A 115,343-nucleotide genomic window follows, 5' to 3' on the forward strand; every position below is an offset into this window, starting at 1 on the left:
TGCGGTCTCATCTCTCCGGGCGATCTTTGTCCCTGCGGTCTCATCTCTCCGGGCGGTCTTTGTCCCTGTGGTCTCATCTCTCCAGGTGGTCTTTGTCCCTGACTCGTTTTGTGACCTTCTGCATTTCTAAAACTTTCCGGGGGAGCATTTTCTTCGGTTCTTTTTCTGGCAGGAACTTTTTCCTCAGCCCCGGCAGCCTTAACCGGCCTGCTTACTTCTTTTTTCTGTGATTCGCCTGTCGTGGTCAGCACTTTCTTAACTTTTTCAGCTTCTTCCGTGGATACAGCACTTAAGTGGTTTTTCACTGGTACACCAATATCATTAAACTTTTCCATTAAAGCCTTGCTGGATATATTCAATTCTTTTGCCAGTTCGTGAACCCGAATATTGGTCACATTGTCACCCCCCAAAAACGAAAATAAAAATATAACCTTTCAACTCCTTATATTTAACTGAGAACATAAAAACTTTTAAACTCGCTCATTTTCAGGTGTGTCCCCCAACCTGATGATTGCTTTAGCGAAACCGTCATCCATAATCAGTATAAGTGCTCTTGGTGATAATCCAACAGCCTCCCCGAGTTCTTGTTTCGTGCCGCAGATTATAACCGGAATATGGAGATCATTGGCCCATTGACTGTACTTCTTGATAGAGCCGGGTGAATCTTCTGCCATAATCAATAATGAGCCCTTTTGTTTTTTTAAAAACGCTTCAACTTGTGATTCTCCAGAAGAAATTTTCCCGGCTCTCCTTGCCATTCCAAGCAATGATAATATTTTGGGTGTCAAGAAGAATTCATCTGCCTTTCAATTTCAGCCAGCATTTCTTTGGTGGGTTTGATGCCAAAAGTTTTTTCAAAACGGTTTTGTTTCAGAGCCTTTATCAGACAATCCGGGCACTGGCAAAGGTAAGCTCCACGCCCATTTTTCTTGGAAGAAGGATCAAATTCCAAAACTCCCTCAGGTGTTTTTACGATTCTCAATAATTCTTTTTTGGGTTTCATTTCCTGGCAGCCAAGACACATGCGCAGAGGGATTTTTCTTACCTTCATTTTCTCACCTTTCGGGAATTTCTTTTGGTCACTAAACCTATTTTTTCTTGCTTGAAGACTTGGCCTTTTTTTTGGGTTTCTCTGTTTCCTGCTGTTTATCTACTTGGGAGGCTTCATCAGCAGGTGATTCTAATTCTGAATAGGACACATCAGCATCACTGTTTTCATGCCGAACATTTTCATCGTCATTATATTCTGCAGATTCGTCGTATTCGTCGTATTCATCGTAGTATTGACTGTCCTCGTACTCCTGATAACTCCCGCCATCATATTCATCGTATTCTTCTTCAGTGTAGTCCTGATAACCTTCATCATATTCCTGGTATTCTTCAGATTCTTCGTACTCGCCTTCTACATAGTTGTCGTAGGATCCTTCCTCATAATCTGCATATTCGCCTTCTTCATAGGGCTCATACGCCTGCTCATAGTATTCACCCTCATATTCTTCATCCTGATAGATGTCTTCCGGGATCAGATTCTGAGCAAGCGCTTGCGTTTCGTTCTTAATATCAATTTTCCAGCCGGTCAACTTCGCGGCCAGTCTGGCGTTCTGTCCTTCTTTCCCGATCGCGAGTGATAATTGATAGTCCGGCACGACCACCAGCGTCACCTTGTCTTCATACCGTGGATAAACGCCCAAAACTCTGGCCGGGGAAAGCGCATTGGACACAAACTCAGTCGGATCAGCTGACCAGTTGATGATGTCCATTTTTTCGCCTTTCAGTTCATTCACGATATTCTGCACCCTGCTGCCCTTCGGTCCAACACACGCTCCGACCGGATCAACGTTTTTGTCTTTCGAGTAAACGGCAATTTTCGACCGTGCACCTGCTTCCCTTGCAACAGCCTTGATTTCTACAATTCCATCATGAATCTCTGGAACTTCCAACTCAAACAATCGTTTGATCAATCCAGGATGGGTACGGGAAAGCAAGATTTGGGGACCTTTTGTAGTTTTCTTCACTTCAACAACATAGGCCTTGATTCTTTCAAAGGATTGGTAGTTCTCTCCAGGGTTCTGCTCTGAGGCAGGCAATACAGCCTCCACCTTGCCAAGATCGACAATGACGTTGCGTTGTTCATAGCGTTGGACGATGCCAGTGACAATATCTCCCTCACGATTGATATATTCATCGTATATTAACCCACGTTCAGCCTCGCGTATTCTTTGAACAACAACCTGCTTGGCAGTCTGCGCTGCGATGCGGCCAAAGTCACGCGGAGTGACTTCAAATTCAACAATATCTTCAATGGAATAGTTCGAATCAATTTTTTTAGCTTCTTCTAATGATATTTGGGTACGCTGATCATCCACCATTTCCGCAACGTTTTTGCGGGCATATACTTTGATTTCTCCATTCAAGCGGTCTATATGGATCCTTACATTCTGTAAAGAGGAAAAGTTCTTTTTATATGCCGATATCAGAGCAGCTTCAATCGCTTCAAACAATATCTCTGTCGAAATACCTTTTTCTTTTTCTAATTCGTGAATTGCTTCAATGAACTCCATGTTCATCTGTCTGAATCCCTCCTTGAAATCATTTTAAAACTCAAAAGTAAGATGGGCCTTTTCAATTAGCGACAAAGGAATGGCAATCTCCCGCCCCTCATATTCTAGGATAACCTGGTCATCAGCCAGTCCTTTTAAATTTCCGGTAAAGCGGTTGTATTCCCGAAACACTTCTGTCGTATGAATACTCACAAGCTTTCCTGTATATTTAATATAATCCTCTCTCTTTTTAAGCGGTCTCTCAATTCCGGGAGAAGATACTTCCAGCATATAGGCCTGGGGAATCGGATTTTCTTTGTCCAGAACCTCATTAATTCGATGGCTTACCTCGGCACAATCGTCAATATCTACTCCGCCTTCCTTATCAATATATAATCTTAGATACCAGTGAGCACCTTCCTTAACATACTCGACATCGACTAATTCTAGTCCCAGTTCCATTACGAGCGGCTCTGCCAAACTTATAACTTTGTTCAAAATAGAATTGCTCATCGTATACTCCTTTTAGAGTTAAGCATTTTTCATTTTTTATCATACCAAATGAAAGAGTGGGTAATCCCCACTCTGAACCAAAAATCTACTTAGAATAAAATTCCTTCTTTTACTATATCATATACTGTTTCTGTCTGCAATATTCCTAATGCGCAGTTTAAAACAAACTCAGTTGATTTTTATCGGGCAGCCCTTCCAGACATCCGTGCTGCTGAAGCGTTTCAATGACGGTTTTGCTGATTTTCCCGTTGGACCGGGCCTGGATATCTTCAACAGATTTGATCGCTCCCTGTGCCCTGAGTTTGACCAAACTCGCCGCAGCCGTTTCACCGACTCCCTGCAGGGATGACAGTGGCGGCAGAAGCCCGTTGGGCGTTACCTGAAAACGTACCGCATCCGATTCCCACAGATCAACCTTGCGCAGCTTAATCTTCCGGCAGTACATTTCCACCGCAATCTCAAGGATCGTCTGTAGGTTCTTGTCCTTAGCCGTTGCATTATTGCCTTTAGCGGCAATTTCTTTGATAGTCTCCCGGCACTTTTTCACACCACTGCAGATCAGTTCCGCATCAAACTCATCTGCCCTGACGGTAAAGAAGGTTGCATAAAACGCTTCAGGATAATTGATCTTAAACCAAGCGATCCTGAAAGCCATTGTTACATATGCTACAGCATGGGCTTTCGGAAACATATAACTGATTTTCTGACAGGAGTCCATATACCAATCCGGAACGTTTTGTTTTTTCATGGCCTCAATATCTTCATCTTTGAGTCCTTTGCCCTTGCGGACCGACTCCATAATTTTAAAGGCATGGCTTGAATTAAGTCCCATCTGAATCAAATAGATCATAATGTCATCACGGCAGGCAATAATGTTAGAGATGTCGGCTGTCCCGTTTAAGACAAGGTCCTGGGCATTGCCTACCCAGACATTCGTGCCATGGGAAAGTCCGGATATTCTAACCAGATGGGAAAAGCTTGAAGGTTTGGTGTCTTCCAACATCTGTCTTACAAATTTTGTGCCGAATTCCGGGATGCCGAGTGTTCCGGTCGTGGAACCGATTTCCTCCGCATTCACGCCAAGTGCATCGGTACTCGAAAAGAGCGAGAGGGTTTGCGCATCATCGAGCCGAATTTTCTTCGCATCAAGTCCGGTTAGGTCCTCCAGCATTTTAATAGACGTCGGATCATCATGGCCGAGCAGGTCCAGTTTGGTTAAACGCCCGGAGATGGAATGGTAGTCGAAGTGGGTCGTGATGATGTCTGAAGTGGTGTCGTTGGCCGGTCTTTGTAACGGGGTAAAGTCAAAGACATCGCATTCTTTCGGGATAACCATTAATCCTCCCGGATGCTGTCCTGTTGTTCTTTTTACGCCCGTACAGCCACTGACCAGTCGGTTCAGTTCTGTCTGATTGTATTTGACCTTTCTTTCCTCCAGGTAATTCTTCACAAAACCATAGGCAGTTTTTTCAGCAATCGTGGAAATCGTTCCGGCTCGGAAAACATTTTCCTTGCCAAATATCTCCTCGGTGTATTTCATAGCTCTAGGCTGATATTCTCCCGAGAAATTTAGATCGATATCAGGAACCTTGTCTCCTTTAAAGCCCAGGAAGGTTTCAAACGGGATGTCATGCCCGTCTTTAACCAGTTCCCTGCCGCACTGCGGACATACTTTATCCGGCAGATCCACACCTGCTCCGGTGATTCCGTCCGTCACAAACTCTGAATAAAGACACTCCGGATTCGCACAGCGATAGTGCGGTGGAAGCGGATTGACCTCCGTGATACCGGTAAAAGTTGCGACGAGTGATGATCCGACGGAGCCCCTTGATCCGACCAGATAACCATCCTCGTTCGATCTTTTTACGAGTAGATGCGCAATCAGATACAACACGGCAAAACCGTTGCCGATGATGGAATCCAGTTCCTTATTTAAGGTTTTCTGAACCGTTTCCGGCAAAGGATTGCCGTACAGCTCATACGCTCTGGTTATCGTCATATCCCGGATTTTATCGGCAGCGCCTTCAATCTTCGGTTCAAAAAAGTCGTCCGGGAACGGTTTGATTTCAGCGACCTGTTCAGCAATCATTCTCGGTGTTGTGACTACCGCCCGATAGGCATCCTCATCATCAAGATAAGCAAATTCCTTGAGCATTTCGTCCGTTGACCTGAAATACAGCGGAGCCTGCTCATCAGCATCGGCAAAGCCTTTCCCGGCCATCAAAATTCTTCGGTAGACTTCATCTTCTTTATCAAGAAAATGGACGTCACAGGTAGCCGCGACAGGAATACCAAGTTCCTTACTAAGAGAGACAATGTGCCGGTTCATATCGATCAATTCTTGTTCGTTGGAAACCTCACCGTTTTTCAGCATAAACCGATTGTTCCCCAGAGGCTGAATTTCCAGATAATCGTAATACGAAGCAATTTTTTTGATTTCTGCCGCATCTTTCTTTTGCAAGATTGCCCGCATCAGTTCTCCTGATTCGCAGGCCGAACCAAGGATCAAACCTTCCCTGTGGGCATCAAGCAGCGAACGCGGAATACGGGGACGTCTGTGGAAATACTCCATATGGGAAGCGGTAACAAGTTTATACAGATTTTTTAAGCCGGTATAATCCTTGGCCAGAATAATAATATGAAAAGAACGGCTGCGGCTCAACTCAACCGGATTCGTTCCGCCATCCTCGACCAAATAGCCTTCCATGCCATAGATGATTTTGACACCGTATTTTTTTCCGGCTTCAGCTGCATCCGGAAAGGCCTGGACGACTCCGTGATCTGTTACAGCAATCGCGGTATGTCCCCACTCACCGGCTCGCTTCACCATGCTTTGGATCGATGAAACACCATCCATTTCCGAATGCTTGGTGTGCAGATGCAGTTCAACCCGTTTTTCTTCCGCAAGATCCGGCTTGGACGTCTTCAAAACAGTCATCATATCCCTTGGCATCAACGTCAGCTCGGTCGTATACCGGTCGAACTGCACGGACCCTTTCACTCTGAGCCAGTCACCTTTATTGATTTCCAGAGGTTTTTTCCCTTCATCAAAGAACAGCTTGCAGCCTATCGAGTTTGTCTTGTCTGTCAGACCGAACGACAATAATTGACGCCCGCTTTTTAATAGTCTGATTTCTGTTTCGCAGACCTCACCCTCTACAATGACCTGTTTCTCCTCGTCATGAATATCGGCCAACAGAACCGGCATACCCTTTATCTCTCTGCCAAGCAAAACAGCATTCTGCTCTTTCTTCTCTTTTTTCTCGTCAGGCTTTTGGGACAGGATTTCCTCTACATACTTTTGCTCTTCTTTTTCCGCGTCGAAATAGATTTCTTCTTCGGCGGCAGTCTCTTCAATTTCCCAGAAGATCCTTGTATCCAGATCATATTTCTGCCGAAAGAAGCTTTCCAGACTATCCTGTTTCAGCTGACAATATTCCATTGCCATCATACTCGGAACGAAGAAGGTCAGTCTGTTATTAACAACCTCGTATTTTACGGAAGCATTCAGCCAGACCTTAAGGGAAGGCACCTTCTCGTGAATATCCTGAATGATTTGCAGCCAATGTTCTTGACAAAGCATCTCTAGGGTGAAATTGGGGGACATTTTTGTTTTTATCTCAATCGTGATTCCGTTATTTTCGTTCCCACTATTTAATCTTTTCTTTAAGGATTCAGTTAAGAGACCCAGAATTTCTTCCTGGACCGGACGGGATAAAGAAAGATGGAGTATCCACTTTCTTTGTTCAGGAACAATCTCCACCCTCTCCAGCAATATATAATTTAGAAAAGTATCCAGCCTCATGCTGATATCACTTGGTAATCCCTGATAAAAAGGTGTTGCTTCCAGTTTGACCGCCGCAGTTGACACCAATGATGCCTCCTCTGTATCCAAACGCAATCTCTGATAAATGATTGACTTTCATGATATCTATGTTTGGGGTTGCCTGCATGCTACAATACCGCTTTTCGGCGAATTGCGCCATCCATGGCGCAAATGCCGCGCTACGCACTCCATGCTTCGCTTGTCGCGGTAATTGTAGCACGCAGGCTAATCTTTGGATAAAAGATTATAATGCTTGCTTGAATAACCCTAAGATCAGTCTGGGGGCCACAGTTCCGCGACAAGCGGAGCCTGGATGGCGAAGCGCGGCCTTTTGCGTCAAGGAAGACGCAACGGCCGAAAAGCGGTATTGTGGCCCCCAGACCTGCCATACATAACGTTTTTGTAATACTCAATAATCAACAATTTGTGTAAGATTTTGAAAACGTGGTTCTAGACACGACAGGCTTCTTTGATAATTTCTGTTACAAGACTGCAAACGCGGTCGGCCTCAACCAGCTCGACTTGCCGGGTGCTTCTGTTATACAGTTCAACTTTGCCTTCGGCGAGTGCTTTGGCGCCGATCGTCAGTCTCAAAGGATAGCCAACAAGGTCTGCATCCTTGAATTTTACACCCGGACGTTCATCCCTGTCATCATATACTGTCTCGACCCCTGCTGCCTTTAATTCTGCATACAACCGTTCAGCAGTGGCAACGACATTTTCGTCCTTTAAGGTAACCGGGACGATAATACAATGATACGGGGCAATCGGCATCGGCCAGATAATTCCGTTCTCATCATAATTCTGCTCAATGGCGGCAGCCATGGTTCTGCTGACGCCTATCCCATAGCAGCCCATATAGCAGACCTTTTCCTTACCTGTATCGTCGAGGTAGGTTGCCTGAAGGGCCTGACTGTATTTCGTGCCAAGATTGAAGACTTGTCCAACTTCAATCCCACGGGCTTCTTGGAGCGGGCTCTGGCAATTCGGGCAGGGTTCACCCGGTGCTACCATTCTGAGGTCTGCTATTATGGCAGGAATAAAATCCTTTCCGCAAGCGACACCGAGCAGATGATAATCTTTTTTATTGGCTCCGCAGACTCCATGCTTCATCTCAGCTACTTCAAGGTCCGCGGCAATATAGACGTCCTTAAGGCCAACCGGTCCGATAAACCCGTGCTCACAGTTGAAAACCTCCCGGACTTCCTCCGGATCAGCCATTCTAAGGTTCAGGAACGGCCCGAGCTTATTATTGACCTTGATCTCATTAACTTCCCGGTCCCCCCTGACCAAAACAAGTATAAAACGGTCGTCGCCTTTATATAAAAGCGTTTTAATCAGAGAAGACTTGTTGACTTTTAAGAAATCGGCCAGCTGGTCAATCGTTTTGATACCAGGGGTATGGACCTCGCCTGTCCAACCGACCAAAATATCCTGATCAGCGTCAGGGCACGGTAGACATTCAGCTTTCTCAACATTGGCGGCATAATCACAATCAGGACAGAATACCACCGCAGCCTCTCCGGATTCGGCCAGCACCATAAATTCATGGGTCCCGCCTGTTCCGCCAATCGCGCCGGCATCCGCCTCGACAGCTCGGAAAGTCAGTCCGCAGCGTGTAAAAATCCGTTCATAAGCCTCATACATCTTGCGGTAGCTTTCACGGGAACCTTCCGGATCTCTGTCAAAAGAATACAAGTCCTTCATGATAAATTCCCTGCCACGCATCAATCCGAAACGCGGTCTTCTTTCATCACGGTATTTGTTTTGAATCTGGTACAGAAGGAGCGGCAGCTGTTTATAGGAACGGACTTCACTTCTGACCAGGTCGGTGATGACTTCTTCGTGCGTAGGACCGAGACAAAATTCACGGTCATGCCTATCTTTTAATCGGAACATCTCCGGACCATAAACATCCCAGCGGCCAGTCTCTTTCCACAGCTCAGCCGGCTGGACAATTGGCAGCATGACTTCCTGCCCGCCTTTGGCATCCATTTCTTGGCGCACGATTTGCTCGATCTTTTTAATTACTCTGAGTCCCAGAGGAAGATATGTATAAATCCCGGCTGCAGCTTTGCGGATAAATCCGGCTCTCAGCATGAGCTGGTGACTGATTACCTCGGCTTCTGCAGGTACTTCCCGCAGGGTCGGATTCAGTAATTGGCTAGCTTTCATTGTTTATTTCTTCCTTTCAACAAGTGCTTGCTCTTAAAAGTTTTTACTCTTAGTTCTTGCTCTTCAATATTACCATTTTTACACAGGATTAAACAACCGGGAAATCTCAGATTTATTTAAAGAAAACTTGGTTGACGCCAAGTCTTTGGCAGCAGCCTTAGCTGCACTTCAATTTATCAGAAAGGGTCTAGAGTCTTTCTGATAGACTTAAATCGTCTTCAATTTTCTCTATCAAGGCCTGTATTAACTCTTCCTCAGGTAACTGCGCGATAACCTCACCTCGTGCAAAAAGCAGCCCCCTGCCTTTTCCTCCGGCAATGCCAAAATCAGCTTCTCGGGCTTCCCCAGGGCCATTGACCACACAGCCCATTACGGCGATGGAGACCTTCTCGGATGGTGCCGGTAACGCTTCAAGTCTCCGTTCTACTTCCTCAGCGAGATGAACTAAGTCCACCTGAGTCCTGCCGCAGGTCGGACAACTGATCAATTCGAATCCACCTTTCTTGAGATCCAATACCCGCAGAATCTGCTGGGCAACTGGAATCTCTGCTGCAGGATCGCCTGTCAGCGATACTCTGATCGTATCGCCGATGCCTTCAGCCAGAAGCGTTCCAATGCCGATCGCAGACTTTATCACCCCGGATCTGACCGTACCGGCTTCAGTTACCCCGACATGCAGCGGATAGTCCACCCGGTCTGCAATCATGCGGTAAGCGTCGATCATCAACGGAACATGAGATGATTTCAGCGAAATCTTGATATGATGATAGCCTTCTTGTTCCAGGATGCCGACATGGCCCAATGCGCTTTCGACCATTCCTTCCGCGGTCGGTCCGCCGTATTTCTCAAGGATTTCCTTTTCCAGAGATCCGGTATTGACTCCGATCCGGATCGGGATATTTCTTTCGCGGACCGCGTTGATAACCTCTTGTACTTTCCAGCGCTCACCGATATTTCCCGGATTGATTCGGAGCCCATGAACCCCGTTTGCAACGGCTTTAAGTGCAAGTCGGTAGTCAAAGTGAATATCCGCAACTACCGGAATCGGGCTAAGGCTGCAGATGTCTTTCAAGGCAAGCGCAGCCTGCTCATTTAGGACAGCCGTCCGGATAACCTCACAGCCAATTTCCGCCAGGTGCCTGATCTGATTGAGGGTAGCTTGAACATCCCGGGTATCCGTATTGGTCATCGACTGAATCACGACCGGATTACTACCGCCAATCGCCACCGATCCGATTTTCACTTCTCGCGTAATCCTACGTTTCAATCGATTAACCCTCCTATTTTGACGTAGTTTATCTTGGGCTAGTCTGTGGGCCACAATGCCGCTTCTCGGCTGTTGTGCCCTCCGTGACCCGTCGCTCCTTGCCATCCATGGCATCGCGACATTAGGCCATCCATGGCCGTCAAAAAGCCGCGCTCCGCATCGTGCTCCGCTGACAGCGGAACTGTGGCCCCCAGACTAATCTTAAGTTTAATTTGCAAGCTAGATCAAAGAGCCAGAAAGTATCTCTATGAAGAAGAAGCCTGCCAAGCTCCTTCAAGCGCTCTGATATCATTGATTGGATGCATTCAGATGATGATTGACCTAGCTAACGTCATTCGTTTGCATAGCGTTGGGAACTTAAAGGCTAAAGAATAATCCGTGCTTAAATCAAATCAGATAAACACGCTTTTTATTCGTGATTAAAATCTAGTATGAATTCCCAGCAAGAGAACTATAATTGTATTCTCTACATAGAAGAACTGCAGCTTCCGTATAAGTCATGCCAATTACCCTAAAAATCAGGCTACGGGCCACAGTTTCGCTGTGAGCGTAGCAAGGATTGCGTAGCGCGGCCTTTTGACGGCCATGGACGGCCTAATGTCACGATGCCATGGATGGCAAGGAGCGACGGGTCAAGGAGGACACAACGGCTGAAAAGCGATATTGTGGCCCGCAGACTTACCTAAGGAAAATGTAAAATGACACTCATAATTTAAGGATTTTAGAGACTCATCCGCAATCATTATCCAAATGAAATTTACTTCGTAATTATCCTCAGTATATCCTGATACGTCACCGCGATCATCAGCGCAATCAGCAGTGCGAAGCCTGTCAGCTGGATCCAGCCTTTCTTTTCGATGCTTAAGGGCTTGCGCCGGATTCCTTCATAAGTCATTACGGCTAGCTGACCACCGTCGAGCGCCGGCAGCGGCAGAATATTCAATACACCAAAGTTGATACTGAGCACAGCAGCCAAGGTAAATAGTGATGACATGCCCTGTTTGACGCCTTCCCCGATGACCTGGGCGACACCAATCGGACCCGAAAGTTCAACCGGGGCCTTGCCGGTAATCATCTGGATCAGATAAAGGAAGATTTGTCTAGTAAACTCTACCGTCTGCATAAAACCATATTGAATGGATTTCAGGACGGATACTTTCTGCATGGTATAAGAAGGCGTAATCCCGATCAATCCTTTTCCAAGCTCCTGATCATAGACCGGGGTAATCTCGATCGTGGCAATTTGTTTCGTATCCGCTTTTTCTACGGTAAACGACATCTTTTCTCCGGGGTTGGTATGAATTTGCTGCGTTACGGAATTCCAGTCTGGAGTCTCTGTGCCGTTGATCGCAATAATTCTGTCTCCGGCGGCAAGTCCTGCCGTGGCTGCAGGTTTACCCAGTGACACCTCACCGATTAGGTTCCGGTTATCGGCTACGGCTACACCAAAAAAGGCAAAAGCAACCACAAAAAGCACCGCACCAAGGATGAAGTTCATGAGCGGTCCGGCCACAATGACGGCCATTCTCTTCCAGATTGATTTGCTTTCAAAACTTCGGGCCAACAGTTCCTCCCTGCTGACCTGATCGCCTTCTTCCCCTTCTCCGACTTCTTCAACACTTAAGAATCTGCAAAATCCTCCCAAAGGCAGTATCCTGACGGAGTAAAGCGTTTCCTTACCCTGGAACCCAAAAAGCTTTGGCCCAATGCCAAAAGCAAATTCCAGCACTTTAATCCCCGATCTCTTGGCTATGATGAAATGCCCAAATTCATGTACAAATACCAAAACGCCAAATATTACGATAAAAGCAATTACCGTTTTTAATATCTCAAACAAACCATTCACCTCAACCCAAATTTATTTGTGATGCAGCATACTCCCTGGCCCATCTATCCGCAGCTAGTACAGTATCCAGGTCTTTTATCACCTGAACCTGGTGGGCCTGACAAGTCTGTTCAACAAGCTCGTGCATCTGAAGATATTTTATGCGGCCTGCCAGGAAAGCATGTACACAGATTTCGTTGGCAGCATTCATGACAGCAGGAAGTGTCCCTCCCGTCTGACCGCAGGAACAAGCGAATTTCAAAAATGGAAAAGCAGCTAGATCGGGCTTCTCAAACGTTAAGCTCTTTCCGGCAAGCGAAAGCTCCGGCAAACGGTTTTCCCAGCGTTCCGGATAGGTCAGCGCATACTGAATCGGAATGCGCATATCCGGTATGCCAAGCTGGGCAAGAACAGTGCCATCATGGAATTCAACCATCGAGTGAACAATGCTCTGAGGATGAACCAGAACATCAATTTGGTTATAATCCACGCCGAAAAGAAATCTTGCCTCAATAACTTCCAAACCTTTGTTCATCATGGTTGCTGAATCAATGGTGATTTTGGCACCCATATTCCAGTTCGGATGTTTCAGCGCCATTGCCGGTGTTACCCCGGCCAGCCTTTCCCTGCTCCATCCTCTGAAAGGGCCGCCTGAAGCAGTCAGAATAATTTTTTTAACTGCATTTTCGTTGCCGCTGAGACACTGGAACACAGCAGAGTGCTCACTGTCAACAGGAATGATGGAACAGCCGTTCCGTTCTGCTGTCTGCATTACAAGTTCCCCTGCGGCAACGAGCGTTTCTTTGTTGGCCAGCGCAATATTTTTTCCTGCGTTCAGTGCAGCCAGTGTAGGTTCAAGACCAATACTGCCGCTGACAGCGGTCACAACCGTATCCACCTCTGCTGCCGTTACCGCCTCAAGCAGCCCCTCCATACCTGCCAGCACCTTGACAGGCAGGTCAGCAACCCGTTGTTTCAGAAAAAGTGCTTTTTCTTCCTGCATCATCACGGCAATCCTCGGCCTGAACTCGCGGATCTGTTGTTCAAAAAGGTCGGCCTGGGAATTGGCCGACAAAGCATAGACAGCTAATTTTCCTTCCGAATTTCTAACCACATCCAGCGTCTGCGTGCCAATTGAACCGGTGGAACCTAAAACCGAAATTATTTTCACTTTGATATCTCCAATTCAAATTCTATCCTAATTGATCATGCTTAAGTTTTACTTAAAAATAACGATGGCCTACCTAGTACATAATCTATCTAGGTTAGAGAAGGGCCTTTGCTATTCTCCCATAAAAAAGCCGGCTTTCCTGACGGCTTCATACATGACGACCAGAGCGGGGCCGATGATCAGTCCTACTGCTCCGAAAAGGTTCATGCCAATGTACATGGACATCAGGGTGGCCAGCGGATGCAGCCCGATATTCTGAGACAAAATCTTTGGTTCCAGGACCTGCCGGATCACTGTAGCGGCAAGGTAGATGACCAAGAGTTTGACTGCCGAGGCAATACTGCCGGTGAAAAGCAGTACCAAGATCCACGGGATAAATATGAGGGCCGGTCCGATAACCGGTATCAGATCGAGCAGGCCGGCCAGAATGCCAAGAGTAAAGGCATAGCTATTACCGATGATCAACAGTCCAATTGTGATCACAGCGAATGTGATGCAGACAAGAAAGGTCTGAGCTCTTAAGAATCCTACCAGTGCTGAACCAAGGTCTGCAGCGATTTGTCTGGTTTTGCCAAGATATTTCCCCTTTACCCTGCCAAACAGCCATTCCTTAACAGTCGGAAAACTCATGCTCGTCAGCAGTGTTGCTACAGTTGTAATCACAATCACAAACATCAAGCCCGGCAGCGCACCCAGAAAATTCAGCAAGCCAAGACTGCCATTTTTAAGAATGACCTGGAGTGCCGCAAGTATTTTTTCCATATTGGACTGAATCGCACTATTGATCTCAGGATTCAGCTGAATAAACTGCTGAACTAAGCCGATCTTTTCTGTCAGCATCGCCAAGGTCTGTTGATAGATCATCGGAAAAGCGGTATATAGTTCGGCTAACTCGCGGTATATCCGGCTCCCGAACAAGACCAGCAGCAGCACAAACACAATCAAAACCAGGATCACCACAAGCAGCGATGCGTAGGTTCTCTTGATTTTAAGCACATTAATCAGTTTTAATATAAGCGGTTCCAGCAGAAAAGAAAGGATAAATGCCAAAATAAAGGGCAGCAGAGCCGAGACCACTGTTCCAAGCGTTGAGCCAAAGACAGGGAAAAACTCAACGATTGCATAGGTAAAAAGTTTCAGGCTGAGTAATGCAGCTGCAATCATAACCAACCTGTTCAGATTCACCCTTAGGGAGTTTTTGGTTGTATCGTTCATGCCTATCCCACCAATCCAAGGTTAATAGAAAAAAACACCAACGGCAGCGCAAACAAAAAGCTGTCAAAGCGATCCAGGATACCGCCATGGCCTGGGATCAGTCTGCCGGAATCCTTCACCCCGGCAGTCCGTTTCAGTGCGGATTCAAAAAGATCACCGATCTGGGAGGCAATGCTGGTCAAGAGTGACAGGACAAGGATAGCCGGGAGCGTTGCTTGCTTGGTAATCAACCAGAAAACAAAACCGCAGACTAAAGCCGTCACCAGGCCGCCAACAGCCCCTTCGACTGTCTTGTTCGGGCTGACTTTCGGAGCAAGCTTTCTTTTGCCAAGCGTATTCCCGACAAAAAAAGCTCCGGTATCTGTGAGCCAGACCAGTAAGAAAACAAGAAAACACCAAGAAACGCCAAATTCTCTTAAGGAGTAGAGATAGGTAAACAGAAAGACCGGATAAATCAGCGCCAGGAAATAATACGTTGAAGACGCTAAAGACTGATTTGGATAGCGCAACGCATAACTTCCAAATGTCAGCATGAACCATATGATCGCAAGTGGCAGCATCCATTCCGTGCGGCCAAGAAGAAAAATAGCAAGCCACAAGATACTGTAAACGACTGCCGGCCATAACCTATTTATTAAACCGGCCTTTTGTCCAATCTGCAAAAACTCTTTAAGTCCAAGTAAAGCGAGAATCACAACAGCAATGGACAAATACCATCCTCCAAGCCAGGTCAAAACCAATAAAAGGGGGGCTCCGATCAGAGCACTCAAGATTCTCTTTAGCATTTTCTATCCCTCAACCTTCTTTTACGCCACCAAACCTGCGTTCCCGGTTTTGATAAATCCGAATCGTTTCAAATAATAATGCTCTGTTAAAATCCGGCCAGCATTCATTCACAATCACAATTTCTGAATAAGCGGCCTGCCAGAGCAGATAATTGCTTAAGCGCATTTCACCTGAAGTCCTGACGACAAGCTCCGGATCAGGACAATCTTTCGTATACAAATGCTTTTCAAATATTTCCTCGGTAATTTGCTGAACATCTAGCGCTCCGCTTTGGACCTCCTGCGCAACTTCCTTGACTGCTTTGAGGATTTCGATCCTGCTTCCGTAATTCAAGGCAACATTCAACACTAATCCGTTATTGTTCTTTGTTTTTTCACAAGCCTCTTGATAAGCCTTCAGGACATCCTTTGGTATATCTTCTTGCTGCCCGAAAATGCATATCTTAACATTGTTCGCATAAAGCTCGGCAAGTTCTTTGCGGACATACTCCTTCAAGAGTGACATAAGAATCCCGATCTCCGACTGTGGTCTTTTCCAGTTCTCGGTTGAAAAAGCATAGACGGTCAGATATTTGATTCCAAGCTCATCGCTACCCCTGACGACCTCCCGCAGTGCTTCTACTCCGGCCCTGTGACCGACAGAACGAGGCAATCCTTTCTGCTGGGCCCATCTTCCGTTTCCGTCCATAATGATTGCCAGATGCCGAGGGATTCTATTCATATCAATGTTTTTCAGTTGAATATCTCCACTGTCTTTCTTCCAGATTATCACAAGTATTCCTCTTTATATCTGTACTTAGTACCATGGTCATACATATTAGAGCTGACAAGATACTAGAACGGTTGCGGAAAGACCCCCTGTTCCCGAGGGGGCCATATAAAGAAAACTTGGCTGGTGCCAAGCCTTTGGCGATCGCTCCTTGCCATCCTTGGCATCGCGACACCGTGAAGCCTATTTAAACGCCTTCACGCTTCCGTGGCCGTTGACAGCCTTAGCTGCACACCTAGATATATCAGCAAGTACGTATACTTTTGATATACCAAAAAACTACTTTATAAATTTATCATGGATTAGTATAAATTTCAAATAACCATCAGCGCAACTTATTCTGGCCACACGTAAATCTCCGCAAGGAACAGCCTTTCCTACGGGGCTGGTTATCTCATAACAGAAATTCGCGCTTTCTTGTGTCAATTCCTCTTGAACGTCGTCCCACTTTTTTCCGAGCCAACGCAACACGCTACACTTCCATAATTTCTTTTTCTTTTTTCTCGAGGATATCGTCGATATCCTTCACAATTTTATCGGTAAGTTTCTGCGCTTTTTCCTGTCCTTTTTTGGAATCGTCCTCAGAGACAGTTTTATCCTTCTCGAGCTGTTTTATCTCATCAATAAGCTCCCGTCTGATATTTCGGACAGCGACCTTAGCATCTTCTGCTTTCTTTTTAACTGTCTTGACAATCTCTGCACGGCGTTCCGCCGTCAATTGCGGAATATTTAGCCTGATGACCACGCCGTCATTCGAAGGCGTAAGTCCAAGATCGGATTTAAGAATCGCCTTCTCAATATCTTTAATCGAAGATTTATCCCAGGGCTGAATGGTGATCATCCGTGGGTCAGGAACTGAGACATTGGCCAGCTGATTAATGGGGGTAGGCGTCCCGTAATAATCAACAGAAACTTTGTCCAGAACTGCCGGATTTGCCCTCCCTGCCCTGACAGATGCGAGGTCCTTCTTGAGTACCTCCTCTGTTTTATGCATTTTTTCTTCAGCGTCATTCAGAAATTCATTGAGCATTTTTCGTTACCTCCCCACATAGGTACCTATTGGTTCTCCCTTAAGTGCTTTTATAATATTGCCATTTTCTTTCAAGTTAAAAACAATGATTGGAATATCATTGTCCATGCACAACGAAGTTGCTGTCGAGTCCATCACACCCAGCCCTTTGCTGAGCACATCAAGATAGGTCAGTCTATCAAATTTCTTGGCATCAGGATTCTTCATCGGATCACTGTCAAATACGCCGTCAACCTGTTTGGCCATTAAAATAACGTCTGCTTCAATCTCTGCAGCCCGCAAAGCCGCCGTTGTATCTGTCGAAAAATAGGGATTGCCTGTCCCCGCCGCAAAAATCACAATACGGCCCTTTTCCATATGGCGGATCGCTCTTCTTCTGATATAAGGTTCTGCTACCTGCCTCATCTCAATCGCCGACAATACTCTCGTAACAATGTTGTGTTGTTCCAGAACATCCTGCAACGCCAGGGCATTCATTACAGTAGCGAGCATTCCCATATAATCAGCAGTTGTCCGGTCTATTCCCTGAGAACTCCCGGCAATGCCCCTCCAAATATTCCCTCCGCCAACGACCAGTGCCATTTCCACACCAAGCTTCTGAACTTCAGAAATCTGTCTGGCGACAGACTCCAGCATGCTGTGCGCAATTCCAAAACCCTGCTCCCCGGCAAGCGCTTCTCCGCTTAGTTTTAATACGATGCGGCGGTAACGTGCATCTGTCATAAACGAACCTCCGTACTTAGTTTATTTCTACACCAAAGATAAAAATCCTCTTGTCGCTGTACGTAGATGTAACAGAAAGCATTTATACGCTGTGTTATACGCAAAAAGCAATAAACCTTTCTGGTTCCCCTAAAAAAGAGAACACCGAAGTGTTCTCTTATCGATTTATTTCTTTCATGACTTCATCGGCAAAATTATCCTGGCGCTTTTCAATTCCTTCACCCAACTCATAGCGGGTAAATCTGCGAATAGCTATTTTCTCACCGATTTTGGCAATCTTAGCCATGACCAGGTCTTTGACTAAAATATCGGGGTCCTTGATAAAAGGCTGTTCTACAAGACAAACTTCCTTATAGAACTTCTCTATGCGGCCGTCAACCATCTTGTCGACAATTTTTTCCGGTTTCCCTTCGTTCAATGCCTGAGCCCTAAATATTTCTCTTTCATGGGCAACAACGTCAGCCGGAACATCTTCTTTATTGACATAAAGCGGTTTAGCTGCGGCGATCTGCATCGCAATATCCTTAGCCAGCTGCTTAAATTCATCTCCGCGGGACACAAAGTCGGTTTCGCAGTTTAATTCGAGCAGAACACCAATTCTGCCACCTCCATGAATGTAGGCTTCTACAGTCCCTTCGGCAGCAATTCGTCCTTCTTTTTTCGCAGCAGCAGCCAGACCTTTTTCTCTTAGGAAATCTATCGCTTTGTCCATATCGGCATTACATTCGGTTAATGCCTTTTTGCAGTCCATCATTCCGGCTCCGGTTCTTTCCCTGAGTTCTTTCACCTGAGAAGAAGTAACTTCAGCCATACGGTAACCCTCCTTTATTGAATACTTTACGACACATATAAAAACAGGGTAAGTCATGAAGAACATACCCCAATCTCACCCTGTTTTTTTAACTATTCTTCGTCTTCGGTTTGATTGCTCTCTTCAGCTTCTTCGGTATTGTCAAGACTTCCCTGTTGCCCTTCGATGATGGCATCAGCCATTTTCGCGGTGAGCAGTTTTACAGCCCGGATCGCGTCATCATTGGCAGGAATCACAACATCGATCTCGTCAGGATCACAGTTGGTGTCGACAATTCCTACGATCGGAATATTTAATCTTCTTGCCTCAGCAACGGCAATTCTTTCTTTGCGCGGATCAACGATGAATAAAACATCAGGAAGCTTCTTCATGTTTTTGATACCGCCAAGGAATCTTTCCAGCTTACCCATTTCATGACGCAGCGCAGCGACTTCCTTCTTAGGAAGAACTTCAAAAACGCCTTCTGCTTCCATTCTTTCGAGTTGATGCAGTCTTTGGACTCTCTTTTGAATCGTCTGGAAGTTCGTCAGCATTCCGCCGAGCCAACGCTCGTTAACAAAATACATGCCGCAACGTTCAGCTTCTTCTTTCACAGATTCCTGAGCCTGTTTCTTTGTGCCTACAAACAGCACAGTTCCGCCGTTTACTGCGATATCCCGGATAAAATTGAAAGCCTCGTCAACTTTTTTGACGGTTTTCTGAAGGTCAATGATATAGATACCATTTCTCTCCGTGAAAATGTAACGAGCCATTTTAGGATTCCAGCGGCGGGTCTGGTGCCCGAAGTGTACACCGGCTTCTAAAAGTTGCTTCATAGAAATTACAGCCATTGTGTTACACCTCCTCTCTTCATTTGTTTTTTCCTCCGCAGGTTCATCCCTGGTACCCTTTGCTTACGCAAAGAACTTGTACGCTAAGTCCCACTGCGTGTGTACTCCAAAAAATCACACTGCAAATAGAATATCATACCCTACTTCCGAATGCAACTTTAATTAATCCCGTAATGGGCTGCCAGATTGGATCGGATATTATGAGAAATGATAAACTCCTCCAAATCTGTAAGCAGTTCATTATAAGGAAAATAAAGATCAGTAAGGTAATACACTTTATTATTCCCGGCTTTAAGCATTACGATTTCTTCATTGTTTTTGGTCCAAAAGAATGCGGCCTTGCGAATATCTTTCGGTTCAAACGTCTTTTTACGGAATAAGGACCGGAAGATGATCGCGTGATTATCAATAACAATCCGTTTCGTTTTCGCCGTCAACCAGATCAATAGGATCAAGAGAATCGAAACAGTATAAATTCCGGAAAGGATTAGCAAATAAAGCTCCGGCAAAGTATACAGAAACAGTATCCCTCCGATCAGCAGCGGATATAGGATGATATATAGTACTCCCGGAATTACCAATGGTTTCATGCGGTAACCATATTCTTGCGCATCCATAATCATTTACCCTTCTTTTTAACGATGCCGTTTAATGTACTTATCCAGCTCGTCCAGCAGATAGTCATTCAGAACCTTGATATACGTGCCTTTCATTCCGAGAGACTTGGATTCAATCACGCCGGCTGATTCAAACTTGCGTAGCGCATTGACAATCACCGAACGGGTAATGCCAACCCTGTCGGCAATTTTGCTTGCTACCAGCAGCCCTTCGCCACCGCCCAGTTCAGCAAAAATATGTTCAACGGCCTCAAGTTCCGAGTAAGACAGTGTTCCTACCGCAATTTGTACAGCAGCTTTCTTGCGTGCTTCTTCCTCAGCATACTCAGCCTTGACCCGTAGGATTTCCATGCCGATCACGGTGGCGCCATATTCAGCAAGGATCAGATCTTCCGGCCGGAACTGCTCGCCAAACTTGGCCAGAACGAGCGTCCCAACCCTATCGCCACCTCCAAGGATAGGCACAACCGTTGTCATCTTATTGCCGAAAACACACTCGTGATGTTTGCTGAATACACAGGCATTCGCAATTTGCGTTGTGTTTGCTTTTGTTTCTGTTGTTTTAAGCAGACCCTCATTGTAGCTTTCCGGAAATCTTTCCGAATGAAGGACGATTTGTTCCATTTCCCCGCAGTGAAAATCATCCATGAAGCTGTAACCGAGGATTTTTCCCCTGCGACCGACAATATAACAGTTGGCAGCAATCTCCTGACTCAGTACCTTGGCCATCTCGTCAAAATCCACAGGTTTTCCGGCAGCACGCTGAATAAGTCCGCTAATTTTTCTGGTCTTTTCTAATACAATTTCCACAGATTACCCCCCTATTCTTGGTATTCAGGATTTTTAAATTTAAACTATGTTTTAATTTAAATACGATTTAAAGAATATATTTTGACAGGTCCTGATTCTTCGCAACATCGCCGACCCGTTTCTGGATATACTCCCGGTTAATCGTGATGGAATAATCCTCTGGCAGTTCTGAAGCTTCGAACGAAAGCTCTTCCAAGACTTTTTCGACAATGGTATGCAGTCTCCTCGCCCCGATATTTTCCGTGTAAGCGTTGACATTGTAAGCGATCTGGGCTATTTCTTCAATCGCATTCTCGGAGAAAATGACGTCGATGCCCTCTGTAGAAAGCAGCGCGCCATACTGTTTAATCAGCGAAGCCTGGGGTTCAATCAGAATCCGTTTGAAATCTGCAACACTCAACGATTCCAGCTCGACACGGATCGGCAGTCTTCCCTGAAGTTCCGGTATCAAATCGGAAGGTTTCGCTACGTGGAAAGCGCCTGCAGCAATAAACAGAATATGATCCGTCCGGACAGGCCCGTACTTGGTCATTACGGTGGATCCTTCAATCAGCGGCAGAATATCCCGCTGGACCCCTCCGCGGGAAACATCAGGACCGCCTGAAGATTCCTTGCCGGCAATCTTATCAATTTCGTCGATAAAAACGATGCCTTCCTGCTCGGTCCGGCGAATGGCTTCCTGCACCGCCTCATCTTGGTCAATCAGATTCTGGGCCTCTTCCTGTGCCAGAATTCTGCGGGCTTCTTTGACTGTTACTTTGCGTTTTTTGCGTTTCTTCGGAAACATTCCGGCCATCATGTCCTGAATGTTGACACCAAGCTCCATGCCTGAAGCACCAAGCATATCCGTATATTGGGAGCTTTCTTCCACTTCGATCTCAAGGGTATGCTCCTCTAGCTCTCCTTTTTGAAGCTTTTCTTTGAGGAATTCCCTGTCTTTTTCTACTTCCGGAGGAACAGGACTTTCTTTTTCAGGTTCATGATCCTGGTTGAATAAATACTGAAACGGATTAACATTGGATGACTCTTTCTTTTTACTCGGGACAAGAATTGCCAGAAGCCGTTTCTCTGCATTCTTCTCAGCCTGAGCTTCAACTTCTTGCATTTTTTCGCTTTTGACCATACGCAAAGAGATTTCCGTTAAATCCCGAATAATCGATTCAACATCCCTGCCGACATAGCCGACTTCGGTAAACTTTGTGGCTTCCACTTTGGTAAACGGAGCCTTGACGAGCTTCGCCAGGCGCCGGGCAATTTCTGTCTTGCCTACCCCTGTAGGCCCAATCATTAAAATATTTTTCGGAAGAACATCCTCCTGCAGGGCTGCAGGCAGAAGCGAGCGGCGGTACCTATTGCGCAGAGCAATGGCCACGGCTCTTTTGGCCTGCTTTTGCCCAACAATATATTTATCCAGTTCGGCGACGATTTCCTTTGGTGTAAGCTGTTCCATTAGTCCGCGTCCTCCAGTTCTTCCACGACAATATTTTCATTGGTATAAACACAAATAGAGGCAGCCACTTTCATGGCTTCCCTGACAAGCTCTCCCGCGTTAAGATCTGTATGTATATTCAGGGCGCGTGCCGCAGCCAACGCGTAATTTCCGCCTGATCCAATGGCGGCAATGCCGTCGTCAGGCTCAATGACTTCCCCTGAGCCGGAAATCAGCAGAATTGTATTTTTATCGGCCACGATCAGCAATGCTTCAAGGTTTCTGAGCATCCTGTCCGTCCGCCATTCTTTGGCCAACTCTACAGACGCTCTCTGCAAATTGCCGTGATATTCCTCGAGCTTTCCTTCAAATTTTTCGAAAAGCGTAAAAGCGTCGGCCACAGAACCAGCAAATCCCGCCAGGACTTTTCCTTGATACAAACGGCGAATCTTACGGGCCGTATGCTTCATCACTGTCGCTTGTCCCATGGTAACCTGGCCGTCACCTGCAATAGCCACCTTTGATCCTTTTTTAATTGCGATAATCGTCGTTGCATGAAACATGGATATGTTCCCCCTCAATTTGCAGTGTACTTATTATTGGCTGAAGAGTCAAGGGTAATTTTCAAAAATGCAGTAGTTTTTATGAATATTCTAAATATTACTTCATTTTGCTCTCGGATGAGCTTTCAGGTAGACGCTCCGAAGTTTTTCCCTGGACAGGTGCGTGTAAATCTGGGTTGAAGACAATTTTTTATGCCCCAGCAGCTCCTGAACACTTCTTAAATCCGCGCCGCCCTCCAGCAGGTGCGTTGCAAATGTATGACGGAGCATATGGGGATGAACATGCTGGTTAAGCTTAGCGGTTTTCTCCAGTTTGTCCAGGATCCGGCGCACTGAGCGCGAACTTAGCCGCATATCTTTGTAGTTTAAAATCAGCGCTTCCTGTTGATCATCCCGCTGCAGTAGGTATCTTTTGATTGCCTCTTCCGCCGGTTCCGTCAAAGGAACGATCCGCTCCTTTTTCCCTTTCCCGAACACCCTGATCAGGCTGCCATCAAGATCCACATCTGATTTATTCAAGCTGACAAGCTCGCTTACTCTAAGTCCTGAACCATAAAGCAGTTCGACAATCACCTGGTCGCGCAGTCCGTTCTTTTCATCCTGATTTGAAGCTTCCAGAAGCTTTTCCATATGCTCCTGGAAAAGAAAACGCGGGAGATTTTTGCCGACTTTGGGCGTCGCAATTTTCTGTACAGGGTTCTGGCTGACAATTTCTTCACGGCAGAGAAATTTAAAAAAAGAACGCATTGCAGCGATTTTTCGGGCAATGCTTTTTCTTTTCAGTTCCCTTTCCGTCATCTGACCAATGTAACTGCGGACAATATATTTATCGATCTGGTTAACATCGAGACTTTCGGTTTCCATCCCACATTCATGGGCAGAAAACTCCAGAAACTGAATGATATCACTCTGATAAGCGGCAAGCGTCAGTTCGGAAGAATTTTTGGTTTTGAGGTAAGCGGAGAACAAATCAAGGGCCTTATCTGCCAGCACCTGTTTCACCACCCATTCATTATGTATTAGACTGATTCATAAAGCCTATTTCGGGTTAGTCTCCGTAATGGATGACCGCTTTCGGCTGTTGTGCCATCCATGGCAAGTCGCTCTTTGCCATCCGTGGCATCGCGACATTAGGCCATCCGTGGCCGTCAAAAAGCCGCGCTGCGCACTCCATGCTCCGCTTGACGCTGGACATCCATTACGGAGACTTGTCTGGAGTAGTATAAGCTTTTTTGGAGTTAGCGTTATTCTGAGAACCTATTCTAGTATACCGTTCTCTAAATAACTAGACATTTAAACCTTCATAGCTGGGGCTGTGTGCCACAGTTCCAGCGTAAGCGGAGCATGGATGCGGAGCGCGGCTGTTAGCGCCATGGAGGGCGCTATCTGCCGAGAGCAGAATGTGGCGCGCAGACCAGACCCAAATAAATATATTTGTCAAATTATTAAAAGATCAATGTACTAGAGTTGTTTTTCTTCGATGAATCTTTCCAGTTCGCGCAGGGCCCTTGCTGATAACCTTGTATTTTTTTCGCGTTTTCCTTTGATTCGTTCTCCTAGAGGAGAGATTAAACCAAAGTTCATATTCATCGGCTGAAAATGAACACTGGGCGAACCTTCTAAATGGCGGGCGAGTCCGCCAAGCGCTGTTTCAGGCGGGAAGACAAGCGTATCCTGTCCGTTCAGCAGACGTGCCATATTCAATCCGGCCAAAAAACCGCTGGCTGCTGATTCGACATAGCCTTCCACACCTGTAATCTGACCGGCAAAAAACAGATCCGGCTTCACCCGGCAGCTAAAATCGGCATTTAGGACTTCAGGTGCATTCAGAAACGAATTCCTGTGCATGACGCCGTAACGTACGAATTCCGCGTGTTCTAAGCCTGGTATCAGCCTGAACACGCGTTTTTGTTCGCTCCACTTTAAATGTGTCTGGAAGCCAACCAAATTCAAAAGGCTTCCCTGGATATTTTCTTTCCGCAGCTGAACCACAGCAAACGGTTTTTTACCGGTATGCGGGTTCATAATCCCGACAGGTTTTAACGGCCCGAAGGCCATCGTCATAAGCCCGCGCTGGGCCATGACCTCGATTGGCATACAGCCTTCAAACACCAGATTTTTTTCAAAACCTTGAACCTCGGCAGCTTCAGCCTGAATCAGGGCCTCATAAAAAGTTTCATATTCTTCTTTGCTGAGTGGGCAATTCAGATAGTCTGCCTCACCTTTGTCGTAGCGGGATGCCCAAAAAGCTTTGGATAGATCGACGGTCTCAAGATCGACAATCGGCGCCGCCGCATCAAAGAAAGACAACGCCTCTTTCCCGGTCAGCCGCAGAATATCCGCAGCAAGTTCATCCGTTGTCAGCGGCCCTGTGGCAATGATCACTTTTTCGTCCGCCGGAATCGTTTTCACTTCCTCGCGGATGATATTAATATTCGGATGACCGGAGATCTTATCGGTAACCATTTGCGCAAAAAGATTCCTGTCAACAGCCAAAGCCCCTCCGGCCGGTACAGAAGTCTGGTCTGCTGCCGCCATGATCAGCGAATTCAGACGCCTCATTTCTTCCTTGAGCAGCCCGACCGCATTTTCAAGGCCGGCAGCCCTCAGCGAATTGCTGCAAACCAGCTCGGCAAATCGTTCCGTTTGATGAACAGGTGTGTTTTTCAGCGGACGCATTTCATAAAGATCGACGTCAATCCCGCGCTGGGCCATCTGCCAGGCAGCTTCGGGCCCCGCAAGGCCCGCGCCAATGATTGTCGCTTTTGCCATAGTACCCATCCTAGTCGTGTAGTATCGTTCTTAGATTCTCATTTTTATTCTGTTTCCTTGATTTCTTCGGTAAACCTGCAGTCATGATTGATGCAGGCATATTTTTTGTTTTTTCTGGTACTTTTCTCGGTCATTACCCCGCCGCACTCCGGACAAGGGTGAGGTGCCGGTTTCTCCCATGAAATAAAATCGCAGTCCGGGTATTTGCTGCAGCCGTAAAACTTACGTCCTTTTTTCGATCTCCTGACGACAAGTTTTTCTCCGCATTTCGGGCAGTTCACGCCGATTTCCTCGAGTAAGGGTCGCGCATTCCGGCAGTCAGGAAAACCCGGGCAAGCCAAAAACTTTCCGAACCGTCCCATCTTGATGACCATATTCCTGCCGCAAAGTTCACAGACTTCATCTGAAACTTCATCCTCAACTTTGATTTTGCCGATCTTCTGCTCAGCTTTCTCAAGTGTATCGGCAAACGGGCCGTAAAATTCTCCGACAATCTTCTTCCAATCCGATTTTCCGTCTTCGATATCGTCAAGCTTTTCCTCCATGTTGGCTGTAAACTCCTGGTCGACAATATCCGGAAAATGCTCTTTCAGCAAGTTGATCACAATTTCACCAAGTTCGGTTGGAACAAGTTTCTTCTCTTCCTTTGCTACATAGCCCCTCGTTTGAATCGTTTCAATCGTCGGTGCATACGTACTCGGACGCCCAATCCCCTCTTCCTCCATTTTCCGGACCAAGGTTGCCTCAGTATAACGCGCCGGGGGCTCGGTGAAATGCTGCTTCTCCTGAAGCTGCCTTAACTGCAGCTTCTGCCCGATCGAGAGATCTCCTTTCAGGCAGTTTTCCTCATTATCCAGTTTTTCCGGTTCATCGGTGCTTTCTTCATAGACGGTAAGATATCCCGGAAACTTCACTGCTGAAGCATTGGCTCTTAAAAGGTAATCACCGGCCAGAACGTCTACGGTAATCGTATCATAAACCGCCGCACTCATCTGACTGGCAACAAAACGGTCCCATATCAGCCGGTAAAGCTTGAACTGCTCTCGTCCGAGAAAGCCTTTGACGGATTCAGGCGTCCTGAGAGCGGATGTTGGCCTGATTGCCTCATGCGCTTCCTGGGTCCGGCCTTTGCTGGCAAATTTCCTCGGCTCTTCGGGATAATAGGTTTCGCCGTAAGTCTCGATGATAAAACCTTTGGCCTCTTCCTGGGCAGTGTCGGCAATCCGGACAGAGTCCGTACGCATATACGAAATTAATCCGACCGTACCGGCCTTCCCGAGATCAAGTCCTTCATAGAGCTGCTGGGCCAGCATCATCGTCTTTTTGGGTGTATAGTTTAATTTGCGGTAGGCTTCCTGCTGGAGACTGCTGGTCGTAAAAGGAGGCGCCGGCTGTTTTCGTTTTTCCTTCGTTTTTACCTCTCCGACTGTGAATGCGGCTGCCCGGAGTTCCCGCAATACTTCATCCATCTGCTCGCGGCCCGAGATCGTCAGCTTTTTGCCTTGCTTATGAAGCAGTTTGGCGGCAAAACTGCCTCCCTGGCACAAAAATTCCGCATCCAGGGTCCAGTACTCTTCCGGTTCAAAGTTGCGGATTTCTTCTTCTCTGTCACAGATCATTCTGACCGCAACAGATTGAACACGTCCGGCACTTAAACCTTTTTTAACTTTCCGCCACAAAAGCGGGCTCAATTTGTAGCCCACCAGTCTGTCCAAAACCCTGCGCGCCTGCTGGGCATCTACGAGATGCATATCCAGTTTGCGAGGTTTTTTAACGGCATTTTGAATCGTTGGTTTCGTTATTTCATGAAATTCGATCCTGCTCAGCTCTTCGGGATTCAGACCGAGCAAGTGCGTCAAGTGCCAGGCAATCGCTTCACCTTCCCTGTCGGGGTCGGACGCCAGCAAGACACGGTCGGCAGTTTTAGCTGCAGCTTTAAGGTCTTTGACCAAATCGCCGCGTCCTCTGATCGCAATGTATTTTGGCTCAAAATTATGATCGATATCAACCCCGATCTGGCTCTTTGGCAAATCTCGCAGATGTCCCATGGAAGCTTTAACCAGATAATTTTTGGACAAAAATTTGCTGATAGATTTTGCCTTGGCCGGGGATTCAACGATGACCAAAGTTTTCGACATGCTTCACCTCATGATTTCTCTCAATGTAATTCTATTGTATCTATATTGATTAAAATTTGATTAATATTATTAAATAATGTTCCTTAATCCTATGCATCATTCAGATTTAATGCATAAAAAAAATAGCAACACAAATTATACCATTTATTTTCAAAACCACAATGGTAAAACGAAATATTGTAAATATGAATAACGTTTTTAACGCTGAAGGACATAATGTTGGCCTGGCAGCTGCAAAACCTCTCCGGCAAGCTGAAGCTCCAGCAGTCCCAGTGCAATGCCCTGAGCCGGAAGCGGGCATAAGGCAGCCAACCGGTCAATATGCAGCGGGACATCGCTCAAACACCCCAGGATTTCAGCCCATTTCGATTCTGTTTGCATCATTCCCTTAGACCTTACCCGAGTCATTCCTTCCAGACATGCCGGAACTTCTGCTAGCCTGCTTTCGGGTGTGAACGGAGCCAGTTCGCTCAGTACATCCCTCATGTCCTCCGTTACTTTTGCACCCATCCGCAGCAGCTGATGTGTTCCCCGGCTTAGCTCGCTGAAGATTGGACCTGGAACAGCGTACACCTCCCGTCCCTGTTCCAGGGCATAGTCAGCTGTAATCAGTGCGCCGCTTTTTTCGGCTGCTTCGACTACAATAACTCCGCGGGACGAACCGCTGATCAGCCTGTTCCTGGCCGGGAACTGTCCTGGCTCGGGCGGGATACCCGGTGGATACTCACTTAGCAGCGCACCTTTTTCGATGATGGAATTTGCGAGCTCCTTATTTTCGTACGGATAGATTGTATCCAACCCTCCGGCCATAAAGGCCCAAGTAATCCCACCGGCTTCAAGCGCCCCTTGATGCGCTGCCGTATCTATGCCTCGGGCTAGGCCGCTGACTACGGCATAACCTTCTCTGGCAATCCCGCCGGCTAAAAAAGAGGCCGCTGCTTTACCATAGGGTGAAGCCTTTCTCGCACCAACCACCGCTATTCCCTCCTTCTGCTCCTGAAGCACACCTTTGTAAAACAGCACGGGAGGCGCATCCGCGCACTCAGCGAGTAAATACGGATACACGAACTCTCCCGGCATGACCAAGGATATACCTTCCCTCTGAAGTCTTTCCTGAAGCCTTTCAGGATTAAGTTCGACCCTGTGTTGCAGAAATTCTTTCACCCAAACGAGATGGGCTAACTCGGAAAAAGCACCGGCAGGCGCTTCCAGAGCTTCAGCAGCACCCCCAAAATAGGCTATCAGCTGACGCAGCCTTTGACTACCGATCCCCGGAATGGTCAAAATACTTGCTCTAAAGACTTTTTCCTGAATTATTTTCATCATGATCCCTCCAACAACAGCGATTCTACGCATTCCATATTTTTCCTGCCTGAAGCATTTATTTTGTATCATTTTGTCCATCCAGGATATCAACGAGGGTAAGCTGGCCGCTCATGTTTTATCTGAGATGTTTGGGAATGAAGAGAACGAAGAAAGAGGCAGCGCCTTAAGAACTGGGTGCAGTTCAAAAGGCGCCTCCTTTTCTATGGGCAAATTGCTTACGCTACCGGCGGATCATAGAGATCGTTGGTCGTCATGTCAATCACCCGGATATCCCGTATCGTGGCCAGTTCGCCGCTGGGGCTGTTAAAAATATTCTTGGCTATAACCATTTCCATCGCGGTCTGGGCCTCAGCCAGCGTCAGGTTCACCCTCGGCTGGGGGACGGAAATAATGAAGGATTTGCCGCCGGTAGTAAGAAAAGTTAGCTTTAACACCTTGCTTGTAATAATCGCGATTTTAATCACCCCCTAAAGATTTGCCTTGACAATCGCCTTGGCATTTACACTTTACCTAGCTAGTCTTTCAGGCAGATTTCCCACTGCTTATTCATTCGTAAGCTCCCAGTTCTTGCTGAGCACAACATTCAGCAGTGGATACTGGCTCAGACTGGATAGAGCCGCTACAACATCATAGATGTCTTGACTTGTGGCTGTAGGCTTCACATAATTCAGGCTTTTCTTTTGGGTCACCGGGCCGCCTGCCGGCGAAGTCCCGGTTTGGTATTTTGTTGACACGATCGAATCCAACGTTATTTCTGTCACTGCCATGGTTTATCCCTCCCTTCAACAGTTGACAAGCAGGGCTTGTTCGTTCCCGACCTTATATACTATGAGAAAGATTGTCCAATGTTAAAGATCTGGGGAAATAAAAGATTTCTTCCCTAAAATAAAAAGCCTGACGACTGAGCTTGTCACACTTTCAAGCCTGGCCACATATCCTACGAGTGAAATTAGCCCCAAGGAGTGTGGATATCATGACTGATCCAGTAACAAATACATTATCTAATACAGTAACGGATATCATCAGCGGACGCACGCCGCATGTCATCGCGGCTGAAATTAATATGATCAAATACCAGACGGAGAGGATCTACCTTGCCGCCGCTGTTGAGATTGGAAGGCGGTTGACGGAGGCCAAAGCCTTGCTTAAGTATGGAGAATGGGGCAAGTGGCTGGAGAAGTCGGTCAGTTACTCTCAGAGTACGGCCGACAGACTTATGAAGGTCTTCAGAGAGTATGGGAGCAAACTGCCCGATGCTTTTGCCGGTAACTTAGAATCCGCACCAGTGCAGAATTTGACATACTCCCAGGCGGTCATCCTCTTAGGAGTCCCGGAAGAAGAACGAGAACAATTTATCATCGATATGGATATTGAGGGCATGACCAATCAGGAACTCAGGAAAGCGGTCAAGGAACGGACGGAGGCCCGGCAAGAAAAAGACCAGGCCTTACAGGAAAAAGACCTAGCCCTGCAGGAGAACACGGATCTCCAGAAAACAGTGGAAGACCAAAGCGGTATCATCACCGGCCTGACTGCGGAGCTCGCCAATCTGAAGGTCCAATTGGAGAACGTCAAGACGTCCAAAGAAGAACTCGCTAAAACGGCCAGACAGCTGAATGATTCGCTGGAATCGCTCCAAAAAAGCTCATCCGCCAAGGGCTACGAGCGGATGAAAACAAACTTTATTAATACTTCGCTCAAAGTCAGGGCCAACCAAATCGCCTTCCTCTGTGAAAGCTTGGATCAAACCATGAAGGAAGTAAAGCATAAGCTGCTCCAGATCGCCCCTAATGACAAGGAGACGTATATCATTTATAAGAATAAAGTTTACGATCTTCTGGACGTGTGGCTTAAAGACGAGACGTGGAGCAGGCAAACTCACCCCATCAGAGATACGCAGTAAGGCATATTACTGGGCCGGGCCTCTAACCAATCTGTTTGCTCTGATAATTCTAACCATATTTGGATTAATAACATCTTTTATCCTTAAAAAATACGGTACATTTGTCAATAGTTAATATCAAAGCAACTTTACAAAATCACCAATCAGAATACAAATTATAATCCTTAAGAAATAGACAAAAAGAAACAGCCGACCAATATATCCTGACCGACTGTAATATACTATTACTTCTCTTTCACTTCTTCCAGATTGAACTCCGGTACTACCTTGGAAATATCCTTTAATTTAGTATTTTTATTCACTTCTTGCGGAATACCCAGGAGTTCATAGGTTTCTGCCAAAGATAAGCCAGTTGCTTTTGCTGTATCTTCAATTGTGTACGAACCTTTGACCTCGATCAGGGAAACAGTCTGCCCCTTGGGTGGCGCTGAAGTAACTTGATAGTTTCCTGTGGCCTCTGCTACGGCTATTGTTCCGAAAAATAGAACAATTACCATGATCAGGGCTGCCAAAGGATGAACTTTTCTTTTGGCTATTTTAACTTCCAAAGCGCCCTTTTTCGGGCAAGCTAAAATACACTCATTGCAGTTAAGGCATTCCGCACTGGTTACTTTATCTGCTTTGGCGACATCAATATTAATCGGGCAAGCCTTATTGCAGGCCTTGCAGTTAATACATATTTGATTGTCCCTTTCAATTCTGGTCGGGCTTATTTTTCCTATAAAGGCATAAAAAGCTCCAGCAGGACAAAGGTATTTGCAGAAGAAACGATCATATAACAATGAACCGAGCAAAGTTATGAATAATAGTATAAATCCGACAATTGCCGCAGCATCTTCCTGAATGGTTTGAGATACTACCATTAAATGAGAATAGGCTGAATAAGGATCATAGGGCGACATCCAAAGCGTCCCTGTATACCAAGCCATAACAAGGGTTAGTACCAATATAACATATTTTAAATAACGCAGAGGTTTATCAATAAAAAGCGGTATAGTATAACGTTTTTTGAATATCTTCTTTCCCAGTCTGGCAAATAGTTCCTGCAGCGCTCCGAAGGGACAAAGCAAACCGCAGAAGCTTCTCCGGAAAATAACGGCCAGGATTACAGTCAATACCAACAGCACAACAGTCCCGGAAAATATTTTCTTAATATAACTCCCGGCGAAAAGTATAGTATATAAGCTTTCCAGCGCTCCAAAAGGGCACAGGGCATGTACGGAAGCCGCTTTTGCCGCTCCGAGAGCCTGGTGCAAATATCCTTCAACCGTAATCCAGGCCAGCAGCCCGACTAAAACCACAATCCTCAGCCACTTGGCAATTTTATTACTCTTCATTAAGACACCTCTTTCCCTTCTGAAACGATTACCGGGAAAGTTTTTTACTTTCCCGGCTTCCCGTTTATTTTACAGATATCTTTGATTAACAGATATCTATAAAATTAAATTCTTCCCATACCCATTCCGCTGCCATAACCGCTTCCATTGCAAGCACTACTACCGTTTCCGGTAGCGTTGCCTCTGCCTAAGCCGTTTCCTTTACCCTGTCCAAACCCTGCACCGGTTCCCTGGCCAATCCCCGCGTTGCCAGTTCCGTCACAAAGGGCCTGATTGTTCTGAATTCTGGTTAAAATCTGATCAGCTTGCTGTTGGGTAAGTGTCCCGTCTTTTACCCGTTGTTCCAAAACAGTTTTTTTCTGTTCAAGCATTTGGGTTTTAAACTCATTGAGTTTACCGGCTTCCTGCGCAATTGTCCCGTAAGTTTTCCCCTCGGCCCTTTCCTGGGTAACTTGGTCAAGCGTTTGGCCTGTTACTGTTGCTGCGATATCAGCCGGTGTTTTTAAATCGGCGGCGTAGACAATGCCTGAAATTCCTAATACCCCGACTACCGTGAGCAAAGCAACAAATTTTTTGATGTTTTTCATAATGTGTACCTCGTTTCATTTGTTTTGATTTGTTTGTTATGGTCACATTCTAAAAAGAAAATGTGACAAAAGTTTGACAAAAATTCAAACTAAGTTTGACATAACTTTCGTCATAGTTTTGTCACAAATTTTTCGGTTTAAAATGCTATAATTCTTAAAATTTGATAATTCTAAAAATGCGTTAATTATAAGGATGTTATAATATAAAAAAAGCTGACGCCATTATTATAGGAGATAGGGGGAATAAATATTGAACAGGTACATTTTAATTGCCGATGATAACGAAGACATCGTCGATATCCTAAAAACTTATGCAGCCAAGGAAGGTTTTATTCCTGTGGTTGCCTATAACGGCGAAGAAGCTCTTGCCAAGTTCTTTCAGTATTCCCCCGCCTTGATTTTGTTGGACGTTATGATGCCAAGAAAAGACGGGTTTGAAATTTGCCGGGAGATACGCCAAAGTTCCAATGTTCCAATCATTATGATTACGGCTAAAAGCGAGGATGCCGACCGGATCATGGGGTTGGACATCGGAGCCGATGACTACATTGTGAAACCCTTCAGTCCCGGTGAAGTTATGGCCAGGATCCGGGCGGTCCTTAGACGAATTGATTTACCGGACGATAGCAGGAAGAATATAGACGAGAATAGCGTTGTTTTTCCCGGACTAGAAATTAACCTTTCAGATTATACGGTTAAAATAAGCGGCAAGTCGGTTAACCTTACAAGAAAAGAACTGGAAATACTTTGGTTATTAGCTTCTAATCCTGGTAAGGTCTTCTCTCGGGATAACCTTTTAAACAGCGTCTGGGGTTATGAATACTTTGGGGATGCCAGGACAGTCGATACCCATATTAAAAGGCTCCGAGCGAAAATAGAATGTTTAGATACCTGTAATTGGGAGGTTAAAACCATCTGGGGTGTGGGCTATAAATTTGAGGTGAAACATGTTTAAAAAAAATATTACCTTTAAATTAACAGCCGGATTTGTTTCGATTGTCTTGATCTCAATGCTTACCCTGGGCTTAATCTTCATACAGGTTTTCCGCCAGTATGAAATAGATAGCCGGGAGCAGACTATGCTGGCTAACGCCCGCAGCATTTCCGAAATAGTTGCGGTCAATTTGCAAAGCAACGGTCAAATGCGCGGTATTGGCGGTTTTATGCGTTTTTTAGATACCATGACAGATGCAAAAGTCTGGATTATGGACAGACAAAATAATCCTCTGGTTTTCAGTGGCCCCGAGAATGATTCTGGAAATAATCCTATGGGAAAAGGGATGAGCAAGGGCTACGGCACGGGTGGTATGGGAATGGGAGCAGGAACAGGACAGACTCACACTTTTTACTCGGGACAGCTCCCAACAGAAGCGGAAAATGTTATTAATACCGTTCTTTCCGGGCAAGAATCTATTAGTCAAAGCTTTAGCAGCGTATATCAGGAAGAAACAATTACTGTAGGCGTCCCTATTTTTGACGTCAATAAACAGGTAATCGGCTCCGTTCTCTTACACACTCCGGTAACAGGTATAACCAATGTACTTGATAAAACAAACCGTATCCTGCTGGCCAGTCTTTTAATCGCCCTGCTCATTGCCATTGGTTTGGGAATTTTTTATTCGATTCTTTTCACCCGCCCTTTGAAAGCGATGACTAATACGGCAATGGAAATGGCCCGCGGCAATTATAGCGCGCGGACCGGGATAAAACGTCAGGATGAAATCGGCCAGTTAGGAAATTCTCTTGATTTTTTAGCCTCAGGGTTAACAGAGGCCGGAGAAAAAATCGATAAACTGGAACAGGTCAGAAAAGATTTTGTTGCCAATGTTTCCCATGAGTTCAAAACGCCCTTGACTGTAATCAGGGGATCACTTGAAGCCCTGGCTGACGGGACAATCGACCAGCCTGAAGATATCCGGCGCTATTACAGCCGAATGCTTTCCGAGACCAGGAGTTTAGACCGGCTTGTTCAGGATCTTTTGGAACTATCCCGCCTGCAGTCCGGTAAAATAACCGTAAATTTCGAACCTGTTCACATTCCGAGCCTGCTTGCCGATACAGTTAAAAGTATGCAAACCATCGCAGCGGGAAAGGACATACAAATGCATTGTGAAATTCCCCAAAATGTTCCGCCTGTAAACAGTGATTATGACAGGCTCCGGCAGCTGTTTGTTATCTTTATCGACAACGCTGTAAAATATTCTCCGAAAAAAACTACCGTTAACGTAACTTTAGATCTTAGAGATAAATTAAAAGTAATCATCCGAGACCAAGGCCCCGGTATACCTGAAGAAGAACTTCCTTATATCTGGGACCGTTTTTACAAAACGGATAAATCGCGCAAAGGCGGCGGCACCGGGCTTGGGTTGGCCATAGCCAGGCATTTGAGTGAGCTTTTAAACTGCAAGCTTACTATGGAAAGCTCACTGGGGCAAGGAACAAAAGTTACTATGGAACTTCCCTTTAGCAAGCAGGACGAATAGTTAACAAATTGTTTAACCTTTTGTAACTTTCTTAACGACAAAATCACCCTGAATTATTGACATATGTTTATAGCGCATTCTTCCTGGGTAAATCCTTCCAGGTCAATAAGCCGTATTGTTTCATACTCATCAACAGACATAACGGCAAGATCATCTTTAGTCACATCTGAATTGAGCGGCCCATAAATGTTGCTTGCCGGTAAGCAGCAAACTTTTCGCCATTTTCTTGGTCTTGGCATATTTTTACCCTCATTTTAGTCTTAAAGAATCAGGGAATATTTCATTAATACTTGTATGGCTAATCCGGTACGCATATCTTATTGGAAAAAAATGCGCAAATAGTTTTTAGTAAAACTGTCATAACCACTAAAGCTGTTAAAACCAATAAAGCGGTGGCTATCCAGGCAAACAGTTGAACCTTGAGCGTCTCAAGGGCAGTGATGCTGGCGATTGTCGGTAACAATTTTTTCGGCAGCCCGTCATGAAAAATAAGTCTGTAAAAAATCAGCGTAAATAATACCACCCACCTGATATTCCCTTAGGAAAAAAAGTGTTGAAATTGGAAAACGAATTCGGCGTCAATGGAATGCCTTTGGTAAACAGAAATATACCTCCGAATATGAGAAATATAAACAGCACTGCAATTTTGATCATAGCCATTGCGCTTTCGACATAGCTGAATCCTCTTTTTCCCAAGGCATTGATCACAATTACCAGAAGTAATATCAAAAGGGCAAAAACAGAAATTGACAGACTGGGAAACCAGAGCCGCAAAAAAATTCCGGAGGCAAGAGCTTCTGAACTTAGGGTTAAAATACCAGATATAAATACCAACCAACCAATGAGCGCACCTGGGATGGCCCCAAAAATTCCTCTATGTAAACGCGAAAGGATCTGGGAGAGGTGCGGTTTATAGTTATGCTGGTCATGGCTCCAAGCACTTGAGACATGATCAGCCCTCCAAGCAGGAACGCAATGATAACTGAAGGTCCTGCTTAGTTAATTGCTAAACCTTTACTATTTTTTATATTATTTTCAACCTGGATTAGGCTAACCGTTTTTAATATTATTTAAAAAAGAAGCCCTGATTGCCGGGCTTCCCAATAAGATATTGCATCGATTTGCAGTCCTTAGCTGATATCATCCAATAGTGTCTGAAGTTCTTGCAGAACCTTATTCAATTCGGCTATTCTGGCTTGCTGCTCTGTCTGAATCATATTCATTGCTGTATTGGCAGCTTCAAGATCGCCCCGTAATTTAGCCTGATTCAGCAGAGCTACCTGTTCCTGAATCTTCCCCTGATGTTCAAGCATAATTTGCTGGCGTTCTGTTTGACAAGTTTGGATTGCTTGTTTAATTCTGGCCATTTCTTCAGCACTGATATTTGCTCTGTTTTGAAGTTTGTTTTGAATTTGGGCTTTTAGTTCTTCCGAACAATCATTGAGCTGGGTCTTTAAACCTGTGGTTGAACCTGCGTTTAACCTTACCTGCTGCCTAGCCTGTTCAAACTGGAGCTTTCCGGCCTGGTAGGCTTCCGTATTTCCTTTGTCCTGCAGCGTTGTACTGCCCTGATTGGCACCCTGTCCGGAGGTTCCTCCCGCCGTCTGACCCGAAGTTTGTTCGGTCGCCTGTCCGGCAGCCAAAGCTGTACCCGCTGTTCCCAGAAGTAAAATTCCGGCAATTACTATACTTAATAACTTTTTCATATAACTCTCTCCTTATTGATCAAATGTTAACTCAGAATCTTGAGCTTCGTCCAGATTGTTGATGCTCTCAATCAGTTTATCAATTTCCCCCGATAATTCATTTAGGGTCTGCTGCTTTTGGGCATCCGTATAAACATTGTCGGACTTGCTTATGACCGAGACCCCGCTGTTTGTTCCGTCTAAAGATTGCTTGGTTGAGCTGGGATTTATTTCCTTTGACGTCCCCGTTTGGCCGGAGTTAGCTGCCTGGCTGTCAGCTGCCTGTTTAGCCGGCAAACCAGAAGAACTTTTGGCACAGGCAACGCAGCTGAAAATAAGCAATACTGCAGCAATACTGACCCAAATTATTTTTTTCTTCATTGTCCACCCCTCTTTCAAAATGGGATATCAATTCAGCTAGCTGTTCTTGTTAAGCCTAATATAATTTTTAAATGTAAACACCCAATAAGCAAAATGTAAATAATTTGTGAAAATTCACCCAAGTAAATTATTCTATAGAGAGAAGAGTAAACGTCAGAGAAGTCCCTTTTCCTTCAACGCTTTCGGCCCAAATGTTGCCCCCGTTTACTTCGACCAGATTTTTGGCAATAGCTAACCCCAGACCTGTACTTTTATCATCAGAATTGCGGACCTTATCTGAACGGTAGAACTTTTCAAAAATATAGGGCAAATCAGCAGCAGCAATACCGAAACCGGTATCCTGAACAGCTAAGCAGACTTCATGGTTATTCAGTCCCGCATCAATAATAATCTGCCCTTCCTCCTGGGTATATTTAATAGCGTTGCTGAGGATATTGATCAGCACTTGTTTCAAAGAAGACGGATCAGCAAGAACATAAAGCCCGGAGGGAACCTTATTAATAACGGACAGCCGCTTCTTTTCAGCCGGACTTCTTAACACAGACAATACACTTTCAGCTAATACAGCTATTTCGATACGTTCTTTCTGCAGAGTTATACTACCGGACTGAATCTTTGCCAAATCCAGAAGATCGGAGGTTAAGCGGATCAGGCGTTGGGTTTCCTCCCGAATCAGGAACATATACTCCTGATAATCCTCTGGTTCAACAACACCGTCGACGATTCCTTTGATAAATCCATTAATTGAAGTTAAGGGGGTTCTCAGTTCATGGGAAATATCCGCAATCAAATCGTTTCTCATCTTTTCTGTCTTATCAATCTGTTCTTTCATATAGTTGAAAGAATCAGAGAGCCTGCCGATTTCATCCTGCGATGCAACCACTGTGGGATCAGCTTTCTCCCCTTGGGCAATTTTCCGGGCAGCCGCATCCATTTCTTTGATTGGTTTGGAAATTCTCCTGGAATTATAATAAATGAACGGAAGGCTTAAAATAACCATTGCAGCACCAACTGCCAGGATAATTAAATACATCTGGGCAACACTTTTGTTGATATTGCTTACGGGGCAAAGAATAAGAATTGCGCCCTCAATTTTTTCATTAATCGATAAAGGGTACCCTACAAATAAAACATAATCGGCAAAATCTTTAGAATATTCCTTTTGCTGAAAAACCTTCTGCCCTTGGAGTACCAGTTTGACATTCCTGGCAACAAAACTCTCATCCAATCCGTTTAGAGCCAATCCTTGCTGTTTGGAAAATTGTGCTTCGTCAATTTTTAAGATATAAATAATCGATGCAGTACCATATGCAAGACCATTCACTTCTGAATTCAGTTCTTGCACAGAAATTTGATGCTGGTAATAATCCTGGGTCAATTGGTTGGCTTTTTGGGCCACCAATTCAAGTGTTTCCTTTTTTTCTGAAAAAACCGCGTCTTTGTAAACAATCGCCAGGATCAGTGTCATAGAAGCTATAGCTAAAACAGTAATAAGGAGATAGGTCGTTAAGAGGCGGGCAAATATACTTTTAAATATACTTTTAAATATACTTTTGAACATCCTATTTAACCTCCAGTTTATAACCAACGCCCCAGATTGTCTTAATCTCCCAGCCGGTAGAATCATTTTTCAATTTTTCCCTTAGGCATTTTATATGAACATCAACCGTGCGGGTATCGCCCAAATAAGAATAATCCCATATTCTTTCTAATAGTTGTTCTCTTGTAAATACAATATTCTTATTTTGAGCCAGGAAACTGAGCAGCTGAATTTCTTTTGGTTTCAACTCGACACCTTGGCCATCAATACTTGCTTGGTACTGATTCATGTCAATAATCAGATTATGTATCGTTATAATATTGCCCTTATTCTCTTGAGGTTGGGTATGGGGCTTTAACCTTACCTTTACTCTGGCCAACAATTCTTCAGGTTCAAAGGGCTTAACGATGTAATCATCGGCACCGGCATCAAAACCGGCAACCTTGTCTGAAACCATATCCCTGGCACTTACCATGATTACTGGAATATCCTTCTCCATTTTAAGCAGCTTACATACTTCCCAGCCATTAATCGAAGGGATCATGATATCCAATAAAACCAAGTCAACTTTTGTCTTTTGGAGCAGGTCGATTGCAGAACTTCCGTCGTGACACATAATAGTGTCATATCCTGTTTTTTTTAAATAGAGATCCATTAACTTACAAATATTTTTATCGTCATCAACAACTAGAATTGTGCCTTTTTCCATCGCCCATACCCCTTATCAATATTTTTTACTAATGTTTTAAAAAACGTTTGTTTTCATTTATTCTTAATAATTCTAGCAATTTTTTAAAAATCATTTTTTTGAGAGCATGAGGGGCAATAGAAGTGGCATAGTTAGAATGAGAGAATCCACTGACAGTAGTTTGGTGGATTCTCGCTTATTACCTCGTTTTTGTATAAGTGATCAGAAGTTGCTCTTTTTAAAAGCTGATTTAGAGTCTTCTATTGCTTGTTAAACCAGTTGGCATGAACCGTCACGGAGATGAAGTCTGATCATGTCACGATTTCGCTGGTCCCATTCAAGGCTGTTTGACAGGAACCATTATTCAATTTCAACTTAATTTGATCCTTATCACGAGTACAATCGCCATTTATTGCAGCAAATACAGAGCCAGCTGGAATTAAAAGTGTTCGATTAAAGCGAGAATAAAAATGGTTTTTTTCATATTTTTCTCCTCTTTTTTTCACACTTACAAAATCCTGTTCTTTTCTTATGATCACTTTTTATGTAATTTGATGCCAAATTCCAAATATCTGATTTCTTTTTCAACCATACTTTAAACTCAAGATGTAAACTTCCCGTGAATAAATTGTAAACAATCTATGAACAACTTTTTTGTCCTTATGACCATAATACGTCATCATTATTATCGTCTCAACGTGCCTTGAGTAGACAAAAAAGATGCCGCCTAAAGCTGGTATGGCCTTGGCGGCAAAGTATACATTTCAAATATCAACGTTTTTATGCAAGGATTTGCCTTATTAGATCATACTGCTTATTATTTCGAGCCATAATCTTCTACAAGACTAGTTCTCTATTGTCCCTACATCTTTTTGGCTTTAAATTGATACTTTTCTATTCAACTTACTCGGCGCTAAAGGCTTTGGTGGTTTTCGCACTTTCCAGTTTATTAGCCCTGGTCACTGTTACATACACATTACCAGCTGCAGAGCCTATCTGCGGGATTATTACTGTCACTGAAGTTTGTCCGCTATCCACTGTTGCTGTTCCTAAAAGTGTACCGCCACTGGCTACGGAATAAACATTGACTACATCTCCTTCAACGAGAGAGCTTACTACGACCGTGTCATTGGTAACTGTTATTGTGGATGTACTAGGAGCTGCACTGTTTTCTGATGTGTAGGATTATTGCTTTAGTTTATCCTGAGCTGCTAAAAACCGGAAAGCCTAGGGAGTGTGTGGCAGTAAATGTTCCAAACGTCTAATAAAATTGCCCACGCCTGGCAAAATAAAGAAAGGCAAAGATAAAATAGTTCAAGTGTTGACTCCAGTAGCTGCGATAGCCACAATTCGATTACCAAAAATGGGAGCTCAAGCCTAGCCGATTCCGGTCAAGGTTTGGACTGAAAGCTTGACAACCTAGCATGCATTGTCACGATACGATCTTACTATGCTATACGTCTAACCATACTAGGATCGCGTACTGGTAAACACGCAGCCGTCCAAGTACCGCACCCATCGCAATGAGGGTCGAGGCACAAGCAAATTCAGCTAAGAGAAGCGCATGAATATTATTGGCAGAAATGGGTTCCAGTGAGAGAACTCCTGTGGATCAAATCAGCATATAGACAGGCAAACCGACGCTGACGACCAGGAATGTCCCTGTGGTCGCAGTTAAGCCTATCAAAACGGTCAAATAAATTCTTCATCAGTGCTCCGCCTTTAGCTCCTGATATGTCTTTTGCAGGATCAGAGCATCCTCCTCAAGCTTCGGACTTTCACAAATCACGGTTCCTTGGATGCCAAAGCTCAGGCAAGCTTTAAGGATTTCCCGGAATTTCAGGTCAGCTTCTTGCAAAACGAGATGTCTCTTTTCGCCTTTTGGACCATATTCAATCCCGGAAATATGGAAATGCGCATTGCTTATCCACTTCTCACCAAGCCCTTCGGCTGTCTGCTCAAGAATCGCGCAGAACTCGTCATAGCTGTTGAATTGACCATTGGCTCTGGCATGCAGATGGCTGAAATCAATACAGGGCAATACGCCCGGAACCTCCTGTGCTATTTTGATCGTTTCCGTGAGATCGCCAAACTGGGAGGGTTTACCTGTCGTTTCAGGCCTCAGGATGACCTGGTTGCCTTCCTGATCAAGTTCCTGCCGGACATCGCTGAGTTCTTTGACCACTCTGGCTAAGACGGTAGCCGAGGTATCCCCAGAATAAAAAGCTGGATGAAAAACAATGCTTCCGGCCCCAAGTATCCCGGCAATCCTGGCCGTATGAATAATCCTTGTTTTGCTTGCCTCGACTTTTTCCGTTTCACTAGAGTTCAGGTTGATATAGTAAGGCGCATGACAAGACAGGGATACGCGTTCTTTTTTCGCAGTCTCCCCGGTCTTTAACGCTTTATCTTCCTTCATTCTGACCCCGTGAACAAACTCGACTTCCATCGCATCCATTCCGAGTTCCCTGATTCTTAGGATTCCGGCCTCCGTGGATGTTTCCTTGGAAGACAAAGGCACTCCGGCCGTGCCAAACTTGATGCTCATGCCGATCTCCCCTTAGGACAGATATTTATTGAAGAAAATCTCTTCAACATTTTCAGTCCCCTTAATCTCTTTCAATTTACTGATGACTTCCAAATCGGCTTCGGTTTGAATACCGACAATGATTATGTTTCTGCTCATGGAACTGATTTTGCCAACCTGCATACTGGTAATGTTGATGTTATGCTCACCCAATACAGTCCCGACTTTGCCGATCATCCCCGGATAATCCTCATGCGAGATAAGCAGGAACCATCCCGAAGGATCTATTTCAACCCTGAAATCGTCGATCTCCACAATCCGCTGTTCACTTTTGCCAAAAAGCGTACCTGCTACCTTATGCTCAGTTAAATCAGTTTTAATGGTAATGCTGATCAGATCAACAAAGCTTTGCGCCTCTTTGCTTTTGATCTCCTTGACGGTTATACCGCGTTCTTTCGCAACTTCAGGCGCGTTGACAATATTGACCTCTTCCTGAAGAATTGGATTTAAGACCTCTTTTATGGCTGCCAGCGTCAGCATTTTGGTATCCGCAGTGCTGATATCGCCATTATAGCGGACTTCAATATTTTTTATTCTTCCTTCCGTCAGTTTGACAGCCAGAATACACATTTTTTGCATCAAGTGAAGGTAAGGCTTGATCATATTCATGACATCTCGTGATACAGGCGGAATATTCAGTGAAGTTGAAACCGGTTCGGATCTCAGTGCAGCGAGCACTCCGCGGGCTGCGCAAACCGCAACCTCATTTTCAGCCTCCTGCGTCCTGGAGGCAAGCCTAGGAGTGCAGACCACATTCTCCATCTTCATCAGCGGATGATCTGGCCGAAGAGGTTCTTCAGCAAACGCATCCAAAGCTGCTCCGGAAACAATTCCTTCCTGCAGGGCCCAGACCAAAGCTTCCTCATCAATAATCCCGCCTCTGGCACAGTTAATAATCTTAATACCTTTTTTCATTCTGGCAAACGCATCTTTATTCAGCAGATTGCGCGTGTCAACTGTCGCTGGAATATGCAGCGTCAGATAATCCGCTTTGCTGAAGATCAAATCCAGATTCACTAGCTCAATTCCCATCTCTCTGCCTTTATCATCACTAAAAAATGGGTCATGAGCAATCACTTTCATATCGAAAGCTTTGGCCCTTTTTGCTACGCCCATGCCGACCCGTCCCAGTCCAATGATACCCAAGACCTTGTCTTTCAGCTCCATTCCCAGGAACTTCTGTCTTTGCCACTCTCCACGCTGAACAGAAGAATAAGCTTGAGGAATCCCTCTGGCCAAAGCCAGGATCATCCCGATGGTATATTCAATGGAAGAAGCACTGTTGCCCTGAGGGGCATTCAGGACAACAATCCCCTGCTTTGTGGCTGCCTGAATATCGATATGCTCAACTTCCAGACCAGCCCTTCCGATTACTTTCAAATTCCTACCGGCTTCAATGACTTCACTGCTGACAATCGTATCGCCTCTGATAAGCAAAGCATCGTATTCCGGAATCATTTTGATCAGTTCTTCCTGAGATAATGTGCAATATGTATCCACGTCATGTTCTTCACGCAGCAGTTGAATTCCAGCCTCTGCCACTTTGTTATTCACCAGAATCTTCATCTGACTCTACCCCCAGTATCTGAAATAAACTAAACCTCCCATCCCCATGGAGACGAGAGGCAATACCTTCCCTTGCAGCGATTTGCCTAAATTTTAGGTTATTTTGATTATAGAGTTTATTGATTCTTCTGTCAAGAATCCGTCTTTTAAATCAACATACTTGGCAGATGACTGTCCTTAGTGTCATGCGATCACTCTTCTGCTGCCCCGGTAATGCTCCGCCCAGTAATGTTCATCCAGTGAAGAAATCTGAACGCAATGCTTGGCCGCAGAAATAAACTTGTTATCACCGAGATAGATTCCAACATGACTTGCTCCGGCTCCGTTGGTATGAAAAAAGATCAGATCGCCAGGTTCTAATCTTGTTTTGGGTATTCCAACCCCCTCTCTAAATTGTGCATACGATGTCCTTGGAAGTTGAATTCCATTCTCTAGGAATACTCTTTGGACTAGCCCTGAACAGTCGACACCGGATCTCGACCGGCCGCCCCATTTATAAGCAGTCCCTTTCCAGGTCAGTACCGAAGCTATGATGCCGGCCTGAATTTCTGCTTTTTCTTTGTTTGCCTCCATCAGAGAAAGCGTACTGACATTTACACAAGAAAAGCTGCTCTCGCCAGCTTTTTCCTCCATGATTCTAATATTGTCGGTCTGCATAGGGCTTTCGTCAACCATTTTAGCAGGAGCTGCCGTAACTTTAGGACGCGAGGAGGCGATTTCCTGCAGGGCATAAGGACTAGAGGGGACTACAGCAGTTCCAGCCAGTAGAAGTGCTGTTAGGCCAATCACCTGTTTCGGAACGAGGGTGGGCTGATTGGATTCTGTCAAAGGGAGCGCAACTTGCATGATTCGAAACTCCTTTCCAAATAAAATCCAGACAGTCTATATCATTTTTTATGCAGTAAAGAGATGGATTATGCTTTTTATCCGGCCAGGTAAAGAAAAAGGTTGTCTGCAAAAATGTCATTTTTGAACATTGAATATATTTTTTATTATCCTTAGTTTTATCTTTTTTTACGTTTTTCCTTATAAAAGATACTAGTCATTTTTTTGCCTGAATAGCAAAACATTTCATCGTATTTGCGCTGTGGAATGGAACAAACTAAAATAAGAAAAAATAAAGAGGTGATTTAGTTTGGGGAGAAAATCAAATTCTGGTTTGAATCAACTAAAATATGAAGTTTCCAAAGAGTTAGGTATCATGAACAGCGGACCGCAGGAATATGCGCAGTATCTGGACAACGCCAAATATGAAGTAGCCAATGAATTGGGCATCCAGTTAAACAAGGGATATAACGGAGACATCACATCAAGGGATGCCGGCCGGATTGGCGGCCAAATTGGCGGTAAAATCGGCGGAAATATGGTTAAAAAGATGATTGAATTTGCCGAAAGTAACATGGCAAATAATAGTGGAAAACTCTAGTACTAATCAAGAGGATGGTTTCGTTTCCATCCTCTTTTTTTAATGATCACATTTCCTCATATTCATTAACCAGATCACTGATTATTTTCGCTACAGGTAGGATTTCAGTTATCTTTTCAATAGATTGTCCTGAAAAAATCAGTCCTTGATCTAAATTACCCTGTTGGGCATTGATCAAGGCCTCCTTTATGCAAAAAGTTGCTGTGCATTTTTTTAAACAACCCTCACATATTTGTGGGGATTTTACTTTCCCCGAAAGGATTTCATCTGTAAATGTGTTTCGAATTGCTCTCCCGGGCAGCCCGACGGGGCTCTGAATGATGACAATATCTTCTGCCGTTGCTCTCAGATAAGCTTCTTTGAGGGACGGCGCTCCATTCGCCTCTTCACTGGCAGCAAAGCGGATCCCCATTTGCACGCCGTTAGCACCAAGTCTAAATGCCTCCTGTAAATCTCCGGCATCCACAATACCTCCTGCCGCAATGACCGGGATAGAAATAGCCTCCTTGATCTCAGGAAGAAGAACTCTCATAGACTGATCTGTTCCGAGATGTCCTCCGGCTTCTTTCCCTTCTACTACGACCGCTGCCGCTCCCAGGCTTTCAGAAATCCTGGCAAGTTTGGCCGTCGATACAATCGGGACTAAAGGGGTTTTTGCCTCAGCACACCAGCGAAAAATGTCCCTGGAAAAACCCGCTCCCTGGATAATCAGGTCAATGCCTTCTTCCAGCGCAGTACAGACAAGTTCCTTGAAACGCGTTGCTGCAAACATAATATTTATTCCGATGATTCCTTTGGATTTCTCCCTGGCCTTTCTGATTTCGCCTTTTAATTCAGTTTCATCCAAAGCCGTCGCAGCAATAATTCCTATTCCACCGGCGTTGGCCACAGCCGCAGCCAGCCGAAAAGTGGAAATTCTAATAGCCATCCCACCTTGGATGATCGGATACTTCGGAATCAGATCTCCTACTCTTAATACAGGTAATTTCAAAATAGCCCTCCAATAATTTTTCAACAATTTCTTAAAATTTTTTTGCACAATAATTCTTTTTAATCGTTTTTTCAGCAATAAACCCTTCAAAAATTATTTTGATATTCAAAGTATTTTTTCTTTGATTTTACCTCTTTTTGATCTACTATTCAAGTTTTTCCCTGTTGGTGATTCCTGTACACCTTGTTGTCAATTCCTGTGTACCTATACACAATCATTCTGTCTGTTCCACAAACACCAGGCTTTCATAGTTTTACCGCGTAATGCTCATACTACCTATATCTGAAAAATGGAGGGCTGAACAGGATGCATACAATGTGGAAAGGCTCCATAAGCTTTGGTTTGGTTAATATTCCCATAAAAATGTTTGCTGCTACGGAAGAAAAGGATATCCATTTCAGATACATCCATAAAGCGTGCAATACGCCTCTTAAGTATGAAAAGCATTGTCCGACATGCAACAAAAAAGTACAAGAAGATGAAATTGTCCGCGGGTATGAATATGAAACCGGCCATTTTATTATTATCAACGAGACAGATCTTAGCGCCTTAAAATCTGAAGTGGAAGAAAAGTCAATTGAAATCCTTGATTTTATTAATCTTGCGGAAATTGATCCGATTTATTACGACAAATCCTATTACCTAGCTCCGCAGGATACCGGCGGCAAAGCCTATCATCTCCTGCGGCAGTCCATGAATGATACCGGCAAAATTGCCCTGGCTAAAATGACCATCCGCAATAAACAGACGCTGGCTGCTTTAAGGGTTTACAACAAGATCCTGGTCCTGGAAACCATTTTCTATCCGGATGAAATAAGACCGGTCAGTGAGGTACCCGGAATCAGCGAACAGCAGAGTGTCAACGAAAAAGAGCTCGATATTGCAACTCAGCTGATTGCCAACTTGACTGCACCATTCGAGCCGGAAAAATATAAGGATAATTACCGGGAAGCACTGAGAGATCTAATTAATAAAAAGATTGAAGGCAGGGAAATAGAGATCGCACCTGAAACTCCTCACCGTAATGTCATTGACTTGATGGAAGCCCTTCAGTCTAGTTTAAAAGAAACCAAAAAGAAATCGAGAGACAAAGCAAAGATTGCAGAAAAAACTAAACCGGATACGGATGCCCAGAAAGAAGAAAAGACGACTGCAAGCTAGTACCTGAAAAATTTTTATGGAACTATTGCAAGTAATGGAACCGGTCCTGTCATAAAAATCAGAACAGGTGATGAATGGTTTCAGTAAAAACCTACCTCAAAAGCCCAAGGAAAGGAAATCATCGTGGAATGAACCTGGAAGTCGACGGCAAAACGCTCACTATAACCAATCCTGAAAAATTATTATGGCCAAGCCTCGGAATCCGCAAGATTGATTATTTGAAAATCCTGCTGGAACTAGCCCCGTATCTTTTGCCCCACGTCAAAGACCGTTTGTTGACGACGATCCGTTATCCTAATGGTTTTCAGGGGAAGTCCTTTTTCCAAAAAAATATTCCTGATTATGCCCCAGAGTGGATTCCGACGATCGAATGGCGGGATAATCAGTATATCATTTTAGAATCAGAAGCAATCCTCATTTGGCTCGGAAACCAGGCGTGTCTGGAATTCCACATTCCATTTAACCCCTATGACAGGGATCAGTATCCTTCTGCACTGGTTTTCGATCTGGACCCTTCCGAAGGTCAGACCTTTGAGAATGTCACGGAAGTGGCTCTGCTGATTTTTGAAGAGCTTAAAGCGCTTCAGATTACAAGCTATATCAAAACTTCCGGGGCAAGCGGACTTCAGATTCATATTCCGACAGGCGGAAAGTATGATTACGATACCGCCAGAAAAATCAATGAATTTTTTGCGGTTTATTTCAGCCAGAAATACCCCCGGCAAATTACCCTGGAGCGCAGTGTCGCCAAAAGAGGCCATAAGCTCTATTTTGACTATCTGCAGATGTGGCAGGGGAAAACCATCATCAGTCCATATTCACCAAGAGCAACAGCCTCCGCATCAATTGCTGCTCCATTGGAATGGGAAGAGCTGAGGCACGGGGTCAAACCCGAAGATTTTAATCTGCTGAATATCAGCGGCAGGCTGAAGGATAAAGGAGATCTCTTTGCTCCGCTGAAAAATGGACAGAACAGCAAGAGCTGCCAAGATCTCGACTTTATCCTTGAAAAAATCTAATCATTTACCTATTTCTTGGATGTCTCATGACAGAAACGATTTAGAAATTGTTTAAAATTCACCGTACTAGTATACCGTTTTCTAAATAACTAGACATTTAAACCTTCATAGCTGGGTCTGTGTGCCACAGTTCCAGCGTAAGCGGAGCATGGATGCGGAGCGCGGCAGTTAGCGCCATGGAGGGCGCTATCTGCCGAGAGCGGAATGTGGCGCACAGACCAGACCCAAATAAATATTCAAAGATCAATGTACTAGTCGTTAGAGGACGTATGGAACGTGATTTCCGGGTACTTATCCTTCAATCTGTCCAGGTAGTATTCGTCTTCAAGAAGAACGACCAGCTGGTCATCCTGATCTTTGACGCACAGATTACGGAGCCCGCGCAAATTGGCCGGATCAACAGGTTTATCGCTTTTGACCCAGCGGGCCATATGATGCAGAAGATGATGAAGCTGAATTCTTGTGCCATATTCATTTTCGAGACGGTATTCCAGGACCTCAAACTGAAGCTTGCCCACAACGCCGACGATCAGTTCCTCGGGCCCATCCATAAAGGTCCGGAAGACCTGCACTGTCCCTTCTTCCGTCAGCTGCTTGATTCCCTTCTGAAACTGTTTGTATTTGGAAAAGTCCAGATTGATGATCTTGGCAAAATACTCCGGTGCAAACTGCGGCAGCCTTTCGAATTCAAAGGTCCCTTCCTCACTCAGGGTATCGCCGATCCGAAAAATGCCCGGATCAAACAAACCCACCACATCTCCGGGATAAGCTTCTTCCAGGATATCGCGTTCTTGTGCCAAAAATTGCTGTGGCTGCGGAAGCTTGATCTTCTTACCGCTTCGGACATGATTGGCTGCCATTCCACGTTCGAACCTGCCTGAACAGACTCGCATAAACGCGATCCGGTCTCTGTGGGCCGGGTTCATATTGGCCTGAATCTTAAAAATGAAACCTGAAAATTGAGGATCAGTCGGCTGAATGTCGCCAACCGAACTTTTTTGCGGTCTTGGCTCAGGCGCCATTTCCAGGAACTGCTCCAGAAAGGTTTGAACACCAATACTGCTCAGCGCACTGCCGAAGAAGACCGGAGACAGCATCCCCTGCTGAATCATTTCCTCGTCAAACGGATCCCCGGCAATATCCAATAGTTCCAGATCTTCGCGAAGCTTATCATATAAGGCAGGTTCGAGACAGTCTTTGAGAGCGGGATCTTCAAGACCGCGTTCGTCCGCATCGATCCGTTTCCGTTCACCGTCCCGGTAAAGCTCCAGACATTGATGCCGCCGGTCGTAGATTGCACTGAAATCTTTTCCCATTCCAACCGGCCAATTCAAAGGAACCGTATTGATGCCTAAGACATCCTCAATTTCCTGAAGGACATCCAGCGGGTCTTTGCCAAAACGGTCCAGCTTGTTAATAAACGTAAAAATCGGTATGCCTCTCATCCGGCAGACTTTAAACAGCTTGATGGTCTGAGCTTCAACGCCTTTGACCAGATCGATTAGCATGACGGCGCTGTCGGCTGCCATCAACGTGCGATAGGTATCTTCACTAAAATCTTCGTGCCCGGGTGTATCTAAAATATTGATATGAATTCCGTTGTATGAAAACTGCATGGCGCTTGAAGTTACGGAAATGCCACGTTCTTTTTCAATCTGCATCCAGTCGGAAGTTGCATATTTGGCTGCTTTTCTTCCTTTTACCGTACCAGCAAGCCGGATAGCCCCACCAAAAAACAGCAGCTTCTCTGTTAAGGTTGTTTTCCCCGCATCCGGGTGAGAAATAATTGCAAATGTCCTTCTGGGTTTAATCTGATTCTGGTTCGTCGTCTTTTCCATCAAATTCCCTTTCCTTTTTTACGTGCGTGTTTTGCCTATAACACTATATCATATTCCTTGACTTTTTTCTTCTTTAACACCCGCATTGCATTCAGGATCGCAATCACAGCCACGCCTACATCGGCAAATACAGCTTCCCACATTGTCGCGGCCCCCATCGCTCCAAGGATGAGGACACCTATCTTTATTCCGAGCGCAAAACCAATATTTTGCCAGACAATTCCCTTCGTTTTCCGGGCAATCCGGATTGCCTCGAGCAGTTTGGCAGGTTCATCCGTCATCAGGACAATATCCGCGGCCTCAATCGCTGCATCCGACCCGAGTCCGCCCATGGCAACGCCGATATCAGCCCTGGCCAGGACCGGTGCATCATTGACCCCATCTCCGACAAAAACCAGTTTACTGCCTTTTTCCTTCTGTTCCTCCAGCGTTTCCAGAACAGCGACCTTTTGATCGGGAAGCAATTCAGCGTAAACTTGGTCAAACCCCAACTGCTGTCCGATCTGTTCACTGATCGCTTTCGTGTCTCCGGTCAGCATAACAAATTTCTTAACTCCCGCCTGTCTCAATCCCCGCAAAGCCCCGTGAACATCTTTTTTGACTCTGTCCGTAATCAGGATATAGCCGGCATATTGACGCTCAATCGCGATATAGGCAATCGTTCCAGCCTCGGGTATTTGCGTCAGGGAGATTCCTTCCTCAGTCAGGAGCCTGGCGCTGCCGGCCATGACTTCTTTTCCCTGATATACTGTTTTTACGCCATAGCCTGGTATTTCTTGATACTGATGGATATCTTTCTGATCAATGCCCTTGGTATTCAGTTTTTTCGTATCATCTTCGGTGTATCGTTTCAAAATCGAAGCCGCAATGGGATGACCTGAGAAATATTCAGCCGCAGCAGCATATTCCAGCAAAGTATCTTCATCAAACCCCTGAGCAGCTTGTATTCCGGTAACTTCAAACACACCTTCGGTTAGCGTGCCGGTCTTATCGAAGACAACCGTACGCACTTGATTCAGGCCTTCCAGGTAGTTGCTTCCCTTGATCAGGATGCCGTTTCGAGAAGCGCCTCCGATACCCCCAAAAAAGCTTAACGGGATGGAGATCACCAGTGCGCAGGGACATGACACCACGAGAAAGACCAAAGCCCGGTTCAGCCATTCGCTGAATGTGGCCCCTTCAACAAAAAGCGGGGGCAGAAAAGCTAAAAGTGCAGCTCCGAGCACAATAACCGGTGTATAGACACGCGCAAATGTTGTCATAAAATTTTCTGTCTTAGCTTTTTTAGAGGCGGCCTTTTCCACCAGATCCAGAACCCGTGCAACCGTGCTCTGCGCATAAACCTTCGTAACTTTTACGGTCAAGACCCCGGTCTTATTAATAAAACCAGCTAGAATACTGCTGCCGGCTTCGACCTCCCTCGGGATAAATTCTCCGGTGAGCGCCGAGGTATCCAAAACAGACCTGCCCGCAAGCACTGTGCCATCAAGGGGAACTTTCTCTCCTGGCTTGATCAGAATCATCTGGCCTTCCCTGACTTCCTCCGGCGGCACTTTGCTTATGGAATCTCCCTTCATTAAATTCGCATAGTCCGGACGAATATCCATCAGTTCACTGATCGAGCGGCGGGAACGGTTCACAGCACTGTCCTGGAAAAATTCACCGACCCGGTAGAACAGCATCACTGCCACAGCCTCGGGATATTCCTGAATAGCCAGCGCCCCAACTGTAGCAATAAACATCAGAAAGTTTTCATCAAGAAACTTGCCGCGGACAAAATTCCGAAGCGCCGCCCAGATAATCTGGCTGCCAACCAATAAATAGCTGATCAGAAACAATACAATTTCAACGGCAGGTTTCAATTTTAGCAGAAACGCAGCAGCAAAAATAACGGCTCCAATGACAAAGCAAACCAGCTCGGCATTAACTTTCTGTTTTTTTTGTTCTTTTTGTTCTCTTTGTTCTTTTTGTTCCTTCTGTTCTTTTTGTTTTTCTTGTTCCGTGGTTTTCTCTTCTTTACTGGCTGTACCCATATCTTTGGACCTGATCCCAGTAATGCTTACCCCGGCCTCAATCCCGGAAGCGATTTTTTCAATTTCGTGGACGATATCTGTGATCTTTTCAGAATCATTTACCTCTAGATAGAGTTTGCTGCCTGCAAAATCAATATTTGCAGTTATTATGCCATCCAGCTTCCTTACTTCCTGTTCGATTTTAACCGAGCAATTTGCACAGCCAAGACCGGCAAACAGGATGACTGCTTCCTGACTTTTTATAGCCATATCTTTTTTCTCCTCACGCATCCTTATCCTTCTTTGACATGGAGCATTCCCTGGCTGAAAATGCCTTTGATATGCTCGTCATCCAGCGCATAGAATACGATTTTTCCTTCTTTTCTGTTTTTTACCAGCCTGCATTGCTTAAGAATCCGCAGCTGATGGGAAATTGCCGACTGGGTCATATCCAATAGAAAGGCCAGGTCGCAGACACACATTTCTGCTTCCGAAAGCGCCCAGAGAATTCTTATCCTTGTCGTATCACCAAATACTTTAAATAACTCAGCAAGATCATATAGATTTTCTTCCTGCGGCATCAATTCTTTAACCTTACCGACAATTTCTTCATGAATAACCAGGCAGTCACACCGCAAATTCTCCGCTTTCCCCTCCATCAAAACAACCTCTCCTTTGTAATTGCTCTATCAATTGAATACTTGAATAAGTGTTCATATATTATATTATTACGTATTTCTTTTATGGTCAATTCATTTTTCTATTTTTCTGAATCTACGCATAGCCTGTAAATATTGATTTAAGTTTTTTAAGGCTATTTGTAAGGGTAAAATAAAGATGGACGGATACGGATGAGGCCGTCATTAATGCCGCCAGATAATGCAGCCAGCGCACACGGTTTAATCCTCCTGCCGGTTTGACCGCTCTCTGCAGGGGCTTAAAGTAGAGGGCCATCCCGGTAATCATCTGGACCAGGGTTAATCCTGCCAGCGAGGTAATCAATATTTTCTGACCTGGATTGTATTTGGGATATTTCGTCTTTTTTTCGGATAAGAAGAACTCGTATTTTAAGAATTTAGGTATTGCCTTTAAGGTCTTGCGGTTCGGAATGATCTCTTTATAGTTTTTGTCTTTCATCCCGTAGCAAACCCGTGCCACGTACGAATTTAACAGTAAAAACTGGGCGACGGCATGTGTCTTCCGTGCTGAATCCATCCGCTTGAACCCGAAAGCGTGCGATGGGCTGTGAATGTAAAGCCCGCTAAAAATTAAAGCCAGTACAGCCGGCGCGTAGACCCAGTGAAGCAATCTCACTGTTCCTGAATGACGTTGCTTTTTCCAATTCATATCATCAGCTCCCCAACCGGTTTTCCCGTAGTTATTAAATGTGTCGAACAAGAGGAACAAATGTCAAATGCCCTGATCACCCGGCCGATTTCAATGGGCTGTTTTTCATCCGCAATCGAAATTCCAATGAGCGCCTCCTCGACGGGTCCTTTACAATTCTGATCATCCCGGGGAGAAAAATTCCAGGCACTGGGTGTAATGATCTGGTATTGGGCTATCCTGCCGTTTTCAATCCGCAGCCAGTGTCCGAGCGGACCGCGCATTGCTCCGGTGAGGCCGATTCCTTCGGCATTTTTTGGTACTTCAAAGGGTGAAAATATGCATCCTTCCGGCTCTAGTTCATCGAGCCAGGATTCCATCAAGGTCCCCACTTTTTCGGTCTCAAGCGCCCTGGCGATTACCCGGTCCATCGTCGATATACCCTTTCGGTAATCGCCTTTGATCCAGAGCCTGGCCAGCGGGCCTCCTTCCAGCGGCATACCGGAATAACGGGGTGCCTTTATCCAAGAGTAAGCGTCTTCTTTTTCCCGTTCAGGGACTGTTCGGCCTCCAGATGGGTTTCGCGGTCCGGACTCTGCTGCATACCAGGATCTAGCCGTATGTTCTTTAATCAACGACAGATCAACCTTCTGGATTTGGCCGTTCAGCACTGCTCCACTGGGAAAATACCTCTCCCGGTCTTGCTCGGTGCGTGGAAATAGCCCGTATTCAAGCATATTTTGGGCTCTTTGGCCGAGTTCATAGTAATCACTGTAAGCATCTTCAAGAATGTATACATCAGGTACCATCTGATTCCGGATAAACCGATTGATTTTTTGGAGCTTCGACCGGAAATTCATGACCACATCGGCAGAAGGCACAACTGTAGCCCCTCCAGCCAATATCCCATGAGGAAACGGGGCTTTTCCGCCTAGCAGGGTCACCATTTCGTGAGCCAGGCGGCTTATTTCCAGCGCTAAATACATATTCTGCACCATCGCGTCGTTTTTCTTTTTTTCCAGCCGCTTATCTTTGGTATAACCTGGAACAAAAGGGGCCCTCTCTGGCAAAGTCAAATAATCCACCAGGGAAAACAAATACTGATGACGGATATGATTCTGAAGAATATCTGCCCCGATGATCAGGTTTCGCAAAATGTTGGCATTACGGGGCGGCCTAATCCCAGCAGCATCTTCCAAGGCGTAGGAGGCAGCTGCTCCATGCAGAGATGAACAGATCCCGCAGATTCTTTCCGTAAGGTACGCGGCGTCCCGCGGATCTTTTCCCTGCAGTATCAGTTCAAACCCCCTGAAAAAAATCCCGCTGCAGCGGGCATCTACCACTTTTTTGTCTTCGACTGTGACCTCTACGGCGCAGGAGTTGTTAGCCCTGGTAAGTGGCCCTATAACAATCTTTTTCATGAAGTCCGTCCTTTTTCTTTATTCTCGCCTTCAGACAATCTTTTTTCTACCGTCTTCTTATTAATGAATCTTTTTAAGCCGTTGCCTGAGTTTTAGCTTGCTTCCGCGTGGGAGATCTTTTTTCAATGTTTCTGCGAATCTGCCGGTCAGAATGCTTCCTATCAGATGGGCGCCAATACCAAGCGCCGTCACAACCCCTGTCAATTGGCCCACCCTGTTTGCCGTTACCTTGATCCCCGGAAGCTTTACATCCGGCAAATGTTCAAAGAATGGAACGCTTCCATCGGAAAACTCAGGACTGGCACAGCCGATACAAGGGGTATTGGCTTTTACCGGCCAACTTAGATGCTCTCCGTTCCACTGGCGGACAGGGCAATCAGCATAGGTAACCGGCCCTTTGCAGCCTATTTTATACATGCACCACGGTTCTCCCGGCTTAGCGGCAAAGATGCTGTTGTCAAAATAATCCCGCCGCTGGCAAAGGTTATGGATTGTTTCTCCATAGAAAAGTTTAGGACGATTATCATCATCAAGCGCCGGCTCGCCGTACTGAATTAAATGGTTCAAAGTGCCCATCATCCATTCGGGGTTGATTGGACATCCAGGTACATTGATAACTTTTCTGTCCAGAACAGCCTGTAACGATACACATTCAGAAGGGTTCGGAGCCGCAGCATAGATCCCTCCGAACGCTGCGCAGGTACCGGCAGCAACTACGTAACGAGCTGCAGCGCCTAGTTCCCGCACTGCCTGCAAAGCCGTCCAAGCCTTGCCGTTCCGATAACCGATCACAGAATACAGGCCATTGGACCTCGTTGGGATGCTTCCTTCAACCACCAGGATGTATGCTGCTTTATGATTTTTCTGGAGATCATCAAGAACATTGATGGCATCACTTCCCTCGGACGCGCTTAAAAGATAATCGAAACGAAGCTCTGCAATGCTGCTGATCAACTCCTCGTAGCCCGGGTCCTTGGCATTAAGAAAGGAAAGCATATCGCCGGCACAGGTATTTGTCCCGAGCCAAATAATGAGAGGTTTTGTCGAACCATCCATATTCGCCATACTCTTCCCTTCCATCCCTTCTGCGGTCTTTCACACCCTGTTGTTTTTTACTTCGTATTTTTAATTTCAAGTGTATTATTACCGTATGCTATTTCACTATACAAAATTTGCAGGTCTATCCTGCTTTGTTCAGGCATACATAATTATGATTAGCCTTTCTCAAGGTTCCGCGGAAGGATGAACAAGCCATGAACTTCAAGCAATTTATCTTAGGTCTGATTGTTATTGTCCTTTTAGTTACAGGCTGTAAGATTATTTGGAACAGACATCTAATAACAGTAAACGCACCCGCAGTGTCCCCAGTTTCCGATTGGGAATATGAAGACGTAATGAAAAGGGATATTCTCTGTCTGATGCTGGCCTATCCGGAAACTATTACCGGTGTGGAGAAAGCATCCAAAAATGAGGTTTATGTCCTTTTAAAATCGGGGAAAAAAATCTTATATGATGACAAAAAAGAAAAAAACTCCTGGCAGAAATCGGGGAACCCCGACCTTCAGGATATGATGGACCAGCTCTACCCATTGTCCAAGATTACGGAAATTTTACCTAATTACTACAACCCTGGCTGTGCAAGAGTTTATCCGCTTCTGAAAGAAGTCTATGGAACGAGCAAAAAAACAATCCTATCCAATCTGACCAAAGTCAGCATTGGCTACAAGTATGTAGAGTTTAATGGAAACAATAAAGCTGCGGAATCCTTAAAAGCGGTCATGAAAGAACTGCTTCCGTTGTCCCGCCAAAGCCATAAGGTGTACGCCGCTTCTTTTCCGAGCAGTGGGGCTTTCAATTACCGGCTGATCGGCGGTACAAACAGGCTGAGCTCCCATGCCTATGGTATCGCAATCGATCTTAACAGTAATAAATACGATTATTGGCGCTGGTCCACGCGTGAAGAAGGTCAGAAAAGGCTTAAGGCCTATCCCCAGGAGGTCTCTGCTATCTTTGAAAAATATGGTTTCATCTGGGGCGGCAAATGGGGAAATTTTGATATTATGCATTATGAATACCGTCCGGAAATCATTCTGAAAGCACGTTATTTTTCCGAAAGACCCGTCTCGGGGATTCCATGGTATGACGGTTTACAAAGCAACCAGAAAGCCTGGGAATATATTTGGCTGATTGAAGAAAGCCTGTAGCTTTATCTCCTTATCGTTCAGTCAACCTGAATCACAAACATCCCGGCAGTATTTTTTTCTTTCATGATACAATTTCCACAGTAGCCTATTACTATTTTATGTCATTTTTGGTAATATTAATCATGATATACAAATCGATCTGTTATGTTGAATATGTACAGGATTTTTTACTTTTAGGAGGCCTGAACCATTGAATAAAAGACAGTTGGGGCAGCGGGGCGAGGATATGGCTTTGGAACATATTAAGAAAGCCGGTTTGAACATTATCCAGCGCAATTACCGTTGTCCCAAGGGAGAAATCGACATCATCGCCAGGGATGGGAAAACAATTGTATTTATCGAAGTCAGACTGAGGAGTTCCAATATCCGGGGATCGGCGGAAGAAAGCATTGGCCTCTGGAAAATCCAAAGGCTTAAAAGTATTGCCTCGTACTATCTTCTGGAACAACACTATCGTCAATGGCCTCAAATCAGGTTTGATATTTTCGCCATTAACATGGCTGAAGGCGTTCCCGAGTTCAACTGGATCCAAGGGGCACTATAAATGGCTCATTTTCTTTCCGTTTCTGTCTGATGTTTTTGCCTGACATTCTGTCTGACGTTTCTGTCTGATTCCATAAATATCGCCAAAATTCAACTATATTAATCCATTAATGTAATTTTATAGAAGGATATTTGCTGTCAGAAGCGAATTTTGTTTTTGAGGTGAAAAAAATGTTTGCTTCTGTCAGCGGAATGTCTGTCGACAATCTCTCAGCCCAGCCGGTCAGTGTCGAAGTGGATATTGCCAATGGTCTTCCCTGTCTGGAAATTGTAGGCCTTGCGGCCACTGCTGTGAAAGAGGCCAGAGACAGAGTCCGGTCAGCGTTGAAAAACTCAGGCTTCGATTTCCCTTTGAAAAGAATTACAGTTAATCTTGCTCCTGCAGACCTGCGTAAAGAAGGCTCCGGTCTGGATTTACCGATCGCTTTGGGTATATTGGCTGCCATGGAAGAACTAAATAATGCTGTACTGAACCGCTATGTTTTTGCCGGCGAACTTTCCTTGGAAGGTCTTTTGCGTCCGATACCGGGCGTTCTAACCATGGCGTTGGCTTTAAAAAGCGAGCCAGAAAAACAAGTCCTGATTATACCGCCTGCTAATCTGGCCGAAGCGAGGCTTGTAACCGAAATAAAAAGTGCAAGCGTGATCAGTCTTGCTGAGTTAGTGGGGATTTTGAACGGAGAAGATCATTTTTCCGTTATTCCTTCCCCGCCCTCTGCTGAAATCTTTGAAACGGTATCTGTGGACTGGTCGGATATCCATGGGCAGATGCAGGCCAAACGTGGACTCGAAATTGCCGCCTGCGGTGGGCACAACCTGTTGATGGTTGGTCCGCCCGGTTCTGGTAAAACGCTGCTGGCCAGAGCATTTGCCGGGATTCTGCCGCCTCTCACGGTTGAGGAGAGTCTTGATGTGACTCAGCTTCACAGCCTGACTGGTATTATCCGGGGAAATGGGCAGCTGATTACGCAAAGGCCTTTCCGCAGCCCTCACCATACGGCTACAATCGCCGGAATCATCGGCGGGGGACAAAAAATTAAGCCTGGGGAACTCGCCCTGGCCAATCACGGTGTTCTCTTTCTGGATGAACTGCCTGAGTTTTCCCGGGAAGTCCTCGAAGCACTCCGTCAGCCGCTCGAGGACCGAAAACTGACGTTAATCCGTCTGAGAGGCAGAATCGAGTTTCCAGCACGCATTTGTGTTATGGCTTCGATGAATCCATGCCCGTGCGGCTATTTTGGGGAGAATGGCCGGGAATGTTCCTGCACGCCACTTCAAATCAGCCACTACCGCGGAAAGGTTTCCGGACCCCTACTGGACCGGTTTGACATCCAGCTGGAAGTCCCCCGTTTAAGCTATGGCGAGCTAAAACACGGGGACAACCGGGAAACCTCTGAAATTGTCCGCAACCGGGTGATCAGAACCAGAGAAATTCAGTATAAAAGATTGAATGCGAGCAGGACAAACTCAGAAATGACCGGTCGCGAAACAAAAGCGCTGTGCCAATTGGACAGCGCCGGTGAATCCCTCCTGCAAAAAGTTTTTGATAAAAACCTCTTCAGTGCCCGGGCCCACGACCGTATCCTGCGGGTAGCCAGAACAATTGCTGATATGGCCGGATCAGAAAATATCCGGGCAGAACATCTGGCCGAATCACTACAGTACAGGGCTTTGGACAGGATAAAGACGAATCAATGAAGTAATCAAATAAGTTCAGCAAAAGTATAATTATAAATTTAATTAACAAAAGATAATCTATATGTACATACACGAACAATCTAGATCACTCCATAATATGGATATATAGTTTGGTTAAAGGAGTGATCCGTTTGCATCATCAGGTTCACAAGGGAGACAATTTATCGAAGATTGCACGCCAGCACGGCGTGACTGTCATCATCTTATTAAATTTGAATCCCCATTTAAGAAAGCGCAGACATCGTATTTATGTTGGTGAAAGAATCAGAGTAAAATAATTAGAAATATTGGATACGTCATTGGATAAAAATTAAATAAGGAATAGCCGCGTACAACGCAGCTATTCCTTATCTGTTACTGAAATAAATTCTATTGTAATCCTTATTCTATTGTAATCCTTAAGTCTCAAATCTTTTTTATGTACACTGTATGCCGGTCCCAATCTCAGATATTACCCCAGTTTATACTGCGTCCCGGCGATCATTTCTTTGATCGGTGAGAAGCTCTGCCGGTGGATTAAGCAAGGGCCAAAATGGCTTATTGCCTCCATGTGCAACTTGGTCCCATAACCCTTGTGTTGATCAAAATGATATTCCGGATAAATCTGATGCATCTCATCCATCAGCTCATCCCTGGTAACCTTTGCCAGAATTGAAGCCGCGGCAATACTCGCACTAAGACCGTCTCCACCAATAATGGCTTTCTGAGCCGTATCCATATTCAGCATGTCCCTGCCGTCAATAATGATGTAATCAGGGTTGATTTTCAGGTTTTCCAGCGCTCTTGTCATCGCCAGCTTTGTGGCCCTTAAAATGTTTAACAGGTCAATTTCGCCAGACGTCGCACTTCCCAGTGCAAAAGCAACAGCCTGCTTTTTGATTTCTTCAGCTAAGTTCCTTCTTTTCTTTTCCGAACATTTCTTCGAGTCATTCAGGCCAGGAAGCTCAAACTCCCTTGGTAGGATGCAGGCAGCGGCAATGACAGGCCCGGCAAGTGGGCCTCTCCCTGCTTCATCTACACCGGCAATCCGTGAATACCCTTCAGCGAACAAACCTTTTTCTATCTCCAGGAGTTTCTCTATCCTTTCGATTTCACCCATTCCTTCATCTCCCCAGCTGAATAAAATATGCACATACTCTAGAGACCAGTCTCCGTGATGTATAGAAGCGTCAAGCGAAGCAGGATAGCGGAGCGCGGGTGTTTGTTCCACCGAGGGAACAACAGCCGAAAAGCCTCTATACATTATGGAGACCCGCCTCAGAAAAGCCAGAATTTTTAGTCCATGGTCACTTTGGCAATCTTACCGCTGCGGAATTCACGAAGAAAGATCTGGGCGGCTTTGAAGGTATCAATCCTGCCACCGCTAACCAAACAGCCTCTTTTACGGCCAATTCCTTCAAGATCGGTCTCGTTTTCCTCAAGCTTGTAAAAGCTTTGCAGTTCCAGAGGATAATTCTGTTTAAGCCAGGCGAGCAGCCACTGGGCGAGCTCTTCCTGGTCAAATACTTCATCTCTTACCGCACCGGTTACAGCCAGCTTCCTGCCTACTTCGGGATCATCAAATTTGGGCCAAAGCATTCCCGGCGTATCAAGCAGCTCGACTTTATCATGTATCCTGACCCACTGGTTGCCGCGCGTAACACCTGGTTTGTTACCCGTCTTGGCCTGCGAACCGCCCGTCAGCTGGTTAATCAGCGTGGACTTTCCAATATTGGGTATCCCAACAACCATGACGCGGATAGGTCTCCCCCGTACTCCCCTGGCAGCCAGCCGTTCTCTTTTATCCGTCATCAGTTCCTCGAGCAGCGGGACAATTTTTTTGACGCCGATGCTGGTCATGGAGCTAATCGCTAAAACAGGTCCTTCCTTGCCAAGTTCCACAAGCCACTGGTCGATTTTCTTTTTGTCAGCAAGGTCCGATTTGTTCAGCAAAAGCAAACGGAGCTTGTTTCCAAGCAGCTGCTTCAGCAGCGGGTTTCTACTACTCAGCGGTAAACGGGCATCGCCCAGTTCCAGGACAATATCCACCCAATTCAGTTGTTCTTCGAGCTTTCTTTTCGCTCTGGTCATATGACCGGGATACCATTGAATGTTCATAGTCCTCCATGGACGTCAAAAGAGCTGAATTTCTCCAGCTCTTTCCTATCTTCTCTGTTTTTAGCGACGTTCTCTGATTCTGGCCGATTTACCGTAACGGTCACGCAAATAGTAAAGTTTCGCTCTGCGGACAATACCTTTGCGTACAACTTCAATCTTATCAATACGCGGAGAGTGAAGGGGGAAAGTCCTTTCTACACCTACTCCGTTGGAAACACGGCGCACGGTAAAAGTCTCCCTTAAGCCATCGCCCTTCCTTTTAATCACAAGCCCTTCAAAGACCTGAATACGCTCACGAGAACCCTCGATAATACGTACATGTACTTTGACGGTATCTCCAGGACGGAACGAAGGAATATTATCTTTAAGCTGCTGCTCTTCAATCATACGAATATAATCCATAATAAGTTACCCCCTTCCTTGCCTAGATGTTCTTAACTTCTTATATCAAGCCAGAGGACCATCCGTTTTTTACACTGTATCATATTACCACACACGCCAGGAATACGCAATATACGATACCTTTTTTTACTCAACCTCTTTATAATATTCTTTATTCTTTAATTTTTGATCATTGATTCATACCTGCTTTTTCATTTTCGTTTTTTTGATCTTCTCTTAGATTCTGCTTATATAAAACGGCGAAACCAGTATTTTTCAAATCCAAGTTTTGCAAGATAGGCTGTCCGTGTCGGTTTCCATAAAGAGATTGATGGGCTTGGCTTTTTATAATACTGAACCGATGAATAGCGGGCTCGACCGAACCCGGTATTCATGATGCAGGTACCCTTTCCTTTATAGGTATATTCCAGCTTTGCCCCTTTGGACAGAAGATAGATATTTCTTGCTACAACATCTGCCTGGTAATGCGCAAATACGCCTGCTTTCGGCGCATGGGCCCCAATCACCGGAAGTTTTACCGCTGCAGCATCACCAATGGCAAAGATTGTTGGACAATTTGTTTCCAGCGTGTGAAGGTCTACTTGAACAAATCCGCTGCTATCCACCAAATTTGACTTCCGTAATACCTCCGGAGTCCAATGAGACGCAATACCCAATAAAAGATCCGCAGCAATCTTCGTGTCGTGATCCAGGATTAAACCTTTTTCCTCAACCCTGAGTACTTTCGCTTCCGTGATCAATTTTATCCCTTTATCCGCAAGCATTTTCCTTACACTTTGCCCAACCTTGGGCTTGGCTAATGGCTCCGGCGAGTAATCTGGCGTCACCAAGGTAAGCTCAATTTTATTTCGGATTCCCCTTTTCCGAAAAAACTGATCCAAAAGAAACATTATTTCATAAGGGGCAGGTGGACATTTGTATGGCAAGCTAGATATAAAAAGAACAATTCGTCCGGAGGAGAAATTGTTTAATTGCTGATTAATTTTTCTAACACCATCAAAATCATAGGCATTTAAAGCATATTCTGTGAATCCGGGTACGGTCTCCGTGTGATACTCCACTCCCAAAGAAATAATCAAGTAATCAAAAGACAAGACTCCCTGATTTGTTGAAACCTGATGTCCGGTTACATCGATTTTCTGTACTTCCTGATGCAAAACATGAATATCCTTCTTTTCTAGATTGATTAACTGCCTTGTTATATCCGTTGGTTTTCGTTGACCGATCATAAGGAGTGGATAAGCAGCTGCAAAGTGATGATTTAATTCCCGGTCTATGACCATTACCTGCATGGAATCCCCCGCCGCATTTTTAAGAATATTGGAAGCAACAATACCGCCTATTCCCCCACCCAGAATTAAAGTGTTTTTCATAAGCTCACCCCAGCACTATTTTCTCCGAAAAAAAACACTTTATTCTTGTGCCTTGTAATTCAAAAAATAGCCAATTAATGGCCCCTAAGCCTGTCCAAAATAATTGCCGCAGCTGACCGGACAGACAGATGATTATAGTCCCCGAAACCGTAAACCGGCTTCAAAATATAATCTGCTTTTTCCATTTCTTCCTTTATTATGCCCCAACCTGTTCCGAAAAGCAGCAGAAAGTCCTCATCAGTTTCCTCGAGCTTCCGGCGCAGGTCGGAATATTCAATCGTATTCGTATACAGTCTCGCATCCGTTGCAACCGTGAATAATTTCTTGCCGGGATTCCTGCTTTTAATTTCCTGGACAACTTCTTCCAGCGTCGAAGCAAGCTTCACTTTCTCAAAAGCTTCATATCTATTGGGATTATATTCAGCACCATACCCTTCCCGCCAAAAGCCCATGATTCGCCGGGCTAGATCCTGCTGAGCCGGACCAGGATGGACCACATAATAGGTATTCACCCCATAAGTCGTTGAGCTTCGGGCAATATCGTGCAAATCAAGGTTGGTTATTGACGTTGCGACTTGCTCCATATTTTTGTTGTAGACAGGTGCGTGAATAAGGGCTACATACAATTCTCCCATTATTTCCTCCAGATCTTATTAAATAGTAATCTAGGGTTAGTCTGTGGGTCACAATACCGAAACGAGGCTTACAACGAAAAGCAATACCCTAAATAAGTGGCTATATAGCATGCAGACCTGTCCAAAAAACTTATAATTAGTCTGATTGCCACAGTTCCGCGACAAGCGAAGCATGGAGTGCGCAGCGCGGATTTTTGTGCCACGGGGCACAATAGCCGATAGCGGTATGGTGGCAAGCAGACCTGCCACCATAGGTCTTTATACTACTCGCTCTTAATTCGTCGTCTCCGTTTCGGAGCAGGCTTTAAATGTTCCCATCTCTCGCGGTAAACGTTAATCTCCGGATGCTCAAGCACAAGTTCCTCCAAAAGCGGATAATCTGTCTGCTGAAATTCAATCTGCGGGACCAAATCACTTCTTTTCAGGAAAGTCTTTCTTAGAGATTCTTTTCTACGCCAGCGTTCAATGTTGGCGTGGTGTCCTGAAAGCAGAACATCGGGTACCTGCATTCCATCAAAGTCGGGAGGACGCGTATACTGAGGATACTCAAGCAAACCCTGACTGTGGGAATCATCCTGCTGAGAAACGTTGTTCCCGAGAACACCCGGTAGAAGCCTTGCAACCGAATCGATCATTACCATCGCAGCAAGTTCTCCTCCGGTTAAAACATAATCTCCGATAGACATCTCCTCATCGGCTAGGGTGCGTATTCTTTCGTCGAATCCTTCATAATGGCCGCACAAAAAAATCAACTCGTCATACCCAGCCAGTCTTGAAGCTTCCCGCTGATCAAATTTTTTCCCCTGAGGCGTGAGCAGAATAATTCGGCGGCTTCCTGCAGGCTCCGGCAAATTTCGGACAGCCTTGAACAGAGGCTCCGGTTTTAAAACCATTCCTGAACCCCCGCCATACGGGATATCATCCACATTTTTATGTTTGCTCTCGGCATAATCGCGGAAATTGACAAGCGCTATCTCAAGCAGGCCGGCTTCCTGAGCTCTTTTCAGAATGCTTTCTTTTAATGGCGCAAACATTTCCGGAAAAATTGTCAGTACCGTAAACTTCATACACAGCCTCTCTTTTATTAGTCATCGAGTAGTCCCGGAGGTAAAATGACATCCATTCTTTTCGCCTGGACATCCACCTTTTTGACAACGGTTTTTAAGGCCGGAACACAGAATTCAGTTTTTTGGCCACGGACAATATAGATATCGTTCGAACCAGTTTCCTGGACTCTTATCAAGGTCCCAAGCAAAATATCATTCTCGTAAACCTGCATTCCCTCAAGCTCAAAGTAATACCAGCGGTCTTGCAGCGGAGGAACCTCCGCTCGATCTAGTCTGACCTCAAATCCACGAATCTTTTCAGCATCCTCCCGGGTAGCAATGCCTTCCAGAGTCAGAAACACTATACCTTTCGGATCAATCCTTACCCTCTGAACATGAAAAATTTTTTCTGTCTTTCCATCAGACAGATTAATCTTTTTCAAACCTCTGAACCGCTCCGTATTATCCGTAATCGGATATACCTTGATCTCTCCTTTGATTCCCTGCGGTTTCAGGACCTCTCCAATTAATACACTTTCCAAGGCATTACGCCCTTTCTTCTAAAGAATTCCCGAAATCCATCATCCCATTTAAAGAAAACTTGGCCGTCGTCAGTCTTAGCTGCCCTTAGATGGTTCAGAAAGCGCTCAGCGTTTTTCTAAACCGGTAAAGTCAAAAAGGGCCTGAGCCCTTTCCAACCTTACTGGTCAATATCAACAATAACCCTGCGTCCGTCTTTAACGGCCGCAGCCTTGACAATTGTCCGGATAGCGTTAGCGATCTTGCCCTGTTTACCAATCACTTTGCCCATATCTTCCTGAGCAACTGTCAATTGCAGGTGCACAGTTCTCTCTGTAGCATTCTGAACCACAATAACTTCTTCAGGATGATCCACCAATGCCTTAGCAAGTACCTCTACGACTTCTTTCACAGGAGTCACCTCCATGCTTACTTGGATTTATGAAATTTCTCCATAATTCCGGCCTGACTGAGCAGAGATTTTGCGGTATCTGAAGGTTGAGCTCCCTGAGTTAACCATTCCAGCGCTTTAATCTCGTCTATCTTGATTTCATGAGGATTCTTAGTAGGATCATAATAACCGATTTCCTCAATTGCTCTGCCATCACGGCGGGATGCTGAGTCGCATACTACAAGACGGTAGAAAGGATTTTTCTTTGCACCCATGCGGCGCAAACGAATCGTTGTTGCCATAATTTCACCTCCTCCAACAAACTCTAAACCCATATATTCAACAACATAAATGATATTTGGGAATCCGCAATGATTAAAAGTATATAATTGTTTGGATTGGTACTATATCTGGAAAGGAAATTTTGGGAAAGATTTCTTACCTTGTTTTTTTCCTTTTTTTCCTTTCTTCGTACCGCCTTTGGCAGTTCCTCCCATTCCTGGGAGTCCGGAAAGCTGTTTCATCATTTTCTTGGTTTGTTCATATTGCTTAAGAAGCCTTCCAACATCGACAACCGTTGTTCCGCTTCCTTTCGCTATCCTTTTTTTACGTGAGTCCTTGATTAGGATGGGTTTCCTTCTTTCTTCCGCTGTCATAGAGCAGATGATGGCTTCCGCCTTATAGAACTCTTTCTCATCGATCTGGACACCTTTCAGCTGCTTGCCGATTCCGGGCAGCATTTCCAGCACAGACGACAAAGGACCCATCGAGCGCAGCTGTTTGATCTGATCAAGATAGTCATCCAGCGTAAGCTCCTGTTTGCGGATTTTCTCTTCTAGCTCCCTGGCTTTTTTCTCGTCTACATTTTGCTGGGCTTTCTCAATCAGGGTCAGTACATCACCCATACCTAAAATTCTGGACGCGATCCGATCCGGGTGAAAAACTTCCAAAGCATCCATTTTCTCACCGGTTCCGGCATATTTGATCGGGCAGCCGGTGACTGCTTTGACGGAAAGCACCGCCCCACCGCGGGTATCCCCATCGAGCTTGGAAAGAATGACGCCATCAAGCCCGAGCTGTTGGTGGAAAGCATCGGCAGCATTCACTGCATCCTGACCTGTCATGGCATCGACGACCAGCAGTATTTCATGCGGTTTGACATTTCCTTTGATCCTGGACAGTTCATCCATAAGTTCTTCATTAATATGCAGCCGTCCAGCAGTATCGATGATGACGACATCATTACCATTTTTTCTCGCAAACACCAGACTATCGGAAGCAATTTTCACGGGATTTTCCTGACCCAGAGAAAAAACTGGGACCTTAATCTGTTCCCCTAACACTTCCAGCTGCTTGATTGCAGCAGGACGATAGATGTCACAGGCGACCAGCAACGGGTATTTCCCCTGTTTTTTCAGCATATTAGCGAGCTTGGCACCATGGGTGGTTTTCCCGGCTCCCTGGAGCCCCACCAGCATAATGATTGTTGGCGGTTTGGAGGAAATCGATATTTTGCTTTCGCTCCCACCCATCAGATGGATAATCTCTTCGTGGACAATTTTAATCACATGCTGCCCGGGAGTAAGGGATTCCAGTACTTCTTGACCTACAGACCTCTCCTTGATCCGGGCAACCAGTTCCTTGACAACCTTGAAATTGACGTCTGCTTCAAGCAACGCAATTCTAACCTCTCGCAGGGCCTCTGTAACATCGGCTTCGGTTAATTTACCTTTTCCTTTAAGTCTTTTGAAAGTAGCCTGGAGTTTTTCGCTTAGGCCCTCAAACATTGCCATCCCGGCTTCCCTTCTTTCCCCATCGTATTTTTTTCACTATTCGAGTGTATCTGCAATAATCTCTTTGATCTGCTTATTTATGTTCAATTGACGTTTCCAGGCAGACTCGCTAGAAAAATCTTCTTGTTTTGCTTCTTCCAGCAAGGACTCTATGCGGCGGAATTTATCTCTTTCCTGGATAAATCGGAAAATGAGTCCAAGCTTGTGCTCATATCCCTCCAGGATCTTTTCAGTTCTTTTGAGTAAATCATAAACTGCCTGGCGGCTGATGCCTTCTTCGCCAGCAATCTCAGACAGTGAGTAATCCTGCTGATAATACAAGTCCCATATTTTTCCCTGCTTTTCTGTCAGTAAGGGGCCATAAAAATCAAATAACAAGGCTTTTCCAGCGATTTCTTTCATTTCGATATTCCGGCCTCACTGTAAAGTATTTTTGCTTTACACATTTTGTATTTTATCCAAAAATACCTACGTTGTCAAGTTATTACTTAGCGTCCAATTTGGATTAACAAGTTATTTATGATAAATGTGTTTACATTTTAATGTATAAATCACTATTTTTCTGTGGTAATATATTACATGTATTTTCAAAAATATTCATAATTCTTTTTTATTATTACATTTTTATTAGGTACATGTCCTATTAATACTATTCACAAAAAGAGAAGAATTTACGATATATATTATGATAAATACTGTACGGAGAAATAAATATGAGCGTAACAAAGAATAAGACACTGATTTTTATTTTCATTGCTGTCTACTATCTTCTTTACCTTACTGCGATCATTAAACAATCCGATTTTTGGGGAAATATTCTCTCGCCGATTGGTGCACTGATTTCATTTTTTCTGCTTTTGCAGGCCTACTATAAACCAAGCCAGCCGAAGTATGTCCGTGCCATTTGGCTGTTTTTTTCTTTTGCTTCCCTTTCTTGGGCAGTCGGCGACATCATGTGGGCTTATTCGGTTTTGATACTCGGAATTGATCCTTTAGACGATTTATTTGTTACAATCCTGTATTTTGGAACCAACCTTTTTCTTTTAATCGGAGCTTTCATCTTTGCCTTGAACCGCTTTAGAAAATGGAATGCCCTACAGCTGCTGATCGACAGTCTGGCGATGTCCGTTTCCATCTTACTGTTGATTTGGATCATCTACTTCGACTCTCAATATGAGAATCTTTATCTTGTTTCCAAAGTCGGCTGGATTTCAGCTGTGACCATTTTTCTTGATATTATCATGATGACCGGAGTAGCCATCTGGTTCTTTTCAATTCGTGCCGGTAAAATCGCGAGCTCCGTAAGACTTGTAACAAGTTGTGTTTTGGCCTTTGCTTTGGTCGACCTGGCTTATTATTATCTCTATCTTCATGATCTTTATATCTCGAATTCATTGATTGATTCGATCTATATGGCAACACTGCTTGGCCTTGCGTTGAGTGCCATTATGACGCCTGAAAATATTGCCGGAGCTGATGATACTGAGCTTTATGGGGATTATTCCAACGAAGGTTACCGGAATCAAGGGCTGCTCTTATTGGTAGGTCCAATTATCATTCTGTTTTTCATTGGATTCGATATTCAGAGCTTATTAATTTATTTCATCATTATCTTTCTTCATGGAATATTGAGCAATCATATTCAGAATTCCATCAAAGACCAGCGTCTCTTAACAAGAGAAAAAGAGCTGAATGCTGAGCTTGAAAAACGTATTGATGAACGTACCCGGGAGCTTTCGGAAAAAGCCAGAGAACTCGAGAAGAAAAACCGCCAGCTGCATTATCTCTCCAGTCAAGATCTCGTAACTAAGCTTTACAACCGCCGCTTCTTTCTGGAAGCTGTGCAGGAAAAAATCAAAAACTGCCAGGACGATCATATTCTCGTCCTGTTATTCCTCGATATTGACAGGTTTAAGACGATCAATGATGCTTATGGCCATATGATCGGAGATAAGCTGATCATTGCACTTTCCAAGCGTCTTCAGAAATTTACTGATCCTGAGCATGACCTGCTGGCCCGCTTCGGCGGTGATGAATTCGTGCTGGCATTCCACGGAAAGTATCATAACGGAGATATCGAAAACCTTGCCCAAAGTATCATCACCCTCTGCACAGAACCGATCCATCTCAAGCAATATACATTCCACATCACAATCAGTGTCGGCATTTCCATCTACCCGTATGATGCTTCAAATCTTGACGCCCTGATTCAGAATTCCGATATAGCAATGTATGAGGCCAAGAAAATAGGGTTTAATAAATACGTCTTTTTCAATGAGCAAATCAATGCGATCCTCCAAAGGAATCTAAAGCTTGAGATTTTACTTAGAAAAGCGGTCTATGATAAAGAATTTTCCCTTCATTACCAGCCCCAGTTCAGTATACCGGACAACAGACTTATTGGGATTGAAGCACTGCTTCGCTGGAATTGTCCGGCTGAAGGTCCAATCCCTCCGGGCGAATTCATTCCGATTGCGGAGGAGACAGACCTGATTATTCCACTTGGAAAATGGGTGATGAACAGAGCGATCCGTCAAATTGCCGAATGGAATAACCGTTATCAGACCACTCTGAGAATGGGCATCAATGTTTCTATTAAACAACTGAATCATAATGGGTTTGATGAAATGGTCAAATCTGCGATTAGATTCTATGCCATTCCTCCGGAATGGATTGATATGGAGATCACTGAAAGCATAGCAATTGAAGAAACATACGATATTCACGAGATTACGAAGGCGATCAGGGATACCGGAATTTCTATCTCGATTGATGATTTTGGAACCGGCTATTCCTCTTTAAATAATTTAAAGATTTTCCCATTTGACCGCATAAAATTTGCCAAGCCCTCGATTGATCATATTGTCAATGATGAGTTTGACAAAGAAATTATACGTTCGATTATTGTGCTGGCGAATTTTATGAAGATTAAAACCATCGCCGAAGGCGTTGAAACTGCAGCCCAATATGAAGTGCTCAAAAAATTGGGCTGTGATCAGATCCAAGGCTACTATTTGGGTAAGCCTATGCCGGCAAATGAGTTCGAAAAAGCATTTTTCAGCCTGCCCCAGCAGCCTATTTTAGAAAATTCTTCAATAATTCCTTAATTCCTTTGTAAAATTTTACACAATTTTTCCTGTGTTAACTGAGTCGGTAGGATAGCAGAAACTCAGACTTCAGACGCTATTCTCCTGGCTCTTTTTTCTGCTTCGCGGCAAATTTTCTGTTCATCAAGTGTCAGTAGTATCCTGTCTTCCATCAGAATCTTTCCACCGACAATTACCGTTCTGACATCCCCACCCCTGGCACAGTAAACCAAGTGCGAAGGTATTGAGAACCTTGGATAGAAATGCGGCTGATCAAAGTCAATCGAAACCATATCTGCTTTATAGCCGGGCTGAAGTTTTCCTAGATTCTCCAATCCTGCCACGGCTGCTCCTCCGGCCGTTGCCATTTTCAGGACTTCATAGGCTTTGAGGTCTTCAGGGGAGCCAACCAGTTTTTGCTGGAAGGAAGCCGAACGCATTTCCCCGAACATATCGAGGTCATTATTGCTGGAAGTACCGTCTGTTCCAAGTCCGACAGCAATTCCCCGCTTAAGCATTTCTGGAATCCGTGCTGTTCCGCTGCTCAGCTTCATATTGCTTTCCGGGTTGTGGGCAACCCCTATGTTGTACTTTTTAAGAATATCCAGTTCGGCATCATTCAGGTAAACACAGTGGGCAGCAATAATCTGCCCTCCCAATATACCCTGCTCTTCCAGCCAGAAGAGCGGCGTTGTTCCATATCTCTCCCTGATCGTAGCGAGTTCGGATTCTGTCTCCGCGAGATGGATGTGGATGCCGGTCCCTAACCTATCGGCCTCCTGTTTTACAGTTAACAGAAATTCTCCTGAACAGGTATATGGGGCATGCGGGCCAAACATGATCTTGATCCGTCCGTCCCCAGCGTTATGATATTTCCGGAATAATTCAATATTTTCCTGCAGCGATTTGTTGCCGGCTTCTTTGTTGTGCTCAATCATACCGCGGGACAGCAATGCTCTGGTTCCTGATTCCAAAACTGCTCTGGCCGTTTCTTCTTCACTGATATACATATCCGCCATGGTCGTCGTGCCGGAACGGAGCATCTCACAAAGAGCAAGCGAACTCCCCCAGTAGATATCTTCCGGTGTCATTTTATCTTCAAAAGGCCAGACCTTTTCCTGCAGCCAGGGCATGAGCGGCATATCATCGGCATAGCCGCGCAGCAGCGTCATTGCAGCATGCGTGTGCGTGTTAATAAGTCCGGGCATCACAACATGGTTCGTTAAATCCAGAACCCTATCCGGATTAAAACCGGCCGGGGCTGTTCCTCTCTCCCCAACAGAAACAATACGGTCCCCGTCTATCGCAATTTCTCCCTGCGGATAAAAATCCTGCACGCCGGTCATGGGCAAAATCATCGCTCTGATTAGATACCTGGACATTGGGTTACCTTCTTTCTCTTCTTAGATCATTTTGCTCCTGTTTGCAGAAAAAAACGGCTTAAATGAACCTGTACAAAAATCCATTTCAGCCGAATGTTTTTTCTGTTTCGTGTTATCTTACCAGCATCTTCACCATATTCACAGAGTAGGGCGGGGATATGATCCCTTTTTCCGTAATAATCCCGGTAATATATTTTGCCGACGTGATATCAAAAGCAGGATTGTACACACTGACTTCATCGGGAACAATCCGTACGCCCATGATTTTCCGAATTTCCTGATCGTCCCGCTCTTCCACAGGGATCCCATCCCCGCCGGATATTTTCAAATCGATGGTCGTTGTCGGTGCCGCTACATAAAATGGAATTTGATGAGCAGCAGCCAACACGGCCAGCGAATAAGTTCCGATCTTGTTAGCGGTATCACCGTTAGCGGCGATGCGGTCCGCCCCTACGATAACCATATCAACTTTCCCCTGCTGCATCAAATAGCCGGCCATATTATCCGTAATCAATGTCAGCGGGATCTGATCCTGAAGAAGCTCCCAGGCCGTTAATCTGGCCCCCTGTAAAAGAGGTCTCGTTTCGCCTGCAAAGACATGAATCTTTTTCCCGGATTCATGTGCAGTCCTAATAATTCCCAGTGCTGTTCCAAATTCAACCGTGGCAAGACTGCCCGTATTACAGTGCGTCAGGATATTTGCTTTTTCCGGAATCAGCGTGTTACCATATTCCCCAATACGTTTATTCATTCTACGGTCATCTTCAGCAATTTCATTTGCTTCATTGATTAAAGCTGCCCGAATATTTCCGATATCAGTCATATTCAGAAATTCTCTAAATTTATCTTCCATTTTTCTAAGTGCCCAAAAAAGGTTTACAGCAGTTGGACGTGTTCCTTCCAAAACGACCCGAACCTCATCCATATAATCTTTAAAGTCTTGACCGCTTCCGCGGTATTCGACAGCCCCCAGCGCAAAGCCGTACGCTGCAGCCGCCCCGATTGCCGGAGCCCCGCGAACTTCCATATGCTTTATTGCTTCTGCTACTTCTTTGTAAGAATGTACTTCGCGGTATTGTTCGACAAACGGCAATTTCGTCTGATCGAGTATCAACAAATGATCTCCCTGCCATTGAAGCGCTTTCACACGATTTCCGCCTTTCTTAAGAAAACTTGGCTGGTGTCTAACCTTTAAAACAAGCCTGCTTCTCTGTTTCCGGTAGCACAGTAACACCGCTGGTCATGATCCATGATCTTACAGGTGCTTTCCACCAATGCTGCCACAGTTTTGCTCAACAAGTCCATAGTAGCGATTACTTCGGCATGTGTCAATGGGTCTTTTTTAATACCCGCAGCCTGATTGGTTACGAGGGCCATGGTCGCATAGCACATTCCAAGTTCCCTGGCCAAAACCACTTCTGGAACGCCTGTCATTCCTACCAGATGCCCGCCGAGCATCCGGAACATGCTTATTTCCGCTGGAGTTTCAAAGCGAGGGCCTTCGGTACAGACATAGACCCCGCCGTTTTTGACGTGTAAACCAAATCCTGCAGCACCTTCTATAATATGATTACGCACATCGGAACAGTAAGGTTCCGATACATCAACATGCAGGACACCCTGTTCTCCGCCCTCAAAAAAAGTGGCAGGGCAGCTTTTTGTAAAATCGAGAAACTGATCTGGCAAGACAATATCACCAATCTGATAATTTTCAGATATTGAACCTACTGCGCCTGTTGCCAGAATTTTTTTCACACCCATTTTCTTGAGGGCCCAGATATTAGCCCGATAGTTAATCAGGTGAGGCGGGCAGGAATGCTTTACCCCATGTCGTTTCAGAAAAATTATTCCCGTACCGCCGATGAACCCTTCAGTCAGTTGAGCAAAACCAAACGGCGTTTCAACTACCTTCTCGTTCATATCGTCAAGCATCAGATCCTCGATGCCGGTACCACCAATCAGTGCAAAATCCAAGCGTTATTCCTCCTTAGAACGGTCAAATAACGCCCGAGCAAATTCCCTCGGTTCGAAAGGTCGTAAATCTTCTGCACCTTCGCCGATTCCAATCAATTTAACCGGTATATCCGCTTCATTGCGGATCCCCAGGATTACGCCGCCTTTGGCCGTCCCGTCCAGCTTGGTAAGTATGATTCCAGTAACATTCACTGCTTCTTTAAACAGCTTCGCCTGCTGGATGGCATTTTGTCCGGTCGTCGCATCAAGTACTAGCAACACCTCATGCGGGGCATCAGGGACTTCGCGTTCGACCACCTTTTTGATCTTGGTTAATTCTTTCATTAGATTCACTTTATTATGAAGTCTCCCGGCGGTATCGATTAAGAGGACATCTGCATTCCGGGATTTTGCAGCATGAAGCGCATCAAAAGCCACCGCAGCGGGATCAGCCCCCTCCGATTGTTTAATGACCTCTGCTCCGGATCGTTCGCCCCATACTTCCAACTGCTCGATCGCTGCTGCCCTGAAGGTATCCCCTGCCGCCAGTAAAACTTTTTTGCCTTGGCCCTGCAGATTTTTAGCCAGCTTGCCGATTGTCGTCGTTTTTCCTACACCGTTGACGCCAACAATCAGATAGACAGTGGGCTTGGAAAATGAAAAAGACAAGGAGCTCTCTTCGCCCAATAGCGCAGTAATATGTTCCTGCAGTACATCCTTCAACACGGAGCGGTCGTTAATTTTTTGTTCTTTGACGGATGCACGCAGCATTTCAACCAACTTCAGTGTAGTATTGACACCTACATCTGATTGAAGTAGAATCTCTTCCAATTCTTCATAAAGATCTTCATCTATTTTGCCTGAGCCGGTAAAGAGCTGTTCAACTTTGCCGACAAAACCTTCTCTGGTTTTGGTCAAGCGCTCTTTAAGTCTGGAAAATATCCCCGCCACTTCATCTTCTCCTATCAAAGCAATATTTGCACAACTGAAATTTTAGCACACTCGGTTAATTCTAACAACTCAGCCCATTCGGCCAACCCCGAGGCTGGAACATACATTCTGAAATTTATTTACAAGCTATTAAATTAATCTTGGGTAAGTCTGGTGGCCACAATACCGCTTTCCGGCCGTTGCGTCCTCCATGGCCCGTCGCTCCTTGCCATCCATGGCATCACGACATTAGTCCATCCATGGCCGTCAAAAGGCCGCGGTGCGCTATCCTGCTCCGCTCACAGCGGAACTGTGGCCGCCAGACTGATCATAGGGTCATTTAAGCATGTCTGCATGCCAGAATGCAGCTCATGTTTTGTATGGTATTTCCCTATGTTTTACTAGTCCCACGACTCCGAATAACACTAGCTTAAAAAAACTTTGACTTACTCCAAATTAAGTCTCCGTGATGGATAGCCAGCGTCAAGCGGAGCATGGAGTGCGGAGCGCGGCTTTTTGTGCCATGGATGGCACAACAGCCGAAAGCGGCTATCCATCATGGAGACTAACCCAAGCAAAATACTTTTAAATTGCCGGGGCCTCTATTCTGTCTTCGAGCTCAACAGTCAAAAGCTTCGATACGCCTGATTCTTCCATAGTGATTCCATACAGCCTGTCCGCGGATTCCATGGTTCCCCTGCGGTGCGAAATAATGATAAACTGCGTATGTTTGGATAGTTTACGCAGATACTGCACAAATCTTTTGACATTGACTTCATCCAGTGCCGCCTCGATCTCATCCAGGAGGCAGAACGGACTTGGTTTGACTTTCAAGAACGCAAACAGCAAAGCAATCGCTGTAAAGGACCTCTCCCCACCTGACAGAAGCGACAGGAGCTGTGGCCTTTTACCCGGGGGCTGGGCCATAATCCTAACTCCCGTCTCCAGAAGATTGTCCGGTTCATCGAGCAACAGTTCAGCTTGTCCGCCGTTGAAAAGCTGTTTGAATACTTCTTTGAACGCTTCATTGACGGCCGTGAAGCCTTCCTGAAAACGTTCGATCATACGCTTATCTAGTTCCCCAATCAGCTCTTGAAGTGTCCTTCCGGCCTCATCCAGATCATTTTTCTGGGCGGACAGGAATTTAAATCGTTTTAACGTTTCCGGGTATTCCTCAAGGGCTGTATAATTTACGGGTCCGAGTTCTTCAATTTTTTGTTTATAAAAAGCAATCTTCTCCTGTAGAACGTCTTTCTTTTCAGGCGAAAGATAGCTTAACGCATCTTTCCAGGCCAAGTGGTATTCTTCCTGAAGGCGGTCATTTCCGGACTCCCATTCACCTTGCCAGCGGGCAATCCTGAGCTCATTCTGGTGAATCTGCTGTTCCATGTCCCTGGCCTGACTCCGCAGCATCTGAATATCCTGTTCCTGCTTGAGATTATTCGCTGAGAAAGATTCTTTTTCCCTGCGCAGTTCGATAAGCTTGAACTTCTGGGCATTGATTTGAACCGTGTATTCCTTAACACTATCTTCCTGTTGTTCCTTGCCTGAATACAGTTCCTGCTCAGCCTGTTGAAGCCCCACAATCTCCTTATTCTTTTCTGCGATCAGGTCCTTATTAACCAGAATCCGCTCATTTTCCTCAGTGATCTGCTGAATGATCTGGTTAAACTCCTGCTCCGATCTAGCAGCCTCAACTTTGGCCGCAGTCATTTTTTCCGAGATCTCCTGAGCCTCTGAAGTTTTTTCTTTCAGCAGTTGTTCCTGCTCGGTCTGCTCTGACTGCAGAGCCAGAATCTTCTGTTCTGTTTCGTTCAGCAATTGTCCGGTTCCTTCATATTTGGCAGCCAATCCTGTCAGTTCACTGCGGACTTCATCCAGCTCATACCGGATGACCCGGAAATCCTGTTCCAGCCGGTTCATTCTTTCCTCGTGGTGTTTGCTATCCACATCAATGATATCTTTGGCCCCATTAATTTTCAGCAATTCCATATCAATGGTTTCTTTTGTTTCCCCGAGGCCCTCTATTTCTTTCTTTATGGCAGCATATCGCTGCCTCTTTTCTTCCAGTTCGACCTGCATATTCTTAGTCTTTACAGACAGTTCCTCAATTTCTCTTGCTCTGCTTAAGAGACCGCTGCTTTGAGATCTTGTGCTTCCGCCGGTAAGCGATCCGCCGATGTTGACCTGGTCACCCAAGAGTGTCACTACCCTAACTCGGTATTGGTTAGCTTTGGCCAGCTCAATCGCACAATCCAGATTGTCTGCAACTAGAATTCTACCAAGCAGCGACTCCATAATATCTTTAAAACGCGGATCAAACTTAACCAGATCAACCGCCAACCCCTGGAAGCCGTGATGCCGCGTTTTGTCATCAAGGGATTGCCTCGTTCCGCGGATTGCATCCAAAGGCAGGAAAGTGGCTCGGCCGCTGTTCGTCCTTTTCAAGTACTCAATACACTTTTTCCCGTCCTCGGTTTTTTCCACAATAATGTTCTGCAGAGAACTCCCTAAAGCAGTTTCCACTGCAAGCTCATATTTGGCCTCTACTTCGATATTGTCGGCAACTGTACCAAATATAGTCTCACAGGGTATTTGACCCTTCCGGTAAGCCAGAACCGTCTCCTTGACGCCTCTGTTATAGCCCTCTAGACTGTCCTGAAGTGTATGGAGGGCATGAAGTCTCGCCCCGGTCTGGTCAATTTTACGTTGAAGCTCCGAGCACATCGCCTCCGCATTTTGCTGTTCCAACCTGATATTTTGGATCGTCTTCCTTATATTTTCTATTTTTCCTAGAAGTTCGATCTCTCTGGCTTCCAGTTTTTGTTTTTCCTCGATTTGGGCAGTAATTTCCTGAAGAACAGATTCCTTCTCAGCTTCTTTGGCTTTAATATTTCGCGTATATTGTTTTTCTTGTTGAAGAAAAGCTTCTTTCTTTTGATTGATTTCAGCAATTTCACTAGCCAGTTTACTTTTGTTAGAAAGTTCTTCAAAGATTTCCGTTTTCAACTCTTCCAGACGTGCTTCCCCGCTTAACTTCCGAAGCTCTTCCAGCTGTTTTTCTTTTTCTCTTAAATCCCTCGCAGCATTTTGGAGGATTTCCTGCAGAAGTGTTTGCTTCGCAGTAAAGTTTTCTTTTTTTTCAACGGATGCGGCCAGCGTTTCCTGTGCGGACGCCAGTTCTTTTTGCAGGCGCCCAAATTGTTCCTGAATATAGCCGCTTCTCTCGGAAAGCAAAGATAATTCGTGCTCTGCTTCGTTCATTTTATTTTCGAGGGCGTATATTTCCCCCTGGAGGTCCTGAACGTGTTGTTCCAATTGATTTAGTTCATACCTGCCGCGTACGCTTAGGTTTTCTTCTTCATTGACCCTCGTTGTCAGCGCCGTAAATTCCTGACGTAGCGTTTCTTCGGAGGTCTGGGCATTGGTCAGCTTACTGTGTATATCAGAAAGTTCATTAACAATTAAATTAATCTCGAGCTTTTCCAATCCTGAAGTTAATTCCTTGCTTGTCTTGGCTGTTTCGGCTTGTTCGGCTAACGGCTCGATTCTAGCTTCAACTTCGGCAATAATATCTCTCAGCCGATCGACATTTTGCCGGGTATCTTCAAGCTTTCTCAGAGCTTCTCTCTTGCGCAGGCGGAACTTACTAATGCCGGCGACTTCTTCAATCAGGAGACGCCTTTCATCAGATTTCAGATTCAGGATCTCTTCAATCCTGCCCTGTCCGATAATTGAAAATCCTTCTTTTCCTGAGCCGGTATCAAGAAAAAGTTCCTGGATATCTTTTAACCTGCAAGGCGTCCGGTTAATAAAATACTGCCCTTCTCCATCCCGGTAAACCCGGCGGGTGATGACAACTTCCTCATAATCCAGCGGAAAGAGACCTGAAGAATTATCAAAGAGCAGAGATACTTCCGCCATCCCTACAGGCCTACGGGACGAGCTTCCGGAAAAGATGACATCTTCCATTTTGCTTCCGCGGAGACTCTTGGCACTTTGTTCGCCAAGCACCCAGCGTACAGCATCAGCGACGTTGCTCTTGCCGCTGCCGTTTGGTCCGATAATGACGCTCATGCCCGGCTGCAGGTCAATTTTTATTTTATCTGCAAAAGACTTAAATCCCTGAATATGAATCGATTTGAGAAATAATTCCGCGTCCATTCCGGGTATCACTAATTTATACCTCCCATGCTTTCAGCGCAAAACGGGCTGCCTGCTGCTCTGCTTCTTTTTTGGTCTTACCGATTCCTGTTCCCTGCAGTTCACCATGAAGATAGACACCTGCGGTAAATCGTTTATCGTGATCAGGTCCTGTCTCTTCGATAATCCTGTAGTAAACCTCATATTCCTTCTTTTGCGCTTTTTCCTGAAGCATGGTTTTGAAATCTCCATAATTTCCTTCGTTAAGTTCCAGAATCTCTGGAACAAGCATGTCAAGTATGAATTTACGAACTTTTTCAAAGCCATACTGCAAATAAATCGCTCCGATGACTGCCTCCAGCGCATCGGCAATGATGGATGGCCTGTCCCTGCCGCCGGAGGACTGTTCCCCTTTACCCAGAAACAGTGCCTGACCCAAGTTAATACTGCGGGCTTTTCTGGCCAGCGTCGTTTCATTAACGACTGCAGCTCTCATTTTGGTAAGCTCGCCTTCAGGCTTATCCGGATAGTTCTGATAGAGATACTCGCCAATGATGAAATCCAAAACTGCATCGCCTAAAAACTCCAGCCGCTGATTATTTTCCAACCCGCTGTTGGGATTTTCAAAGGTGAAAGAAGGATGCGTCATCGCTGTAAAAATCAGTTCGCTTTGCAGGTTTTCCAACCCTAACTGGCTAATAAAGGATTCAACTTCTCCCGTTTGTTCAAGGTATTTATTCCGGGAGCTCTTGTGAAAATAAGCGCGGCGGTTTCTTTTGACCATGTATTACTCCTTTCATCCTAAATGAGTTAAAAGCCCCGTAGTAGTCTAACTACGGGGCCTCGAAACTAGGCTTATTGGTTCTCTTGTACATACTTCACAACATCAGCAATGGACTGAATATTTTCCACCTCTTCATCGGCAATATCAAGGTTAAATTCCTCTTCAAGTGCCATGACAAGCTCAACAATATCCAGTGAATCTGCGTTTAAAGCTTGGAATGTTGTGGTAGGAGTGATTTCATCTTCGCCTACTCCCAGTTGATCAATAACAATTGCTTTTACCTTTTCGTATACATCCATTTATGCCACCCCCTCTCAGGTAGTTTTATTTCTTACCCTATTATTCTGAGCAGTAAAGCCTTTTATTCAGAATTGTACCAGTATTTATCAATAATGCAAGCAACTTTTTCATGACAGCAATCTATTTTTGCATACTTTTTTCTAAACCATCGGCAATTTTTTCGATAATTTGTCCTTGGATACATTCTTTAGCTACACGGACAGCATTGAAAATAGCATTCTCTTTAGAACTTCCGTGACAGATAATGCTTGTACCGTTCACGCCGAGAAGCGGGGCTCCACCGTACTCAGAATAATCCAGCATGTGTGCAATTTCTTTTAATCCTGGTTTAACCAGCATTGCTCCTATTTTCCTGGTAGTACTCGTTGTAATTTTCTGCTTAATCAGCTGGAAAAGCGATGACGACATTCCTTCAATGGTTTTTAGTACGATATTACCGACAAAAGCATCACAGACAATCACGTCTGCAGTCCCATAGGGAATGTCCCTGCCTTCAATATTTCCGACAAAATTCAGGGAAGATTGTTTTAACAAGTCATAAGCAGACTGAACAAGTTCGTTCCCTTTGCCCTCTTCACTGCCGATATTCAGAAGAGCGACCTTAGGACTTTTAAGTCCCAGAATCTTTTCAGCATAGATGCTTCCCATCATCGCATACTGCAGAAGGTTTTCCGGTTTTGCATCCGGATTGGCACCGACATCAAGAAGCAGTTTTCCGCCTTGGAGCGTCGGCAGAACCGTGCAGATCGCAGGCCGGTTGATTCCTTTAATTCTGCCTAAGCCCAACAAAGCTGAAGCCATCTGCGCTCCGGTGCTGCCTGCTGACACCAAGGCATCCGCATATCCTTCTTTCACGAGTCTCGTGGCTACGACAATAGAGGCATCTTTCTTTTTCTTAATCGCGGCAGCCGGATGTTCATCCATTTCAATGACTTCGAAACATTCATAAATCTCAATAGTGCCTTTTAAGTCTTCAGGTATATGTAAGTCTATCTTGTCTTTCTGTCCGACAAGGATAATCTGGATATCCGGAAGAACCTTAGCCGCCTTTAAGGCGCCTTTGACAATCTCTCCGGGCGCATGATCTCCGCCCATAGCATCAATGGCAATTTTCATTCATGACATCCCCCCTTCTCTCATTATATACAGAAAACTTGGCTGACGCCAAGCTTTGATCTGTTTTTTCGAGAATTTCTAACTTATTATTCACCCATGGAGATGACTTCTTTGCCATTGTAATAGCCGCAATTTGCACAAATATGATGCTGAAGCTTCTGTTGATGGCACTGGGGGCATTCCACAAGGTTAGGAACGGATAGCTTATCCATTGCTCTGCGCCTGCGGACTCTAGATTTGGATTGTTTATTTTGATGAACACCCACTGATATTACACCCCCTTATTCCATTTGGATAATATTTCTAAGCGAGGATCGATATCCTCAGTAGAGCACGCACACGGATTCACATTGCGGTCAGCGCCGCATTTCAGACAGAGACCTCTGCAATCTTCAGAACATAAAAACTTAAAAGGCAGCTGCAGCAGCATATGTTCTACAATCCTGTCGTCAATCGGAAACTCGTCCTTTTCGAAAACCAGAATGCTGTCGTCTTCAGCTTCAGAAGCAAACTCCGCCGGAACCCATTCATCTTCGAAAGCAATCTCCAGATTATACGAAAATTCTTTCAGACACCTGGAACAGATGACAGCAATCACAGACGATATTTTCCCATTCACCAAGAGCGATTTGCCGACATTTTCAGTTTTTAGTTCCACTTCAAGCGGGGCTAAGAAACGATAAGACTCATTTCCGAGCTGTAGAGGTGGAAAACTTTCTTCATGGAACTTAAAAGTCTTTGACCCACCCTCGGCCCGCCTTACTTGAAATACATTGACGATCACCAGCAATCACCTCGATATGCAACAACTGTAATTATAGTTATCACTTTTTTCTTTGTCAAGAAAGGATTACATCTTCCGGATGATTTCCTCCGTATCCAAGGCAATCATGAGTTCTTCATTTGTCGGGATGACCATGACCTTGCATTTGGCTCCCGACTTGGAAATGTCCACTTCCTGTCCGCTGGCCGCTTCATTTTTCTCATCGTCAATACTGACGCCGATGCAGCCCAGCGTATCACAGATTGACCGGCGAATTAAAGGAGAGTTTTCTCCCAGTCCTGCTGTAAATATGATCCCGTCGACACCGTCAAGAATTGCAGCATAGGCTCCAATGTATTTCTTAACGTCATGAACAAAAACATCCAGGGCAAGTTGGGCACGGTAATTGCCTTCGTCAGCAGCTTTCTGCAAATCACGGAAATCACTGCTGACTCCCGAAAGGCCAAGTACGCCGCTTTTTTTGTTTAACAGCGCATTGACTGCGTCCCCGGAGATCCTTTCTTTTTTCATGATAAACGGAACAATAGCCGGATCAAGATCGCCCGACCGGGTGCCCATCATCAGCCCCTCCAACGGTGTAAACCCCATGGAATTTTCAACTGATTTTCCGTTTTTTATAGCCGTAAGCGAAGATCCGTTACCTAGATGGCAGCTGATCAGCTTTAACTTTTCCAGCGGTTTATCCATGACCACCGCAGCCCGCTGGCTGACATACTTATGGGAGGTTCCATGGAAACCATATCTGCGGATCTTGTACTTTTCATACAGTTCGTAAGGTATCCCGTAGATATAAGCTTCCGGAGGCATCGTTTGATGGAAAGCCGTATCAAACACGGCAACTTGTGGTGTCTCGGACATCATCTGTTCGCAAGCGATAATTCCTGCCAGGTTGGCCGGATTATGAAGCGGTCCAAGTTCAAAACACTCTTCAATCGCCTGTTTGACCTCTTCATTCACAAGCACGGAGCCGGACACTTTTTCTCCGCCATGGAGTACTCTGTGCCCTATAGCATCAATTTCTTCCAATGACGCTAAAACACCAAAATTCGGATCGATCACAGCCTGTAAAACCAGTTTGATCGCAGCTGTATGATCCGGCAAATCAGCAACAATGACCTCTTTTTCTCCACCTTTCGGACGATGCGTAAGCATCGCTCCGGGAAGCCCGATTCTTTCCACCAGGCCTTTTGCCATCGCACTCTTCGTTTCCATATCCATCATCTGATATTTGAGCGATGAGCTGCCGCAATTTAGCACGAGAATCTTCACAAATTACACTCCTTTACTCTCTTCCACCAATCAAGATACATTGCCTATATAATATTGTATTTTTTTCTCTTTCTTATCTTTGTATACTCCGGTTATATAAATCACATATAGGAATACCCTAAATATGAGTGAAATAAAGTAAACAGTATATGAACTGATTATAAAGAGTCTATCATATCTTTGTGCCCTGTCAACCCCATTTTGGTGTTCCGTTCCTAAATACGCTAAAGGATGGTGACGGCTACCTTGCCATTCCTGAGAATCCTGGTCTTTTTAATCCTTGCCGTCTGTATGTTCATTTATCCTCAGGAAGTATTGAGTTCTGCCTCCAAAGGCTTAATGCTTTGGGCAAATTATATCTTGCCGGCCTTATTCCCATTCTTTATTGTCTCTGAACTTCTTCTGCAACTTGGCCTGGTCAACTTTTTAGGAGTTTTGCTCGAACCACTAATGCGTCCTGTTTTCCGTCTGCCGGGCAAAGCCTCTTTTGTTTTGGCCATGACACACACTTCGGGGATTCCGATCGGAGCGATATTGACATGCAAACTCAGGAAAAACGGAGAGATTACACGGATCGAAGGAGAAAGACTTCTTGCCTTTACCAGCAATCCCAGTCCAGGCTTTATGTTCGGGGCAGTGGCGTCGGGGATGCTTGGAAACCCTGCCCTGGGTATTATTATTGCAGGATCTGTATATCTCGCCAACCTGCTGGTCGGTTTAATTTTTCGTAATTATGGTGTTTCATCCGAAAAGGCTATTCCAAGAACGTATTTTTCCTGGAGAAAGGCTTTGCGTGAATTAAAAAACCTCCAACAAAACAACAAAACCATTGGCGCATTATTGGCTGATGCAGTCAGGGAAAGTACGTCAACGATTATCCTGGTTGGAGGATATATCATTTTTTTCTCTGTAATAACCCATCTTCTAACAGTAACGCATCTAAGCTCCGTTCTAGCCGACACATTCCATTTCCTCTCGGCCGGATCCATTTCTGTTATGGAAGCCAATGCCATCATCCAGGGATTCCTGGAAACCACCTTGGGATGTAATGCAGCCGTCCAGGCCTTTTCATCCCTGAACAGCAAGATTGGGGTCCTGGCCTTGCTGCTTGGATGGGGGGGGATTTCTGTTTTTGCACAAGTATCCAGCTTTACAGTGTCAACAGATCTTCGGCTTCTTCCATTTGTAGCCGGTAGAACCATCCATTCCTTTTTGGCGCTTTTGATCAGTCAGCTGCTGCTAAAACTCAGCGATATTCCAACCTCCAGCCTCCCTGCACAGCTAACTGGAGGGGATGCTTCCTGGCTGTTGTCCTTAAGATGGAGCAGCTTGTATTTTGGCCTATGTATTTTGACTCTGCTTTCCATTGTCTTCATCATTAGAATATGGGAAAAAGTGCACCATCATTAAAGATAACTTGTTTATTCCTGCTCCATGGTCTGGACCCGTTCATCCCAGCGAGCCATGGCATTTAATTCTTCCCGGCTGGCTTTGATAGATTGAAAAGCCTCTCCCATTTTTGATTCAATATCCCGAAGCAGATCATCGGAATATTTCAAAGCGCCTAATTTTACTTCTCGAGAATACTGCTGCGCCTTTAAGACAATTTCCTCGGCATAGGCCCGGGCTTGAGCAACAATTTCATTTTCCTGAAGCAACTGGTCAGCCTGTTTTTGCGCCCGGTCTACGATTCTCTGCCCATCGCTGCGGGCTTCTTCCATATAGCGGTCTCTTTCAGCCAAAACATAATTCGCCTGTTTGATTTCCTCAGGCAGAACGGAACGTATTCCATCCAATATTTCTAATACTGTTTCTTCATCAACCATAATCTTGCCGGTTAAAGGCACCTTGGTTCCATGGTCAAGTACTTCTTCCAACTGTTCAATGAGATCAATCAAATGATTTTCCAAAGGAATTATCCCTCCTCATGCTCTTCTTTATTCTGAATAAACCATAACCTGGTATCTCCATATTCTCTTGTTAACCTTATTTCCAGAGGGTCTATTGCATCATCAATGGTTTCTTCTGTAGAAGTTTCAATGATAATAACCCCACCGGGATTTAAGATAGGGTGCGTCTGCAAATAGGCAAGCGCCATGTCGGCCAGTCCCCGCCGATAAGGCGGATCAAGAAAAATTAAGTCAAAGCTTTCCTGAGCTGCCTGTTTAAAAAAATTCATTGCATCCATCCGTAGTATGCTGGTCCTTGGAAACGCTCCGAGAATCTCGGCATTCTTTCTGATTGTCTCCAGCGCTGAAGTGTCTTTCTCAACCAGAACAGCATGACGGGCCCCCCTAGACAAAGCTTCAAAAGAAAGGTTTCCAGTTCCCGCAAAAAGATCCAGGACTCTGGCACTCATTACCTTGCCGGCAAGAATATTGAAAATCGCCCCTTTGACTTTAGCGGAAGTGGGACGGGTATCCATGCCTTTTACAGTTTTTAAATTTCGTCCTTTCCATTGTCCTGAAATAATTCGCACGATGTTTAATCCTCTGGATATGATGTCTTTACTTTATCCTTTTATTATACAATGATCTAACCTGATTTAAATATTTTCTTACAGGATACTTCCATTTTTTTAGTATATCATATCTGATTCCAAACGAAAAACATATTATTCCGTTCCAGAACCTAATGAATCTCCAACTTGAATCTCCAACCAATATTCTATCTGATAATCAATTTAAATTTTCCACTTTATCTTTCAACCATTAATCTTTCATGATTTGAATATCTGTGTTAAAAATCCAACATACTAAAACAGATTTAAAAAGGAGCTGCTGCCGAAATGAAATTATCGAACAAATCAAGCTTTCTAAAAAAAATGAATATTTATCTCGACCTTGCAGTGGAAGCCCATGACTTGCTGCGGGGAGAAAGTGGCCAGGAGATAGCAGGCGTCATCATGAAGAAAGAGGAATTTCAAGAGGCAACTGTCACTGCAATCGAAATCACAAATGCCAAAGGCGAAAAAGAATTGGGCAGGCCTAAAGGAAATTATATTACAATTGATGCTCCGGATATCAAAGAAAACAATTACCAGCAGCACAATAAAATCGTTGCAATATTAGCAAGGCATCTCGCCGGATTGTTTAACTTTAAGGAAGATACCAGTTTTCTGATTGTTGGTCTTGGCAACTGGCAGGCGACTCCAGACGCACTTGGGCCCAAAGTTGTCGAGAAGATCATGGTCACCCGTCACCTTTTTCATTATACCCCCGAAGAAATGGAGGGGAAAATGCGCCAAGTGTCAGCGATATCACCTGGTGTGCTTGGATTGACCGGAATTGAAACGGCGGAGGTAATCCGCGGACTGGTTGAACACGTCCGTCCGGATTACGTGATCGCGATCGATGCCCTGGCCGCAGGTGCACTGGATAGAATCGGCACAACCATTCAATTAGCGGATACTGGGATCAATCCTGGTTCCGGAATTGGTAATCAACGTAAAGGGCTTAATGAAGAAACCCTTGGCTGCAAAGTCATTGCTATCGGCGTTCCGACTGTTGTCAATGCTGCAATCATCGCGCATAAGACCATCGAAGAGCTTTTTGAACAAATGGAAGCTGAACCTTCCCTAGCCGAAATCTATCAACAGGAAAATGAACAGGTCTTGATGAATGTCATGCAAAAAGCCTTATCACCTTACGAGGACAGTCTGATGGTGACACCCAAGGAGGTCGATGAGTTAATTGAAAGAAGCGCCAAAATTATTGCTGCAGCGATCAACCAGAGCATTCATCCCGGAATTGACAGCCATAATTTTGAGACCTACCTCCATTAAACAATCTACTTTTTAAATCGACCCGAATAACGATAGTGATCATAAGAGGAAGATTATTCCTCTACCGTTAACAAAAAGCCTTTTGTTGCAGTATTGATATCATCAATCTGAATGCTTCAACAAAAGGTTTTTTTATTCCATATCTCGTTATTTTTTATTCGTCATTCTTTATTCTTTATTCGTTATGTCTTCTTTGTTTTTACTTTTGATCTTTGTTTTTTTTGAGGAAGACCCATCTCTTGAGCAATTTCATATTTAAGGTTTTCCAGTTCACTTGCCGTATCATTTTTTACATCTGTCATATTCTCTGCCCCCTTGAAAGTTTTGCATCAATCCGTGACTGGAATGCTGCCGACAAGGAATAGTATGAGCCTGTGCAAAAAAAATCATACATACTGTGACTTGTTCATCGTATAAAATTACTCCCAGCACTAATTCACTCCGATTTTTTCTTTGGGATAAAGACGATTGACCTCCTGATAGACTTTTTGGTATTTTTGAGGATCTTTCAGAACCTTCTGAAGCAGTTGATAGGCTTTTTCAACCAGTCTTCCGTCAGTTCCCAGATCTGTAAGCTTTAACTCTGGCACGCCATGCTGACGAAGCCCGAGCAGCTCTCCTGGGCCCCGGATCTTCAGATCCTCCTCGGCAATCCGGAAACCGTCCTCTGTCTCACAAAGAATATTCAGCCGGGTACTGTCCCGGGTATTGCTAATCAGGAGACAATACGACTGTTCTTGTCCGCGTCCGACTCTTCCGCGGAGCTGGTGCAGCTGGGCAAGCCCAAATCTTTCAGCACCCTCAACCACCATCACAGATGCATTCGGTACATTGACTCCGACTTCGACGACAGTTGTCGTAACCAGAATATCAATCTCCCCGCGCCGGAAGCACTGCATGATCTCCTCTTTTTCCTGTCCTTTCATTCTTCCGTGCAGAAGCGCAACGTTACTTCCTTCAAAAGTCTGACTCAATTCATCAGCCTTTTGGGTTGCTGAAACAAAATCCGATTTTTCTGTTTCTTCGACAAGTGGACAAACCACATAAATCTGTCGACCCGCAGCGACATGCTGCTTCAGAAATTTTTCCATGCTGGAGCGGCTGCGGTCTGAAATTTTCCTGGTGATGACCGGCTTCCTGCCAATAGGCAGCTCGTCCAGCACCGAAAGCTGAAGATCGCCATATAAAGTCAGCGCAAGCGTCCTCGGGATCGGGGTAGCGGTCATAACCAAAACATGCGGGTTCCCTCCCTTGTCCTGTAATAGGGTCCGCTGTCTGACACCAAACCTGTGCTGTTCATCGGTAATGGCAAGACCGAGGGCGTTGAACCGGACGGATTCCTGAATGAGGGTCTGGGTTCCGACGACAACCTGGGCTTTTCCGCTCAAAATCTGTCCTAAGATTTGTTCCCTTTCAGGCTTACTTTGGTTTCCGACAAGGAATATCACTTTTACTCCTAAAGGTTCAAAAGCAACTTGCAGCGATTCATAGTGCTGTTGGGCAAGCACTTCAGTTGGCGCCATCATAGCGGCTTGATAACCCGAGCCCACAGCCTGCAGCAGGGCAGCCATCGCCACCACGGTTTTACCGGATCCAACATCGCCCTGAAGCAAACGGGTCATCGGCTTTTCTATGCTCCCCATATCCCGGAATATTTCCCGAATGACTCTTTGTTGGGCACCGGTCAGCCGGAAAGGAAGCCCGGAAACAAATTTTCGGACCAAAGCTCCGCCCTGGTTTAAAACCAGACCTTCTTTCTGAGGCCCGGGTGAACGAAGCCTAGACAGGGCCAGCTGAAGCAGAAGGATTTCCTCAACGACCAGTCTTTCACGTGCCTTTTTCAGTGTTTCTGCGGAGCGTGGAAAATGGATTTCTTTAATGGCTTGCCGCCGTTCCAGCAAATCATTCTCCTCATACGGAAGGAATTCGTCAAAGATTCGGTCAGCCTGTGGCAAAATAACCTGGATAATCTCCCGGATAGTTTTCGAATTGAGACGGGCTGTTTCTGAATATACAGGAACCATTTTTTGATCAGGACCCTCGTAAAGTCCTTTCCTGATTTCGGACACAAGTAATTCTGGGATCCTGGTGCGCCATTGTGCTTTTCCTGTCACAGTGACCTTTGTTCCGTCCGGATATTGTTTTGGTATATGCATTTGATTAAACCAGACGGCATGAATGCTTCTGCCGTCCTGTTCAATATTTAATTTGACGACCTTGACTCTGCCTTTGGTAACCTGGCTTCCAGTTACAATCCCATCAATCGTAACATACTCGCCATCCTGAATATCCTGAATCTGCCGTTTCAAGCGGATTTCATATTTGCGCGGATAATACCGCAGAAGATCCTCAGGGGTGAAAACCCCCATATTTTCTAACTGTTTGGCTCTTTGCGGTCCGACACCTTTGATATACTGCAGATTTTGGGGTTGACTGATGCTCGCTGTCTGAACTTTTAGGTTGGATAAGACCTTCTCTGTGGTACGAAAGGACCCTGATGTTTCTTTGGATGTTATTCCGTAGATTCCTCCAGAAGCTAGTCCAGGAGCATTTGAAGATGTTGTTTTATCCAGTAGTTCCTGGAGTTCACGCAATAAAGCCCGTCTTTTATACGGGCTAACTTCATGATACTCTTCTGCGATTCGCTGCATTGAGGCGAGGCTTTCCGCGGAAAAAAAACCGCCCAGTCCAGCAAGCGAATCCAGTAAAAAACTGCTAAAGCCGCCAACTGCACCTGTATCAATAAATCCCTGTTTTTCCTCGGCTTTCATCGCCCTATTTACACTGTTTCGCCAATGATCTGATTGCAGCACATTCTCACCTTGCCAAATGATCTTTATATTTTTGAGCCGCAGGGGTGACGGCGAGTCCCCCCCGGGACGTTTCCTTGAGGCTGCAGGACATTTCCCTGCCGATTGAAGCCATTGCATCAATGACCTCATCCAACGGAATCGCACTTTTGATTCCAGCCAAAGCCATTTCGGCTGCAGTCAATGCGATAACTGCCGCCATGGCATTCCTTTTTACACAGGGCACCTCAACCAGCCCGGCTACAGGGTCACAGGCCAAACCAAGAAAACTTTTCAAAGCCAAGGCTGCTGCTTGCGCTGTTTGACCGGGCGATCCGCCACACAATTCCACTGCAGCAGCCGCAGCCATGGCGGCCGCTGAACCTATCTCTGCCTGACACCCGCCTTCTGCACCTGAAACACTGGCTCTTTCCGCAATGACCATCCCAAGGCCGGCAGATGTAAAAAGAGTCTGAACGGAATCTTCTTCCGTAACATCCAACATTTCTTGAACTGTTAGCAATACCGCGGGCAACACACCGCACGACCCTGCTGTCGGTGCTGCCACGATCCTACCCATGCCGGCATTGACCTCAGCTACGGCCATTGCCCTGGCTGCTGCCTTGTTTACCGGATCTCCCAGAATCGACTTGCCACTTTCTCTATATTTCTCCAAAAAAGCAGCTTCTCCTCCTACAAGTCCTGACAAAGATTTCCACTTACCAGTCATTCCGCTTTCAACTGATTCTCGCATCACGGCATAATGATTCTTCATCTTTTTAAACAGCTGTTCAGCCGGTATACCTGTCCTCAGACATTCCTCCTGAAGAACTATATCACTGATTTTTTTATTGAACTTTTCAGTTTTTTCCACTAATTCACTATAAGAACGCATCTGTCAACCTCCCGCCGTCAAATGTCTATGATGGGTTCAATAAACATCACCTGCTCGATCATCGGCATCTTTTTCATTTCACTGCTGAGAGCATCCGTGATCGGCTCATCCGTCTCTATAACCGCCAGCGCATTTTGCCCTTTGCCTTCTCTAGAGACTTTCATCTGGGCAATATTAACCCCTTCACCTGCTAGCAGTCTGGTTATTTCAGCTATCATCCCCGGATAGTCCATATAGATCGCAATTAAAGCAGGATATTCCCCGGTGAACTCAACCTCAAAGCCGTTTACCTCGGTAATCAGTATTTTCCCGCCGCCCAACGATGAACCATTGATTTCAGCTTTTTCACCGCCCCAGCCGATCAGCAGGAAACGAACCGAATTCGGGTGTACATCACCCAGATTGACATTTTCAAATACCGTTTCCACCCCAGCCTCTAGTGCAATCTGCGAAGCCTCCCTGATTCGGCTATCATCCGGCTTCATCCCGAGCAGGCCTGCAGTCAAGGCAAGATGAGTTCCATGTCCCTTCCCCGTCTCAGCGAAAGAACCATGCAGCTGGATACGGGCCTGCTTCACTTTGGCACCAAGTATTTTCGCAGCCATCAGACCGAGCCTGACCGCCCCCGCCGTATGGGAACTTGATGGCCCGACCATTACCGGCCCCAACAGATCAAAAACGCTCCCAACCTTCACTCGTTCACCTTCCTTCAGGGATCATTTTGGTCAATCCGTTTTCATACATTCATACATTTTTTATGCTTAGTAATTTTACAAGACCATTATGCTAGGGTAAGTCTGGGGGCCACAATACTGCTTTCCGGCCGTTGTGCCCTCCGTGGCACAAAAGGCCGCGCTCCGCACTCCATGCTCCGCTCACAGCAGAACTGTGGTCCCCAGACTGATCTTAAGGGTATTCAAGCCAGTCTGCATGTCAGAATGTAGATCATGCGGCTATTCAGATCGTTTTATTCGTCTTAAACCAATCTTATGATCAGTCTGCATGCCACAGTTCCGCGACAAGCGAAGCCTGGATGGCGTAGCGCGGCTTTTTGCGTCAAGGAAGACGCAATAGCCGAAAACGGTATTGTGGCATGCAGACTTACCCAAGCAGATTGGCTCAGGAGATCTGCCCTAACAAGATGCTTTCGAAGACCTTCATCAAGAAATCAGCTTGGATAAAAAAACTTCGGCCGAAGCCGAAGTTCTTTGTTTATTCAACCCCGAGAATATAATAATATAATGGCTGTTTCCCTGAATAAACCTCAACTTCAATCTCCGGTTTTTCCTCACTAAGCCAGTCCGTAAGCAGGCTTACATCTTCTTCGGCCATGTCTTTGCCGTAAAAAATGGTGACCAGATCCTTTTCACGCCAATTCATTTCCTCCAGAACATTTTTGGCAACGTCAAAAATATCTCTACCTGTCGTCTTTATTGTTCCCTCAATCAGGCCGAGAATATCCCCTTCGGCAATCTCCAGCTCGCCATACTGCGAATTTCTGACCGCATAAGTTACCTCTCCAGAACTTACTTGTCTGAACGCCGTTGTCATATTTTGGACGTTTTCCTCCGGAAGACTGTCGGAATTAAACGCAAGCAAAGAAGCAATCGCCTGCGGTATCGTCTTCGTCGGAATAACATAGATTTCCTTGTCTTCAATTAATTCGTTGACCTGACCGGCCGCCATAATGATGTTACTGTTGTTCGGCAGAAGGAAAATATGGCGGGCGGGAACTTTCCTAATCGCTTCAGCAAGATCACTGGTACTCGGATTCATAGTCTGACCACCGAAAACAACCTCATCGACACCCAGACTGGTGAAGATTTGGGCAATGCCTTCTCCCATAGCAACTGCAACGATCCCATATTCCCTGACCCCTGTTGTCCCGACCGGAGCCGCCTGGCCTGAAGGAACCCCTAATGAAGCATCCGCGAGCTCACCGATATAAGCAGCTTCACTGCTTTCAGGCGCATTTTTGGTTTGATGGGCAGCCAGCTCATTTTGGGCAAGCATATTGTGAATCTGAACTTCATGCAGAGAACCATATTGGATGGCATAATCCAATATGAGTCCGGGATTTCGGGTATGAATATGGATCTTGACCACATCTTCCGTGCCGACGACCAACAAGCAGTCACCTTTGTCCAGGAGTGCCTGTCTTAGAACATCGGGATCAAGGCCATTTCCTTTTACCAGAAACTCAGTACAATATGGGAATTCCAGGCTTTCAACGGCAATAATGCCTGAAACCTCAGAAACCTGGATCTCCTCCTGCTGTACCTCAGTGTAACCAATTTCCTTGCCTTCCAAGGCTGAGATCCAGCCGTATAAAATAGTCAGGAAGCCCTGACCGCCGGCATCAACCACACCTGCCTGTTTCAGAACGGGCAACATCTCAGGCGTCCTGGCCAGCGCCTCTTCACCTTTTTCACAACCAGCCCTCAAAACTTCCAAAATATCAGTCGTTCCGCTTTTTGCTTTAAGATATGCACCCCGGGCAGTCTCCCTGGATACAGTAAGAATCGTTCCTTCGACCGGTTTCATCACTGCCTTGTACGCGCTTTCAACACCGGTTTGCAGCGCATGAGCCATCTGGAGAGCATTTGCTTCGTTAATCCCTTCCAAGCCCCTGGCAATCCCTCTCATGATCTGAGACAAAATAACACCTGAATTCCCCCTGGCGCCCATCAGGGAACCTGTAGAAGCGGCACTTGCAACTTCATGCACAGAATTGCCCGTTACCTTATCTGCTGCCAATGATGCTGCTTTGAATGTCAAATTCATATTTGTACCCGTATCCCCGTCCGGGACCGGAAATACATTCAAAGCATCAATTTCCTTTTTCCTTTGCTCCAGCAGACGAGACCCCGACCTTATCATATCTTTTAATACGTTTCCGTCAATTTTTTGAGCTATAGCTTCCGACACGGCTTTCAAAATTTATCCTCCTACTCATCCTAAGATCATCTAAGGTATTCTCAACTATTCTAAAAATCTTACCCCTTGAACATTCACATTTACTTCAGCCACTTTTAGACCTGTCATTGTCTCGACAGTATAGCGAACCCGATCCATCACATTGGAGGCAACTTCCGATATTTTAATTCCGTATCCCACAATGATGTTAAGGTCTATGATCAAGTCCTCTTCCTGAACGGTGACGTTCACCCCTTTGGATAAGTTCTCCCTTTTAAGCAAACCTGAAACGCCATCCGAAATCTTTCTCGAAGCCATACCCACCAACCCATAACACTCGATTGCCGCCGCACCTGAAATTGTAGCTATAACATCTTCTGATATTTCTACATTTCCCAGTTTTGTTTCCATCAGCTTTGCCATCTTCTTAACCTCGCTTTCCGTGTAATCCTGCATAAATTTAATCTTTTAAAAAATAAAATTCCACCTTGGAAGATTCACCGTTTTCTTTAATATAATTAGGATAATATACACGGTAGCTTTCGTCAAATACTATGTGAATACCTTAGAGAACAACACCTTATTTTTTCTTATCAGTACCTGTTATATGTAGTATAATATATGCATAAAACATTTGCATTTGCAGGATGTATAAAACCTATATAAACCTTGTCGGATAATAAAAACCTACTCTTGCCAATTCTTTTAAGTTCTGCTAAACTATAATAGTGTCATTTTTGGGTGAAAAGGAGGTAGAAGAAATCATGGCTAATATTTGTGATGTTTGCGGAAAAGGAGTTTCTTCCGGGATGAGTGTCAGTCACTCCCATATTCGCTCCAAGCGTACCTGGAAACCAAACCTCCAGCGTGTCCGTGCTGTAGTGAACGGTACTCCCACCCATGTCAAAGTCTGCACAAGATGCCTTCGTTCAGGTAAAGTGAAACGGGCAATCTAACTTTATCGTGAAACAACTGTGATTGGATTAAAACAACCCCGACTTTAAAGCCGGGGTTTTTGCTTTTTCAATCAATTTTGGAGAGTAAGTTTTACATTAACAAGGTATTTGAACATAGATCAGAACTTTTCCTTCATGAATCTCAATCGAGATATCTTCATCCCTAAACACATTGCTGATTCCACGCGGTGAATTATGCGCAAGCTTCAGCATATCCAGCTCATAGTACAGCCCTTTGGCAGATACCCGCGCATCGTCAGATAAGGCAACGATCGACAATTGCTGACCAATGCTGCCCTTGATGTTCTCTTTACCTTGAAGCATCACCCAGGCATCGGATCTTGGGTCTTTCATCTTCAGCCGTCTGCCTTTTTCGGCATACGCAATCATGATTGATATGTTCCCCATCAGGTGATCCAGCCTTTTACCGCCGGCAGCATAAAGAACAATTTCGTCCTGGGAACATCCCTGATAATCTAAATATGTATCTGCATAGGCCACGGCGAGCTCTAAATCTGTCTCATTTTTTTCGCAGGGATATTGTTTGACGGTCGTTTTGGCCGCTATACATTTTTCCAAATTTTCTTTTGTAATGGAATCGAGGTCCCCGATCAATACATCAGGGATTCTGCCCGAAGCAATGGCTTTGTTGCCCCCTCCGTCCGCACAGATCAACATCTCAATATGATTCTCGGTGAGTTCGCTGCGGCCCCACGCAGCATCCCATTCTCCGTTTGCCATGACTGCAACCTTCATTGCTTAATTCCCCGGAATCTTTTATTTTTGTTGGTACGCTGTTCCTCTTTGGCGGCTTCAAGGATATCACAAATCGCCTGCTGCGGATCCGGAGAAGCAAATACGGCTGCACCGGCTACCAGGATCTCGGCCCCCGCTTTGCTTACCAGACGGGCTGTCTCAATATTAATTCCACCATCCACTTCAATACGGCAAAGCGGGTTCACTTCCTTCAGGATCGCCGACAGTGCTACGATTTTCGGCAATACTTCTTGAATAAACTTTTGGCCGCCAAAACCAGGATTCACAGTCATCAGCAGCACAACATCAAGTTCCTGCAAAACATACGTCAGCATTTCCAGTGGGGTTGCAGGGTTTAGTGCAACGCCCACATTCACCCCAAGAGATTTGATCAGCTGGATGACCCGGTGAAGGTGCTTGGTTGCCTCAGCATGAATCGTGATCGAGTCGGCACCTGCCTTCACAAAATCTTCAACATACTTTTCAGGATGTTCAATCATCAGATGAACATCAAACTCCAGCGACGATACCTTGCGGAGCGATCCAACAACTGCAGGACCTATTGAGATATTCGGAACAAAGTGTCCATCCATAATATCTATATGCAGCATATCAATCCCCGCATTTTCAACAAGACTGACGTCCTCTCCCAATCTGGCAAAATTGGCAGACAGTATCGATGGGGCAATCGTCAAAGCCATAAAGATCCTCCTTCCAAACCTATGGTGCTGTTTCTTTGCTGCGTGCAGTTTCTTATAATTCTTGTTACGGTTTTCTGTAATTATTCTTCGTTCAGCTCTGAAACCCTTTATTAGGGTATCAGAAAAGTTCAAAGTTACCTTCTGATACATCTAAGTACAGCTAAGACTTGGCGCCAGCCAAGTTTAATAATTTTTTTCATATTCGATGACTTCTTTTAAAAACTGCAGATAGTGCTCATATCTGAAAGAATTAATAAGGCTCTCACTCAGTGCTTCTTTTACAGCACAGTCAGGTTCCTTGTCATGAAGGCAGCTTGAAAAGCGGCATTCATGTTTAACCCGGACAAACTCAGGAAAGTAGGATTGCAGTTCCTCTCTCTTCATTTCGGGCAGGTATAGGGATGAAAATCCCGGCGTATCTGCAACAAGTCCTCCTGCTACAGAAAGAAGTTCGACGTGCCTGGTTGTATGCCTTCCCCGGCCGATTTTGTCGCTGACGTTACCTGTTTTAAGTGTCTTCCCCGGATTCAGGGCGTTAATCAGGCTAGATTTGCCAGATCCAGAAGGTCCTGCTAACACAGACACATTGCCCCTAAGCCGTTCAGCAACTTCATCGATTCCTGTCAGCGTCCGATTCGACACCTGGACGACTTCATAGCCGATCCTGCGGTAATCGACAGCCGGGGCTTGATTTCCAACATCCAAATCTTCCTTGGTGAATATGATCAAAATGCTGATTTCTGCTTTTCCAGCTTGAATGAGCAGCCTGTCTAGCAAATTGTAATCCGGATCAGGGGTCTTCAGGGAGAAAACCAAGAGGACCTGATCCACATTTGCAATATACGGCCTGACCAGAGAATTTTGACGTTCGAGTACCTTTTCAATTGTGGCTTTGTTCCCTGTCCCCGGAAGGACCAGCACCTTGTCGCCGGGGATAAAATCCTGCTTTTTCACACGAAAACGACCGCGCAGAGAGCATTCCCATACCCGGTCATCAGCGTATACGTAATAAAAGCCGGCATATCCTTTCATCAGTGTTCCCTGAATCAGCATATATCCTGTTCTTTCCCCCACTCTAACTCAAATAGCGCCTGTACCTCTTATCAGGTCAAAAATGATAGCATCAGATATTTGCGCGCATTTTAGGCCGGGGGTCCCGGTCCCTGAGACACAACGATGGTCACTTCCGAACCCTGCTGGATTGGTTTGCCCGGTTTGGGTTCAGTGGTAATCACGGCTTTCTCCGGAAATAAATTTGATTCTTCCATGATTGGCATTACTTTCATATCGTATTTTTCTAGGTAATCCGTGGTAAACTCCAGTGACATGCCTGTAAAATCAGGCATAGCAGTAATCGTTGGTTGAATCCCTTCGCTGACAAACAGTTCGATTTCTCCGTTCTTTGTCCAAGTCGAACCGGGCGCAACCGATTGTCCAAAAACATGTCCTTTCGAAACAGAAGCGCTCAGCATTGTTTTGACCGTAATATTCGTGAAACCGGCTTCCTTAAGCGTACTCTCAGCGTTTTCCTGAAGCGGATACCCGGTTGTTACATTCGGCACTTTGATATATTCTACGCCTTTGCTAATCTCAATGTCCACTGACCTTCCAGCCTTCACTTCACTCTTAGGCTTAATGCTTTGAGAAACAATCCCACCCTGCTTAATTTCATCGCTGTAGGTTTCGGTCCGGTTGCCGAGAGCCAGACGGGCTTTAGTCAATTCGATTTTAGCTTCTTCTACAGTCTTCCCGGTAAGATCCGGAACTGTAACCACCTGTGTATGGGTGAAAAACCAAACTCCCGACGATGCTCCGACAATTACAATCAGTGCAGAGATAACAATCATAATTAGAATCGGAATTTTCCTCCTGCGTTTTTTAGTACGCAGAAGCGCATCATTCTTGGCCTCATTCGGGATTACTTTATTCTTCAAGCCCTTATGAACTTGGGTCTGCATGGTATCTTCATGGTCGCTGGCCTGCCTTTTTTCCCAAACAATGGTCTCTCCGGCCTCAATCCTGTCGAGATCCTTGAGAAATTCTGCTGCACTTTTATAGCGATCCTGAACTGATTTAGCCAGTGCTTTCATGATCACGGTTTCCAGTTCCGGGCTGACTCCGGCAACAAGCTTTCCAGGCAACTCGACTTCCTCTTGGATATGCTTCAAGGCGATGGTGATCGCAGTATCTCCATCATACGGAAGCCTTCCTGCAATCAGTTCATAAAGGATGATTCCGAGCGAGTAGATATCGGACTGTTCCGTGGTCTGGGAGCCCTTGGCCTGTTCCGGTGACAGGTAATGCACTGAGCCGACGATATCCCCGGTATGAGTGACGGTTGCCGAAGAAGCGGCTCTGGCTATCCCAAAATCAGTGACTTTGGCCCTTCCATCCGGTGTAATTAAAATATTCTGCGGTTTGATGTCTCGGTGAATAATATTATTGGCATGTGCATGCACCAATGCTTCAGCAATTTGACGGACAATATGAATCGCTTTATCCTGGGAAAGAGGTGCTTGTGTACGGATAATATCCTTTAGCGTCTGGCCTTTGACATACTCCATGACAATATAATCTTCGTTCCCGTCTCTGCCCACATCATAGATTGAAACGATGTTCTGGTGAGACAGGCTGGCTGCAGACTGAGCTTCCCGGCGAAAACGACGGATAAAACCCTCATCAGAAGCGTACTGTTCCCGCAAGACCTTGATAGCAACGGTTCTGTTCAGTAATGTATCCTTGGCCCGGTAGACGATTGCCATCCCTCCGGCCCCGATCTTTTCTTCTATTTCATATCTTCCTCCGAACATCTTTTCCATTAGTCTTCACCTTCTTTCAATTCAAGTGCTTTCTCTATGACTGCTTTAGCAATCGGCGCTGCCGCTCCGCCGCCAGTTCCGCCATGTTCCACCAGGACTGCTACAGCTATTTCCGGATTCTCCGCAGGAGCGAAAGCAATATACCAGGCGTGGGTATCCCCGTCTCCACCCGGTTCCGCCGAGCCGGTTTTCGCTGCTATTTGGGCCCCAGATATGGCTCCGGGAGATGCTGTTCCTTTATTGACAGCCAATACCATGCCGCTTGTTATTTTTTCTGCCTCTTCCTTACTAAGAGGCGTCAGCCATACTTCAGGTGTCCTTCGATAGATACTATTTTGCTTGGAATCGAGCACACTGTCAATCAAATGTGGAACCATTATTTTACCGTCATTGGCAACTCCAGCTGTGATCAAGGCCATATGGAAAGGACTAACCATCACTTGACCCTGACCGAAGGTGCTCTCGGCAAACAAATTAAGGCTTAAGTCTTCCGGCAAGGGGTCATCTCTCGTAATTGAACTAACTGGAACATACAGATCGAACGGGATATCCCTGCCAAACCCAAAATTGGACACGGCCTCCAAAAAATGGTTCACCCCAGCTTTGATCCCATACTGAGCAAAATAAGTATTGCAGGAGTAGGCCAAAGCAAGATCATAATTCACCCAGCCATGCGCTTTGTCATTTTGTTCCTGGATCGTCTGCCCATTAATCACAGTAGAACCTTCACAATCATAGAGTTCCGTCGTGTCGAGTCCTGCCTGAAAAATAGCTGCTGAAGTAACAACTTTCATAATTGATCCTGGAGGAAACATCGAAAAAGCGTGATTCACAAGCGGACTGTCCTCCTTGGTAATAATTTTGTCCCAGTCCTGTTCAATTGTTCCAGCATCATAGCTTGGTTGACTGACCAGCGCTAGAACATCCCCATTTTGCGGATCGATTGCCACCACTGCTCCGGTCTTGCCCTGCAAACTCTGATAGGCAGTCTCTTGTAAGCGGGAATCAAGTGTCAGTATCAGGTCATTACCCGTTCTCTGCAATTCAAATGTATTCTGAATCCGTCTGAGAATGGAAGGATTTTTCATTCCGAGGAGTGTTTCCGCCTCCGTTGCCTCAAGACCGGCAGAACCGTATTTTACTGTGGCATACCCCAGTAATGGCTCAAACATCTCACCCAACGGATACGTTCTGACTTTCCCATCAGCAGTTTGCTCCGTCTTCGCCAAAACAACGCCGTTCCGATCAAAAATGCCGCCCCGGGTAATTCTTTCCTCTAAATAAACCGCGCGCCGGTTAGCTGGATTATCCAGCATCTCATCGGCCTTAACCACTTGCCAGTATACCAGACCCAGACTTAAAAAAACAAAGCTAAAAACCATGATCAGTGCAATTTTGCGAATTCCATTGTTCATAAGGCATCTGCCTGCTTTCCAATTGATATCTGACTCACAGAGAAAGCTGAGCTATGAGAAATGCCGGCTAGAATCCCAAGGAGTAAAAAGTGTCCGACCATGGAACTTCCCCCGTAGCTCATCCAAGGCAAAGGCAGACCTGTAAGCGGAAGCATTTTGGTCACCCCGGCCAGGATAATCAGAGCTTCCACACCGATCAGAATGCCTATTCCGGCTGCCAGGATCTGGCCAAACCGATCCGTGGCTCTGATGCTGATACAGAAACAGCGCATTACGATAATGATAAACAGGCTGATGACTGCCATTGCGCCAATAAAACCAATCTCCTCAGCAATCACCGAAAAGATAAAATCAGTGTCCGCATTTGGAATCTGGTAAGCACCTATCCCATTTCCGAGACCTGTCCCCAGAAGCCTTCCCCCGCTTATGGCGAAGATCGACTGGGAGATCTGATAAGCCCCGCCGCTGGCATCCACCCACGGATTAATCCAGGTAGCGACTCTTACGCGGACATGGTCAAATAGGAAATAACCAGCTGCTCCGGTCACCATGACCAGCGGAACGGAAACCATGAGATAGAGCAATCTTTCGGTTGCGACATACAAGATAAACACCATGAGAAGGAAGAATACCAGTGCCGTTCCAAGACTTTTCTGGGCCCCAAGCAAGCCGAGAACAAATACGCCGATAAAAACAAACGGGCCCATCGTTTTGGCATCGGGCAGGGAAACTTTCCCAACCTGAATCGTCCCAAAACGCAAAAGTTCTTTATTGTCACTTAAGTAGGATGCCAGGAAAAGAAGCAGTGCTACTTTAACAAGCTCCTCGGGCTGGAAGCCCACCCCGGCAAACCTAAACCAGCTTGTCGCACCATTGATGGTGACCCCAAATATCAGCGTCAGCAGAAGCATAAGCAAGGCCAGCATTCCCCAGAGATACTGATACTCACCAAGCTTGCGGTAATCTCGTAAAATAAAAAAGACAGCATAGTAAATGATCACGCCCAGATTCGCCCAGATAAATTGGTCCGCTGCCAGGGCAGGATTGATCCTTGCCAGAAAAACCAAGCCAATCGCGAGGATGGTCTGAACTACCGGCAGGAGATAAGGATCTCCCTGATAGCAAAAAAATATTTCAAACAAGGCACCTGCTAGGATCAAAAAAGAAAATACAGCTCCTTGCAGGAAAAAACCGTTTTCATTCATATCATCCAGCTTCAGTACACCGAGCCCCATCCATAAAATTACTAAAGTCAGAACCCTCAAAGATAGACGATGCAGCATGTCCTCACCGCTCCACAATACAGCATATTGCCGTAAAATTATCCGGAGCCCCCCGTTCGATCACAACATTCCTCAAGGTTTCGAGATGATCATCCCATGATTTAGCCTCGGAAAACTCCGCAGCAATCTCCTGATCACTGATTTCATTCGAAAAGCCATCTGTGCACAGAAGAAAAACATCTCCGTCCTGTACTTTAAGTTGAAAACAGTCTACATCAATATTGAGCTCCACACCCAGCGCTCTGGACAAGACATGCTTGTGCGGATGATTTTTTGCTTTCTCCTCCGTCAGCTCTCCGAGGCGGACAAGTTCGTTTACCATCGAATGATCCTCCGATAGGAGCGTAAGGGTCTGATTTCGCCATAAATAAATCCTACTGTCGCCCACATGGCCAACAACGGCTTTATTGTCATAGATCATCAGCGCAGTCAGGGTTGTCCCCATGCCTTCCGTCCCTTCAGTCCGAAGCGATACTTCGTATACTTCACGGTTGGCCTGATTCACAGCCTGAACAATCCAGTCCTGTAGATCCTGAATATCCAAAGATTTTAATTCGGCTGCTTTTTCCTTTAATTGTTCGACCGCGATCCTCGAAGCTATTTCCCCGGCATTATGTCCGCCCATTCCATCGGCCACCGCGAAAAATGACTCCTCCGGCAATATAAGAAAATAATCTTCATTGTTTTTTCTAACACAACCGGTCTCATAAATCCTAACTGCTTTCATTTCCCCACCTCGAATAAAGAAAAGTAATGCTGCCTATCTTGATGAAGTCACCGGAAACAAGCTGGACCTGGGAGTTGATCCGTTCTCCGTTCACCCAGGTACCATTCGTGCTCCCAACATCCTCTAGTGTTGTCATCCCTCTGTTATGCTTGAATTCAGCATGATCCAGTGAACAATAATGGTCCGGAACGACGATATCGTTGTGCTTTCCTCTTCCGATAGAAAGCCCCCGGGAATCAATCTTAATCTTGCGTCCTTTGGGCAGCTTTTCAGCTCCGCTTAAGACTTCGATACAGCCAAGATCAGATTCGGTTTTGCTCATGATTCCCCTCGACCTTAAATCGGCCAGCATAACCGTCAATATCCGTAAGAGAAAGAGATAGATAAAACCAACAAATACAATCCTTCCAACTACTGTAAGCATTTGCATTCAATCACCGACTTTACTTATCTACATGAAATTGAAAATGCGTTTGTCCGGCCTTAATCCTGTCACCAGGATTTACCATATAGCGGTCAACCCTTAATTTGTTCAGATAGGTACCATTGGTACTGCCTAGATCCTGAACAAACCACCTTCTATTCTCTGTATAAAGCTTCAAATGGTGACGGGAGATCTCCAGGTCTCTGACTTCAATATCACAATCTTCCTGGCGTCCGACAATATACGCGTCCTTATCGAGATCGTAGATCTCACCTTCGTTTGTCCCTTTTATAACTTCGAGATAAGGATGAGTTTTCCTGCCAACTGTCTTAGATGATGCCATGATTAATCTTGCAGCATCCGCCAGAACTGTTGTTTTTTCCAGTTCTTCATCTTCCGTGGGCAGTTTTTCTTCGTTAATCCGCCAATTGGCGACAACAGAATCTTTAAACTCAATCTGGATTTTCATTAAGCCAGCATCTATCTTCTCCGAAGGCTGCATCCGCACAACAGGGAGTGCCAGAAAAGTATAGCCCTGCCTGGTCCCTTCATCATAGAGATGTTTAGCCAGCTCCACCAGCAGTGTCTCTCCAAAACTCTCTAAGACTGCATAATCCTCAGGACTTAAACTTACGGTGTAAACATTCGGGACATAGACATGAGATATGCTGACCTGTTTATTTTTCAGCATTATTTTATTGAGTTCCCTGGCAACCTGAACAGGCTGAATCGTGCCCACCGCCTTGCTAAACAAAAATGTGGCCATCTGTTCGGCGATCGATTCAACTTTGTTTAAGAGACGCATACTCCTCACACTCCAAACGCTGTCTAAGCTGACCACACGCTGCATTAATGTCCAGGCCTTTTTCTTCTCTGATCGAAACAGGAATCTTGCCCGTTTCGAGAACCCTTTTGAACATCGTTAATCGCTCTTTGCCCGCTCTTTGAACGCCGCTGCCGATTACCGGATTAATGGGGATCAAATTGACATGGGCCAGCATGCCCTTAAGGAGAACCACCAGTTTTTCCGCTTCTTCTTTGGAGACATTTTGTTGGTGTAAAGCAAATTCAAATGTAATTCTTCTGTTCGTCTGATTGGAATAATACCGGCAGGCTTCCAGTAGTTCCTGTAATGGATATCTTCTGTTGATAGGAACCAACGTATCCCTAACTTCATCTCTAACTGAATGAAGCGATACAGCCAAACCGACTTGTGGGTTGTCCTGTGCCAGCTGAATAATCTTGGGGGCAACACCGCTCGTCGAGATGGTCATTCTCCGCATGCCGATATTCTGACCATTCTCGCTGTTCAGGATTCTAATCGCTTTCATCACTGCATCATAATTAAGAAAAGGTTCACCCATCCCCATGAAAACAATGTTGGTTACCTTGAATTCCGGGTCTTCCTGCTGAAGCAGCCGACTGATTTCCAGTACCTGTCCGGTGATCTCTCCTGCAGTCAGGTTCCGGTGAAATCCGTCCATTCCGGTTGCGCAAAAAGGGCATCCCACAGGGCATCCTACCTGAGTTGAGACACATAAAGTGTGTCTGTCCCGGCTTGTCAGATGATCATAATCCATTAGCACCGTTTCAATACTTTCTCCGTCAGCCAGGCGAAATAAAAACTTCCGGGTTCCATCGGCAGAACGCTGCTCTCTTAAGACAGTCAGCGGTTGGATAAAGAAAACCCTGTTAAGCCATTCACTGTCCTGTTTCCCGATATTCTTCATTTCATCCCAATGATGGACTCCTCTGGCATTAACCCAGTTGAAAACCTGATGGGCTCTGAACTTTTTTAAGCCGTTTTCCAGGCATATAGCATGCATTTCTCCTTCAAGACAACCGCGGCAATCCAACTTTTCCATAATTAGTATTATTCTCCCAATTTTATAATCTTAAACATTTCTCTATAACAGATGTTAACTTTCGTCTAATAGATCGATTCATAACTCCCGTTAACAACAAGATACACAGCTTTTGCTTGGGTTAGTCTAGAGTGGCATCGCGTCACTAGGGCCTCCGTGGCCGTCGGAACTTGGCGATAAAGAATCCATCCATATTGTGATGATGAGGCAGTATCTGCCATACCCCTTTCTGCAGTTGTTTCAGATCTCTCTCCTCTGCTGCAAAAGGCAAACTTTCCGACAAGTCGACCGAAACAAACTCGGGTTTAAGCTGCCGGAAAGCTTTAACCACTTCAAAGTTTTCTTCCGGCTCCGTGGTACAGGTCGAATAAACAAGCTCTCCGCCCTCCCGCACATGATCGGCAGCTTTCAGCAGGATTGCCAGCTGGAGTTCTGGCAGTTCGCTAATCTCGTCTTCTCGCTTCTGCCAGCGCAGATCAGCTCTTTTTCTAAGCACACCCAAGCCCGAACAGGGCGCATCGACCAGGACCCGGTCAAATTTCTGTTCAATTCCTTCCAAAATTCGGGCGTCGCCCTCAATCGTTTTTATTATCGAAATTCCAAGCCGTTCGGCTGTTTCCTTAATCAACTCAAGTTTTTTGGGATACATATCTACTGCAATGATGACGCCCTTGTTTTTCATTAATTGCGCCAGATGCGTCGTCTTTCCTCCTGGCGCACTGCAGACGTCAAGCACACGGTCCCCATCCCGAACGCCCAGGATATGCGCAGCCAGCTGAGAGCTTTGATCCTGAACCGTGAAATATCCGTTTTGAAATTCCTCAAGTTGTTCCAAATTGCCGAAATCTTTCAGAATTAAGCTTTCCGGCGTATATCTGCCGTCCGTTGCTTCAATTCCCTTGCACCCCAATAGGGTCTTAAGTTCCTCTCTTGTGGTCTTTAGGGTGTTAACCCGGATGGAAGTCAGAGCAGGTTCGTTATTGGTTTTCAGCAGGGCTTCCGTTTCTTCCTTCCCCCACCTTGTCAACCAGCGCTTGACCATCCATTCAGGATGGGAATATCTGACCGAAAGATAGCGGACTATTTTTTTCTTTTGATCCGGCCATTCAAAATTCCAGCCTATTTCAGTCGCCTTGCGCAGGACACTGTTGACAAGCGGGGCATAGGTTCGGTTCAGTTGATTCATCAGGTCAACACTCTCATTGACCGCAGCGGGCATCGGCACTCTGTCCATAAATAATATCTGAAAAACACCGATCCTTAAAACAGCCCTGACTTCCTGCGGCAATGCGGACATCGGCTTATTCAGATGTTTTCTCAACGCATAATCCAGCGTCAATTTGTTTTTTAATGCCCCGTTGACTAAAGCGGTAGCCAAATTTCTGTCCCGGCTCAGGGTCAGTCCGGAAAGCTGGGAACGCAAAAGAAGATTGGCATAGGCCCCTTCTTTTTCGACCCGCGTAAGAATACGCACGGCTATTAGCCGTGCGTTTTGATCGTTTATGCGTTTTCGCGTACGTTTGTTTTCTTTTTCAGCAATAGGATCATTCTTCTCCATCATTTTTTCTATCCCATTCTTTTTATTCTCTTGATCCGGTACTAATCATCCCGGCCTTGTGCAATCCATACAAAGCGTAGCAAGGTCAGAATTGCCGTCAGTGCTGCGGCAACATAGGTAAGGGCGGCTGCACTGAGCATCTTTTTTGCGCCCGTCATCTCTTCTGTCTCTTTAATAATACCGCTGTCTCCCAGAAAAGCTAAGGCTCTGTTGCTGGCATTGTATTCAACAGGAAGCGTAACGATCTGAAACAGAACCGCAAACGCAAAAACATAAATCCCAATATCCAACAAGAAGGATATCGACGGTAGGAACAGGCCGAGAAGAATCAAAATAGGCCCTGCCTGGCTGCCAAATGAAGCTACCGGCACAAAAGCTGTCCTGATTTTCAATGGAACATAGCTGTCAGCATGCTGTACGGCATGACCTGTTTCGTGGGCAGCAACAGCCAGCGCTGCAATAGATGTGCTGTTATATACACCGCTGCTGAGCCTTACAACATGAGTCCTCGGGTCGTAGTGGTCCGTAAGGTTACCGGCAACCTGTTCTACCTGAACATCATAAAGACCATTTTCATTCAGTAGGGCTCTGGCTACGTCCGCGCCTGTTGCCCCTGAACTGCTCCTAATCCTGGAATATCTGCTGTAAGCACCACTAACTTTGGCCTGAGCATAAATCGTTAGGATAATTGCTGGAATTAGTAATATAATTGTCGGATCAAATAAAGGCATTATCATCTATTTTCCTCCTTCAAAAGCCTGACCTGACCAAATAACAAAAGAATCATACATCATATGCTTCTTTCAAGGTACCGAAAGAAGCATTATTTAAATATCTAAAGTATATCTATTTAATCTTAGATTTTGCTTAAAAAGTAAGAAATAAGCATGCCAGTTACTGAAATCGGTCATCCTCTTTCAGCCTGTAGCCGTTATAGAAGTCCTGAGCCCGCATCCTTTTCTTTCCTGCAGGCTGAAGTTCTGTAATTTTCAAAATACCTTCTCCGGTCTTAACGAGTAGTCCCCCTTCAGTAAGGGATAAAATACTTCCCGGCAAGCTGTTCTGTAGTGCATTTCCGGACAAGTCAAGCTTTCCAGGCTGTTCACTCAGCCATATTTTAACCTGCTCTTCCCGAAAAAATGCAAATGCACCCGGCCAGGGATTCAGCCCGCGAATCCGGTTGTGAATTTTTGCAGCAGTCCACGACCATTCCAACCGTTCATGTTCTCTGGTCAAAAGCGGTGCATAGGAAGAACCTTCCGGCTGCGGAACCGGATAAACCGCCCCGTTCTCAAGCCCTATCAGCGTATTGAGTAAAGCCTTAGCCCCAATTCGCGCCAAAACATCGTGTAATTCACCGGTTGTAGCCTCCGGGGATATCGGATATTCCTTCATCATCAACATCGCACCCGTATCGAGCCCTTCATCCATCAGCATCGTCGTAACACCGGTTTTTATCTCCCCGTTCATCACGGCCCAATGGATCGGTGCTGCGCCGCGGTAAGCAGGAAGTAGCGAAGCATGCACATTGATGCAGCCGTAAGGTGGTATTTCCAAAATCTCTTTTGACAAAAGCTGTCCGAAAGCAACCACGACAATACACTCCGGCTGCAAATCCTTGATTTGCCGGACTGCTTCCGCAGTTTTGATTCTAGCAGGCTGAAATACAGCAAGTCCATACTTCTCAGCAAGCACTTTGACCGGACTCGCTTTCAATTTATTCCCTCGTCCCGCAGGTTTGTCGGGCTGGGTAAAAACGCCGCCGATTTGATGTCCTGAAGCATAGAGCGCCTCCAGGACAGGCACCGCAAAATCCGGTGTTCCCATAAAAACAAGCCGCATCTGACACTGTCACTTCCCGTTCCGTATTCTAAATGCAAAGACTCTCTCTTCGCGCGTCTAGTAAATCTTAGCCATAAATCTTATACCCCATATTTTGTCTGCGTGCTACAATTTCAGCGTCAAGCGGACTAAGATACTACACATTATAAATCTTGTCCGCGATATCAACAAACAGTATCCCATCAAGATGATCCGTTTCGTGCTGCATCGCTCTAGCTAGGAAACCATCGGCATGATATTCCTTCATCTCGCCATTGCGGTCCATGGCCTGAACTACCACTTCGGCCGCCCGTTTCACCCTGCCAGTCTTATTTGGGACACTTAAGCATCCCTCTTCATCTGCTTCCGAACCGGTTTTTTTAATAATCATCGGATTGATCAGTTCTAAAAGACCGTCTCCGACGTCGATCACCACAACTCTTTTGGATACGCCGACCTGGGGAGCTGCAAGCCCTACCCCTTTCGCCTCATACATGGTCTCAGCCATGTTATCGAGCAATTTGATAATATTCGGGGTAATTTTCTTGACTTCTATTGCTTTTTCCCGCAGAATATCTTCTCCAATTTTTACTATCTGGTAAACGGCCATTACTGGGTCCGCTCCCTTCTCACGCAATTTCTAAAATAATATCCCATAAAAAAACCATATAATCGAATTATACATTTTTGAAAGCCTGAAAGCAATTAACACCTTAAGAGCGACGTGTCAGACCTCCCTCAAATATGTTGTATTTAAGATAGTGGATTTACTTCAATACTGATATTGATCCCTGAGCTGGCCGTTCCAAGATAGAAAGCCCGGACTCCTTGATGGACGATCCTACGGAGAACCGCTGGATTCTTTCCTTTGACCGATACCTGCCAGCGAAATTCATTCTTCAGCCTGGTCAAAACAGCCGGTGCCGGGCCAAGAATCACATATTCCTGATCCTGATCAGCAAGCACCAGGCGGATGCTGTTGGCTAGGTCCTGAGCCGCCTTGATTACCCGATCTTCTTTTTCATGAAAAATCATGATCCTGATGATATGGGCAAATGGCGGATAATTTTGCTGTTTCCGGTAAGCAATCTCTTCCCAGAAAAAGGCTGCATAATCCTGTTTGGCTGACCGCAGGATCGATCTTTCTTCAGGTGAATAGGTCTGGATCACCACTTCGCCGCCTTTAGCTCCACGTCCTGCCCTACCAGCAACCTGGGTCAGCAGCTGAAAAGCTCGTTCTCTGGATCGAAAATCGGGCATATTGAAAAGCTGATCGGCAGAGATTACCCCGACAAGGGTAACGTTGGGAAAATCCAGCCCTTTGGCCAGCATTTGGGTCCCGACAAGAATCGGAACCTCTCCGCTGCGAAACCGTTCTAGAATTCTATTGTATTCCCGGGAGCCGGAGGTCGTATCCGTATCCAATCGTAAGACTTCAACTCCGGGAAACAAAGCAGAAACCTCTTCTTCAACTTTTTGGGTTCCCTGGCCGAAGAAACGAATAAACCGGCTGTTGCATTCCGGGCAACGGTGAAAAACATCCTGTTGGTAATTACAGTAGTGACAGCACAACTGCTGATGATGACTGTGGTATGTCAGGGAAACATCACAATGCGGGCAGCGTGCGACATAGCCACATTCACGGCAAAATACAAAGGTCGAATAACCTCTGCGGTTCAGAAAAAGGATACTTTGTTCTCCGTTGTCAATTCTCTCCTGGAGCTTGTTTCTAAGTGCCATGGAGAACATTGTTTTATTGCCGCTAGCCAGTTCCTGTTTCATATCCACAATATCGACAGTGGGTAAAGCCTGTTGGTTGAAGCGTTCTTCCAGTGACACAAGACCAATCTTATCCCTTTGGGCCGCCGCATACGCTTCCAGGGATGGGGTAGCGCTTCCCAGAAGCACAAGCCCGCCTCTGTCCTCCACCCTTTTCCGGGCGACGTCTCGGGCATGATACTTGGGATTTTCATCCTGTTTATAAGCGTTATCGTGTTCCTCATCCAGTATGATCAGTTTAAGGTTTGACAGAGGCGCAAAAACAGCAGAGCGCGCTCCGATAATCACGCGCTTATTCCGTTGCAGGATTTGCTCCCAAATTGCTAGTTTATCGCTGGAACTGATGCCTGAATGAATAATTCCGACCATATCTCCGAACTGTTCCAGAAATATTCTGGAGATCTGAGAAGTAAGTGAAATCTCAGGTACAAGCAGAATAACATCACCCCCTTCAGCCAGTACCTTTGCCACCAGCTCTTTATAAACCTCTGTCTTGCCACTGCCGGTTATCCCATGGATCAAAACCGTTCCGCCATCATTTTTATTGCGAAACGCCAGAATATCCTGGAAAACTTTTTCCTGGGCAGGACTTAATGTGCCTGTAACGTGCCGAACGGAACCAGCTGTTATCTGCTCAATATTGTTTCTTATATCGACGTCTATGTCTTTATCTGTGTCTATATCTGTGTCTATATCAATTTTATTCTCTATGTTATTTTTTTTTCTTTCATTCAAGTCGGAACTGCCTGCTTTTCCAGAAAACCGTATTTCTTTTTTGATCCATCCCTGCTTAAGCATATCCTCAAGCAGTTCTTTCTTCGCCCCGCTTCTCTTTAGCAGGACATTTTCCGACAGGCCTCCCCGACGCGACCTGTTAAGGGTTTTTAAGACCTGGAATGTATCCGGATCGAGAAGCTCCAAAACTTTAACGTCCTCATCGTCCATGCCGGCCATGGAAGTCATCCAGGTTTCTCCCTTTCCCTTTAAAAAAGGCCACACAGAATGAAGGGCTTGCGCTTTTGGGCAGATCGTCGTCTCCGAAAGCCAGCAGGCCAGTTCTATGAGCTCCGGTGGAATTAGACAGTTTTCTTCCAGGACCGCTTCTATGTTGCGGAATCTGGGCTCACCGTCGAGTTCAGGCGGGTCGGAACTGATACTGACAACTAGGCCCCGGACTTTTCTGTGCTTAAGCGGGACAACCACCATCATCCCCGCATGAATTACGAGATTGTCCGGAATATAGTAATGAAAACTCTGATCAAGACGCCTGTTGGCGACGTCGACCAACACCTCTGCGTATCCGCTCAATTTCAAAGGCTCCTCCCTGCTGATGTCAAAAAATCGGATGCTGTATCAATTATAGCAGATAACCTGTCATCTGTTCATGCTGAAAAAATGTATGCAATATGAAAATCATTCTGACGCAGAAAAAGTATTTGCCGAAAAATCTCTGATATGACGGCGTTCCTCGGGCGTCAGCCTAAACTGTTCCATAATGAATTGATCCAGGATTTCAAACTGATCTTCCCCGACGATGATTTGGTTCGTTAATTGCAGGATATGGTCAATCACTGCCTGTTCCCATAAGGGCAGCGGAAGCAGTTCCAGATCTCCCCTGAGCACTTTCAGGGTATGGAATTTCTTGCGAAAAAGAAATTGATAAAGGCTGCTGTTAAATAAAGCAAGAATTACTTTCACCGGATAGTTTCCTGGTTCGGGGATCAGGATATTGGCACTGTTCAGTGTAAGACTGCCTTGATCATCATAGGCGAAAACAAGTCTTTCAGAAATGAAGCGGTAAATCAGTTTCTCCGCCGTCCTGTATTTATGTTCCGGTGCTGTTTGCTGGAACTTGTCCGGCTGAAACCGTAAAAAAGAAGACGGCTTCTTCAGAACGAATTTATCCACATCTGATCCCTTATAGATTGGCTCAGCACCCGGCTCGTTCGTCTGAAGCAGGTATCTCCGATTATCTCCGGTGACAATTCCCAAGGCCCAGTCGGCCTTATCTTTCAGGAAAGTATGTCGGGTCGAATAGACCTTGCTGAAAATGGCTTCGTCCTGGCTGCTCAGGTAAATATCAAAAATATGCCAGGCATTACTTCGAAACCTTTCCTGAGAGACCAGGTATTCTTGTTCCGGAAATTTCACCAGAACTTGATCCTTCTCTGACGGTAAGGCCTTTCTGAGGTCAAGGCGGATCACGGCTGAGAAGACATTTTTAAATCTCCTGCCCAGATATTCGATCCTGATGATCTGACAATTCTCAAGCAGATATCCTCTGATATCAGCATGGGCACGGATATTCAGGATGGATTCCGGCAGAATAAACGAGACAACCCCTCCATCTTTCATCAGATCAAGACTCACCCTGAGAAAATAAGAAAAGGACTCCCCGGAAGTTATTTCCGGAAACTCCACAGCCATTTTCTGGCGGACACTCAGATCAATCTCCGCTCCCCACGGAGGATTCGTGGCAATAAAATCAAATTTCCCGAAAGCGGAAGATTCCCGTTCCATATCGGTTAAAGTATTGCAGTGGATGATGTTGGGGTGAAAATCCCGGGAACATGTCAACAAAAGATTGAACCTGGCAATCCTTACCGATGTCAGATCGAGGTCCATCCCATAGATGTTTTCGGGTTCATCCATATTCCGGGCAAAGGATAAAAGATACTGGCCCGTACCGCAGCAAGGATCAAGCACCTTCTGTCCGCTGCGGATATAAGCCCGGGCAGCGTCATTCGCTATGCCCGGCGGGGTGAAGTAAGAACCAAGGCGGGCTTTATTCCCCTCCATGGTCAGCGATTGATAGATAATGCCCAATATATCTTCTTCTAAAGGAAAACGGATGTTAAAAAGATATTCAAGGTGCTGAGAATCCGGCCTGCCGTACGAAAACTTCAAAGAAGATTCTAAAGAAGATTGCTTAGATGTCCTGAGCATATCCTGATAAAAATTCTTCAGCTCCATGCGGACATGCTGTCGCTGGAAAATAGCTTCCGGAAGATCAATAATTTTTTTCAGGTCATCGGAAAGTATGTCTCCCGAGCTCCGAAAAAGATTCAAAGCCAGAACGAAGACTGTCCATCCCCGGTCTATGTTATGCCGGATCAGATAAGCCAATAGATCCATGATCTGCTTACGTGTTCTTTTGTTTAGGATGTATTCTGTCGGGGCAAATCGTTTATCAGCACCGGCTTTGTTTGCTCTTTTTCTTAAGCGGTCAAAATCTCCCTGCGCAATCCGTTCCCGAAGCAGAAACACCTCATCAAGATCAAAGACCTTTCCGTCAGGATCAGAAGGATGGAGATAGCCATGCCGGATCCAGTTGCGGACACTCGGCACAGATATCCCCAGGATTTCTGCGGTTAACTTTGAATCAATTCGATGATTATCCATTTCTGCAGTCCTGTCGTTTTAGATTAATCCAGGTTGCCTACCTTTTTGTTTTCCTGACTGTTCACCGCATAGAAAAGAGAATCGAGGTTGCGGACTAAGTCCTTTGCAATTTGCGGTTTATTCATCGTATAGATATGGACACCGTCAATATCATTCGCAAGTAATTCCACAATTTGTTTGGTCGCGTAAGCAATGCCGGCATCTTTTAGGGCTTCCATGTTATGCTCAAATTTGTCAAGTATTTTAATCAATTTCTGCGGCATCCGTGCATTCGACAGTGCTAATATTCTTTCAATCTGAACCCGACTAGTGATTGGCATGATCCCTGCCAGAATCGGAACATTAATGTTCAGCTTAGCAACTTTCTCCTGGAAACGGAAGAAGGCGTCATTGTCATAAAATAACTGTGTAATAAGAAACCCGACTCCGGCATCGACTTTCCGCTGAAGGTTTTCAATATCCTGGTCTTTATCGGGGCACTCGGGATGGCCTTCCGGATAACAGGCGCCGCCCAGACAGAAAGAATGTTTGTTCTGGATATAAGCGACAAGATCAGAAGCATATTGGAAATCCCTTGCCCTGCCGGTCTCACCCGCACCCTTCGGAATATCTCCCCGTAAAGCGAGAATATTGGAGACATTGCTGTCTGCCAGCTGTGTCAATGTTTCCTCGATTTGTTCTTTGGAAGAGGTAATACAGGTCAGATGAGCCAAAGAATTAATGTTGTATTTGTTTTCAACAATGGATGCGATTTCTGCAGTCGTTTTGCTGGTACTTCCTCCAGCACCGTAGGTAACACTGATAAAATCAGGACGGAGCGGTGCTAGGGCATCAATCGTATCATAAATGACCTCTATAGATGAAGTAAGTTTTGGTGGAAAAATCTCAAAAGATACGACCTTTTTCTGTTGGAACAATTCGCAGATAAACATTCTAAAACCTCCTTCATCTTTAATACAATCCAAATTTATTCAATTGGAATAAGCACCGGAATTGAATCATTGGATGTTGAGTCCTTTAATCCCTATGTCGGTGCGGAAATGGGCATCAGGGAACTTGATACTATCGACGAGCGCATAGACATTCTCCCTAGCTGCCGCAATAGATGCATCACGGACGGTGACGCCAAGTACCCGGCCGCCTGAATTGACTAGTTTTCCGTCTTCCATCTTGGTGCCGGCATGGAAAACTACCTGATTTTCTTGGGTCGTCGGAAGACTGATCGGAATCCCCTTCCGGTATTCACCCGGATAGCCGGGAGCAGCCATGACCACACACAGCGCGGTTTCGGCATGCCATTCGATTTTGACTTCGGGCAGTTTCCCGTCGATACAAGCCTCGAAGATTGGGATCAAGTCCGACTTGAGCAGGGTCATCACAACCTGTGTCTCAGGATCACCGAACCGAACATTGTATTCCAGAAGTTTAGGGCCTTTGGCCGTAATCATTAAGCCTAAAAACAGTACGCCGGTAAATGGAGTTCCTCTTTGGCGCATAACTGAAAGCGTCGGCTGAGCAATCGTATCGATAACTTCCTGTTCTAACGCTTTGGTCCAGAAAGGAGGTGGAGAATAAGTCCCCATTCCACCTGTATTTAACCCCATATCCCCGTCGAGCGCTCTCTTGTGATCCTGAACGGGAGTCATCGGGAGGGCCTTTTCACCGTCGCAAAAGCACAGCAGGCTGACCTCCTGCCCCTCCAAAAATTCTTCAACCACGACCTTGTCTCCAGCAGCACCGAAGGCCCCACCCATAATGGTCTCGATGCCTTCAAACGCCTCTTCCAGTGTAGCTGCCACAATGACCCCTTTACCTGCCGCCAAACCATCCGCTTTAATGACAATCGGGGCGCCGGTTTCTCTAATATATCTTTCTGCTTCACTCTTCTCGGTAAAAGTCCGGTAGTCTGCTGTCGGAAC

106 protein-coding genes and 1 pseudogene (1 of these 107 running past the window's edge) are annotated in these 115,343 nt (G+C 45.4%); 14 read left to right on the plus strand and 93 right to left on the minus strand.

Translation table 11 applies throughout. The annotated features are described in order from the left end of the window. The 27 genes from A7K50_RS00005 to A7K50_RS00140 form a co-directional block, all read right to left on the minus strand. Nucleotides 1–395, minus strand: a 395-nt coding sequence (locus tag A7K50_RS00005; protein WP_199698201.1) for a translation initiation factor IF-2 N-terminal domain-containing protein, incomplete at its 3' end; no start/stop codon positions are given. 75 nt (nucleotides 396–470) lie between these two features. Continuing rightward, nucleotides 471–788 carry a L7Ae/L30e/S12e/Gadd45 family ribosomal protein gene (locus tag A7K50_RS00010; RefSeq protein WP_083916837.1) on the minus strand — a complete coding sequence of 106 codons (318 nt, stop codon included), beginning with the start codon at nucleotides 786–788 and terminating at the stop codon, nucleotides 471–473. Beyond that, nucleotides 785–1,051: a DUF448 domain-containing protein gene (locus tag A7K50_RS00015; protein WP_015044123.1), complete on the minus strand. Its 267-nt coding sequence runs from the start codon at nucleotides 1,049–1,051 to the stop codon at nucleotides 785–787. Before A7K50_RS00015 ends, A7K50_RS00010 begins: the two co-directional genes overlap by 4 nt. A 37-nt stretch (nucleotides 1,052–1,088) precedes the next feature. After that, nucleotides 1,089–2,567: a transcription termination factor NusA gene (nusA, locus tag A7K50_RS00020; RefSeq protein WP_119774243.1), complete on the minus strand. Its 1,479-nt coding sequence runs from the start codon at nucleotides 2,565–2,567 to the stop codon at nucleotides 1,089–1,091. A 27-nt stretch (nucleotides 2,568–2,594) separates the two neighbouring features. Beyond that, the gene (gene rimP / locus A7K50_RS00025) at nucleotides 2,595–3,053 is read right to left on the minus strand and encodes a ribosome maturation factor RimP (protein WP_020493143.1); all 459 of its coding nucleotides are present in this window, start codon (nucleotides 3,051–3,053) and stop codon (nucleotides 2,595–2,597) included. Nucleotides 3,054–3,210: 157 nt separating this feature from the next. After that, nucleotides 3,211–6,924 carry a PolC-type DNA polymerase III gene (locus A7K50_RS00030; RefSeq protein WP_119774244.1) on the minus strand — a complete coding sequence of 1,238 codons (3,714 nt, stop codon included), beginning with the start codon at nucleotides 6,922–6,924 and terminating at the stop codon, nucleotides 3,211–3,213. A 405-nt stretch (nucleotides 6,925–7,329) separates the two neighbouring features. Then, nucleotides 7,330–9,054: a proline--tRNA ligase gene (locus tag A7K50_RS00035; RefSeq protein ID WP_119774245.1), complete on the minus strand. Its 1,725-nt coding sequence runs from the start codon at nucleotides 9,052–9,054 to the stop codon at nucleotides 7,330–7,332. Nucleotides 9,055–9,241: 187 nt separating this feature from the next. Then, on the minus strand, nucleotides 9,242–10,435 hold the full coding sequence (gene ispG / locus A7K50_RS00040) for a flavodoxin-dependent (E)-4-hydroxy-3-methylbut-2-enyl-diphosphate synthase (RefSeq protein WP_348980851.1): 1,194 nt from the start codon (nucleotides 10,433–10,435) through the stop codon (nucleotides 9,242–9,244). Between the two features lie 643 nt (nucleotides 10,436–11,078). After that, nucleotides 11,079–12,167, minus strand: coding sequence for an RIP metalloprotease RseP (rseP, locus tag A7K50_RS00045; protein ID WP_243103587.1), 1,089 nt, complete (start codon nucleotides 12,165–12,167; stop codon nucleotides 11,079–11,081). Between the two features lies 1 nt (nucleotide 12,168). After that, nucleotides 12,169–13,317: a 1-deoxy-D-xylulose-5-phosphate reductoisomerase gene (locus A7K50_RS00050; RefSeq protein ID WP_119774248.1), complete on the minus strand. Its 1,149-nt coding sequence runs from the start codon at nucleotides 13,315–13,317 to the stop codon at nucleotides 12,169–12,171. Between the two features lie 111 nt (nucleotides 13,318–13,428). Further along, a complete protein-coding gene (gene ytvI / locus A7K50_RS00055) occupies nucleotides 13,429–14,532 on the minus strand; it encodes a sporulation integral membrane protein YtvI (RefSeq protein ID WP_199698202.1) in 1,104 nt (367 codons plus the stop codon). Nucleotides 14,533–14,534: 2 nt separating this feature from the next. Beyond that, complete coding sequence (locus A7K50_RS00060) at nucleotides 14,535–15,317, minus strand: phosphatidate cytidylyltransferase (protein ID WP_019225598.1); 783 nt, start codon at nucleotides 15,315–15,317, stop codon at nucleotides 14,535–14,537. Between the two features lie 10 nt (nucleotides 15,318–15,327). Further along, nucleotides 15,328–16,089, minus strand: a complete 762-nt coding sequence (locus A7K50_RS00065) for an isoprenyl transferase (RefSeq protein ID WP_020493135.1) — start codon at nucleotides 16,087–16,089, stop codon at nucleotides 15,328–15,330. Nucleotides 16,090–16,558: 469 nt separating this feature from the next. Continuing rightward, a complete protein-coding gene (frr, locus tag A7K50_RS00075) occupies nucleotides 16,559–17,116 on the minus strand; it encodes a ribosome recycling factor (protein ID WP_119774250.1) in 558 nt (185 codons plus the stop codon). 6 nt (nucleotides 17,117–17,122) lie between these two features. Next, nucleotides 17,123–17,839, minus strand: a complete 717-nt coding sequence (gene pyrH / locus A7K50_RS00080) for a UMP kinase (protein WP_019225602.1) — start codon at nucleotides 17,837–17,839, stop codon at nucleotides 17,123–17,125. Nucleotides 17,840–17,996: 157 nt separating this feature from the next. Continuing rightward, a complete protein-coding gene (gene tsf, locus A7K50_RS00085; protein ID WP_119774251.1) occupies nucleotides 17,997–18,650 on the minus strand; it encodes a translation elongation factor Ts in 654 nt (217 codons plus the stop codon). Nucleotides 18,651–18,742: 92 nt separating this feature from the next. Next, complete coding sequence (gene rpsB / locus A7K50_RS00090; protein ID WP_020493132.1) at nucleotides 18,743–19,480, minus strand: 30S ribosomal protein S2; 738 nt, start codon at nucleotides 19,478–19,480, stop codon at nucleotides 18,743–18,745. 158 nt (nucleotides 19,481–19,638) lie between these two features. Beyond that, nucleotides 19,639–20,097, minus strand: a complete 459-nt coding sequence (locus A7K50_RS00095; RefSeq protein ID WP_243103589.1) for a hypothetical protein — start codon at nucleotides 20,095–20,097, stop codon at nucleotides 19,639–19,641. Nucleotides 20,098–20,115: 18 nt separating this feature from the next. Next, on the minus strand, nucleotides 20,116–20,907 hold the full coding sequence (gene codY, locus A7K50_RS00100) for a GTP-sensing pleiotropic transcriptional regulator CodY (protein WP_119774253.1): 792 nt from the start codon (nucleotides 20,905–20,907) through the stop codon (nucleotides 20,116–20,118). A gap of 67 nt (nucleotides 20,908–20,974) precedes the next feature. Beyond that, nucleotides 20,975–22,357, minus strand: coding sequence for an ATP-dependent protease ATPase subunit HslU (gene hslU, locus A7K50_RS00105; protein ID WP_119774254.1), 1,383 nt, complete (start codon nucleotides 22,355–22,357; stop codon nucleotides 20,975–20,977). Next, complete coding sequence (hslV, locus tag A7K50_RS00110) at nucleotides 22,357–22,899, minus strand: ATP-dependent protease subunit HslV (protein WP_119774255.1); 543 nt, start codon at nucleotides 22,897–22,899, stop codon at nucleotides 22,357–22,359. The genes hslU and hslV overlap by 1 nt, the downstream gene beginning before the upstream one ends. A 102-nt stretch (nucleotides 22,900–23,001) precedes the next feature. Then, on the minus strand, nucleotides 23,002–23,892 hold the full coding sequence (xerC, locus tag A7K50_RS00115; RefSeq protein ID WP_119774256.1) for a tyrosine recombinase XerC: 891 nt from the start codon (nucleotides 23,890–23,892) through the stop codon (nucleotides 23,002–23,004). Between the two features lie 468 nt (nucleotides 23,893–24,360). Next, nucleotides 24,361–25,671, minus strand: coding sequence for a methylenetetrahydrofolate--tRNA-(uracil(54)-C(5))-methyltransferase (FADH(2)-oxidizing) TrmFO (trmFO, locus tag A7K50_RS00120; protein ID WP_119774257.1), 1,311 nt, complete (start codon nucleotides 25,669–25,671; stop codon nucleotides 24,361–24,363). Nucleotides 25,672–25,715: 44 nt separating this feature from the next. Next, nucleotides 25,716–27,809, minus strand: coding sequence for a type I DNA topoisomerase (gene topA, locus A7K50_RS00125; RefSeq protein ID WP_119774258.1), 2,094 nt, complete (start codon nucleotides 27,807–27,809; stop codon nucleotides 25,716–25,718). Between the two features lie 198 nt (nucleotides 27,810–28,007). Beyond that, a complete protein-coding gene (gene dprA / locus A7K50_RS00130) occupies nucleotides 28,008–29,135 on the minus strand; it encodes a DNA-processing protein DprA (RefSeq protein ID WP_119774440.1) in 1,128 nt (375 codons plus the stop codon). Between the two features lie 215 nt (nucleotides 29,136–29,350). Then, nucleotides 29,351–29,599 carry a DUF2922 domain-containing protein gene (locus A7K50_RS00135; protein ID WP_020493123.1) on the minus strand — a complete coding sequence of 83 codons (249 nt, stop codon included), beginning with the start codon at nucleotides 29,597–29,599 and terminating at the stop codon, nucleotides 29,351–29,353. 78 nt (nucleotides 29,600–29,677) lie between these two features. Next, on the minus strand, nucleotides 29,678–29,902 hold the full coding sequence (locus A7K50_RS00140; protein ID WP_015044148.1) for a DUF1659 domain-containing protein: 225 nt from the start codon (nucleotides 29,900–29,902) through the stop codon (nucleotides 29,678–29,680). Between the two features lie 206 nt (nucleotides 29,903–30,108). On the opposite strand from A7K50_RS00140, the gene A7K50_RS00145 reads away from it, so the two are divergent. After that, a complete protein-coding gene (locus A7K50_RS00145; RefSeq protein WP_119774259.1) occupies nucleotides 30,109–31,038 on the plus strand; it encodes a DUF3102 domain-containing protein in 930 nt (309 codons plus the stop codon). A gap of 224 nt (nucleotides 31,039–31,262) precedes the next feature. Here A7K50_RS00145 and A7K50_RS00155 read toward each other — a convergent pair whose 3' ends face one another. Beyond that, nucleotides 31,263–32,375, minus strand: a complete 1,113-nt coding sequence (locus A7K50_RS00155; protein WP_119774261.1) for a 4Fe-4S binding protein — start codon at nucleotides 32,373–32,375, stop codon at nucleotides 31,263–31,265. Nucleotides 32,376–32,479: 104 nt separating this feature from the next. Further along, nucleotides 32,480–32,962, minus strand: a complete 483-nt coding sequence (locus A7K50_RS00160) for a DUF2680 domain-containing protein (protein WP_119774262.1) — start codon at nucleotides 32,960–32,962, stop codon at nucleotides 32,480–32,482. 250 nt (nucleotides 32,963–33,212) lie between these two features. Between A7K50_RS00160 and A7K50_RS00165 the strand changes: the two genes are divergently transcribed. Together A7K50_RS00165 and A7K50_RS00170 are read left to right on the plus strand one after the other, a co-directional pair. Next, nucleotides 33,213–33,917, plus strand: a complete 705-nt coding sequence (locus A7K50_RS00165) for a response regulator transcription factor (RefSeq protein WP_119774263.1) — start codon at nucleotides 33,213–33,215, stop codon at nucleotides 33,915–33,917. Then, nucleotides 33,910–35,445 (plus strand): HAMP domain-containing sensor histidine kinase, encoded by a 1,536-nt coding sequence (locus tag A7K50_RS00170; RefSeq protein ID WP_119774264.1) that lies wholly within the window; start codon nucleotides 33,910–33,912, stop codon nucleotides 35,443–35,445. Before A7K50_RS00165 ends, A7K50_RS00170 begins: the two co-directional genes overlap by 8 nt. A gap of 71 nt (nucleotides 35,446–35,516) precedes the next feature. On the opposite strand, the pseudogene A7K50_RS00175 reads toward A7K50_RS00170, so the two are convergent. The 9 genes and pseudogenes from A7K50_RS00175 to A7K50_RS00230 form a co-directional block, all read right to left on the minus strand. Continuing rightward, nucleotides 35,517–35,684: pseudogene (locus A7K50_RS00175) on the minus strand (DUF134 domain-containing protein); the annotation flags it as partial. 891 nt (nucleotides 35,685–36,575) lie between these two features. Further along, on the minus strand, nucleotides 36,576–37,151 hold the full coding sequence (locus tag A7K50_RS00190) for a hypothetical protein (protein WP_119774268.1): 576 nt from the start codon (nucleotides 37,149–37,151) through the stop codon (nucleotides 36,576–36,578). A 12-nt stretch (nucleotides 37,152–37,163) separates the two neighbouring features. Then, nucleotides 37,164–37,511: a hypothetical protein gene (locus A7K50_RS00195; protein WP_119774269.1), complete on the minus strand. Its 348-nt coding sequence runs from the start codon at nucleotides 37,509–37,511 to the stop codon at nucleotides 37,164–37,166. A 127-nt stretch (nucleotides 37,512–37,638) separates the two neighbouring features. Next, nucleotides 37,639–39,072, minus strand: coding sequence for an ATP-binding protein (locus A7K50_RS00200; protein WP_158582027.1), 1,434 nt, complete (start codon nucleotides 39,070–39,072; stop codon nucleotides 37,639–37,641). Nucleotide 39,073: 1 nt separating this feature from the next. Then, nucleotides 39,074–39,760 (minus strand): response regulator transcription factor, encoded by a 687-nt coding sequence (locus A7K50_RS00205; protein ID WP_119774271.1) that lies wholly within the window; start codon nucleotides 39,758–39,760, stop codon nucleotides 39,074–39,076. 290 nt (nucleotides 39,761–40,050) lie between these two features. Continuing rightward, on the minus strand, nucleotides 40,051–40,245 hold the full coding sequence (locus A7K50_RS00210; protein WP_119774272.1) for a hypothetical protein: 195 nt from the start codon (nucleotides 40,243–40,245) through the stop codon (nucleotides 40,051–40,053). A 1,202-nt stretch (nucleotides 40,246–41,447) separates the two neighbouring features. Continuing rightward, the gene (locus A7K50_RS00220) at nucleotides 41,448–42,287 is read right to left on the minus strand and encodes a TIM barrel protein (RefSeq protein WP_119774273.1); all 840 of its coding nucleotides are present in this window, start codon (nucleotides 42,285–42,287) and stop codon (nucleotides 41,448–41,450) included. A gap of 12 nt (nucleotides 42,288–42,299) precedes the next feature. Next, nucleotides 42,300–43,892, minus strand: coding sequence for a phosphoglycerate dehydrogenase (gene serA / locus A7K50_RS00225; RefSeq protein WP_119774274.1), 1,593 nt, complete (start codon nucleotides 43,890–43,892; stop codon nucleotides 42,300–42,302). A gap of 183 nt (nucleotides 43,893–44,075) precedes the next feature. After that, entirely contained in the window at nucleotides 44,076–44,738 is a 663-nt protein-coding gene (locus A7K50_RS00230) for a C40 family peptidase (protein WP_119774275.1), read from the minus strand. 313 nt (nucleotides 44,739–45,051) lie between these two features. On the opposite strand from A7K50_RS00230, the gene A7K50_RS00235 reads away from it, so the two are divergent. Further along, nucleotides 45,052–45,318 (plus strand): alpha/beta-type small acid-soluble spore protein, encoded by a 267-nt coding sequence (locus A7K50_RS00235; protein ID WP_282433199.1) that lies wholly within the window; start codon nucleotides 45,052–45,054, stop codon nucleotides 45,316–45,318. Nucleotides 45,319–45,364: 46 nt separating this feature from the next. On the opposite strand, the gene A7K50_RS00240 is transcribed toward A7K50_RS00235, so the two are convergent. After that, nucleotides 45,365–46,309, minus strand: coding sequence for a nitronate monooxygenase (locus tag A7K50_RS00240; RefSeq protein ID WP_119774442.1), 945 nt, complete (start codon nucleotides 46,307–46,309; stop codon nucleotides 45,365–45,367). A gap of 306 nt (nucleotides 46,310–46,615) precedes the next feature. On the opposite strand from A7K50_RS00240, the gene A7K50_RS00245 reads away from it, so the two are divergent. Further along, entirely contained in the window at nucleotides 46,616–47,470 is an 855-nt protein-coding gene (locus A7K50_RS00245) for a Ku protein (RefSeq protein ID WP_119774276.1), read from the plus strand. Nucleotides 47,471–47,598: 128 nt separating this feature from the next. After that, the gene (ligD, locus tag A7K50_RS00250; RefSeq protein WP_119774277.1) at nucleotides 47,599–48,489 is read left to right on the plus strand and encodes a non-homologous end-joining DNA ligase; all 891 of its coding nucleotides are present in this window, start codon (nucleotides 47,599–47,601) and stop codon (nucleotides 48,487–48,489) included. Nucleotides 48,490–48,740: 251 nt separating this feature from the next. Here ligD and A7K50_RS00255 read toward each other — a convergent pair whose 3' ends face one another. The 6 genes from A7K50_RS00255 to A7K50_RS00280 form a co-directional block, all read right to left on the minus strand. Beyond that, entirely contained in the window at nucleotides 48,741–50,327 is a 1,587-nt protein-coding gene (locus A7K50_RS00255; protein WP_119774278.1) for a peptide chain release factor 3, read from the minus strand. A 35-nt stretch (nucleotides 50,328–50,362) separates the two neighbouring features. Then, entirely contained in the window at nucleotides 50,363–52,630 is a 2,268-nt protein-coding gene (locus A7K50_RS00260; protein WP_119774279.1) for a heavy metal translocating P-type ATPase, read from the minus strand. 2 nt (nucleotides 52,631–52,632) lie between these two features. Beyond that, on the minus strand, nucleotides 52,633–52,998 hold the full coding sequence (locus tag A7K50_RS00265) for a metalloregulator ArsR/SmtB family transcription factor (RefSeq protein ID WP_119774280.1): 366 nt from the start codon (nucleotides 52,996–52,998) through the stop codon (nucleotides 52,633–52,635). A gap of 115 nt (nucleotides 52,999–53,113) precedes the next feature. After that, nucleotides 53,114–53,686, minus strand: coding sequence for a cytochrome b/b6 domain-containing protein (locus A7K50_RS00270; protein WP_119774281.1), 573 nt, complete (start codon nucleotides 53,684–53,686; stop codon nucleotides 53,114–53,116). After that, nucleotides 53,683–55,086, minus strand: coding sequence for a nickel-dependent hydrogenase large subunit (locus tag A7K50_RS00275; RefSeq protein WP_119774282.1), 1,404 nt, complete (start codon nucleotides 55,084–55,086; stop codon nucleotides 53,683–53,685). Before A7K50_RS00275 ends, A7K50_RS00270 begins: the two co-directional genes overlap by 4 nt. A gap of 60 nt (nucleotides 55,087–55,146) precedes the next feature. Then, on the minus strand, nucleotides 55,147–56,151 hold the full coding sequence (locus tag A7K50_RS00280) for a hydrogenase small subunit (RefSeq protein WP_119774283.1): 1,005 nt from the start codon (nucleotides 56,149–56,151) through the stop codon (nucleotides 55,147–55,149). Nucleotides 56,152–56,339: 188 nt separating this feature from the next. Here A7K50_RS00280 and A7K50_RS00285 point away from each other — a divergent pair, with 188 nt between their 5' ends. The 4 genes from A7K50_RS00285 (at nucleotide 56,340) to A7K50_RS14420 (ending at nucleotide 59,809) form a co-directional block, all read left to right on the plus strand. Next, nucleotides 56,340–57,290 (plus strand): M15 family metallopeptidase, encoded by a 951-nt coding sequence (locus tag A7K50_RS00285; protein ID WP_119774284.1) that lies wholly within the window; start codon nucleotides 56,340–56,342, stop codon nucleotides 57,288–57,290. A gap of 190 nt (nucleotides 57,291–57,480) precedes the next feature. Further along, the gene (locus A7K50_RS00290) at nucleotides 57,481–57,834 is read left to right on the plus strand and encodes a YraN family protein (RefSeq protein WP_020492781.1); all 354 of its coding nucleotides are present in this window, start codon (nucleotides 57,481–57,483) and stop codon (nucleotides 57,832–57,834) included. A 170-nt stretch (nucleotides 57,835–58,004) separates the two neighbouring features. After that, the gene (locus A7K50_RS00295) at nucleotides 58,005–59,531 is read left to right on the plus strand and encodes a YifB family Mg chelatase-like AAA ATPase (protein ID WP_119774443.1); all 1,527 of its coding nucleotides are present in this window, start codon (nucleotides 58,005–58,007) and stop codon (nucleotides 59,529–59,531) included. 122 nt (nucleotides 59,532–59,653) lie between these two features. After that, nucleotides 59,654–59,809, plus strand: coding sequence for a LysM domain-containing protein (locus tag A7K50_RS14420; protein WP_256364967.1), 156 nt, complete (start codon nucleotides 59,654–59,656; stop codon nucleotides 59,807–59,809). A gap of 173 nt (nucleotides 59,810–59,982) precedes the next feature. Here A7K50_RS14420 and A7K50_RS00305 read toward each other — a convergent pair whose 3' ends face one another. From A7K50_RS00305 to ylxM, 11 genes are all read right to left on the minus strand, one after another. Beyond that, the gene (locus A7K50_RS00305) at nucleotides 59,983–60,630 is read right to left on the minus strand and encodes a ribonuclease HII (RefSeq protein WP_119774445.1); all 648 of its coding nucleotides are present in this window, start codon (nucleotides 60,628–60,630) and stop codon (nucleotides 59,983–59,985) included. Nucleotides 60,631–60,806: 176 nt separating this feature from the next. Next, a complete protein-coding gene (gene ylqF, locus A7K50_RS00310) occupies nucleotides 60,807–61,628 on the minus strand; it encodes a ribosome biogenesis GTPase YlqF (protein WP_020492784.1) in 822 nt (273 codons plus the stop codon). Nucleotides 61,629–61,688: 60 nt separating this feature from the next. After that, nucleotides 61,689–62,030, minus strand: coding sequence for a 50S ribosomal protein L19 (gene rplS / locus A7K50_RS00315; protein ID WP_119774285.1), 342 nt, complete (start codon nucleotides 62,028–62,030; stop codon nucleotides 61,689–61,691). A gap of 227 nt (nucleotides 62,031–62,257) precedes the next feature. Next, nucleotides 62,258–63,403 (minus strand): FAD-dependent oxidoreductase, encoded by a 1,146-nt coding sequence (locus tag A7K50_RS00320; protein ID WP_243103591.1) that lies wholly within the window; start codon nucleotides 63,401–63,403, stop codon nucleotides 62,258–62,260. Nucleotides 63,404–63,477: 74 nt separating this feature from the next. Beyond that, nucleotides 63,478–64,038: an RNA methyltransferase gene (locus tag A7K50_RS00325; protein WP_020492786.1), complete on the minus strand. Its 561-nt coding sequence runs from the start codon at nucleotides 64,036–64,038 to the stop codon at nucleotides 63,478–63,480. 263 nt (nucleotides 64,039–64,301) lie between these two features. Beyond that, nucleotides 64,302–65,105 (minus strand): tRNA (guanosine(37)-N1)-methyltransferase TrmD, encoded by an 804-nt coding sequence (gene trmD, locus A7K50_RS00330; protein WP_119774286.1) that lies wholly within the window; start codon nucleotides 65,103–65,105, stop codon nucleotides 64,302–64,304. 17 nt (nucleotides 65,106–65,122) lie between these two features. After that, the gene (rimM, locus tag A7K50_RS00335) at nucleotides 65,123–65,626 is read right to left on the minus strand and encodes a ribosome maturation factor RimM (protein WP_119774287.1); all 504 of its coding nucleotides are present in this window, start codon (nucleotides 65,624–65,626) and stop codon (nucleotides 65,123–65,125) included. Nucleotides 65,627–65,784: 158 nt separating this feature from the next. Next, nucleotides 65,785–66,015, minus strand: coding sequence for a KH domain-containing protein (locus tag A7K50_RS00340; protein WP_015044186.1), 231 nt, complete (start codon nucleotides 66,013–66,015; stop codon nucleotides 65,785–65,787). 17 nt (nucleotides 66,016–66,032) lie between these two features. Next, a complete protein-coding gene (rpsP, locus tag A7K50_RS00345) occupies nucleotides 66,033–66,296 on the minus strand; it encodes a 30S ribosomal protein S16 (protein ID WP_015044187.1) in 264 nt (87 codons plus the stop codon). A 102-nt stretch (nucleotides 66,297–66,398) separates the two neighbouring features. Continuing rightward, complete coding sequence (ffh, locus tag A7K50_RS00350; protein ID WP_199698206.1) at nucleotides 66,399–67,781, minus strand: signal recognition particle protein; 1,383 nt, start codon at nucleotides 67,779–67,781, stop codon at nucleotides 66,399–66,401. A 42-nt stretch (nucleotides 67,782–67,823) separates the two neighbouring features. Further along, complete coding sequence (gene ylxM, locus A7K50_RS00355; RefSeq protein WP_119774289.1) at nucleotides 67,824–68,189, minus strand: YlxM family DNA-binding protein; 366 nt, start codon at nucleotides 68,187–68,189, stop codon at nucleotides 67,824–67,826. Between the two features lie 311 nt (nucleotides 68,190–68,500). On the opposite strand from ylxM, the gene A7K50_RS00360 reads away from it, so the two are divergent. Continuing rightward, a complete protein-coding gene (locus A7K50_RS00360) occupies nucleotides 68,501–70,894 on the plus strand; it encodes an EAL domain-containing protein (protein WP_119774290.1) in 2,394 nt (797 codons plus the stop codon). A 62-nt stretch (nucleotides 70,895–70,956) separates the two neighbouring features. Here the strand turns inward: A7K50_RS00360 and A7K50_RS00365 are convergent, their stop codons facing one another. From A7K50_RS00365 to A7K50_RS00415, 11 genes are all read right to left on the minus strand, one after another. Further along, on the minus strand, nucleotides 70,957–72,255 hold the full coding sequence (locus A7K50_RS00365) for an amidohydrolase (protein WP_119774291.1): 1,299 nt from the start codon (nucleotides 72,253–72,255) through the stop codon (nucleotides 70,957–70,959). 112 nt (nucleotides 72,256–72,367) lie between these two features. Continuing rightward, on the minus strand, nucleotides 72,368–73,402 hold the full coding sequence (mtnA, locus tag A7K50_RS00370) for an S-methyl-5-thioribose-1-phosphate isomerase (protein ID WP_119774292.1): 1,035 nt from the start codon (nucleotides 73,400–73,402) through the stop codon (nucleotides 72,368–72,370). A 44-nt stretch (nucleotides 73,403–73,446) separates the two neighbouring features. Further along, a complete protein-coding gene (mtnP, locus tag A7K50_RS00375; RefSeq protein ID WP_119774293.1) occupies nucleotides 73,447–74,229 on the minus strand; it encodes an S-methyl-5'-thioadenosine phosphorylase in 783 nt (260 codons plus the stop codon). 3 nt (nucleotides 74,230–74,232) lie between these two features. Next, nucleotides 74,233–75,159, minus strand: a complete 927-nt coding sequence (ftsY, locus tag A7K50_RS00380) for a signal recognition particle-docking protein FtsY (RefSeq protein WP_199698203.1) — start codon at nucleotides 75,157–75,159, stop codon at nucleotides 74,233–74,235. 564 nt (nucleotides 75,160–75,723) lie between these two features. Next, nucleotides 75,724–79,314 (minus strand): chromosome segregation protein SMC, encoded by a 3,591-nt coding sequence (gene smc / locus A7K50_RS00385; protein WP_119774295.1) that lies wholly within the window; start codon nucleotides 79,312–79,314, stop codon nucleotides 75,724–75,726. A 4-nt stretch (nucleotides 79,315–79,318) separates the two neighbouring features. Further along, nucleotides 79,319–80,065, minus strand: a complete 747-nt coding sequence (gene rnc, locus A7K50_RS00390) for a ribonuclease III (protein WP_119774296.1) — start codon at nucleotides 80,063–80,065, stop codon at nucleotides 79,319–79,321. 71 nt (nucleotides 80,066–80,136) lie between these two features. Continuing rightward, nucleotides 80,137–80,364, minus strand: a complete 228-nt coding sequence (acpP, locus tag A7K50_RS00395) for an acyl carrier protein (protein WP_015044197.1) — start codon at nucleotides 80,362–80,364, stop codon at nucleotides 80,137–80,139. Between the two features lie 121 nt (nucleotides 80,365–80,485). Continuing rightward, on the minus strand, nucleotides 80,486–81,481 hold the full coding sequence (gene plsX / locus A7K50_RS00400; RefSeq protein WP_119774297.1) for a phosphate acyltransferase PlsX: 996 nt from the start codon (nucleotides 81,479–81,481) through the stop codon (nucleotides 80,486–80,488). A gap of 86 nt (nucleotides 81,482–81,567) precedes the next feature. Beyond that, nucleotides 81,568–81,747, minus strand: coding sequence for a 50S ribosomal protein L32 (rpmF, locus tag A7K50_RS00405; RefSeq protein ID WP_015044199.1), 180 nt, complete (start codon nucleotides 81,745–81,747; stop codon nucleotides 81,568–81,570). Between the two features lie 5 nt (nucleotides 81,748–81,752). Next, nucleotides 81,753–82,265, minus strand: coding sequence for a DUF177 domain-containing protein (locus A7K50_RS00410; RefSeq protein ID WP_119774298.1), 513 nt, complete (start codon nucleotides 82,263–82,265; stop codon nucleotides 81,753–81,755). A gap of 66 nt (nucleotides 82,266–82,331) precedes the next feature. Next, nucleotides 82,332–83,534, minus strand: coding sequence for an acetate kinase (locus A7K50_RS00415; RefSeq protein WP_119774299.1), 1,203 nt, complete (start codon nucleotides 83,532–83,534; stop codon nucleotides 82,332–82,334). A gap of 231 nt (nucleotides 83,535–83,765) precedes the next feature. On the opposite strand from A7K50_RS00415, the gene ylbJ reads away from it, so the two are divergent. Then, complete coding sequence (gene ylbJ / locus A7K50_RS00420) at nucleotides 83,766–84,944, plus strand: sporulation integral membrane protein YlbJ (RefSeq protein WP_119774300.1); 1,179 nt, start codon at nucleotides 83,766–83,768, stop codon at nucleotides 84,942–84,944. An 11-nt stretch (nucleotides 84,945–84,955) separates the two neighbouring features. On the opposite strand, the gene A7K50_RS00425 is transcribed toward ylbJ, so the two are convergent. Next, nucleotides 84,956–85,444, minus strand: a complete 489-nt coding sequence (locus A7K50_RS00425) for an ATPase (protein WP_020492803.1) — start codon at nucleotides 85,442–85,444, stop codon at nucleotides 84,956–84,958. Between the two features lie 5 nt (nucleotides 85,445–85,449). Continuing rightward, nucleotides 85,450–86,034 carry a 16S rRNA (guanine(966)-N(2))-methyltransferase RsmD gene (gene rsmD, locus A7K50_RS00430; protein ID WP_119774301.1) on the minus strand — a complete coding sequence of 195 codons (585 nt, stop codon included), beginning with the start codon at nucleotides 86,032–86,034 and terminating at the stop codon, nucleotides 85,450–85,452. Nucleotides 86,035–86,322: 288 nt separating this feature from the next. On the opposite strand from rsmD, the gene gpr reads away from it, so the two are divergent. Continuing rightward, nucleotides 86,323–87,318 carry a GPR endopeptidase gene (gene gpr / locus A7K50_RS00435; RefSeq protein WP_020492805.1) on the plus strand — a complete coding sequence of 332 codons (996 nt, stop codon included), beginning with the start codon at nucleotides 86,323–86,325 and terminating at the stop codon, nucleotides 87,316–87,318. Nucleotides 87,319–87,500: 182 nt separating this feature from the next. Here gpr and A7K50_RS00440 read toward each other — a convergent pair whose 3' ends face one another. From A7K50_RS00440 to A7K50_RS00465, 6 genes are all read right to left on the minus strand, one after another. Then, on the minus strand, nucleotides 87,501–87,620 hold the full coding sequence (locus A7K50_RS00440; protein WP_119774302.1) for a small, acid-soluble spore protein, alpha/beta type: 120 nt from the start codon (nucleotides 87,618–87,620) through the stop codon (nucleotides 87,501–87,503). A 129-nt stretch (nucleotides 87,621–87,749) separates the two neighbouring features. Beyond that, entirely contained in the window at nucleotides 87,750–90,131 is a 2,382-nt protein-coding gene (gene recG, locus A7K50_RS00445) for an ATP-dependent DNA helicase RecG (RefSeq protein WP_119774303.1), read from the minus strand. Nucleotides 90,132–90,135: 4 nt separating this feature from the next. Beyond that, on the minus strand, nucleotides 90,136–91,002 hold the full coding sequence (gene sdaAA / locus A7K50_RS00450) for an L-serine ammonia-lyase, iron-sulfur-dependent, subunit alpha (RefSeq protein WP_020492807.1): 867 nt from the start codon (nucleotides 91,000–91,002) through the stop codon (nucleotides 90,136–90,138). A gap of 17 nt (nucleotides 91,003–91,019) precedes the next feature. Then, nucleotides 91,020–91,697 carry an L-serine ammonia-lyase, iron-sulfur-dependent subunit beta gene (gene sdaAB / locus A7K50_RS00455; protein ID WP_119774304.1) on the minus strand — a complete coding sequence of 226 codons (678 nt, stop codon included), beginning with the start codon at nucleotides 91,695–91,697 and terminating at the stop codon, nucleotides 91,020–91,022. A gap of 517 nt (nucleotides 91,698–92,214) precedes the next feature. Beyond that, nucleotides 92,215–93,939, minus strand: coding sequence for a DAK2 domain-containing protein (locus A7K50_RS00460; protein WP_119774305.1), 1,725 nt, complete (start codon nucleotides 93,937–93,939; stop codon nucleotides 92,215–92,217). A gap of 45 nt (nucleotides 93,940–93,984) precedes the next feature. Next, entirely contained in the window at nucleotides 93,985–94,374 is a 390-nt protein-coding gene (locus A7K50_RS00465) for an Asp23/Gls24 family envelope stress response protein (RefSeq protein ID WP_243103593.1), read from the minus strand. A gap of 308 nt (nucleotides 94,375–94,682) precedes the next feature. On the opposite strand from A7K50_RS00465, the gene rpmB reads away from it, so the two are divergent. Continuing rightward, the gene (gene rpmB, locus A7K50_RS00470) at nucleotides 94,683–94,874 is read left to right on the plus strand and encodes a 50S ribosomal protein L28 (protein WP_083916812.1); all 192 of its coding nucleotides are present in this window, start codon (nucleotides 94,683–94,685) and stop codon (nucleotides 94,872–94,874) included. Nucleotides 94,875–94,970: 96 nt separating this feature from the next. Here rpmB and A7K50_RS00475 read toward each other — a convergent pair whose 3' ends face one another. From A7K50_RS00475 to purD, 18 genes are all read right to left on the minus strand, one after another. After that, entirely contained in the window at nucleotides 94,971–95,630 is a 660-nt protein-coding gene (locus A7K50_RS00475) for a thiamine diphosphokinase (RefSeq protein ID WP_119774306.1), read from the minus strand. Continuing rightward, the gene (rpe, locus tag A7K50_RS00480) at nucleotides 95,627–96,331 is read right to left on the minus strand and encodes a ribulose-phosphate 3-epimerase (RefSeq protein ID WP_119774307.1); all 705 of its coding nucleotides are present in this window, start codon (nucleotides 96,329–96,331) and stop codon (nucleotides 95,627–95,629) included. Before rpe ends, A7K50_RS00475 begins: the two co-directional genes overlap by 4 nt. A 183-nt stretch (nucleotides 96,332–96,514) precedes the next feature. Further along, nucleotides 96,515–97,384 carry a ribosome small subunit-dependent GTPase A gene (gene rsgA / locus A7K50_RS00485; protein WP_119774308.1) on the minus strand — a complete coding sequence of 290 codons (870 nt, stop codon included), beginning with the start codon at nucleotides 97,382–97,384 and terminating at the stop codon, nucleotides 96,515–96,517. Between the two features lie 89 nt (nucleotides 97,385–97,473). Then, entirely contained in the window at nucleotides 97,474–99,150 is a 1,677-nt protein-coding gene (pknB, locus tag A7K50_RS00490) for a Stk1 family PASTA domain-containing Ser/Thr kinase (RefSeq protein ID WP_119774309.1), read from the minus strand. Then, entirely contained in the window at nucleotides 99,150–100,565 is a 1,416-nt protein-coding gene (locus tag A7K50_RS00495) for a penicillin-binding transpeptidase domain-containing protein (RefSeq protein WP_119774310.1), read from the minus strand. Before A7K50_RS00495 ends, pknB begins: the two co-directional genes overlap by 1 nt. Next, nucleotides 100,562–101,848, minus strand: a complete 1,287-nt coding sequence (locus A7K50_RS00500) for an FtsW/RodA/SpoVE family cell cycle protein (protein ID WP_243103594.1) — start codon at nucleotides 101,846–101,848, stop codon at nucleotides 100,562–100,564. The genes A7K50_RS00495 and A7K50_RS00500 overlap by 4 nt, the downstream gene beginning before the upstream one ends. A 4-nt stretch (nucleotides 101,849–101,852) precedes the next feature. Next, on the minus strand, nucleotides 101,853–102,575 hold the full coding sequence (locus A7K50_RS00505) for a Stp1/IreP family PP2C-type Ser/Thr phosphatase (RefSeq protein WP_119774311.1): 723 nt from the start codon (nucleotides 102,573–102,575) through the stop codon (nucleotides 101,853–101,855). Next, nucleotides 102,562–103,005, minus strand: a complete 444-nt coding sequence (locus A7K50_RS00510; protein WP_119774312.1) for an FHA domain-containing protein — start codon at nucleotides 103,003–103,005, stop codon at nucleotides 102,562–102,564. The genes A7K50_RS00505 and A7K50_RS00510 overlap by 14 nt, the downstream gene beginning before the upstream one ends. Before the next feature lie 13 nt (nucleotides 103,006–103,018). After that, entirely contained in the window at nucleotides 103,019–103,804 is a 786-nt protein-coding gene (locus A7K50_RS00515; protein WP_119774313.1) for an FhaA domain-containing protein, read from the minus strand. Then, complete coding sequence (rlmN, locus tag A7K50_RS00520; RefSeq protein WP_199698208.1) at nucleotides 103,782–104,873, minus strand: 23S rRNA (adenine(2503)-C(2))-methyltransferase RlmN; 1,092 nt, start codon at nucleotides 104,871–104,873, stop codon at nucleotides 103,782–103,784. The genes A7K50_RS00515 and rlmN overlap by 23 nt, the downstream gene beginning before the upstream one ends. 136 nt (nucleotides 104,874–105,009) lie before the next feature. Beyond that, nucleotides 105,010–106,425: a 16S rRNA (cytosine(967)-C(5))-methyltransferase RsmB gene (rsmB, locus tag A7K50_RS00525; protein WP_119774316.1), complete on the minus strand. Its 1,416-nt coding sequence runs from the start codon at nucleotides 106,423–106,425 to the stop codon at nucleotides 105,010–105,012. Nucleotides 106,426–106,463: 38 nt separating this feature from the next. Further along, nucleotides 106,464–107,153, minus strand: coding sequence for a zinc metallopeptidase (locus tag A7K50_RS00530; protein ID WP_119774449.1), 690 nt, complete (start codon nucleotides 107,151–107,153; stop codon nucleotides 106,464–106,466). 163 nt (nucleotides 107,154–107,316) lie between these two features. Further along, the gene (gene fmt, locus A7K50_RS00535; protein WP_119774317.1) at nucleotides 107,317–108,264 is read right to left on the minus strand and encodes a methionyl-tRNA formyltransferase; all 948 of its coding nucleotides are present in this window, start codon (nucleotides 108,262–108,264) and stop codon (nucleotides 107,317–107,319) included. Between the two features lie 136 nt (nucleotides 108,265–108,400). Next, complete coding sequence (gene def / locus A7K50_RS00540; protein WP_020492824.1) at nucleotides 108,401–108,853, minus strand: peptide deformylase; 453 nt, start codon at nucleotides 108,851–108,853, stop codon at nucleotides 108,401–108,403. A 143-nt stretch (nucleotides 108,854–108,996) separates the two neighbouring features. Continuing rightward, entirely contained in the window at nucleotides 108,997–111,330 is a 2,334-nt protein-coding gene (gene priA / locus A7K50_RS00545; protein WP_119774451.1) for a primosomal protein N', read from the minus strand. A gap of 105 nt (nucleotides 111,331–111,435) precedes the next feature. After that, complete coding sequence (locus A7K50_RS00550) at nucleotides 111,436–113,424, minus strand: N-6 DNA methylase (RefSeq protein WP_119774319.1); 1,989 nt, start codon at nucleotides 113,422–113,424, stop codon at nucleotides 111,436–111,438. Between the two features lie 23 nt (nucleotides 113,425–113,447). Then, a complete protein-coding gene (gene metF / locus A7K50_RS00555; RefSeq protein ID WP_119774320.1) occupies nucleotides 113,448–114,356 on the minus strand; it encodes a methylenetetrahydrofolate reductase [NAD(P)H] in 909 nt (302 codons plus the stop codon). Nucleotides 114,357–114,422: 66 nt separating this feature from the next. Beyond that, on the minus strand, nucleotides 114,423–115,343 hold the 3' portion of the coding sequence (purD, locus tag A7K50_RS00560; RefSeq protein ID WP_119774321.1) for a phosphoribosylamine--glycine ligase. It continues 369 nt past the right edge of the window; the window shows 921 of its 1,290 coding nt (coding positions 370–1,290); its start codon lies beyond the right edge, outside the window; it ends in the stop codon at nucleotides 114,423–114,425.

The organism is Dehalobacter sp. MCB1, from assembly GCF_003590275.1.
Lineage (GTDB): Bacteria > Bacillota > Desulfitobacteriia > Desulfitobacteriales > Syntrophobotulaceae > Dehalobacter.

Excerpts from the sequence above, each read along its gene's own strand:
- A7K50_RS00155 (WP_119774261.1), bottom strand. The coding sequence starts at position 32,375 with ATGAAGAGTAATAAAATTGCCAAGTGGCTGAGGATTGTGGTTTTAGTC.
- A7K50_RS00140 (WP_015044148.1), bottom strand. The coding sequence starts at position 29,902 with ATGGCAGTGACAGAAATAACGTTGGATTCGATCGTGTCAACAAAATAC.
- topA (WP_119774258.1), bottom strand. The coding sequence starts at position 27,809 with ATGTCGAAAACTTTGGTCATCGTTGAATCCCCGGCCAAGGCAAAATCT.
- ylxM (WP_119774289.1), bottom strand. The coding sequence starts at position 68,189 with ATGAAAGAAATCGCTGGAAAAGCCTTGTTATTTGATTTTTATGGCCCC.
- A7K50_RS00320 (WP_243103591.1), bottom strand. The coding sequence starts at position 63,403 with ATGAAAAACACTTTAATTCTGGGTGGGGGAATAGGCGGTATTGTTGCT.
- pyrH (WP_019225602.1), bottom strand. The coding sequence starts at position 17,839 with ATGACAGATGCACGTTACCGCCGCATCGTATTAAAACTAAGCGGAGAA.
- A7K50_RS00550 (WP_119774319.1), bottom strand. The coding sequence starts at position 113,424 with ATGGATAATCATCGAATTGATTCAAAGTTAACCGCAGAAATCCTGGGG.
- serA (WP_119774274.1), bottom strand. The coding sequence starts at position 43,892 with ATGAAGATTCTGGTGAATAACAAAGTGGCAGAGGCTGGAATTCAACTG.
- A7K50_RS00265 (WP_119774280.1), bottom strand. The coding sequence starts at position 52,998 with ATGGAGGGGAAAGCGGAGAATTTGCGGTGTGACTGCCTGGTTATTCAT.
- A7K50_RS00530 (WP_119774449.1), bottom strand. The coding sequence starts at position 107,153 with ATGCCTTTATTTGATCCGACAATTATATTACTAATTCCAGCAATTATC.
- rpsP (WP_015044187.1), bottom strand. The coding sequence starts at position 66,296 with ATGGCAACAACGATTCGTTTGCGCCGCATGGGTGCAAAGAAAAATCCT.
- plsX (WP_119774297.1), bottom strand. The coding sequence starts at position 81,481 with ATGAAAATTGCCATTGATGCTATGGGCGGAGATCATGCGCCCGGAGAG.
- A7K50_RS00515 (WP_119774313.1), bottom strand. The coding sequence starts at position 103,804 with ATGCGTCTCTTAAACAAAGTTGAATCGATCGCCGAACAGATGGCCACA.
- A7K50_RS00365 (WP_119774291.1), bottom strand. The coding sequence starts at position 72,255 with ATGTCCAGGTATCTAATCAGAGCGATGATTTTGCCCATGACCGGCGTG.
- A7K50_RS00295 (WP_119774443.1), top strand. The coding sequence starts at position 58,005 with ATGTTTGCTTCTGTCAGCGGAATGTCTGTCGACAATCTCTCAGCCCAG.
- gpr (WP_020492805.1), top strand. The coding sequence starts at position 86,323 with ATGAAATTATCGAACAAATCAAGCTTTCTAAAAAAAATGAATATTTAT.
- rplS (WP_119774285.1), bottom strand. The coding sequence starts at position 62,030 with ATGGATTATATTCGTATGATTGAAGAGCAGCAGCTTAAAGATAATATT.
- nusA (WP_119774243.1), bottom strand. The coding sequence starts at position 2,567 with ATGAACATGGAGTTCATTGAAGCAATTCACGAATTAGAAAAAGAAAAA.
- A7K50_RS00440 (WP_119774302.1), bottom strand. The coding sequence starts at position 87,620 with ATGACAGATGTAAAAAATGATACGGCAAGTGAACTGGAAAACCTTAAA.
- acpP (WP_015044197.1), bottom strand. The coding sequence starts at position 80,364 with ATGGATGTATACGAAAAGGTAAAAGCAATTGTTATTGATCAACTGGGA.
- A7K50_RS00170 (WP_119774264.1), top strand. The coding sequence starts at position 33,910 with ATGTTTAAAAAAAATATTACCTTTAAATTAACAGCCGGATTTGTTTCG.
- frr (WP_119774250.1), bottom strand. The coding sequence starts at position 17,116 with ATGCTCAATGAATTTCTGAATGACGCTGAAGAAAAAATGCATAAAACA.
- hslU (WP_119774254.1), bottom strand. The coding sequence starts at position 22,357 with ATGGAACAGCTTACACCAAAGGAAATCGTCGCCGAACTGGATAAATAT.
- rsgA (WP_119774308.1), bottom strand. The coding sequence starts at position 97,384 with ATGCTGATTCAGGGAACACTGATGAAAGGATATGCCGGCTTTTATTAC.
- ffh (WP_199698206.1), bottom strand. The coding sequence starts at position 67,781 with ATGTTTGAGGGCCTAAGCGAAAAACTCCAGGCTACTTTCAAAAGACTT.
- dprA (WP_119774440.1), bottom strand. The coding sequence starts at position 29,135 with ATGATGAAAATAATTCAGGAAAAAGTCTTTAGAGCAAGTATTTTGACC.
- rpe (WP_119774307.1), bottom strand. The coding sequence starts at position 96,331 with ATGGCTTTGACGATTGCCCCATCGATACTGTCTGCCAATTTTGCCAGA.
- A7K50_RS00510 (WP_119774312.1), bottom strand. The coding sequence starts at position 103,005 with ATGCAAATGCTTACAGTAGTTGGAAGGATTGTATTTGTTGGTTTTATC.
- sdaAA (WP_020492807.1), bottom strand. The coding sequence starts at position 91,002 with ATGCGTTCTTATAGTGAATTAGTGGAAAAAACTGAAAAGTTCAATAAA.
- A7K50_RS00495 (WP_119774310.1), bottom strand. The coding sequence starts at position 100,565 with ATGAACAATGGAATTCGCAAAATTGCACTGATCATGGTTTTTAGCTTT.
- ligD (WP_119774277.1), top strand. The coding sequence starts at position 47,599 with ATGAACCTGGAAGTCGACGGCAAAACGCTCACTATAACCAATCCTGAA.
- A7K50_RS00160 (WP_119774262.1), bottom strand. The coding sequence starts at position 32,962 with ATGAAAAACATCAAAAAATTTGTTGCTTTGCTCACGGTAGTCGGGGTA.
- A7K50_RS00280 (WP_119774283.1), bottom strand. The coding sequence starts at position 56,151 with ATGGCGAATATGGATGGTTCGACAAAACCTCTCATTATTTGGCTCGGG.
- A7K50_RS00505 (WP_119774311.1), bottom strand. The coding sequence starts at position 102,575 with ATGAAAGCAGTTAGGATTTATGAGACCGGTTGTGTTAGAAAAAACAAT.
- rpmB (WP_083916812.1), top strand. The coding sequence starts at position 94,683 with ATGGCTAATATTTGTGATGTTTGCGGAAAAGGAGTTTCTTCCGGGATG.
- A7K50_RS00060 (WP_019225598.1), bottom strand. The coding sequence starts at position 15,317 with ATGCTAAAGAGAATCTTGAGTGCTCTGATCGGAGCCCCCCTTTTATTG.
- pknB (WP_119774309.1), bottom strand. The coding sequence starts at position 99,150 with ATGGAAAAGATGTTCGGAGGAAGATATGAAATAGAAGAAAAGATCGGG.
- fmt (WP_119774317.1), bottom strand. The coding sequence starts at position 108,264 with ATGCGGCTTGTTTTTATGGGAACACCGGATTTTGCGGTGCCTGTCCTG.
- A7K50_RS00095 (WP_243103589.1), bottom strand. The coding sequence starts at position 20,097 with ATGGATGCGCAAGAATATGGTTACCGCATGAAACCATTGGTAATTCCG.
- A7K50_RS00275 (WP_119774282.1), bottom strand. The coding sequence starts at position 55,086 with ATGAAAAAGATTGTTATAGGGCCACTTACCAGGGCTAACAACTCCTGC.
- def (WP_020492824.1), bottom strand. The coding sequence starts at position 108,853 with ATGGCCGTTTACCAGATAGTAAAAATTGGAGAAGATATTCTGCGGGAA.
- rimP (WP_020493143.1), bottom strand. The coding sequence starts at position 3,053 with ATGAGCAATTCTATTTTGAACAAAGTTATAAGTTTGGCAGAGCCGCTC.
- A7K50_RS00145 (WP_119774259.1), top strand. The coding sequence starts at position 30,109 with ATGACTGATCCAGTAACAAATACATTATCTAATACAGTAACGGATATC.
- A7K50_RS00465 (WP_243103593.1), bottom strand. The coding sequence starts at position 94,374 with ATGCAGGATTACACGGAAAGCGAGGTTAAGAAGATGGCAAAGCTGATG.
- A7K50_RS00220 (WP_119774273.1), bottom strand. The coding sequence starts at position 42,287 with ATGAGCATCAAGTTTGGCACGGCCGGAGTGCCTTTGTCTTCCAAGGAA.
- A7K50_RS00325 (WP_020492786.1), bottom strand. The coding sequence starts at position 64,038 with ATGGGAGAATTGTATGTAGCCCTTATTCACGCACCTGTCTACAACAAA.
- hslV (WP_119774255.1), bottom strand. The coding sequence starts at position 22,899 with ATGTTTCATGCAACGACGATTATCGCAATTAAAAAAGGATCAAAGGTG.
- A7K50_RS00500 (WP_243103594.1), bottom strand. The coding sequence starts at position 101,848 with ATGCTGCATCGTCTATCTTTGAGGGTTCTGACTTTAGTAATTTTATGG.
- rnc (WP_119774296.1), bottom strand. The coding sequence starts at position 80,065 with ATGGTCAAAAGAAACCGCCGCGCTTATTTTCACAAGAGCTCCCGGAAT.
- A7K50_RS00255 (WP_119774278.1), bottom strand. The coding sequence starts at position 50,327 with ATGGAAAAGACGACGAACCAGAATCAGATTAAACCCAGAAGGACATTT.
- rsmB (WP_119774316.1), bottom strand. The coding sequence starts at position 106,425 with ATGATGGAGAAGAATGATCCTATTGCTGAAAAAGAAAACAAACGTACG.
- A7K50_RS00035 (WP_119774245.1), bottom strand. The coding sequence starts at position 9,054 with ATGAAAGCTAGCCAATTACTGAATCCGACCCTGCGGGAAGTACCTGCA.
- ylbJ (WP_119774300.1), top strand. The coding sequence starts at position 83,766 with ATGGTGACGGCTACCTTGCCATTCCTGAGAATCCTGGTCTTTTTAATC.
- A7K50_RS00195 (WP_119774269.1), bottom strand. The coding sequence starts at position 37,511 with ATGAAGAAAAAAATAATTTGGGTCAGTATTGCTGCAGTATTGCTTATT.
- A7K50_RS00205 (WP_119774271.1), bottom strand. The coding sequence starts at position 39,760 with ATGGAAAAAGGCACAATTCTAGTTGTTGATGACGATAAAAATATTTGT.
- A7K50_RS00285 (WP_119774284.1), top strand. The coding sequence starts at position 56,340 with ATGAACTTCAAGCAATTTATCTTAGGTCTGATTGTTATTGTCCTTTTA.
- trmFO (WP_119774257.1), bottom strand. The coding sequence starts at position 25,671 with ATGGCAAAAGCGACAATCATTGGCGCGGGCCTTGCGGGGCCCGAAGCT.
- A7K50_RS00190 (WP_119774268.1), bottom strand. The coding sequence starts at position 37,151 with ATGAAAAAGTTATTAAGTATAGTAATTGCCGGAATTTTACTTCTGGGA.
- A7K50_RS00305 (WP_119774445.1), bottom strand. The coding sequence starts at position 60,630 with ATGGGTGAAATCGAAAGGATAGAGAAACTCCTGGAGATAGAAAAAGGT.
- A7K50_RS00200 (WP_158582027.1), bottom strand. The coding sequence starts at position 39,072 with ATGTTCAAAAGTATATTTAAAAGTATATTTAAAAGTATATTTGCCCGC.
- A7K50_RS00270 (WP_119774281.1), bottom strand. The coding sequence starts at position 53,686 with ATGAATTGGAAAAAGCAACGTCATTCAGGAACAGTGAGATTGCTTCAC.
- A7K50_RS00360 (WP_119774290.1), top strand. The coding sequence starts at position 68,501 with ATGAGCGTAACAAAGAATAAGACACTGATTTTTATTTTCATTGCTGTC.
- tsf (WP_119774251.1), bottom strand. The coding sequence starts at position 18,650 with ATGGCTGAAGTTACTTCTTCTCAGGTGAAAGAACTCAGGGAAAGAACC.
- ispG (WP_348980851.1), bottom strand. The coding sequence starts at position 10,435 with ATGCCATGGATGGCAAGGAGCGACGGGTCACGGAGGGCACAACAGCCG.
- A7K50_RS00245 (WP_119774276.1), top strand. The coding sequence starts at position 46,616 with ATGCATACAATGTGGAAAGGCTCCATAAGCTTTGGTTTGGTTAATATT.
- A7K50_RS00015 (WP_015044123.1), bottom strand. The coding sequence starts at position 1,051 with ATGAAGGTAAGAAAAATCCCTCTGCGCATGTGTCTTGGCTGCCAGGAA.
- A7K50_RS00230 (WP_119774275.1), bottom strand. The coding sequence starts at position 44,738 with ATGCAAGTTGCGCTCCCTTTGACAGAATCCAATCAGCCCACCCTCGTT.
- A7K50_RS00475 (WP_119774306.1), bottom strand. The coding sequence starts at position 95,630 with ATGAAGGTTGCAGTCATGGCAAACGGAGAATGGGATGCTGCGTGGGGC.
- rpsB (WP_020493132.1), bottom strand. The coding sequence starts at position 19,480 with ATGGCTGTAATTTCTATGAAGCAACTTTTAGAAGCCGGTGTACACTTC.
- ylqF (WP_020492784.1), bottom strand. The coding sequence starts at position 61,628 with ATGAACATTCAATGGTATCCCGGTCATATGACCAGAGCGAAAAGAAAG.
- ytvI (WP_199698202.1), bottom strand. The coding sequence starts at position 14,532 with ATGAACGATACAACCAAAAACTCCCTAAGGGTGAATCTGAACAGGTTG.
- trmD (WP_119774286.1), bottom strand. The coding sequence starts at position 65,105 with ATGAAGTTTACGGTACTGACAATTTTTCCGGAAATGTTTGCGCCATTA.
- metF (WP_119774320.1), bottom strand. The coding sequence starts at position 114,356 with ATGTTTATCTGCGAATTGTTCCAACAGAAAAAGGTCGTATCTTTTGAG.
- A7K50_RS00260 (WP_119774279.1), bottom strand. The coding sequence starts at position 52,630 with ATGCGTGAGGAGAAAAAAGATATGGCTATAAAAAGTCAGGAAGCAGTC.